Source organism: Streptomyces sp. NPDC006012, assembly GCF_042871185.1.
In the GTDB taxonomy this organism is placed as follows: Bacteria; Actinomycetota; Actinomycetes; order Streptomycetales; family Streptomycetaceae; genus Streptomyces.
On sequence record NZ_JBIAIE010000020.1, the window covers coordinates 55,014 to 154,575 of the forward strand.

Annotated in this window: 87 protein-coding genes, 1 pseudogene and 1 riboswitch; of the genes and pseudogenes, 49 read left to right on the forward strand and 39 right to left on the reverse strand. The window is 72.8% G+C overall.

Annotated features, from left to right (window positions below; all coding sequences use genetic code 11):
• Nucleotides 1-20: 20 nt before the first annotated feature.
• Both ACFYPJ_RS28230 and ACFYPJ_RS28235 read left to right on the forward strand, forming a co-directional pair.
• Nucleotides 21-911, forward strand: coding sequence for a neutral zinc metallopeptidase (locus ACFYPJ_RS28230; protein ID WP_389022891.1), 891 nt, complete (start codon nt 21-23; stop codon nt 909-911).
• A 139-nt stretch (nt 912-1,050) separates the two neighbouring features.
• A complete protein-coding gene (locus tag ACFYPJ_RS28235) occupies nt 1,051-1,464 on the forward strand; it encodes a VOC family protein (protein ID WP_389022896.1) in 414 nt (137 codons plus the stop codon).
• Between the two features lie 16 nt (nt 1,465-1,480).
• Here the strand turns inward: ACFYPJ_RS28235 and ACFYPJ_RS28240 are convergent, their stop codons facing one another.
• The 3 genes from ACFYPJ_RS28240 to ACFYPJ_RS28250 form a co-directional block, all read right to left on the reverse strand.
• On the reverse strand, nt 1,481-2,929 hold the full coding sequence (locus ACFYPJ_RS28240; protein WP_389022902.1) for a hypothetical protein: 1,449 nt from the start codon (nt 2,927-2,929) through the stop codon (nt 1,481-1,483).
• Between the two features lie 136 nt (nt 2,930-3,065).
• The gene (locus tag ACFYPJ_RS28245) at nt 3,066-4,193 is read right to left on the reverse strand and encodes an alpha/beta hydrolase (protein ID WP_389022904.1); all 1,128 of its coding nucleotides are present in this window, start codon (nt 4,191-4,193) and stop codon (nt 3,066-3,068) included.
• Nucleotides 4,194-4,398: 205 nt separating this feature from the next.
• Nucleotides 4,399-5,082 carry a class II aldolase/adducin family protein gene (locus tag ACFYPJ_RS28250; RefSeq protein ID WP_389022907.1) on the reverse strand — a complete coding sequence of 228 codons (684 nt, stop codon included), beginning with the start codon at nt 5,080-5,082 and terminating at the stop codon, nt 4,399-4,401.
• 152 nt (nt 5,083-5,234) lie between these two features.
• On the opposite strand from ACFYPJ_RS28250, the gene ACFYPJ_RS28255 reads away from it, so the two are divergent.
• From ACFYPJ_RS28255 to cobI, 9 genes are all read left to right on the forward strand, one after another.
• Nucleotides 5,235-6,584: an anion permease gene (locus ACFYPJ_RS28255; protein ID WP_389022910.1), complete on the forward strand. Its 1,350-nt coding sequence runs from the start codon at nt 5,235-5,237 to the stop codon at nt 6,582-6,584.
• 23 nt (nt 6,585-6,607) lie between these two features.
• Nucleotides 6,608-6,829 carry a hypothetical protein gene (locus tag ACFYPJ_RS28260; RefSeq protein WP_389022913.1) on the forward strand — a complete coding sequence of 74 codons (222 nt, stop codon included), beginning with the start codon at nt 6,608-6,610 and terminating at the stop codon, nt 6,827-6,829.
• A gap of 303 nt (nt 6,830-7,132) precedes the next feature.
• Nucleotides 7,133-7,296, forward strand: a riboswitch (cobalamin riboswitch).
• Nucleotides 7,297-7,393: 97 nt separating this feature from the next.
• The gene (locus ACFYPJ_RS28265) at nt 7,394-8,335 is read left to right on the forward strand and encodes a cobalamin biosynthesis protein (RefSeq protein WP_389022916.1); all 942 of its coding nucleotides are present in this window, start codon (nt 7,394-7,396) and stop codon (nt 8,333-8,335) included.
• A complete protein-coding gene (locus ACFYPJ_RS28270; protein WP_389022918.1) occupies nt 8,332-9,843 on the forward strand; it encodes a cobyric acid synthase in 1,512 nt (503 codons plus the stop codon). Before ACFYPJ_RS28265 ends, ACFYPJ_RS28270 begins: the two co-directional genes overlap by 4 nt.
• Complete coding sequence (gene cobN, locus ACFYPJ_RS28275) at nt 9,840-13,493, forward strand: cobaltochelatase subunit CobN (RefSeq protein WP_389022921.1); 3,654 nt, start codon at nt 9,840-9,842, stop codon at nt 13,491-13,493. Before ACFYPJ_RS28270 ends, cobN begins: the two co-directional genes overlap by 4 nt.
• Nucleotides 13,490-15,553 (forward strand): putative cobaltochelatase, encoded by a 2,064-nt coding sequence (locus ACFYPJ_RS28280; RefSeq protein ID WP_389022924.1) that lies wholly within the window; start codon nt 13,490-13,492, stop codon nt 15,551-15,553. The genes cobN and ACFYPJ_RS28280 overlap by 4 nt, the downstream gene beginning before the upstream one ends.
• On the forward strand, nt 15,553-16,161 hold the full coding sequence (gene cobO / locus ACFYPJ_RS28285; protein WP_389022927.1) for a cob(I)yrinic acid a,c-diamide adenosyltransferase: 609 nt from the start codon (nt 15,553-15,555) through the stop codon (nt 16,159-16,161). The genes ACFYPJ_RS28280 and cobO overlap by 1 nt, the downstream gene beginning before the upstream one ends.
• Nucleotides 16,155-17,591: a cobyrinate a,c-diamide synthase gene (locus tag ACFYPJ_RS28290; protein ID WP_389022930.1), complete on the forward strand. Its 1,437-nt coding sequence runs from the start codon at nt 16,155-16,157 to the stop codon at nt 17,589-17,591. Before cobO ends, ACFYPJ_RS28290 begins: the two co-directional genes overlap by 7 nt.
• Nucleotides 17,588-18,319 (forward strand): precorrin-2 C(20)-methyltransferase, encoded by a 732-nt coding sequence (gene cobI, locus ACFYPJ_RS28295; protein ID WP_389022933.1) that lies wholly within the window; start codon nt 17,588-17,590, stop codon nt 18,317-18,319. The genes ACFYPJ_RS28290 and cobI overlap by 4 nt, the downstream gene beginning before the upstream one ends.
• A gap of 143 nt (nt 18,320-18,462) precedes the next feature.
• On the opposite strand, the gene ACFYPJ_RS28300 is transcribed toward cobI, so the two are convergent.
• Nucleotides 18,463-19,386 carry a ZIP family metal transporter gene (locus ACFYPJ_RS28300; RefSeq protein ID WP_389022936.1) on the reverse strand — a complete coding sequence of 308 codons (924 nt, stop codon included), beginning with the start codon at nt 19,384-19,386 and terminating at the stop codon, nt 18,463-18,465.
• Nucleotides 19,387-19,480: 94 nt separating this feature from the next.
• Here ACFYPJ_RS28300 and cobM point away from each other — a divergent pair, with 94 nt between their 5' ends.
• Genes cobM through cobC form a run of 6 tightly spaced genes read left to right on the forward strand, consistent with a single transcriptional unit; the run spans nt 19,481 to nt 25,945 of the window.
• A complete protein-coding gene (cobM, locus tag ACFYPJ_RS28305) occupies nt 19,481-20,299 on the forward strand; it encodes a precorrin-4 C(11)-methyltransferase (protein WP_389022938.1) in 819 nt (272 codons plus the stop codon).
• 5 nt (nt 20,300-20,304) lie between these two features.
• The gene (cbiE, locus tag ACFYPJ_RS28310) at nt 20,305-21,537 is read left to right on the forward strand and encodes a precorrin-6y C5,15-methyltransferase (decarboxylating) subunit CbiE (RefSeq protein ID WP_389023110.1); all 1,233 of its coding nucleotides are present in this window, start codon (nt 20,305-20,307) and stop codon (nt 21,535-21,537) included.
• Nucleotides 21,534-23,270, forward strand: a complete 1,737-nt coding sequence (cobJ, locus tag ACFYPJ_RS28315; protein ID WP_389022941.1) for a precorrin-3B C(17)-methyltransferase — start codon at nt 21,534-21,536, stop codon at nt 23,268-23,270. Before cbiE ends, cobJ begins: the two co-directional genes overlap by 4 nt.
• 14 nt (nt 23,271-23,284) lie before the next feature.
• On the forward strand, nt 23,285-23,896 hold the full coding sequence (locus ACFYPJ_RS28320) for a precorrin-8X methylmutase (protein ID WP_389023113.1): 612 nt from the start codon (nt 23,285-23,287) through the stop codon (nt 23,894-23,896).
• Complete coding sequence (locus ACFYPJ_RS28325) at nt 23,893-24,834, forward strand: sirohydrochlorin chelatase (protein ID WP_389022944.1); 942 nt, start codon at nt 23,893-23,895, stop codon at nt 24,832-24,834. The genes ACFYPJ_RS28320 and ACFYPJ_RS28325 overlap by 4 nt, the downstream gene beginning before the upstream one ends.
• A complete protein-coding gene (cobC, locus tag ACFYPJ_RS28330) occupies nt 24,824-25,945 on the forward strand; it encodes an Rv2231c family pyridoxal phosphate-dependent protein CobC (RefSeq protein ID WP_389022947.1) in 1,122 nt (373 codons plus the stop codon). Before ACFYPJ_RS28325 ends, cobC begins: the two co-directional genes overlap by 11 nt.
• A 47-nt stretch (nt 25,946-25,992) precedes the next feature.
• Here the strand turns inward: cobC and ACFYPJ_RS28335 are convergent, their stop codons facing one another.
• From ACFYPJ_RS28335 to ACFYPJ_RS28355, 5 genes are all read right to left on the reverse strand, one after another.
• The gene (locus tag ACFYPJ_RS28335) at nt 25,993-26,931 is read right to left on the reverse strand and encodes an SCO1860 family LAETG-anchored protein (RefSeq protein WP_389022950.1); all 939 of its coding nucleotides are present in this window, start codon (nt 26,929-26,931) and stop codon (nt 25,993-25,995) included.
• Nucleotides 26,932-27,138: 207 nt separating this feature from the next.
• Nucleotides 27,139-28,230: an amidohydrolase family protein gene (locus ACFYPJ_RS28340; RefSeq protein WP_389022953.1), complete on the reverse strand. Its 1,092-nt coding sequence runs from the start codon at nt 28,228-28,230 to the stop codon at nt 27,139-27,141.
• 21 nt (nt 28,231-28,251) lie between these two features.
• Entirely contained in the window at nt 28,252-29,046 is a 795-nt protein-coding gene (locus ACFYPJ_RS28345; RefSeq protein WP_389022956.1) for an amino acid ABC transporter ATP-binding protein, read from the reverse strand.
• Nucleotides 29,043-29,879 carry an amino acid ABC transporter permease gene (locus tag ACFYPJ_RS28350; protein WP_389022959.1) on the reverse strand — a complete coding sequence of 279 codons (837 nt, stop codon included), beginning with the start codon at nt 29,877-29,879 and terminating at the stop codon, nt 29,043-29,045. The genes ACFYPJ_RS28345 and ACFYPJ_RS28350 overlap by 4 nt, the downstream gene beginning before the upstream one ends.
• On the reverse strand, nt 29,876-30,721 hold the full coding sequence (locus ACFYPJ_RS28355) for an ABC transporter substrate-binding protein (protein ID WP_389022962.1): 846 nt from the start codon (nt 30,719-30,721) through the stop codon (nt 29,876-29,878). Before ACFYPJ_RS28355 ends, ACFYPJ_RS28350 begins: the two co-directional genes overlap by 4 nt.
• A 210-nt stretch (nt 30,722-30,931) precedes the next feature.
• Between ACFYPJ_RS28355 and ACFYPJ_RS28360 the strand changes: the two genes are divergently transcribed.
• From ACFYPJ_RS28360 to thpD, 5 genes are all read left to right on the forward strand, one after another.
• Entirely contained in the window at nt 30,932-32,035 is a 1,104-nt protein-coding gene (locus ACFYPJ_RS28360) for a pyridoxal-phosphate-dependent aminotransferase family protein (protein WP_389023116.1), read from the forward strand.
• A gap of 665 nt (nt 32,036-32,700) precedes the next feature.
• A complete protein-coding gene (gene ectA, locus ACFYPJ_RS28365; RefSeq protein WP_389022965.1) occupies nt 32,701-33,219 on the forward strand; it encodes a diaminobutyrate acetyltransferase in 519 nt (172 codons plus the stop codon).
• Nucleotides 33,220-33,231: 12 nt separating this feature from the next.
• Nucleotides 33,232-34,503, forward strand: a complete 1,272-nt coding sequence (gene ectB, locus ACFYPJ_RS28370) for a diaminobutyrate--2-oxoglutarate transaminase (protein ID WP_389022968.1) — start codon at nt 33,232-33,234, stop codon at nt 34,501-34,503.
• 52 nt (nt 34,504-34,555) lie between these two features.
• Nucleotides 34,556-34,960 (forward strand): ectoine synthase, encoded by a 405-nt coding sequence (locus ACFYPJ_RS28375; protein ID WP_389022971.1) that lies wholly within the window; start codon nt 34,556-34,558, stop codon nt 34,958-34,960.
• 5 nt (nt 34,961-34,965) lie between these two features.
• Nucleotides 34,966-35,850 (forward strand): ectoine hydroxylase, encoded by an 885-nt coding sequence (gene thpD, locus ACFYPJ_RS28380; protein WP_389022973.1) that lies wholly within the window; start codon nt 34,966-34,968, stop codon nt 35,848-35,850.
• Nucleotides 35,851-35,893: 43 nt separating this feature from the next.
• Here the strand turns inward: thpD and ACFYPJ_RS28385 are convergent, their stop codons facing one another.
• From ACFYPJ_RS28385 to ACFYPJ_RS28400, 4 genes are all read right to left on the reverse strand, one after another.
• Complete coding sequence (locus tag ACFYPJ_RS28385) at nt 35,894-36,946, reverse strand: aminotransferase class V-fold PLP-dependent enzyme (protein WP_389022975.1); 1,053 nt, start codon at nt 36,944-36,946, stop codon at nt 35,894-35,896.
• Nucleotides 36,947-37,069: 123 nt separating this feature from the next.
• Nucleotides 37,070-37,786: a DsbA family oxidoreductase gene (locus tag ACFYPJ_RS28390; RefSeq protein WP_389022978.1), complete on the reverse strand. Its 717-nt coding sequence runs from the start codon at nt 37,784-37,786 to the stop codon at nt 37,070-37,072.
• A gap of 160 nt (nt 37,787-37,946) precedes the next feature.
• Nucleotides 37,947-38,555, reverse strand: coding sequence for a DUF1349 domain-containing protein (locus ACFYPJ_RS28395; RefSeq protein WP_389022981.1), 609 nt, complete (start codon nt 38,553-38,555; stop codon nt 37,947-37,949).
• A 165-nt stretch (nt 38,556-38,720) separates the two neighbouring features.
• Nucleotides 38,721-40,250, reverse strand: coding sequence for an aldehyde dehydrogenase (NADP(+)) (locus ACFYPJ_RS28400; protein WP_389022984.1), 1,530 nt, complete (start codon nt 40,248-40,250; stop codon nt 38,721-38,723).
• A gap of 184 nt (nt 40,251-40,434) precedes the next feature.
• On the opposite strand from ACFYPJ_RS28400, the gene ACFYPJ_RS28405 reads away from it, so the two are divergent.
• The 3 genes from ACFYPJ_RS28405 to ACFYPJ_RS28415 all read left to right on the forward strand — a co-directional run bounded on the left by ACFYPJ_RS28405 (nt 40,435) and on the right by ACFYPJ_RS28415 (nt 43,434).
• Nucleotides 40,435-41,208, forward strand: coding sequence for an IclR family transcriptional regulator (locus tag ACFYPJ_RS28405; RefSeq protein ID WP_389022987.1), 774 nt, complete (start codon nt 40,435-40,437; stop codon nt 41,206-41,208).
• A gap of 152 nt (nt 41,209-41,360) precedes the next feature.
• A complete protein-coding gene (locus ACFYPJ_RS28410) occupies nt 41,361-42,821 on the forward strand; it encodes a peptidoglycan D,D-transpeptidase FtsI family protein (RefSeq protein WP_389022990.1) in 1,461 nt (486 codons plus the stop codon).
• Between the two features lie 193 nt (nt 42,822-43,014).
• Entirely contained in the window at nt 43,015-43,434 is a 420-nt protein-coding gene (locus ACFYPJ_RS28415) for a hypothetical protein (protein ID WP_389022993.1), read from the forward strand.
• A gap of 94 nt (nt 43,435-43,528) precedes the next feature.
• Here ACFYPJ_RS28415 and araD read toward each other — a convergent pair whose 3' ends face one another.
• From araD to ACFYPJ_RS28450, 7 genes are all read right to left on the reverse strand, one after another.
• Nucleotides 43,529-45,298, reverse strand: coding sequence for an L-arabinonate dehydratase (gene araD, locus ACFYPJ_RS28420; protein ID WP_389022996.1), 1,770 nt, complete (start codon nt 45,296-45,298; stop codon nt 43,529-43,531).
• The gene (locus tag ACFYPJ_RS28425) at nt 45,295-46,197 is read right to left on the reverse strand and encodes a dihydrodipicolinate synthase family protein (protein ID WP_389022999.1); all 903 of its coding nucleotides are present in this window, start codon (nt 46,195-46,197) and stop codon (nt 45,295-45,297) included. The genes araD and ACFYPJ_RS28425 overlap by 4 nt, the downstream gene beginning before the upstream one ends.
• Before the next feature lie 5 nt (nt 46,198-46,202).
• Nucleotides 46,203-46,871, reverse strand: a complete 669-nt coding sequence (locus ACFYPJ_RS28430) for a GntR family transcriptional regulator (protein WP_389023002.1) — start codon at nt 46,869-46,871, stop codon at nt 46,203-46,205.
• A 407-nt stretch (nt 46,872-47,278) separates the two neighbouring features.
• Nucleotides 47,279-49,351: a protein kinase gene (locus ACFYPJ_RS28435; RefSeq protein WP_389023005.1), complete on the reverse strand. Its 2,073-nt coding sequence runs from the start codon at nt 49,349-49,351 to the stop codon at nt 47,279-47,281.
• Nucleotides 49,348-51,321 carry a caspase family protein gene (locus ACFYPJ_RS28440; protein ID WP_389023007.1) on the reverse strand — a complete coding sequence of 658 codons (1,974 nt, stop codon included), beginning with the start codon at nt 51,319-51,321 and terminating at the stop codon, nt 49,348-49,350. The genes ACFYPJ_RS28435 and ACFYPJ_RS28440 overlap by 4 nt, the downstream gene beginning before the upstream one ends.
• Nucleotides 51,311-51,652 (reverse strand): hypothetical protein, encoded by a 342-nt coding sequence (locus tag ACFYPJ_RS28445; RefSeq protein ID WP_389023010.1) that lies wholly within the window; start codon nt 51,650-51,652, stop codon nt 51,311-51,313. The genes ACFYPJ_RS28440 and ACFYPJ_RS28445 overlap by 11 nt, the downstream gene beginning before the upstream one ends.
• A 93-nt stretch (nt 51,653-51,745) precedes the next feature.
• Nucleotides 51,746-52,333, reverse strand: a complete 588-nt coding sequence (locus tag ACFYPJ_RS28450; RefSeq protein WP_389023012.1) for a TIGR03086 family metal-binding protein — start codon at nt 52,331-52,333, stop codon at nt 51,746-51,748.
• 221 nt (nt 52,334-52,554) lie between these two features.
• Between ACFYPJ_RS28450 and ACFYPJ_RS28455 the strand changes: the two genes are divergently transcribed.
• Nucleotides 52,555-53,895, forward strand: coding sequence for an MFS transporter (locus ACFYPJ_RS28455; protein WP_389023015.1), 1,341 nt, complete (start codon nt 52,555-52,557; stop codon nt 53,893-53,895).
• On the opposite strand, the gene ACFYPJ_RS28460 is transcribed toward ACFYPJ_RS28455, so the two are convergent.
• Both ACFYPJ_RS28460 and ACFYPJ_RS28465 read right to left on the reverse strand, forming a co-directional pair.
• On the reverse strand, nt 53,832-54,995 hold the full coding sequence (locus ACFYPJ_RS28460) for a hypothetical protein (RefSeq protein ID WP_389023018.1): 1,164 nt from the start codon (nt 54,993-54,995) through the stop codon (nt 53,832-53,834). The genes ACFYPJ_RS28455 and ACFYPJ_RS28460 overlap by 64 nt on opposite strands.
• Nucleotides 54,992-55,933, reverse strand: coding sequence for a 5-dehydro-4-deoxyglucarate dehydratase (locus ACFYPJ_RS28465; protein ID WP_389023020.1), 942 nt, complete (start codon nt 55,931-55,933; stop codon nt 54,992-54,994). The genes ACFYPJ_RS28460 and ACFYPJ_RS28465 overlap by 4 nt, the downstream gene beginning before the upstream one ends.
• Before the next feature lie 274 nt (nt 55,934-56,207).
• On the opposite strand from ACFYPJ_RS28465, the gene ACFYPJ_RS28470 reads away from it, so the two are divergent.
• The 13 genes from ACFYPJ_RS28470 to ACFYPJ_RS28530 all read left to right on the forward strand — a co-directional run bounded on the left by ACFYPJ_RS28470 (nt 56,208) and on the right by ACFYPJ_RS28530 (nt 70,393).
• Nucleotides 56,208-57,017, forward strand: a complete 810-nt coding sequence (locus ACFYPJ_RS28470) for an NAD-dependent epimerase/dehydratase family protein (protein ID WP_389023023.1) — start codon at nt 56,208-56,210, stop codon at nt 57,015-57,017.
• Between the two features lie 343 nt (nt 57,018-57,360).
• Nucleotides 57,361-58,131 (forward strand): DeoR/GlpR family DNA-binding transcription regulator, encoded by a 771-nt coding sequence (locus ACFYPJ_RS28475; protein ID WP_389023026.1) that lies wholly within the window; start codon nt 57,361-57,363, stop codon nt 58,129-58,131.
• A gap of 108 nt (nt 58,132-58,239) precedes the next feature.
• Nucleotides 58,240-59,613: an ABC transporter substrate-binding protein gene (locus tag ACFYPJ_RS28480; RefSeq protein ID WP_389023029.1), complete on the forward strand. Its 1,374-nt coding sequence runs from the start codon at nt 58,240-58,242 to the stop codon at nt 59,611-59,613.
• Nucleotides 59,610-60,548, forward strand: a complete 939-nt coding sequence (locus ACFYPJ_RS28485) for a carbohydrate ABC transporter permease (protein WP_389023031.1) — start codon at nt 59,610-59,612, stop codon at nt 60,546-60,548. The genes ACFYPJ_RS28480 and ACFYPJ_RS28485 overlap by 4 nt, the downstream gene beginning before the upstream one ends.
• Nucleotides 60,545-61,405: a carbohydrate ABC transporter permease gene (locus tag ACFYPJ_RS28490; RefSeq protein ID WP_389023034.1), complete on the forward strand. Its 861-nt coding sequence runs from the start codon at nt 60,545-60,547 to the stop codon at nt 61,403-61,405. The genes ACFYPJ_RS28485 and ACFYPJ_RS28490 overlap by 4 nt, the downstream gene beginning before the upstream one ends.
• The gene (locus tag ACFYPJ_RS28495; protein WP_389023037.1) at nt 61,402-62,391 is read left to right on the forward strand and encodes a zinc-dependent alcohol dehydrogenase family protein; all 990 of its coding nucleotides are present in this window, start codon (nt 61,402-61,404) and stop codon (nt 62,389-62,391) included. Before ACFYPJ_RS28490 ends, ACFYPJ_RS28495 begins: the two co-directional genes overlap by 4 nt.
• A gap of 163 nt (nt 62,392-62,554) precedes the next feature.
• Nucleotides 62,555-63,745, forward strand: coding sequence for a TerD family protein (locus ACFYPJ_RS28500; protein ID WP_389023118.1), 1,191 nt, complete (start codon nt 62,555-62,557; stop codon nt 63,743-63,745).
• Between the two features lie 813 nt (nt 63,746-64,558).
• Nucleotides 64,559-66,040, forward strand: coding sequence for a hypothetical protein (locus ACFYPJ_RS28505; protein WP_389023039.1), 1,482 nt, complete (start codon nt 64,559-64,561; stop codon nt 66,038-66,040).
• Nucleotides 66,041-66,047: 7 nt separating this feature from the next.
• Nucleotides 66,048-66,731: a nitroreductase gene (locus ACFYPJ_RS28510; RefSeq protein ID WP_389023042.1), complete on the forward strand. Its 684-nt coding sequence runs from the start codon at nt 66,048-66,050 to the stop codon at nt 66,729-66,731.
• Complete coding sequence (locus tag ACFYPJ_RS28515; RefSeq protein WP_389023045.1) at nt 66,719-68,311, forward strand: type I 3-dehydroquinate dehydratase; 1,593 nt, start codon at nt 66,719-66,721, stop codon at nt 68,309-68,311. Before ACFYPJ_RS28510 ends, ACFYPJ_RS28515 begins: the two co-directional genes overlap by 13 nt.
• Entirely contained in the window at nt 68,308-68,760 is a 453-nt protein-coding gene (locus ACFYPJ_RS28520; RefSeq protein ID WP_389023047.1) for a hypothetical protein, read from the forward strand. The genes ACFYPJ_RS28515 and ACFYPJ_RS28520 overlap by 4 nt, the downstream gene beginning before the upstream one ends.
• Nucleotides 68,757-69,170 carry a hypothetical protein gene (locus ACFYPJ_RS28525; protein ID WP_389023050.1) on the forward strand — a complete coding sequence of 138 codons (414 nt, stop codon included), beginning with the start codon at nt 68,757-68,759 and terminating at the stop codon, nt 69,168-69,170. The genes ACFYPJ_RS28520 and ACFYPJ_RS28525 overlap by 4 nt, the downstream gene beginning before the upstream one ends.
• Nucleotides 69,167-70,393 (forward strand): acyl-CoA dehydrogenase family protein, encoded by a 1,227-nt coding sequence (locus ACFYPJ_RS28530; RefSeq protein WP_389023053.1) that lies wholly within the window; start codon nt 69,167-69,169, stop codon nt 70,391-70,393. Before ACFYPJ_RS28525 ends, ACFYPJ_RS28530 begins: the two co-directional genes overlap by 4 nt.
• A 174-nt stretch (nt 70,394-70,567) precedes the next feature.
• Here the strand turns inward: ACFYPJ_RS28530 and ACFYPJ_RS28535 are convergent, their stop codons facing one another.
• The 4 genes and pseudogenes from ACFYPJ_RS28535 to ACFYPJ_RS28550 form a co-directional block, all read right to left on the reverse strand.
• Nucleotides 70,568-72,016, reverse strand: coding sequence for an alkaline phosphatase PhoX (locus ACFYPJ_RS28535; protein ID WP_389023055.1), 1,449 nt, complete (start codon nt 72,014-72,016; stop codon nt 70,568-70,570).
• A gap of 313 nt (nt 72,017-72,329) precedes the next feature.
• Entirely contained in the window at nt 72,330-73,757 is a 1,428-nt protein-coding gene (locus tag ACFYPJ_RS28540; protein WP_389023057.1) for a hypothetical protein, read from the reverse strand.
• A 214-nt stretch (nt 73,758-73,971) separates the two neighbouring features.
• Nucleotides 73,972-74,712: an SRPBCC domain-containing protein gene (locus ACFYPJ_RS28545; RefSeq protein WP_389023060.1), complete on the reverse strand. Its 741-nt coding sequence runs from the start codon at nt 74,710-74,712 to the stop codon at nt 73,972-73,974.
• Nucleotides 74,713-75,022: 310 nt separating this feature from the next.
• Nucleotides 75,023-75,605: pseudogene (locus tag ACFYPJ_RS28550) on the reverse strand (helix-turn-helix domain-containing protein); the annotation flags it as partial.
• Nucleotides 75,606-75,938: 333 nt separating this feature from the next.
• On the opposite strand from ACFYPJ_RS28550, the gene dapA reads away from it, so the two are divergent.
• Nucleotides 75,939-76,853, forward strand: coding sequence for a 4-hydroxy-tetrahydrodipicolinate synthase (dapA, locus tag ACFYPJ_RS28555; protein ID WP_389023062.1), 915 nt, complete (start codon nt 75,939-75,941; stop codon nt 76,851-76,853).
• 182 nt (nt 76,854-77,035) lie between these two features.
• Here dapA and dapD read toward each other — a convergent pair whose 3' ends face one another.
• The 9 genes from dapD to ACFYPJ_RS28600 all read right to left on the reverse strand — a co-directional run bounded on the left by dapD (nt 77,036) and on the right by ACFYPJ_RS28600 (nt 85,071).
• The gene (dapD, locus tag ACFYPJ_RS28560) at nt 77,036-78,025 is read right to left on the reverse strand and encodes a 2,3,4,5-tetrahydropyridine-2,6-dicarboxylate N-succinyltransferase (RefSeq protein ID WP_389023065.1); all 990 of its coding nucleotides are present in this window, start codon (nt 78,023-78,025) and stop codon (nt 77,036-77,038) included.
• 390 nt (nt 78,026-78,415) lie between these two features.
• Nucleotides 78,416-78,751: a metal-sulfur cluster assembly factor gene (locus tag ACFYPJ_RS28565; RefSeq protein ID WP_389023067.1), complete on the reverse strand. Its 336-nt coding sequence runs from the start codon at nt 78,749-78,751 to the stop codon at nt 78,416-78,418.
• On the reverse strand, nt 78,748-79,215 hold the full coding sequence (sufU, locus tag ACFYPJ_RS28570; protein WP_389023121.1) for a Fe-S cluster assembly sulfur transfer protein SufU: 468 nt from the start codon (nt 79,213-79,215) through the stop codon (nt 78,748-78,750). Before sufU ends, ACFYPJ_RS28565 begins: the two co-directional genes overlap by 4 nt.
• Nucleotides 79,216-79,226: 11 nt before the next feature.
• On the reverse strand, nt 79,227-80,483 hold the full coding sequence (locus ACFYPJ_RS28575; RefSeq protein ID WP_389023069.1) for a cysteine desulfurase: 1,257 nt from the start codon (nt 80,481-80,483) through the stop codon (nt 79,227-79,229).
• The gene (sufC, locus tag ACFYPJ_RS28580; protein WP_389023071.1) at nt 80,480-81,271 is read right to left on the reverse strand and encodes a Fe-S cluster assembly ATPase SufC; all 792 of its coding nucleotides are present in this window, start codon (nt 81,269-81,271) and stop codon (nt 80,480-80,482) included. The genes ACFYPJ_RS28575 and sufC overlap by 4 nt, the downstream gene beginning before the upstream one ends.
• A gap of 7 nt (nt 81,272-81,278) precedes the next feature.
• Nucleotides 81,279-81,614, reverse strand: a complete 336-nt coding sequence (locus tag ACFYPJ_RS28585) for a non-heme iron oxygenase ferredoxin subunit (RefSeq protein WP_389023074.1) — start codon at nt 81,612-81,614, stop codon at nt 81,279-81,281.
• Nucleotides 81,611-82,831: a Fe-S cluster assembly protein SufD gene (gene sufD / locus ACFYPJ_RS28590; protein WP_389023124.1), complete on the reverse strand. Its 1,221-nt coding sequence runs from the start codon at nt 82,829-82,831 to the stop codon at nt 81,611-81,613. Before sufD ends, ACFYPJ_RS28585 begins: the two co-directional genes overlap by 4 nt.
• 57 nt (nt 82,832-82,888) lie before the next feature.
• Nucleotides 82,889-84,310, reverse strand: coding sequence for a Fe-S cluster assembly protein SufB (gene sufB, locus ACFYPJ_RS28595; protein WP_389023077.1), 1,422 nt, complete (start codon nt 84,308-84,310; stop codon nt 82,889-82,891).
• The gene (locus tag ACFYPJ_RS28600) at nt 84,307-85,071 is read right to left on the reverse strand and encodes a helix-turn-helix transcriptional regulator (protein WP_389023080.1); all 765 of its coding nucleotides are present in this window, start codon (nt 85,069-85,071) and stop codon (nt 84,307-84,309) included. Before ACFYPJ_RS28600 ends, sufB begins: the two co-directional genes overlap by 4 nt.
• Nucleotides 85,072-85,243: 172 nt before the next feature.
• On the opposite strand from ACFYPJ_RS28600, the gene ACFYPJ_RS28605 reads away from it, so the two are divergent.
• The 4 genes from ACFYPJ_RS28605 (at nt 85,244) to ACFYPJ_RS28620 (ending at nt 88,969) form a co-directional block, all read left to right on the forward strand.
• Nucleotides 85,244-86,089, forward strand: coding sequence for an aminoglycoside N(3)-acetyltransferase (locus ACFYPJ_RS28605; protein WP_389023082.1), 846 nt, complete (start codon nt 85,244-85,246; stop codon nt 86,087-86,089).
• 31 nt (nt 86,090-86,120) lie between these two features.
• A complete protein-coding gene (locus tag ACFYPJ_RS28610; RefSeq protein ID WP_389023084.1) occupies nt 86,121-87,044 on the forward strand; it encodes an ABC transporter ATP-binding protein in 924 nt (307 codons plus the stop codon).
• Nucleotides 87,045-87,097: 53 nt separating this feature from the next.
• Nucleotides 87,098-87,823, forward strand: a complete 726-nt coding sequence (locus tag ACFYPJ_RS28615) for an ABC transporter permease (protein ID WP_389023126.1) — start codon at nt 87,098-87,100, stop codon at nt 87,821-87,823.
• 135 nt (nt 87,824-87,958) lie between these two features.
• Complete coding sequence (locus ACFYPJ_RS28620) at nt 87,959-88,969, forward strand: heme A synthase (RefSeq protein ID WP_389023087.1); 1,011 nt, start codon at nt 87,959-87,961, stop codon at nt 88,967-88,969.
• A gap of 133 nt (nt 88,970-89,102) precedes the next feature.
• Here the strand turns inward: ACFYPJ_RS28620 and ACFYPJ_RS28625 are convergent, their stop codons facing one another.
• The 3 genes from ACFYPJ_RS28625 to ACFYPJ_RS28635 form a co-directional block, all read right to left on the reverse strand.
• Complete coding sequence (locus tag ACFYPJ_RS28625) at nt 89,103-90,212, reverse strand: amidohydrolase family protein (protein WP_389023089.1); 1,110 nt, start codon at nt 90,210-90,212, stop codon at nt 89,103-89,105.
• 392 nt (nt 90,213-90,604) lie between these two features.
• Nucleotides 90,605-90,925: a hypothetical protein gene (locus tag ACFYPJ_RS28630; RefSeq protein WP_389023092.1), complete on the reverse strand. Its 321-nt coding sequence runs from the start codon at nt 90,923-90,925 to the stop codon at nt 90,605-90,607.
• 109 nt (nt 90,926-91,034) lie between these two features.
• Nucleotides 91,035-91,988 carry a heme o synthase gene (locus ACFYPJ_RS28635; RefSeq protein ID WP_389023129.1) on the reverse strand — a complete coding sequence of 318 codons (954 nt, stop codon included), beginning with the start codon at nt 91,986-91,988 and terminating at the stop codon, nt 91,035-91,037.
• A 347-nt stretch (nt 91,989-92,335) separates the two neighbouring features.
• Between ACFYPJ_RS28635 and tkt the strand changes: the two genes are divergently transcribed.
• The 5 genes from tkt to pgl are packed head-to-tail and all read left to right on the forward strand — an operon-like array spanning nt 92,336 to nt 99,077.
• Nucleotides 92,336-94,438, forward strand: coding sequence for a transketolase (gene tkt, locus ACFYPJ_RS28640; protein WP_389023095.1), 2,103 nt, complete (start codon nt 92,336-92,338; stop codon nt 94,436-94,438).
• 35 nt (nt 94,439-94,473) lie between these two features.
• The gene (gene tal / locus ACFYPJ_RS28645) at nt 94,474-95,628 is read left to right on the forward strand and encodes a transaldolase (RefSeq protein ID WP_389023098.1); all 1,155 of its coding nucleotides are present in this window, start codon (nt 94,474-94,476) and stop codon (nt 95,626-95,628) included.
• A 4-nt stretch (nt 95,629-95,632) separates the two neighbouring features.
• On the forward strand, nt 95,633-97,180 hold the full coding sequence (gene zwf, locus ACFYPJ_RS28650) for a glucose-6-phosphate dehydrogenase (protein ID WP_389023101.1): 1,548 nt from the start codon (nt 95,633-95,635) through the stop codon (nt 97,178-97,180).
• The gene (gene opcA / locus ACFYPJ_RS28655; protein ID WP_389023104.1) at nt 97,177-98,298 is read left to right on the forward strand and encodes a glucose-6-phosphate dehydrogenase assembly protein OpcA; all 1,122 of its coding nucleotides are present in this window, start codon (nt 97,177-97,179) and stop codon (nt 98,296-98,298) included. Before zwf ends, opcA begins: the two co-directional genes overlap by 4 nt.
• Nucleotides 98,295-99,077, forward strand: coding sequence for a 6-phosphogluconolactonase (pgl, locus tag ACFYPJ_RS28660; protein WP_389023107.1), 783 nt, complete (start codon nt 98,295-98,297; stop codon nt 99,075-99,077). Before opcA ends, pgl begins: the two co-directional genes overlap by 4 nt.
• Nucleotides 99,078-99,399: 322 nt before the next feature.
• On the opposite strand, the gene ACFYPJ_RS28665 is transcribed toward pgl, so the two are convergent.
• Nucleotides 99,400-99,562 (reverse strand): hypothetical protein (locus ACFYPJ_RS28665; RefSeq protein WP_389023132.1); only part of this gene is annotated, 163 nt, incomplete at its 5' end.

Consider the following 99,562-nt stretch of genomic DNA (forward strand, 5'->3'; position numbering starts at 1 on the left):
AACGGAGGGTTGGAGCCCCCATGCAGTTCGACGACGACGCGGACCTGGACACCTCCGAGGTGCAGGACGTGCGCGGCAGTCGGATTCCGGGCGGCCGGGCGACCGTCGGCGGCGGGCTGGCCGGGCTGCTGGCGCTGCTCCTCGGACTCTTCTTCGGGGTGGGTCCCGACGAGCTGGGGCTGTCCACGGGCGGCGACCAGCCCGCGCCCGCGTCCTCCTCGCTGGCGCAGGTCCAGCAGAGCTGCCGCACCGGGCGGGACGCGAACGCCCGGGAGGACTGCCGCGTCGTCGCGGTGGTGAACAGCGTGCAGGACTACTGGACGCAGGAGTTCCGGCGACGCGGCGCGACGTACACGCCGTCCTCGACGGTCTTCTACACCGGCCGGGTCGGCACGGCCTGCGGGACAGCCACCTCGGCGGTGGGGCCGTTCTACTGCCCCGGCGACCGGAAAGTCTATCTGGACCTGGGGTTCTTCGACGACCTGCGGACGCGGTTCGGGGCGAGCGGCGGGCCGTTCGCGCAGGCGTACGTCGTGGCGCACGAGTACGGGCACCACGTACAGGATCTGACCGGCACGCTGGAGGGGGCCCGCACCGGTCTGACCGGTGCGAACAGCGACGCGGTGAAGGTGGAGCTGCAGGCCGACTGCTACGCCGGGGTGTGGGCGCACCACGCCACCACCACGAAGGACCCGTCGACCGGACGGCCGCTGATCACGAGCCTGACGACCGCCGACATCCGCGACGGGCTCGACGCGGCGGCGGCCGTGGGCGACGACCGGATCCAGGAGCGGTACCAGGGGCGGGTGACGCCGGAGACCTGGACGCACGGGTCGGCGCAACAGCGGCAGCAGTGGTTCTACGAGGGGGACCGGACCGGGGACCTGGGGCGGTGCGACACGTTCCGGTGAAGCCGGGGCCGGTTGTCACCGGGCGATGTCAGTGGCGGGTGCAAGACTGGGCGGCAGGTCGCAACTCCGGGGAATGCCGGGCCCGTCGACCGGTGGCCGGCCTGTTTCGGTGCGGCATGTTCACAGGGGAGTGATCGGTATGGCAGGCACGGGCGGAGGGCGTCCGAGTATCTATCCGACGCTGCTGTACGCGGATGCGAAGGCGGCGATCAAACAGCTCACGGAAGCCTTCGGGTTCACCGAACTGTCGGTGTACGAGGGAGAGGACGGCTCGGTGACCCACGCCGAGCTGGTGCAGGGCAACGGCGCGGTGATGCTGGGCTCCAAGGGCCGCGGCGGTGTCTTCGACACCCTGATGCGGGACGCGGGTCCCGCGGGGGTGTACATCGTGGTGGACGACGTCGACGGGCACCACCAGCGCGCCGTGGACCACGGCGCGGAGATCCTGATGCCCCCGACGGACCAGGAGTACGGATCGCGGGACTACACGGCCCGGGACGCCGAGGGCAACCTCTGGAGCTTCGGGACCTACGCCCCGGAGATAGGGATCTGACCCGCTCCCGCGCGGCCTAGCCTCCGGTGTGCACCTGGAAGGCGGCCCGGCGCACCGCCTTGGCCAGGGCCGGGTCGGGGTGCGCGGCGGCGAGCGCGACCAGGACCTGCACGGTGCGCGGGTGCCCCACCGCGCGCACCTCGCCGAGCAGTTGCGGGACGGTCGGCTGCACCGCGGACTCCAGGTGGCGCACCAGCATCGGCGCCTCGCCGTGGTCGGCGACGGCGGCGGCGGTGTCGACCCACAGCCAGGTGGCCTCCTCCCGGGTAAGGACCTCGTGGGCGTCCTCCGGGTCGGTGCCGTCGTGCTCGGCGAGCCAGAGCAGGGCGTACGGCCGCAGCGTCGGCTCCTCGGCGACGCCGCGCACGTCCGGCTCGGCGGGGGCGCCGACCACCCGCAGCGCCTCGAAGGCGAGGCCGCGCAGCAGGGCGTCGTCGCCGCGGGCGGCCCCGATCAGCTCGGTGACGGCGCTGCCGACGGGGCGGGCGGCGAGCCAGGCCCGGTATTCGGCGCGGGCGGCGTTCGGGCGGAGCTGGGCACAGCCGCGGAGCATGTCCTCGGCCGCCTGCTCGATGTTCCCGGCCGGGCTCTGCGCGGCCACGCAGATCTGCTCCAGCTTGACCCACACCGCCCAGCTGCCGAGCGGGGTGAGCGTCGCCTGGCCGTCGCCGTAGGTGAGGGCGCCGACGGAGGCGAGGGCGTTCAGGGCCCAGTCGAGGAGCGGGGCGAGGAGGACGTTCTCGGCGGGCGCCGGCGCCACGGCGGCGACGGGCGCGTCAGCCGTCGGGAGCACGGCACCGGAGGTGGCGAGAGCGACCGGATCGGACGTGTACGGGACTTCGCAGCGTTCGGTGCGCAGCTCGGTGACCCGCTGCTGGAGCAGGTCGAGAAGCTGCTCGACCGGGACCGGGCCGGCGGACAGCTGGAGGAAGGAGAGCACCTGGGGCATGGCCGAGACCACGTCCGCGACGGCCGCGTGCTCGTGCTCGGCCGGTTCCGGACGGGTCAGCGACCATGCGTCGAAGAGGGCGACCCAGCCGCGCAGTACGGCGCTGTCGTCGCGGTCCCAGGCGCGCAGCCGCCAGCCGGGGCGGGCGCTGGCGCCGTGCACCTCGACGAGGCCGGCGAGGCGGGCGGTGTCCCAGTCGGCGCCGACCTGGGCCGCGGTCAGGTTCAGATCGTCGGCCGCCCGTGCGGCGGTCGCGTCGGGGAGGGTGGCCATGCCGTCCTCGGCCGCGCCGTCCCGGCCGGGGCCGAGGGCGGCGTCGGCCCAGTGGGCGACGCGGGCCGCGCCCGCCAGGCAGGAGCGTGCCATTCTGGCCAGCTCCGCGGGGGCGGGGGTGCCCTCCGGCGGCCGGGGTGCGGCGCGGCGCGGGCGCCGCTGGTTCACAGCTCTGGGGGCGGCGGCCAGGGGTCGCGGTCCGACGAGTCGAAGCCTGGAGTCGCGCGGGATACGGGACGTCACGGGTGCAGTCTTGCGGTTGACGGTCCGAAAACCCAAACGGAATGTCACGGCGGGCGATGGCGGTGGCCAACGCACGGGCACCGGAGGGGCTGATGGGCCAGGATCAAGCCAGTGGTACAGCCTGAAACGGAACGGATTACATGAGGGGGGTCAGGAACCGGCGCAGCTGCTCCTCGTACTCCTGCGGGTCGGCGTTCCACATGGCCGCGTGCGGGGCGTCCGGCACGGTGTGCAGGGCGATCCGGTCCGGGCGGCGGGCGGCCAGGCGCCGGGAGTACGCCCACGGCGCCACGGTGTCGCCCGGGCCGTGGATGATCAGCGTGGGCACGTCGAGCCGGGCGGGGTCGGCCGGGCCGGCGAGGCCGTCGGGGTGCAGCCCGGTGCGGCCCTGCGCGGCGCGCACGGCGAGCGGCAGCACGGCGCCCGGGGTGTGGCGGGCCGACGCCAGGGCGCGCACCGTGGCCCGCCAGTCGAGCACCGGCGAGTCCAGGACGAGCCCGGCGACCCGGTCCCGGAGGGCGGAATGGGCGGCGGCGCGCAGTGCCATGGTGGCGCCGGTGGACCAGCCGAGCAGGACGACGCGGCGGGCGCCGTACCGGACGGCGTAGCGGAGCGCCGCGTCCAGGTCGCGCCACTCGGTCTCGCCGAAGTGGTTCAGGCCGTCGGGCCGGCGGGGCGCCCCCTGGTCACCGCGGTAGGCCAGGGCCAGCACCGGCAGCCGTCTGCGGTGCAGGAATCCCATGACGTTCAGGGCCTGTTCGCGGGTGGTGCCCAGGCCGTGCACGGCGATCGTCCAGGTGTCCCGGTGGCCGGGTACGAACCAGGCGGGCAGCGGGCCGAGTTCGCCGGGCAGGTCGACGTCCGCGTGGTCGAGGCCGAGGGCGGAGGCCGGGTTGCCGACGAACACGTTCGGGGTGAGCCAGACCCGGTCGCCGGGCCGTACGGTGCCGTGCGTGACGCCGTCGAGGCGGCGTACGACGGTGTCGGCGGTGGGCCGGACGGATGTCAGGACGGGTCCGACGACGGCGTGCGAGCCGTCGCCGGCGAGGCCGTAGCTGCCGGGGCGCAAGGAGGCCAGGTCGCGGGTGAGGGTGATCCGGCCCTCGGCGATGTCGTGCACGGTGAGCCGGGGTTCGGTGGGCAGCGGCCGGCCGGAGGGCGTCTTGAGCGCGGCGTCGCTGGCCATCCGCCCGGCGGCAACACTGGCCGCACCCGCGGCCAGGGCGGCGGTGACGGCGGCGGCGGTCGCTGTGACAGTGCGCACGCATCCAGTGTCCCGGCGGACCGCGCGCTCGGCCAGCGGGAGCGGACGGGGTGGGGCCGGGGGCGGGGTGGGGTGGGCTCGGGGAGAGGGCAGGGGCAGACCCGGGCGGGGCCCGGGGACGGCCGGGACAGCGGGGGCGGACGGGTCAGCAATGCCGGTCGGAGGCGGGTCAGCGGTGCCGGCCGGGACAGCGGGGGCAGGCAGGTCAGGAATGCTGGCCGTAGTCGCCCAGGCGGTCCGCCGCCTCGGTCAGTTGGGCCGGGGTCAGCAGGGTGGGGGTGCGGCCGGGTACCGAGGACGCGGTCAGCCACAGGCGGCACATCCACTCCAGCTGGGCGGTGCGGTCGTACGCCTGGTCGAGGGTGGCGCCGTAGGTGATCGCGCCGTGGTTGCGCAGGAGGCAGCCCGAGCGGCCGTCGAGGGCGCGGAGCATGTTCCCGGCCAGTTCTTCGGTGCCGTAGGCGGCGTAGGGGGCGACCCGGACCGGGCCGCCGAGCGCGGCCGACATGTAGTGGATCGCGGGCAGTTCGCCGACGAGCGTCGAGACGGCCGTGGCACACAGGGCGTGGGTGTGGACGACGGCCCGCGCGTCGGTGGCCCGGTAGACGGCGAGGTGCATGGGAAGTTCGCTGGTGGGCACCAGGGTGCCGAGCACCTGCCGGCCGTCCAGGTCCACGCCGGTCAGGTCGTCCGGGGTGAGCCGGTCGTACGGCACACCCGACGGAGTGACGAGCACGAGGTCACCGACGCGTACCGAGACGTTGCCGGAGGTGCCGACGACCAGTCCGTCGGACACGGTGCGGCGGGCCGCGGCGACCAGGGCGACCCAGGCGCGGGCCGTCTCGGGGCCCGCGTCTCCAGGTCCGTGCTCCCGGCGCTGTCCAGCCATGTCGCGATCCTGCCGGGCGATCTGGATCCGTTCAACAGATCGCCGGAACCTCCCTCGCATGTGACACTCCGAGTACCACCTCAGTTCATCTTTCGTTCATCCAGGTTTCCTACCTTCAACCAGCCAACGACTTCGAACGAATGCCTGGGTAAATGGAAGGCTTCTCGCTGATCCTCGCGATCGTGGTGATCACCGCGCTCGCGTTCGATTTCACGAACGGTTTCCACGACACCGCCAACGCGATGGCCACGACCATCTCGACCGGCGCACTCAAACCCCGAGTGGCGGTGGCCCTGTCCGCCACCCTCAATCTGGTGGGCGCCTTCCTCTCCGTCGAGGTCGCCAACACGATCTCCAAGGGTCTCGTCGACGAGACGGGCATCCGCCCCGAGGTCATCTTCGCCGCCCTGGTGGGCGCGATCCTCTGGAACCTGCTGACCTGGCTGGTGGGCCTGCCCTCAAGCTCCTCGCACGCACTGACGGGCGGTCTGATCGGCGCCGCCGTCGCCTCCGCCGGCACGGGTGCCGTCCACGGCGACGTGCTCGTCACCAAGGTCCTCGTCCCGGCGCTCGCCGCGCCCCTCGTCGCCGGGGTGGCGGCACTGCTCGCCACCCGGCTGTCGTACTCGCTCGACGGCGCCGCCGAGGGCAGGGCGGCCGAGAAGGGGTACCGGGCCGGCCAGATTGCCTCCGCGGGCCTGGTCTCCCTGGCCCACGGCACCAACGACGCCCAGAAGACGATGGGCATCATCACCCTGGCGCTGATCGCCGGCGGCGCGATCGCCCCCGGCTCGAACCCGCCCACCTGGGTCATCCTCTCCGCGGGGCTCGCCATCGCGCTCGGCACCTACCTCGGCGGCTGGCGCATCATCCGCACGATGGGCAAGGGGCTGACCGACCTCCGGCCGCGGCAGGGCTTCGCCGCCCAGACCAGCGCGGCGACCGCCATCCTGGCCTCCTCGCACCTCGGCTTCTCGCTCTCCACCACGCATGTCGTCTCCGGTTCCGTGATGGGCGCGGGGCTGGGCCGCAAGGGCGGAGTGGTGCGCTGGTCGACGGCGGGCCGGATGTGCATCGCCTGGGCGCTGACGCTGCCGGCCGCCGCGCTCGTCGGTGCGCTCGCGGAGATCGTCACGGAGCTGGGTGACGGGGGCACCGCGGGGGTGGCGGTCTGCCTGGTCGCTTCCGCCGTGGGGATCTGGCGGGTCTCGCGACGCGAGGTCGTGGACCACAGCAACGTCAATGAGGTGAACAGCACCGGGGCGTCGGCCGTTCCGTTCGGGCCGGTCGGTGCGGTGTCCGCCACGATCGGCTCTGGTTCCGCCGGTTCGGTCGGAGCGGTCAGTTCGGTCGGAGCCGTGAGTTCCGTCGGTTCCATCGGTTCCGTCGCTTCCGTCGCTTCCGTCGGTTCGCCGCAGGCGACGGGCGGGCCGGCCACCACGCTCGCCTCGACCGCGCCCGTCGCCGCCGATCCGGCCGGGCCGCCGAGCGCCACCGTCTGAGACCCAAGGAAGAAGCCATCACCATGAACATCGACTGGGCGACTCTCGGGTCCGTCTTCGGCGTCAGTCTCGGGGTCACCGTCGCGCTCGTGGGACTGTTCACCCTCGGCGTGGCCGGCTTGTCGCGCCGTGAACGGGCTGTTGCGCGCGGCGGTTCCGCGGGGTTGGCGTTGAGTGGGGCGTATGCCTGCTTTGCGGCGTGCGCCGGGGCTGTGGGGTACGGGATCTACTTGATCGCGGGATGAGCGGTCCGCGGGAGCCTCGGAACGGGGTCGCTCCGCTGTGGGTGCGGGGAAGTTCCTCGCGCCGTTCCCCGCGCCCCCGCGTGAGTGAGCGTCCTCGCACGACCGCCGGAGCGTCGTGGTTCCCCGCGCAGTTCCCCGCGCCCCCACGTGAGCGAGCGCCGTCGTTCGGGTGCGGATGCCCGGTGGTTCGCCAGGCAACTTCTCGCGTCTCTTTGGGGCGGGTTCGGTGTGTGGGGATGTGGGTGGTGGGGTTGCGGGGCCTGGTGGGGGTGGGTATGAGGCTGGGCACACTCTTCCCTTGCAGGTCAACGGCTAGTTGACGGTTCTTCGGGGCACGTGGTGGACTTCCTGGGCCATGTACGGCGGCAAGGAGAGGAAGCCGGTGCGAATCCGGCGCGGTCCCGCCACTGTCACCGGGAAGGACTTCCCGGGAGCCAGGAACTCTCGCCGTCGGTCTCGTCGAACCAGGGCGTGGACACCCTGAGTGAGGACATACCGCCATGCTCGGCTGCGGATTGAGGTACAGCACCAGGTCGATTCCCGATCCGACGGCCGGCTGAACCGGTGCGTGCCGATCGCGTCTTCGCGTACGGCGCCGCTCTCGGCCTCCTCGGCGATCTGCTGGTGGGCGATCCGCGCCACGGGCATCCGGTCGCCGGGTTCGGGCGTGCCGCGGGCGCGGCGGAGCGGGTGCTGTGGCGGGACCACCGGGGATGGGGAGCCCTGCACACGGCCGTCTGCGTCGGCGGTGCCGCGGGCCTCGGAGCGCTGGCCCGGCGGGCCGTGCGCACCTCCCCCGCCGCTTCCGTGGCACTGACCGGCGCGGTCACCTGGGCGGTGGTGGGCGGGACTTCGCTCGCCCGGGAGGCCCGGGCCGTCCGGCGGGCCCTCGACTCGGGGGACGTCGCCGCGGCGAGGGCCCGGCTGCCCCATCTGTGCGGGCGGGATCCGCAGACCCTCGACGCCCAGGGGATCGCGCGGGCCGTCGTGGAGTCGGTGGCGGAGAACACGTCCGACGCGGTCGTCGGGGCACTGGTGTGGGGGGCGTTGGGCGGGGTGCCCGGGTTCGTCGCTTTCCGTGCGGTGAACACCCTCGACGCGATGGTCGGGCACCGGTCGCCGCGGCACCGGCGGTTCGGGTGGGCCGCGGCGCGGCTCGACGACGTCACCGGCTGGCCGGGGGCACGGCTCACCGCGGCGCTGGCCGCCGTCTCGGGCCCGGACGCGCTCGGTGCGCTGCGGGCCTGGCGGGCCGACGCCCACCGGCATCCGAGCCCCAACGCCGGTCCCGTGGAAGCCTCTTTCGCGGGGGCGCTGGGCCTGCGGCTGGGCGGGACGCTGTCGTACGGGGGGCGGGTCGAGCACCGGCCCGTGCTCAACTGCGGCGGCCGTGCCGTCGCCGCCGCGGACATCGAAGCCGCCGTACGGCTCTCCCGCCGGGTCGGCGTGCTCGCGCTCGCCGTCACGACGGCCGCGCGTCTCGCCGCGCGGGGGCGCAGGTCATGAGCGGTGGTGGGCTGCTCGTCGCCGGTACCACCTCCGACGCGGGCAAGAGCGTGGTGACGGCGGGGATCTGCCGGTGGCTGGTGCGGCAGGGCGTCGAGGTCGCGCCGTTCAAGGCGCAGAACATGTCCCTGAACTCGTTCGTCACCCGCGAGGGCGCCGAGATCGGGCGGGCCCAGGCGATGCAGGCCCAGGCGTGCCGGATCGAACCGACCGCGCTGATGAACCCGGTCCTGCTCAAACCCGGCGGGGAGCAGAGCAGTCAGGTCGTGCTGATGGGCCGGCCGGTGGGCGAGCTGAGCGCACGCGGGTACCACGGCGGCCGTCAGGAACGGCTGCTGGGGACCGTGCTCGACTGCCTCGCCACGCTGCGGGACAGGTACGACGTGGTGATCTGCGAGGGCGCGGGGAGTCCGGCGGAGATCAACCTGCGGCGGACCGACATCGTGAACATGGGCATCGCCCGCAACGCGCGGCTGCCGGTGCTGGTGGTCGGCGACATCGACCGCGGGGGTGTCTTCGCGTCGTTCTTCGGGACCGTGGCGCTGCTGTCCCGCGAGGACCAGGAGCTGGTCGCCGGGTTCCTGGTCAACAAGTTCCGTGGGGACGTCGGCCTGCTGGAGCCGGGGCTCGACATGCTGCGCGGCCTGACCGGGCGGCCCGCCTACGGCGTCCTGCCGTTTTGGCCCGGCCTCGGCATCGACGAGGAGGACGGCCTCGCCGTCTCCCTGCGGGGCGCGGTGCGGGAGTCGGCGGTGGCCGCACCGGTCGGCGACGACGTACTGCGCGTCGCGGTCTGCGCCGTGCCGCTCATGTCCAACTTCACCGACGTGGACGCGCTGGCCGCCGAACCGGGCGTGGTCGTACGGTTCGTGGACCGGCCGCAGGAACTGGCCGACGCGGATCTCGTCGTCGTACCCGGGACCCGGGGCACCGTCCGGGCGCTGGCGTGGCTGCGGGAGCGCGGGCTCGCGCAGGCGCTGTGCGACCGGGCCCGCGAGGGGCGGCCCGTCCTCGGCGTGTGCGGCGGCTTCCAGCTCCTCGGCGAGCACATCGAGGACACGGTCGAGTCGCGCGCCGGGCAGGTGAGCGGGCTGGGTGTGCTGCCGGTACGGGTGCGGTTCGCCCGGGAGAAGACCCTTGCCCGGCCCGTCGGCGAGGCGTTCGGCGAGCGGGTCGAGGGCTACGAGATCCATCACGGCGTCGCCGACGTCATCGGGGGCGAGCCCTTTCTCGACGGCTGCCGGGCCGGCGCGGTCTGGGGCACGCACTGGCACGGTTCGCTGGAGTCGGACGGTTTCCGGCGGGCGTTCCTGCGCGAGGTGGCCGCCGCCGCGGGGCGGCGCTTCGTACCGGCCCCCGACACCTCGTTCGCCGCGCTGCGCGAGGAGCAGCTCGACCGGCTCGGCGACCTGATCGAACAGCACGCGGACACGGACGCGCTGTGGCGGCTCATCGAGTCGGGCGCGCCACGAGGACTGCCCTTCATTCCACCGGGAGCGCCCGCATGAGCACAGTGTTGTTGTTGTCGACCGCCGACACCGATCTGCTGGCGGCACGTGCCTGCGGCGCGTCCTACCTGATCGGCAACCCGACCCGGATCGATGTCGCCGAGGACCTGCCGGCGCTGCTGCGGCGGGCCGACCTCGCCGTCGTCCGGCTGCTGGGCGGCAAACGGGCCTGGGAGGACGGGCTGGCCGCGCTGCGGGCGTCCGGGGTCCCGACCGTGCTGCTCGGCGGCGAGAGCGTGCCCGACGCCGAGTTGATGGCCGAGTCGTCCGTGCCGTCCGGGGTGGTCGCCGAGGCGCTGCGCTACCTGGTGGAGGGCGGGCCGGGCAACCTCGCCGAACTCGCCCGGTTCCTGTCCGACACCGTGCTGCTGACCGGTGAGGGCTTCGACGGGCCGCGGACGATGCCGGAGTTCGGCGTGCACGGCGAGCGGGCCGTCGTCGAGGGCCGTCCGACCGTCGGCGTGATCTTCTACCGGGCCCACGAACTGAGCGGCAACACCGCCTTCGTGGACACCCTGTGCGACGCGATCGAGGCGCGCGGCGCGAACGCGCTGCCCGTGTACTGCGGTTCGCTGCGCGACGCCGACGCGGAGCTGTACCGGATCCTCGGCCGGGCCGACGCGCTGGTGGCGACCGTCCTCGCCGCGGGCGGCACGCACGCCTCGCAGGCGTCGGCGGGCGGCGAGGAGGAAGCCTGGGACGTCGGGGCGCTCGCCGGGCTGGACGTGCCCGTCCTGCAAGGGCTGTGCCTCACCTCGTCGAAGGACGCCTGGGACGGGTCCGACGCGGCCCTGTCCCCCATGGACGCGGCGATGCAGGTCGCCATCCCGGAGTTCGACGGGCGGCTGATCACCGTGCCGTTCTCCTTCAAGGAGCAGGGCCCGGACGACGTGCCGGTGTACGTCGCCGACCCCGAGCGGGCCGGCCGCGTCGCGGGCATCGCCGTGCGGCACGCGCGGCTGCGGCACAAGCCGAACGCCGGCAAGAGGATCGCGCTCGTCTTCACCGCCTACCCGACCAAGCACTCCCGGGTCGGCAACGCGGTCGGCCTGGACACGCCCGCGTCGGCGGTGCGGGTGCTGGACGCCCTGCGCGCGGCCGGCTACTCGCTCACCGAGTACCCCGCGGGCGGCGACGAGCTGATCCACCGGCTGATCGAGGCCGGCGGCCACGACGTCGAATGGCTCACCGAGGAGCAACTGGCCGCCGCGCCCGCGCGGGTGCCGCTCGCCGACTACCGGGCGTGGTTCGACACCCTCGACCCGGAGCTGCGCAGCGCCATGCTGGAGGCGTGGGGCGAGCCGCCGGGCGGTCTCTACGTGGACGGCGACGACATCGTGCTGGCCGCGCTCCGGTTCGGGAACGTCGTCGTGCTGATCCAGCCGCCGCGCGGCTTCGGCGAGAACCCGATCGCGATCTATCACGACCCCGATCTGCCGCCGTCCCACCACTACCTGGCGGCCTACCGCTGGCTGGAGAACAGCTTCGGCGCCGACGCGATCGTGCACATGGGCAAGCACGGCACGCTGGAGTGGCTGCCGGGCAAGGGGCTCGGCCTGAGCGCCGGCTGCGCCCCGGACGCCGTCCTCGGCGACCTGCCGCTGGTCTACCCGTTCATCGTCAACGACCCCGGCGAGGGCACCCAGGCCAAGCGGCGCGGGCACGCCACCGTCGTCGACCATCTGGTGCCGCCGATGGCCCGCGCCGACACCTACGGCGACCTGGCCAAACTGGAGCAACTGCTCGACGAGTACGCGCTGGTGAGCGACTTGGACCCGGCGAAGGCACCCGCCGTCCGGGCCCAGATCTGGACCCTGGTCAAGGCGGCCGAACTGCACCACGACCTGCACGTGGCCGAGCAGCCCGAGGACGCCGACTTCGACGAGTTCGTCCTGCACGTCGACGGCTATCTGTGCGAGATCAAGGACGTGCAGATCCGCGACGGCCTGCACGTCCTGGGCGGCGGCCCGGTCGGCGGAGCGCGCGTCAACCTGGTCCTCGCCGTGCTGCGCGCCGCCCAGGTGTGGGGCGGCCGGGCGAACGCGCTGCCCGGCCTGCGGGCGTCGCTGGCCGCTCACTTCGGGCTCAGCGAGAAGGAATTGCTGGCCGAGCCGGGCGCGGCGGTGAAGGTGCCGGCCGAGCTGACCGGCCTGGTCGAGGGTCCGGCCCGGACGGCTTCCGACGCCGTCGATCTGCTGGAGGCGCTGTGCCGGCGGCTCGCCGAGGGCATGGAGGACCGCGGCTGGGCCACGGCCGCGTGCGCGCCGCTGGTCCGCGAGGTGCTGGGCAGCGGCCTCGCGGACGCGGTCGCCGTGCTGGAGTTCGCCTGCGCCGAGGTCGTACCGCGGCTGGCCCGGACGACCGACGAGATCGGGCACATCCTGCACGCGCTGGACGGCGGGTACGTCCCGGCGGGCCCGTCGGGCTCGCCGACCCGCGGTCTGGTCAACGTCCTGCCGACCGGCCGGAACTTCTACTCCGTCGACCCCAAGGCCATTCCGTCGCGGCTGAGCTGGGAGGTCGGGCAGGCGCTCGCCGACTCGCTGGTGCAGCGGTATCTGAGTGACACCGGTGCCTACCCGAGGTCGGTCGGTCTGACCGTCTGGGGCACGTCCGCGATGCGCACCCAGGGCGACGACATCGCGGAGATCCTGGCGCTGCTGGGCTGCCGCCCGGTGTGGGACGACGCCTCACGGCGGGTGACCGGCTTCGAGGTGGTCCCCCTGGCGGAGCTGGGCCGACCGCGCATCGACGTCACGGTCCGGATCTCCGGTTTCTTCCGGGACGCGTTCCCGCACGTCGTCGGGTTGATCGACGACGCGGTACGGGCGGTGGCCGAGCTGCCCGAGCCCGCCGAGTCCAACTACGTCCGGGCGCACGCCGACGAGGACACCGCCGAGCACGGGGACCGGCGGCGCGCGACGGCCCGCGTCTTCGGTTCCAAGCCGGGCGCGTACGGAGCCGGGCTGCTGCCGCTGATCGACGCCCGCAACTGGCGCAGCGACGCAGACCTGGCCGAGGTGTACGCGGTGTGGGGCGGTTACGCCTACGGGCGCGGTCTTGACGGCCGGGCGGCGCGCGGGGACATGGAGACGGCGTTCCGGCGGATCGCGGTGGCGGCGAAGAACGTGGACACCCGCGAACACGATCTCGTCGACGCCGACGACTACTTCCAGTACCACGGCGGCATGGTGGCGATGGTGCGGCACCTCACCGGCAGGGGCCCGGAGGCGTACGTGGGCGATTCGGCCCTGCCGGACCAGGTGCGGACACGGACCCTCGGCGAGGAGACCCACCGGGTCTTCCGGGCCCGGGTCGTCAACCCGCGCTGGATGGCGGCCATGCGGCGGCACGGCTACAAGGGCGCCTTCGAGATGGCGGCGACCGTGGACTACCTGTTCGGGTACGACGCCACAGCGGGCGTGGTCGACGACTGGATGTACGAGAAGCTCAGCGCGGAGTACGTCTTCGACGCCGAGAACCGGGACTTCATGAAGAAGTCCAACCCATGGGCGCTGCGGGGCATCACCGAACGCCTGCTGGAGGCGGCCGACCGCGGGCTGTGGGCCGAGCCGGACGCTCGGACGCTGGAGCGGCTGCGGGACACCTACCTGGAGCTGGAGGGCGACTTGGAGGGCGACGAGAAGTGAGTACTCCCTTTCCGTTCACGGCCGTCGTCGGCCAGGACGATCTGCGGCTGGCGCTGCTGCTGAACGCGGTGTCCCCGGCGGTCGGCGGTGTGCTGGTGCGCGGCGAGAAGGGCACCGCCAAGTCCACGGCCGTGCGGGCGCTGTCGGCGTTGCTGCCACGGGTCGACGTGGTCTCCGGGTGCCGCTTCTCCTGCGACCCGCACTCGCCCGACCCGGCGTGCCCGGACGGGCCGCACGCGCCGGGGGCGTCCGGGTCCCGCCCGGCCCGCATGGTGGAGCTGCCCGTCGGTGCCTCCGAGGACCGGCTGGTCGGCGCCCTCGACATCGAGCGGGCGCTCACGGAGGGCGTAAAGGCGTTCGAACCCGGTCTGCTGGCCGACGCGCACCGCGGCATCCTCTATGTCGACGAGGTCAACCTGCTCCACGACCATCTGGTCGACCTGCTGCTGGACGCGGCGGCGATGGGCGCCTCGTACGTCGAGCGCGAGGGCGTCTCCGTCCGGCATGCGGCGCGTTTCCTGCTCGTGGGGACCATGAATCCCGAGGAGGGCGAACTGCGGCCGCAGTTGCTGGACCGCTTCGGGCTGACCGTCGAGGTGACCGCCTCGCGGGAGCCCGGACAGCGGGTGGAGGTCGTACGGCGGCGGCTCGCGTACGACGACGATCCGGCGTCCTTCGCCGCGCGGTGGGCCGACGAGGAGGCCACGGTGCGCCGCCGCGTCGTCGCGGCCCGGGAGCTGCTGCCGCGGGTGCGGCTGGGCGACGGGGCGCTGCGCCAGATCGCGGCGACCTGCGCGGCGTTCGAGGTGGACGGGATGCGCGCCGACATCGTGATGGCGCGCACGGCGACCGCGCTGGCCGCGTGGGCGGGGCGCACCGACGTGCTCGCCGAGGACGTGCGGCAGGCCGCGCTGCTCGCACTGCCGCACCGGCGCCGCCGCAACCCGTTCGACGCGCCCGGGCTCGACGAGGACAGACTCGACGAGACGCTGGAGCAGTTCGCCGGCGCGGGCGACGGCGATCCCGACGGTCCCGATCCCGACGGTCCCGGCCCTGACGGACCGGACGGCGGGGGCGGCGGGGGCGGCGGGCAGCCGGACGCCGGGCCGCCGGACGGGGACACCGGGGCGCGGCCCGAGGAAGCGGGTTCGGCGCAGTCCGCGCCCTCCAGGGCCGGCGAGCGGCCGGACACGGCTGAGCCCGCGCCCTCCGGGGCCGGCGAGCAGTCCGCGGCAGGGGCCGGCGAGCCCTTCCGTACCAAGGTGCTGAGCGTGCCGGGGCTCGGCGAGGGCGCCGCCGGACGGCGGTCCCGGGCGCGCACCGAGCAGGGCCGCACGACGGGGGCCCGGCGGCCCCGCGGGGTGCTCACCAAGCTGCACCTGACGGCGACCGTACGGGCCGCCGCGCCGCACCAGCGGGCCCGCGGTCGGTCCGGGCCGGGCCTCGTGGTGCGCGGGGACGATCTGCGGCAGGCGACGCGGGAGGGGCGCGAGGGGAACCTCGTGCTGTTCGTCGTGGACGCCTCCGGTTCGATGGCGGCCCGGCAGCGGATGGGCGCCGTGAAGGGCGCGGTGCTGTCGCTGCTGCTCGACGCCTACCAACGGCGGGACAAGGTGGGCCTGGTGACCTTCCGGGGGGCCGCGGCCGAGGTGGCGCTGCCGCCGACCTCGTCGGTGGACGCGGCGGCGGCGCGGCTGGAGTCGCTGCCGACCGGCGGGCGGACGCCGCTCGCGGCCGGACTGCTCAAGGCGCACGAGGTGCTGCGGGTGGAGCGGCTGCGGGATCCGGCGCGGCGGGCGCTGGTCGTGGTGGTGACCGACGGACGGGCCACGGGCGGCCCGGAGCCGGTCGCGCTGGCGGAGCGCGCCGCCGGGCTGTTCGCGGCGGAGCAGGTCGCCTGCGTCATCGTGGACTGCGAGTCGGGGCCGGTGCGGCTGGGGCTGGCGGCGCGGCTCGCCGCCGGTCTCGGCGGTACGGCCGTCACGCTCGACGAGTTGCGGGCGGACTCGATCACCGCTCTGGTCAGGGATGTACGCGCAACGTCGAGGAGGGCCGCCTGATGCCGCAGGGGAAACCGGATGTCGTACCGGACGACGGGCTGACGACACGGCAGCGGCGCAACCGTCCGCTGGTCGTCGTGCACACGGGCGTCGGCAAGGGCAAGTCGACGGCCGCTTTCGGGCTCGCGCTGCGCGCCTGGAACCAGGGGTGGCCGATCGGGGTGTTCCAGTTCGTCAAGTCGGCCAAGTGGAAGGTGGGCGAGGAGCGGGCGCTGCGGGTGCTCGGGGACTCCGGCGAGGGCGGGTCCGTCGCCTGGCACAAGATGGGCGAGGGCTGGTCCTGGGTCCAGCAGGGCCTCCAGGGGGACAACACCAGCAACGAGGAGAAGGCCCGGGAGGGCTGGGAACAGGTCAAACGGGACCTGGCGGCCGAGACGTACCGGCTGTACGTGCTGGACGAGTTCGCGTACCCGCTGCACTGGGGCTGGGTCGACACCGACGAGGTCGTGGAGGTGCTGCGCGGCCGGCCGGGCACCCAGCACGTGGTGATCACCGGTCGGAACGCGCCCGACGGGCTGGTCGGGTACGCCGACCTCGTGACCGACATGTCCAAGGTCAAACACCCCATGGACGTGGGGCAGAAGGGCCAGCGGGGCATCGAGTGGTGACGTCCGTACCCAGGTTGGTGATCGCCGCGCCCGCGTCGGGCAGCGGCAAGACCACGGTGGCCACCGGGCTGATGGCGGCGCTGGCCGGCCGGGGGCTCGCCGTCTCCCCGCACAAGGTCGGGCCGGACTACATCGATCCCGGCTACCACACGCTGGCCGCCGGGCGCACGGGCCGCAATCTCGACGCGTACCTGTGCGGCCCGGAGCTGATCGGCCCGCTGTTCGCGCACGGGGCGCGCGGCTGTGACGTCGCGGTCGTCGAGGGGGTCATGGGGCTGTTCGACGGGGCCGCCGGGGAGGGCGAGCTGGCGTCCACCGCGCAGGTGGCGAAGGTGCTCGGGGCGCCGGTCGTGCTGGTCGTGGACGCGTCCGCGCAGTCGCGGTCGGTGGCCGCGCTGGTGCACGGGTTCGCCACCTGGGACCCGGCGGTGCGGATCGGCGGGGTGATCCTGAACAAGGCAGCGTCCGACCGGCACGAGGCGTTGCTGCGGGAGGCGTTGGAGTCGGTCGGGGTGCCGGTGCTGGGGGCGTTGCGGCGGGCCGCGGCCGTGTCGACGCCGTCCCGGCATCTGGGGCTGGTGCCGGCGGCCGAGCGGGACGCGGCGGCGGTGGCGGCGGTGGCCGCGATGGGGGCGATGGTCGCCGACGGGTGCGATCTGGAGGGCTTGCTGCGGCTGGCCCGGGGTGCGGGTCCGTTGCCCGCGGCGGCCTGGGACGCCGCCGCGGCGCTGGCGGCCTGCGGTGCCGAGCCGCCACCGGTCGCGGCCTCCGTGCCCCCGCCCGGAGCGCCGGTTCCCGGAGCGCCGCACGCCGGACCGCGGATCGCCGGACCGCGGATCGCCGTGGCCGGTGGCGCCGCCTTCACCTTCTCCTACGCCGAGCACACCGAACTGCTCATCGCCGCCGGCGCCGAGGTCGTACCGTTCGACCCGCTGCGGGACGAGCGGCTGCCGGAGGGCACCCGCGGGCTGGTCGTCGGCGGCGGGTTCCCCGAGGTGTACGCCGAGGAGCTGTCCGCCAACGAGCCGTTGCGCGGGGCCGTCGCCCACCTCGCCGAATCCGGTGCTCCGGTCGCCGCCGAGTGTGCGGGGCTGCTGTATCTGTGCCGGGACCTGGACGGGCTGCCGATGTGCGGGGTACTCGACGCCGGCGCGCGGATGAGCGAGCGGCTCACCCTCGGCTACCGGGACGCCGTCGCCGTCGGCGACAGTGTGCTGGCCGCGGCGGGGACACGGATGCGGGGGCACGAGTTCCACCGGACCGTCGTCGAGCCGGGGGCGGGGACGGCCCCGGCGTGGGGCGTGCGGGGCCCCGAGCGGCGCGTCGAGGGTTTTGTGCAGCACGGGGTGCACGCGAGTTATCTGCACACGCACTGGGCGGCACGGCCCGGCGTGGCCCGTCGGTTCGTGGAGAGGTGCCGGACGTCATGAGCAGCAGGCTGATCGGTGTCGGGGTGGGGCCGGGCGACCCCGAGTTGGTGACCGTGAAGGGGGTGAACGCGCTGCGCGCCGCCGCGGTCGTCGTCGTACCCGTCATGGACAGCGGGGAGCGGGGGCGTGCCGAGGCGACGGTGCTGCACTACGTGCCCGGGGAGAAGGTCGTCCGGGTGGTGTTCGCGCTCAACGAGCGCACGGACCGGGCGCGTCGGGAGGCCGCCTGGGACGCGGCCGGGGCGCGGGTCGCGGCACTGCTGCGGGAGCGCGGCACGGTCGCCTTCGCGACCATCGGCGACCCGAACGTGTACTCCACCTTCACCTATCTCGCGCAGACGATCGCGGAACTGGTGCCGGGGGTGGTCGTGGAGACGGTGCCCGGCATCACCGCCATGCAGGATCTCGCGGCCCGGTCGGGTGCCGTGCTGACCGAGGGGACCGAGCCGCTCACGCTGGTACCGGTGACCGCCGGGGCGGCGGTGCTCAAGGAGGCGCTGGCCGGGCCCGGCACGGTCGTCGCGTACAAGTTCGGGCGGCAGGCCGCCGAGGTGGCCGCGGCGCTGCGGGCGAGCGGGCGGCTCGGGGACGCGGTTTGGGGGTCGGCGCTCGGTCTGCCGGAGGAGTCCGTGCGGCCCGCCGCCGCTCTCGACGGGACGCCGCTGCCGTACCTGTCCACGCTCATCGCACCGGCCCGGCGCGACGGCTCACGGGGCGGCAAGCTGTGACGGCCGTCGCGACGCGCTCGGCCGAAGGCGCCCGCGGCGGGCGGATTCCGAACGGGGGCCGCGGCCGGGTCACCCGGCGGCGGGCGTCTGCCGGTCGCACCCGGCGGCGGGCGTCAGTCGTTCACGCCCGCCGCCCGCAGACCTCACCCGGCCACACCCACCACCAGCCAGATGAACGCGGCCCCGGCCACGGTGCACAGCACGGTCGAGCGGGCGGGGTGCTGGTGGTGCGCCTCGGGGAGGATCTCGGCGGCGGCGAGATACAGCAGCACGCCGCCGAAGAGGCCGAGATAGCCGCCGAGCAGCCCTTCCGGGATGGTGAAGAACACCGTGGACAGCGCGCCCACCAGCGGTGCGCAGGCGTCCGCGAACAGCATCGCGAGCGCCCTGCGGCGCGCGTTGCCGTACAGCCGGGTGAGGGTGAAGGTGTTGAAGCCGTCGGCGAAGTCGTGGGCGATCACCGCGAGCGCGACGGCCAGGCCCATGCCGCCGCCGACCTGGAAGGCGGCGCCGATCGCCACGCCGTCCATGGCGCTGTGGCCGACCATCGCGCCGGCCGCGGTGAGCCCCACCTCCGGCGACCGCAGGTCCTGGGTGTGCGGGTGCGCGCCGGTGGGGGACGGCGCGGTGAGCGGGACCGCGGCAGCGGCGCCGGGCGCGGCCGGGCGTGGCGGCCCGGAGGACCGACCCGGGCCGTGAGCCCCGTCAGCCCCGTGAGCCAAATGCGCTCCCTCCACCTCGTCCGCCCCGTCCGCCGCCGGCGACGCGGACAGTGCCGTGGCGACCCCTTCCGCCCCGCCGTGGGCCGCACGGCGGGCCGCGAGCAGCCGCTCCACCAGGTGGGCCAGCAGGAAACCGGCCACGAACAGCAGCAGGGCGCAGGGCACGCCGAACACTTCCTTGCCGGCCGCCGCCAGCGCCTCGGGCAGCAGGTCCAGACCCACCACACCGAGCATCAGGCCGCCGGCCAGGCCCAGGACCAGGTGGCGGCGATCGGTCACCCGCTGTGCCGTCCAGCCGCCGGCCAGCGTCATCAGGAACGCGCCGAGCGCGACGAAGACAGCCATGCGCCTTTGCTATCCGATCAGCCGCCACCCGCGCACATCCGGCCCGCCCACCCCCTGCACCAACCATGACTTTTCGTACGAGAGGACCCTTCTCATGGCCGCTGCCCCCACCGGCAAGGTGACCTTCGTCGGTGCCGGGCCCGGCGCCGCGGATCTGCTGACGTTCCGTGCCGCGCGGGCCATCGCCGAGGCCGACGTGGTGATCTGGGCGGCCAGCCTGGTCCAGGCGGAGGTGTTGGAGCACGCCCGCGAGGACGCGCGGATCCTGGACTCGGCGGCCCTGGCGCTGGAGGACGTCGTCGCCGTCTACCGGCAGGCCCACACCGAGGGGCTGCGGGTGGCGCGGGTGCACTCCGGCGACCCGGCCCTGTGGGGCGGCACGCAGGAGCAGCTCGACCGGTGCGCGCAGATCGGGATCGAGACGGAGATCGTGCCCGGTGTCTCCGCGTTCTCCGCCGTCGCCGCGCTCGCGGGGCGGGAGTTGACCGTCCCGGAGGTCGCGCAGTCCGTCGTCCTCACCCGGCTCGGCGGCGGCAAGACGCCGATGCCGCCCGGCGAGGAGGTGCGCGAGTTCGCCCGGCACGGCACCACCATGGCCGTCTTCCTGTCCGCCGCGCGCAGCGGCCAGCTGGTGCGGGAGCTGCTGGAGGGCGGCTATCCGACCGATACGCCCGCCGTGGTCGCGTACCGGGCGACCTGGCCCGACGAGTTGGTCGCGCGCTGCACGATCGGCACCCTGGAGGAGACGGTCAAGGAGCACCGGCTGTGGAAGCACACGCTGTTCCTGGTCGGTCCGGCGCTGGCCGCGCACGGCACCCGCTCGCACCTCTACCACCCCGGTCACTTCCACGGTTTCCGCAGGGCCGACCCCGAGGCCCGCAGGGCCCTGCGCGGGCGGGGCGCGCGCCCGTGACGGCGCTGATCACGGTGGTGGGCGCGGGCACCGGGACCCCGGTCGCGGCGGACGCCCTGGCCGGTGCCGAGCTGGTCGTGGGCGGGCGGCGGCACCTGGACGCGGTACGGCTGCCGGACGGGGCCGAGCGGCTGGTGCTCGGGCCGCTCGCGCCCGCCCTCGACACCATCGGGGCGTACGTCCGCGCGGCCCGGCCGGTGGCGGTGCTCGCCTCCGGGGACCCGGGGTTCTTCGGGATCGTGCGGGCGCTCGCGGAACGGTTCGGTTCCGGGCAGCTCGCCGTGCGGCCCGGGGTGTCGTCGGTCGCGGCGGCGTTCGCGCGCATCGGGCTGCCCTGGGAGGACGCGGTGGTCGTCAGCGCGCACGGCCGCGGGCTGCGCACGGCCGTCAACGCCTGCCGGGCGCACCCCAAGGTGGCGGTGCTGACCGGGCCGGGCGCGGGCCCCGCCGAGCTGGGCGCGGCGCTCGGGGCGGGGCGGGTGCTGGTGGTGGCGAGCGCGCTCGGCGATCCGGACCGGGAGCGGGTGGAGCGCGTGACGCCCGCCGAGGCCGCCGCCCGCGACTGGGGTACGGCGGTGAGTGTCGTCGTCTGCCTGGCCGAGTCCCGGGCGCCGGGCGGGATGCGGACGGTGGCCGGGCCGGGCGCCCGGCCGGCCGGCTGGGCCCTGGACGAGGCCGAGTTCACGCACCGCGACTCGATGATCACCAAGTTCGAGGTGCGGGCCCTTGCCCTGGCCCGGCTCGGGCCGCGCCTGGGCGACCTGGTGTGGGACGTGGGCGCGGGATCGGGGTCGGTGGCGGTGGAGTGCGCGCGGCTGGGTGCCGCCGTCGTGGCCGTGGAGAAGGCCGCGGACGGCGTCGAGCGGATCCGGGCGAACGCTGCGGCCCACCAGGTCGACGTACGGGTGGTGCACGGCGAGGCACCGGCCGCGCTGACGGAACTGGACGATCCGGACGCGGTGTTCGTCGGCGGCGGGGGCGGCGAACTGCCCGCCGTGGTCGCCGCGTGCGCCCGGCGGGCGCGGCGGACGGTGGTGGTCGCGCTGGCCGCCGTGGACCGGGTGCCCGCCGCGCGGGCCGCGCTCACCGGCGCCGGGTTCTCCTGCGCCGGGGTGCTGTTGCAGTCGTCGCGGCTCGCCCCGCTGCCCGGTGAGGTGACCCGGCTCGCGGCCGCCAATCCCGTGTTCCTGCTGTGGGGCGAACGGCCCCGCGCGAGTGTCGAAGGAGTTGCCCAGTGATCGGCCTGATTTCCGCCACCGCGGCGGGGGCGGCGGCGCGCGACCGGCTGGCCGCGGCGTGGCCGGAGCGGACGCGGGTGTACGGGGGTCCCGTCGCGGACGCCGTACGGACCGCGTTCGCCGAGTGCGCGCAAGTGGTGTGCTTCCTGGCGACCGGTGCCGTGGTGCGGCTCGTCGCCCCGCTGCTCGGCGGCAAGGCGTCCGACCCGGGTGTGGTGTGCGTGGACGAGGCCGGGCGGTTCGCCGTGTCGCTTCTCGGCGGGCACGGCGGCGGCGCCAACGAACTCGCCCGCGAGGTCGGCGGGTTGCTGGGCGCGCTGCCGGTGGTGACGACGGCGACGGACGCGGTGGACGTACCCGGTCTCGACACCCTCGGCCTGCCGGTCGAGGGGGCCGTCGCGGCCGTCTCGCGGGCACTGCTCGACGGCACGCCGGTCGCCCTGGACCGCGAGGTGACCTGGCCGCTGCCTGCCCTGCCGGTCGCCGACACCGCCACCACCGGTGAAGAGGCCACCGCCACCGGGGCGTACACGATCCGGGTGACCGACCGGGACGTCGTACCCGGCGCGCACGAGGTGCTGTTGCGGCCGCCGACGCTGGTGGTCGGGGTGGGCGCCTCCCGCGGCGTCCCGGCCGGCGAGGTGCTGGAGCTGGTCGGGGACGCGCTGCGGGACGCCGGGCTGTCGGCGGCGTCCGTGGCGGCCCTGGCCACCGTCGACGCCAAGGCCGGCGAACCGGGCGTCGTGGCCGCCGCCGAACGGCTCGGGGTGCCCCTGATGACGTACTCCGCCGCCCGACTGGCGCGGGTCGAGGTGCCGAACCCGTCCGCGGCGCCGCTCGCCGCCGTCGGCACCCCGTCGGTCGCCGAGGCCGCCGCGCTGCTCGGTGGCGGCGAACTCCTCGTCCCGAAGCGGAAGTCCGCGGCCCGGCCCGCGGCCGCGACCTGCGCGGTGGTCCGGCGGCCGGGGCGCGGGCGGCTCGCCCTGGTCGGCCTCGGACCGGGCGCCCGGGACCTGCTCACGCCGCGTGCGAAGGCCGAACTGCGGCGTGCCTCGGTGCTCGTCGGGCTCGACCAGTACGTCGGCCAGATCCGCGATCTGCTGCGGCCCGGCACCCGGATCCTCCAGTCCGGGCTCGGCGCCGAGGAGGAACGGGCCCGCACGGCGGTCGCCGAGGCCCGCGCGGGGCACGCGGTCGCGCTGATCGGCAGCGGGGACGCGGGCGTGTACGCCATGGCCTCCCCCGCGCTCGCCGAGGCGTCCGACGACATCGACGTCGTCGGTGTGCCGGGGGTGACCGCGGCACTGGCCGCCGGGGCGGTCCTGGGGGCGCCGCTCGGCCACGACCACGTCTCGATCAGCCTGTCCGACCTGCACACGCCGTGGGAGGTGATCGAGCGGCGGGTGCGGGCGGCGGCCGAGGCGGACCTCGTGGTGACGTTCTACAATCCGCGTTCCCGGGGCCGCGACTGGCAGTTGCCCAGGGCGCTGGCGATCCTCGCCGGACACCGCGCGCCGGCCACGCCGGTCGGGGTGGTCCGCAACGCCTCGCGGCCGGACGAAACCAGCCAGTTGACCACCCTGGCGGACGTCGACCCGGCGGCGGTCGACATGATGACCGTCGTGACCGTGGGGAACACGGCGACCCGGCGGATCGCGGGACGCATGGTGACCCCGCGCGGCTACCGCTGGCAGGACAACCGGCAGGACACCCGACAGGAGGAGACCCGGTGAACCGTGTGAACCACATGACCCATGTGAACCATGGGGACCGTGTGATCCATCCGATCGAGCAGGAGTCCTTCCGGCGGCTGCGGGCCCGTCTGGACACCTCACGCCTTGCACCGCTGACCCGGGCGGTGGTGGAGCGGGTGATCCACTCGGCCGCCGACCTGGAGTACGCGAACGACCTCGTCATGGCCGAATCCGACCTGGTGCGGGCGCACGCCGCGCTGCACGCCGGGGCGCCGGTCGTGGTGGACGTGGAGATGGTCGCGGCCGGCATCACGCGCCGCGAGACCGTCTGCCGGCTCGGGGACGCCGTCGCCGGGCCGGGCCTGACCCGTTCGGCGCACGCGGTCCGGCTCGCCCACGACGCCGTCGGCCCCGGGGCGCTGTGGGTGATCGGGTGCGCGCCGACCGCCCTGGAGGAGTTGCTGACGCTGGACGCCTCCCCCGCGCTCGTCATCGGCCTGCCCGTCGGCTTCGTCGGCGCGGCCGAGGCCAAGGCCGCGCTGCGCGCGAGCGGGCTGCCCGCCGTCAGCAACGTGTCCGAGAAGGGCGGTTCGGCGGTGGCCGCCGCGGCCCTCAACGCCCTTCTGTACCAACCCCCCGCTGCACCGACCGAGGAGATTCAGTGACCACCCCGCCGCCCGCTCTGCTCATCGCCGGCCACGGCACCCGGGACGAAACCGGAGCCGAGGCGTTCCGTGCGTTCGTCCGTGAGCTGGGCCGCCGTCATCCCGAACTGCCCGTCGCGGGCGGCTTCATCGAACTCTCCGCGCCGCCGCTCGCCGATGCCGTGACCGACCTGGTGGAACAGGGCGTGCGCCGGTTCGCCGCCGTGCCGCTGATGCTGGTGTCCGCGGGACACGCCAAGGGCGACATACCGGCGGCGCTGGCCCGCGAGAAGGAGCGGCACCCCGGGATCTCGTACGCCTACGGCCGCCCGCTGGGCCCCCATCCGGCCCTGCTGGACGTGCTGGAACGGCGGCTCGACCAGGCGCTGGGCACCGCCGCGCGCACGCCCGCCGACCGGGCCGACGTGACCGTGCTGCTGGTCGGCCGGGGCTCCACCGACCCGGACGCCAACGCCGAGGTGGTCAAGGCGGCGCGGCTGCTGTGGGAGGGGCGCGGGTACGCGGGCGTGGAGACCGCGTTCGTGTCGCTGGCCGCGCCGGACGTGCCGAGCGGGCTCGACCGGTGCGCCCGGCTGGGGGCGCGCAGGATCGTGGTCCTGCCGTACTTCCTGTTCACCGGTGTGCTGCCGGAGCGGGTGGCGCAGCAGGCCGAGGGCTGGGCGGCGGCGCATCCGGAACTGGACGTGCGCTGCGCGGACGTCATCGGCCCGGAGCCGGAGCTGCTGGACCTGGTGATGGAGCGGTACGCGGAGGCCGTCGCGGGCGAGGTGCGGATGAACTGCGACGCGTGCGTGTACCGGATCGCGCTGCCGGGCTTCGAGCACAAGGTGGGTCTGCCGCAGCAGCCGCACTTCCACCCGGACGACGACGGCACCCACCCGCACGGCGGCCATTCCCACCACGGTCATTCCCACGACGGCCACGCTCATGCCCGCTGACGGGGACCCACCCGTGCCGGCCGCGGACGACACCGGACCGGACGACCTGCGCCATCACGGGGACGCCGAGGTCCGCGGCGCGGGCCCGGCACTGGTCGACCTCGCGGTGAACGTCCGCGCCGGCACCCCGCCCGGCTGGCTGCGGGAGCACATCGCCGGGTCGCTGGCCGCTCTCGCGGCCTACCCGGACGCACGCGCCGCGCGGGCGGCGGTGGCGGCGCGACACGGGGTCGCGGCGGACCGGGTGCTGCTGACGGCGGGTGCGGCGGAGGCGTTCGTCCTGCTCGCCCGCGCCCTGAAGGTGCGCCGGCCGGTGGTGGTGCACCCGCAGTTCACCGAGCCGGAGGCGGCGCTGCGGGACGCGGGGCACACCGTGGACCGGGTGCTGCTGCGTGCGGCGAACGGTTTCCGGCTGGATCCGGCGGCCGTGCCCGAGGAGGCCGACCTGGTGGTGGTCGGCAACCCGACCAACCCCACCTCGGTCCTGCACCCGGCCGCGACGCTCGCCCGGCTCGCCCGTCCCGGGCGGACGTTGGTGGTGGACGAGGCGTTCATGGACGCCGTGCCGGGCGAGCGCGAGGCGCTGGCCGGCCGGACGGACGTGCCCGGCCTCGTCGTGCTGCGCAGCCTGACCAAGACGTGGGGCCTGGCCGGGCTGCGGATCGGCTACCTGCTGGCCGCCCCGGAGAAGGTCATGGAGCTGGCGCGGGCCCAGCCGCTGTGGCCGGTGTCCACGCCGGCGCTGGCGGCGGCGCAGGCGTGCGTGACGCCCCGGGCGCTGGCGGAGGCGGCGCAGGCGGCCCTCCGCGTCGCGGCCGACCGGGCCCACCTGGTGGCGGGCCTGTCCGCGTTCGCCGCGCGCGGGGTGAGGGTGGCGGAATCGGCGGAAGGACCGTTCGTCCTGGTCCACATGGCGGACGCGGCCGGGGTACGGCGGCGGCTGCGGGATCTCGGTTACGCCGTGCGCCGCGGGGACACCTTCCCGGGGCTCGGCCCGGACTGGGTCCGGGTCGCGGTACGTGACCGGGCCACGACGGACGGCCTGCTGTGCGCCCTGGACTCCGCGCTGTCCGGCCCGGCCGGCCCCCCGGCCGGACCGGGCCCGCACTGACCCCTCCCGCGGGCGGGAGGGGCCGGTGGGCGGGTGCCCGCGGAAGGTCAGCTCCGGCGGCGTGCCAGGACCAGCGCTCCGCCGCCGACCACGACGAGCGCGAGGGCGCCGGCCGCGAGGTACGGCGTCGTCGAGCTGCCGCCGGTCTCGGCGAGGCCGGTCTGCGCGGCGCCGCCCTGGGGCTTCGGGTCGGACCCGGATCCGCCCGGCTCCGCGGAATCCGTGGGCTTCACCGGGTCGGCCGCCCCGCCGGGCGTGTCGGCCGCGGCGGGCGTCTCGCAGGTCGCCTTGGCGAGGGTGACGGTTCCCTCGACCTCGGCCACGTTCAGCTTCAACGGGTTGACGGAGACCTTCAGTTCGAGGGCGGTGGCCGCCGCCGTACGGGTCGTGGTCGCCCGCTTCGCCAGGTCGAGACGGACCTCGCCGACGCCGGGCACCTTGACGTCCGTCGGACCGTCCGCGCCGAGCGTGACCCGCTTGCCGAGCACCGTCACCGTGCCTAGCACGTTCGCGGAGGCGGCGGGCGGCTTCCCGGCCTCACAGGTCGCCTTGGAGGTGACGGTCTCGATCTCGACGAGGGAGAGCAGCGGCAGGCCGGGCAAGTGCAGCTTGGCGTGGGCGAGGTGCACGGAGCCCTCGGCACGGCCGTCGGTCACGGTGGCCCGGGCGGAGGCGACGTCCGCGCCGAGCACCGTGAACGGCTTGCCGCCGTCCACGCCGTCGAGCCGGGCGGACAGCGCGGTCCGGTCGGCGCTCTGCGGCGCCTGGACCTCGTTGAGGGTGACCGCGAGCGGGACGTTCACGGTTTTGTTGAGCAGGGACACGTCGAGTCCGGTGCGCAGGACGACGGCGTCGGCGCGGCCCTGGCCGGTGGTCGCGTGCGCGGCGCTCGCGCCGGCCAGCGCCGCCGGGCCCGCGGCGAGAGCCGTGGCCGCCGCGACGGCGGCCAGACGGCGTGCGGGCATACGGAATTTGTTGCTGTTCAAGGTCGTGGGACCCCCAGTGGAATGTGCTTGGGACCCGGACAGGATTACGCACTGTGGGTGAACAGTCAGCAATCCTCGGTCACTTCACTCATTCGTGGGCTTTCCGTGAAGGGTTTCGAATCCTCGGGCACAGGAGTTCCCCTTCGTTCGCTCCCCGCACCGCCACCGCGCTCGGCCACCTGGTCACTCGGCAGCTCGGCTGCTCGGCTACTGAACGACGTGCCCCCGCAGCACCACCCGGTGCGGTGCCGCCAGCACCCGTACGTCCGCCCGCGGATCCGCCTCGTAGACGACCAGGTCGGCGGGCGCTCCCTCGGCCAGCCCGGGCCGGCCGAGCCAGGCACGGGCGGCCCAGCTGGTCGCCGACAGCGCGTCCACCGGCGGGATCCCGGCGGTGACCAGCTCGGCGACCTCGGCCGCGACCAGACCGTGCGCCAGCGAGCCGCCGGCGTCCGTGCCGACGTACACCGGGATGCCGGCGTCGTAGGCGTCGCGCACCGTGTCGTAGCGCCGCTCGTGCACCCGCCGCATGTGCGCGGACCAGCGCGGGTACTTGGTGTCGCCGCCGTCGGCGAGCTGCGGGAACGTGGCGATGTTGACGAGGGTCGGGACGATCGCCACGCCGCGCTCGGCGAACAGCGGGATCAGTTCCTGGGTCAGCCCGGTCGCGTGCTCGATGCAGTCGATGCCCGATTCGACCAGGTCGCGCAGCGAGTTCTCGGCGAAGCAGTGCGCGGTGACCCGGGCGCCGAGGCGGTGGGCCTCGGCGATGGCCGCCGCCACGGACTCGCGCGGCCAGCAGGGCGCCAGGTCGCCGACGCCGCGGTCGATCCAGTCGCCGACCAGCTTGACCCAGCCATCGCCGCGCCGCGCCTCCTGGGCGACGTGGGCGACGAGCTGGTCCGGCTCGATCTCGTGGGCGAAGTCACGGATGTAGCGGCGGGTGCGCGCGATGTGCCGGCCGGCCCGGATGATCCGCGGGAGGTCCACGCGGTCGTCGATCCAGCGGGTGTCCGAGGGCGAGCCCGCGTCGCGGAGCAGCAGGGCGCCCGCCTCCCGTTCGGTCAGCGCCTGCTTCTCGGCGGTGTCCGCGTCGACCGGGCCGCCCGTGCCGAGGCCCACGTGGCAGTGGGCGTCGACCAGGCCGGGCAGCGCCCAGCCGGTCACGGTGACCGGATCGCGGACGCCGGCCGGACGGTCGTAGGTGATCTGCCCGCCGACGACCCACAGCTCGTCGCGGATCTCGTCGGGCCCGGCGAGGATCCGCCCCTTCACGTGCAGCACCGCGTGGTCGCTCATGTAGCGAACCTTAGTGAGCCGCTAGTCCGCACCGCCCACCCGGTCGGGCGCCCCCTGCTCGGCGGCGGCCGCCGCGGGGTCGAGGAGGCGGGCGAGGAAGTGCCGGGTCCGCTCGGTGCGGGGAGCGCCGATGACCTGGTCGGGGGTGCCGTCCTCGACGACGGCACCGCCGTCCATGAAGACGACCCGGTCGGCGACCTCCCGGGCGAAGCTCATCTCGTGGGTGACGACCATCATCGTCATGCCGTCGTCGGCGAGCATCCGCATCACGGCGAGGACGTCCGAGACGAGTTCCGGGTCGAGTGCCGAGGTCGGCTCGTCGAACAGCATGACCTCGGGGCCCATGGCGAGGGCGCGGGCGATGGCGACGCGCTGCTGCTGGCCGCCGGAGAGGGCGGCGGGGTAGGCGTCCGCCTTCTCGGACAGGCCGACCCGCGCCAGGTTGCGGGCGGCGATGTCGGCGGCCCGCGCCCTGTCCCGGCGCAGCACCCGGCGCTGCGGCAGGGTGAGGTTCTCGGTCACCGTCAGGTGCGGGAACAGGTTGAACTGCTGGAAGACCATGCCGATACGGCGGCGTGCGGCGTCGATGTCGACATCGGGGTCGGTGAGTTCGACGCCGCCCACCCACACCTGGCCCCGGGTCGGTTCCTCCAGCAGGTTGACGCAGCGCAGCAGGGTCGACTTGCCGGAGCCGGAGGGGCCGATGACGCAGACGACCTCGCCCCGGCCGACCTCCAGGTCGATGCCGCACAGCACCTCGGTGGAGCCGAAGGACTTGTGCAGGCCGCGGATGCTGATCTCGGGGTGGCTGCTCACCTGACGGCCTCCTGGGTCCTGGACTCCATGCGGCGGACGACGAGGCTGAGCGGGACGGTGACCAGCAGGTAGCACAGGCCGGCGACCAGGATCGGCGTCGAGTTGGCGGTCTGGCCGGCCAGGTCCCGGCCGAACTTGGCCAGCTCGCGTTCCTGGAGGGTGACGCCGAGGAACAGCACCAGCGAGGAGTCCTTGAACAGGAGCACCAGTTCGTTGGTGAGCGGCGGCAGGACGATGCGGAACGCCTGCGGGGCGATGATCGAGACCATGGCCCGGGCGGGCGAGAACCCCAGCGAACGGGCCGCCTCCGTCTGCCCCTTGGGCACGGCCTGGAGGCCGGCGCGGATCGTCTCCGCCATGTAGGCGGCCGAGACCAGGCCGAGCGCGAGGGCCACCTTGCCGTACGTCCCGCCGGGGATCTCCGTACCGGGGAAGGCGAGCGGCACGGCGACGCCGACGAAGATGAAGATCAGCAGGGCGGGCAGGCCGCGGAAGATCTCGATGTAGACGCTCGCGAGCCAGCGGTAGGGGCCGACCGACGACAGCCGCATGAGGGCGATCACCATGCCGAGCACCAGTCCGACGGCGAAGCCGGACAGGGTGTAGAGCACGGTGTTCCGCAGCGCCAGCGTGATGACGTCGGGGAACATCTGCCGGGCGAGGTCCGCCTGCGCGAACTGGTTGCGCAGCCGGTCCCAGTCCGCGGTGACGGCTAGCGCGATCAGCGCGGCGACGAAGACCGCGTACTGCAGGGCCCGGGACAGCCCGCGCCGCCGGCGGCGGGTCAGTCTCCTGGCGCGGGGCGGGGCCGTGGTGTGCGCCGGGCCGGTCATGAGGCGGCGGGCGACGCGGCGGCGGCGTCGTACGGGCCGATCCACTGTTCGTACAGCTTCCGGTACGTGCCGTCCGCCTTGGCGTCCGCGATGGCCTTGTCGACGGCGGCGAGCAGCTTGGTGTTGCCCTTCTTCAGGGCGAAGCCGTACTGCTCGCCCGTGTCGAGGTTGTCCACGGTGCGGAACGCGTCGGCGTTGGCCTTGTCCTTGAGCCAGCCCTGGACGACCGGGTAGTCGATGACGACGGCCTGGACCTGGCCGGTGCGCAGGCCGCTGAGGACGGCGTCGGAGGAGTCGAACGAGACCGGGTCGAAGCCCTTGCCCTTCGCGTAGTCCTCGCCGCTGGTCTGCGCCTGCGTGCCCAGCTTGGCGCCCTTGGCCTTGACGTCGGCCAGGGAGGTGAGACCGCTCTTGCGGTCGACGAGGACGGCCTGCGTGGCGTCGAAGTACGGGGTGGAGAAGTCGACGTTCTTCCTGCGTTCCGCGGTGATGGTCATGCCGGCGGCGGCCAGGTCGCACTGGCCGGAGTTCAGGAACGCCCCGGTCTTGAAGTTCTCGAAGGGCGTGTCGAAGATCTGCTGTGTGACGCCCAGCTTCTTGGCGACCAGGTCGATCAGGGAGACGTCGAAGCCCTGCACCTTGCCGTCGATCTCGGACTGGAAGGGCGGGTAGGGCAGGTGGGTGCAGGTGGTGAGCTGTCCGGCCTTGACCAGTTGGACCCCGCCGGCGGTGGTGGTGGACGCGCCGCCGTCGCCCGAGGAACAGCCGGCCACGAGGGCCAGTCCGGCCGCGGCGGCGGTGGTGGCCAGGGCGCGAACCCGGCGCCGAAGGTGCGTGGTCACGGGACCTCCATGTCGTGTGTGCGGGAGGGGAGCGGTGGATTCGTGCGTGCGGTTGCGCGGTGGCGCCGCTCAGTCGGCGGGGTGCGGGGCCGTCGGGTCGCTGCGGTGGCGGTGGGGCTTTCGGCCTGCGAAGTCACCGGTCAACGAGGGCGTGTGAGGGCCGGTTACCCTCGTCTGGATCGCCCCCTCGTGAGTGAAGAGAGCAGCGCCATGACCCATCCCTTCCTGGATCTGCCCCCGCTGACCGCCGCGCGCTTCGCCGCCGTCGAGGACCGGGTGGCCAGGCTGCTGGACACCCGGCAGGACGTCGTGATCATGCAGGGCGAGGCGCTGCTGCCGCTGGAGGGCGCGATCCGGGGGACGGCGGGAGCGGGCACGACCGCGCTGAACGTGATCACCGGGCCGTACGGGCAGACCTTCGGGAACTGGCTGCGGGAGTGCGGTGCGACGGTGATCGATCTGCCGGTGCCCTTCCACACGGCGGCCACCGCGGACGGGGTCCGGGCGGTCCTGGCCGCGCATCCGGAGATCGACTTCGTGTCGCTGGTGCACGCGGAGGCGGCGACCGGGAACACCAATCCGGTCGCGGAGATCGGCGAGGTGGTGCGGGCCCACGGCGCGCTGTTCTACCTGGACGCGGTAGCCGCCGTCGGCGCCGAGCCGGTGCTGCCGGACGCCTGGGGCGTGGACCTGTGCGTGATCGGCGCGCAGAAGGCGATGGGCGGCCCGGCAGGGGTGTCCGCGGTGTCGGTGAGCGAGCGGGCCTGGACCCGGATGGCGGCGAACCCGCACGCACCGCGCCGTTCCTACCTCTCCCTGCTCGACTGGAAGGAGCGCTGGATCGACGCGGGCCGCAAGGTGCTGCCGCACGCGCCGGCACAGTTGGAGATGCTGGCGCTCGACGCGTGTGCCGAGCGGATCGAGAGCGTGGGGCTGGACGCGGTGATGGCCCGGCACCGCGGCGCCGCGCTGGCCACGCGGGCGGGCGCGGTGGCGCTGGGCGGAGGTCTGGAGCCGTATGTGTACGAGGTCGCGGACGCGGCGCCGGTGGCCACGACCCTGCGGGTGCCGCCGGGCGTGAGCGCGACGGAGCTGGTGGCCAGGGCGCTGGCGGACGATCCGGCGCTGCCGCTGGCCGCGGGGGGCGGCACGCTGGCCAAGGAGATGATCCGGGTCAACCACTACGGGCCGGACGCGACGCCGAAGGCCGTGCTGGGCTGCCTGACGGCACTGGGCGCGGCGCTGGCCGAGCGCGGGCTGACGGTGGACGTGGCGGGCGCCCGGAGCGCCGCCGAGTCCGCCTACCGCGGATAACCCCTGCCCATGGCGGCCCCGCCGCCCGGTCCTGGCAGCGGCGGGGGCCGCCGACGGGTCTGCGGGCACCCGGTCCGCCCGGGTGCCCGGAACTGCCCGGACACCCGGAAACGCCCGGGGCGCCACCGGCGCGGCGTGCCATTCTCGCGACATGACCACCGACCTACCCCGAGACCAGCCCGCCGACGCACCCCCGGCGTCACACCAGCCTCCGCCGCGCGACGCGCACCGGGCGTGACACCGGACTCCGCCGGGCGACGCGCACCCGGCGTCACTCCAGCACCCGCCGGCCGACGCACCACCTGCGCCACACCGGAACCTGCCGGACGGCGGGCCCGCGGCGCCGCACCGGCACCGGTCGACCGACGCGGCCCCGACGCTCCCCGACGGCCGTCCCGAACGCATCGACGGAGTGACCGGCGCCTGAAATTCAAGTCAATTCGGATTCCTTTTTTCAGATAGCTTTCCCGAGTTCTTCTGCCCGCTTTTCGGGATGCTAAACAAGAAGATTTTCGAGCAGATTTCGACCGTGTGACGCACTCCACACGAGGGGTTGATTCTTGCCTCTTTGTGCAGGTCAAACGGGTGAAGCAGGTACCCCCCACCCGGTCATCACGCACCCCCAGCCGTGCGTTTCTGAATTCTGCTCGCTAAATTCAATTCGCATGACTGCCGCACAAGCAGACCTGCTCATCGACCGTCCATCGGTGGCGGACGGAGCCGCTCTCTGGCGCATTGCCAAAGAGTCCGGGACCCTCGATCTGAACTCCTCGTACAGCTATCTGCTGTGGTGCCGCGACTTCGCGGGCACGACGGCGGTGGCCCGTGCGGCGGACGGGGCACCCGTCGGTTTCGTCACCGGGTACGTACGGCCGGAGCGTCCACGGACGCTGCTCGTGTGGCAGGTCGCGGTGGACACGGCCTGCCGCGGCCGCGGCGTGGCGGCCGCGCTGCTCGACGGGCTGACCGCCCGGCTCACCCCCGGCCAGGGCATCACCGGCGTCGAGACGACCATCGCCCCCGGCAACACCGCCTCCGAGCGCCTGTTCACCTCGTACGCCGCCCGGCACGGTGCCCGTGTCACCCGCGAGGTGCTGTTCGACTCGGGTCTGTTCCCGGACGGCCCCCACCAGCCCGAGGTCCTGTACCGGATCGGGCCGCTCACCCTCCGCCCGTCGCACTGAGGAGCGATCACCGTGACCATCACCCAGCCCGACCTCAGCGTCTTCGAGACCCTGGAGTCCGAGGTGCGCAGCTACTGCCGCGGCTGGCCCACCGTCTTCGACCGTGCCCAGGGCAGCCTGATGTACGACGAGGACGGACACCGGTACCTCGACTTCTTCGCCGGCGCGGGCTCGCTCAACTACGGCCACAACAACCCGGTACTCAAACGGGCGTTGATCGACTATCTGCAACGGGACGGGGTCACCCACGGTCTCGACATGTCGACCACGGCCAAACGCTCGTTCCTGGAGACCTTCCAGGACCTGGTGCTGCGCCCGCGCGACCTGCCGTACAAGGTCATGTTCCCGGGACCGACCGGCACCAACGCGGTCGAGTCCGCGCTGAAGCTGGCGCGGAAGGTGAAGGGGCGCGAGGCGATCGTGTCGTTCACCAACGCCTTCCACGGCATGTCCCTCGGCTCGCTGGCCGTCACCGGCAACGCCTTCAAGCGGGCCGGGGCCGGAGTCCCGCTGGTGCACGGCACGCCGATGCCCTTCGACCACTACCTGGACGGGCGGGTCCCGGACTTCCTCTGGTTCGAACGGCTGCTGGAGGACCAGGGGTCCGGGCTCAACCAGCCCGCCGCGGTGATCGTCGAGACCGTGCAGGGCGAGGGCGGCATCAACGTCGCGCGCCCCGAATGGCTGCGCGGACTGGCCGAGCTGTGCGCGCGCCGCGACATGCTGCTGATCGTCGACGACATCCAGATGGGCTGCGGCCGCACCGGTGCCTTCTTCTCCTTCGAGGAGGCCGGCATCGTGCCCGACATCGTCACCGTGTCGAAGTCCATCAGCGGCTACGGGCTGCCCATGTCGCTGTGCCTGTTCAAGCCCGAGCTGGACATCTGGGAGCCGGGCGAGCACAACGGCACCTTCCGCGGCAACAACCCCGCGTTCGTCACCGCCACCGCGGCCCTGGAGACCTACTGGACCGACGGCTCCGTCATGGAGAAGCAGACCCGGGCCCGGGGCGAGCAGATCGACGAGGCCCTGGTCGCCGTCGCCGAGGAGAACCGCGCCGCGGTCAAGGAGTACCGGGGGCGGGGACTCGTGTGGGGCCTGGAGTTCCACGACAAGGAGCGCGCCGGGCGGGTGGCGCAGCGCGCCTTCGAACTCGGGCTGCTCATCGAGACGTCCGGCCCGCAGAGCGAGGTCGTCAAGCTGCTGCCCGCGCTCACCATCACCCCGGACGAACTCGACGAGGGGCTGCGCGTCGTCGCCCGCGCCGTACGCGAGACCGCCTGAACCGTCCGCAGCCGAACACCGAACACCAAACGACGAGGAGGACTGCACCACCGTGATCGTCCGTTCGTTCAAGGAGATCGAAGGCACCGACCGCCATGTGAGGGCGGCATCCGGCACCTGGGAGAGCAAGCGGATCGTGCTCGCCAAGGAGCGGGTCGGCTTCTCCCTCCACGAGACCGTCCTGTACGCGGGTACGGAGACGTCGATGTGGTACGCCAACCACGTCGAGGCCGTCGTCTGCGTCGAGGGCGCCGCCGAGCTCACCGACCACGAGACCGGGAAGACCTACTCGATCACGCCCGGCACCATGTACCTCCTCGACGGACACGAGCGGCACACGCTCCGTGTCCAGGAGGACTTCCGCTGCATCTGCGTGTTCAACCCGCCCGTGACGGGACGGGAGGACCACGACGAGAACGGCGTATACCCCCTGCTCACCGAACCCGAGGAGGTGTGACCAGCATGCCCGTCACCGATCTCTACCCCAGCCGCGGCACCGCCGAGGTGTCCGTACCGCGCCAGGACCCGGTCGTCTGGGGCTCGCCGGACGCGCCGGGCCCGATTCCGGCCGACGGTCTGCGGGCCTTCGACCGCGACGGCTTCCTCCCCGTCGAGCAGTTGATCACCGATGACGAGGTCGCCCACTACCGGGGCGAGCTGGACCGGCTGATCGCGGACCCGGCGATCCGCGCCGACGAACGCTCGATCGTGGAGCCGAAGTCGAAGGAGATCCGCTCCGTCTTCGAGGTCCACCGGATCAGCGAGGTGTTCGCGCAGCTCGTCCGGGACGAGCGGGTGGTCGGCCGGGCCCGGCAGATCCTCGGCTCGGACGTGTACGTCCACCAGTCCCGGATCAACGTCAAGCCGGGTTTCGGGGCCAGCGGCTTCTACTGGCACTCGGACTTCGAGACCTGGCACGCGGAGGACGGGCTGCCGCGGATGCGGGCGGTGTCCGTGTCGATCGCGCTGACCGAGAACCTCGACACCAACGGCGGGCTCATGATCATGCCGGGCTCGCACCGCACCTTCCTCGGATGCGCGGGAGCGACGCCCGAGGACAACTACAAGAAGTCGCTGCAGATGCAGGACGCGGGCACGCCCTCCGACGCGGCGCTGACCGCGCTGGCGGGCGAACACGGCATCCGGCTGTTCACCGGCCGGGCGGGCTCCGCGACCTGGTTCGACTGCAACTGCATGCACGGCTCGGGCGACAACATCACGCCGTTCCCGCGCAGCAACGTCTTCATCGTGTTCAACAGCGTGGAGAACACGGCGGTGGAGCCGTTCGCGGCGCCGGTGCGGCGGCCCGAGTTCATCGGCGCGCGGGACTTCACACCCGTCCGCTGAGCGGTGTGAAGTCCCGGCCGGGCCCCGGGCCGCCGGTCCGGGGTCAGCCGGCCAGCACGTCCAGCAGCCGGTCGACGTCCGCGGGCGTGTTGTACAGGTGGAACGAGGCACGCAGATGGCCCGCCCGGTCGGAGACCTCGATGCCGGCGCGGGCCAGTTCCTCCCGACGGTGGCCGAGTCCGGGCACGGAGACGATCGCCGAGCCGGGCGCGGGCACGGGTGCGTGGCCGAGCCCGGCGAGCCCGGCGCGGAAGCGGTCGGCGAGGGCCAGGTCGTGGGCGCGCACCGCGGCCACGCCGAGTTCCTCGATCAGCGCGAGGGAGTGCCGCAGCCCGGTGTAGCTGAACAGGGCCGGGGCCGCGTCGAACCGGCGGGCGGAGCGGGCGAGTTCCGTGACCGGCCCGTAGCAGCTGTCCCAGGGGTTCTCCCCCGCGACCCAGCCGGCCAGCACCGGTGTCAGCGCGCCGAAGTCCTCCGGAACGACGAGAAGCGCCGTGCCGTGCGGGCCGAGCAGCCACTTGTAGCCGGCCGAGACCGTGAAGTCGAACGCGCCGGCGTCCATCGGCAGCCAGCCGGCGGCCTGCGAGAAGTCGACGTAGGTCCGGGCGCCGTGGGCCGTCGCCGCCGCGCGCAGCGCGGGCAGGTCGGCGATCCGGCCGTCCGCGGACTGGGCCGCGCTGACCGCGACCAGTGCGGTCTGAGGCCGGACGGACTCGGTGAGCCGCTCCAGCGGCACGGCCCGCACCTTGAGGTCGCCGCGGACGTGGAAGGGGTTCACCACGGAGCTGAAGTCGCCCTCGGCGGTGAGGACTTCGGCGCCCGCGGGCAGCGACGCGGCGATCACGCCGCTGTGCACGGCGACGGAGAAGCCCGCCGCCACCCGGGTGACCGGGACCGCGGCCAGCCGGGCGAAGGACGCGCGGGCCAGCTCGACGTCCGCGTGCAGCGGGTCCAGCGGGCGGCCCGCGGCCCGGAGCGCCACCGCCTCGTGCAGGGCGGTGACGCTCCGGGCCGGGAGCAGTCCGCTGCTCGCGGTGTTCAGGAAAGTGGTCTGCGGGGCGAACTCGGCACGGATCAGGCTCTCGAAGCTCTCCATGCGTCCACTGTGCGGGCCGCCGGTGCCACCGTCCATCGCGCGGGTGGTACGGGGTTCCCACAGCACCGCTTACACGTCCGCCGTGGCCTGCGGTCCTGTGCGGCGTCCCGCCCCGGCGGCGGCTCAGTTCCCCGGCACCGCGCACCCGTCCGGGCCGCACGCGTCCGCCTGGCCGGCGTCGATCGGCTTGAGCGGTGAGCGCTCGCCCCAGGCCGTGGTCAGCGCCTGGGTGAAGACCTCGGCGGGCTGGGCGCCGGAGATGCCGTAGGTGCGGTCGAGGACGAAGAAGGGGACGCCGTTCGCCCCGAGCTGGGCGGCCTCGCGCTCGTCGGCGCGGACCTCGTCGGCGTACGCGGCCGGGTCCGCGAGGACCGCGCGGGCGGCTTCGGCGTCGAGCCCGGCCTCGGCGGCCAGCGCCACCAGCCGCTCGTCGCCCTCGCTGAACACGGAGCGCTCCTCGGCGAAGTTCGCGCGGTACAGGATCTGGATCAGCGCGTCCTGACGGCCGTGTGCCTTGGCGAAGTGCAGCAGCCGGTGCATGTCGAAGGTGTTGCCGTGGTCGCGGCCCCGGCTGCGGTACGCCAGGCCCTCGGCGGCGGCCTGCGCGGCCAGGTTGTCCTCGCCGGCCTCGGCCTGGGCCTCGCTCATGCCGTACTTCTTGGCGAGCATCGCCAGCACCGGCTGGACGTCGTCCTTGGGGCGGCCGGGGTCCAGTTCGAAGGAGCGGTGCACCACCTCGACGCCGTCGCGGTGCGGGAAGGCCGCGAGCGCCTTCTCGAAGCGGGCCTTGCCCACGTAGCACCAGGGGCAGGCGATGTCGCTCCAGATCTCGACGCGCATGTTCTCGGCTCTCTCCGCATCCAACGGCGCGGGGACGGTCCCCACCCGCTGCGCGAACGTTCGAACACCGGGTTTCATTCCCCGGACGCGGGCCCGTACGGCGTCGCAAGTGCGGCAGGGCGGGGTCGCCGTGCCGCACCGCGGGCCCGTGCCGCCGGGGTCAGCTGCCGTCCCGCAGGTCGCTCGGCCAGGCGGGTCTGAACTCGATGTGGTCGTAGGTCACCACGCAGCCCTCTCCCAGTGGCGACTGGGTCATGAAGCCGACCAGGGCCGCGCCCGTCTCCTTCTCGCCGCCCAGGGTGAACAGCCGTACGAAGGTCCAGCGCTCGCCGTCACGGGAGGCGTGGCAGGCGAAGGCGCGGCCGGTGCGGCTGATCCGCAGCCAGACGGAGTCGCCGTCCACGGTGAAGGAGTTGGCGTCGTCGGAGTGGTCCCGGGTGACCACCGTGCAGACAGTGGGCACGTCCGGGGAGTACTCAAGACAGAGCTTGGCCCAGGCCCGGTCGCCGACGTGGACGTAGAGCACGCCGGCGTCGAAGGCGGCCTGGAAGCCCACGGTGACCCGGGCGACCAGCTGGAAGTCCCCGTCGGGCGCCCCGAGCAGCCGGGGTGCGTCGGCGGCCGGCTCCACCGCCTCCCCGGTCGGCGGCACGAACCGGTCCTGCGCGGGACCGGCCCATCCGGTGAGCACACCGTCCTCGTAGGCCCAGTGGCCGTCCGGTCCGTAGGTACGGAGGGGGAAGGGCAGTTCGGGAAGTTCCACGTCCATCAGGCGATTCTCGCAGCCCGGCCGGGGCGGTCCCGAAGGCGCGGGGACCCACGCGCCGGACCACCGCCCGCACGCAGCAGCCGCCCCTCCCCGTCTGCTTCCACTGCGCCACCGCCGGCCGCCCCGCAAGGCACCCCCGTCAACTGGCCGACCGGCCTCCCGGCGCTACCGCTCCAGCACCCCGTCGAACCGCCGGGGAAGCCCCAACGGGTTGTCGTCGTGCAGTTCCTTCGGCAGCAGGGCCTGCGGCGTGTTCTGGTACACGACCGGCCGCATCCACCGTTCGATGGCCGTACCGCCCACGGAGGTCGACGTGGAGGTGGTCGCGGGGTACGGGCCGCCGTGGTGCTGGGCCGGCGCCACCGCCACCCCGGTCGGCCACCCGTTCACCAGCACGCGCCCGGCCAGCGGGGTCAGCTCCGCGAGGATCTCCGCGCCCCGCCCCTGACCGGCCGCCTCCGCCGCGGACAGCTGAACGGTGGCGGTGAGGTTGCCCGGCAGCCGGGACAGCACGGCGGTGGCCTCCGCGTCGTCCGTGTACCGGGCCACCACGCTGACCGGGCCGAAGCACTCCTCAAGGAGCAGGTCGTGGGCGCCCGCCGTGGCCAGCACGTCCGCCGGCACCGCCAGGACCCCGGCGCCGACCGTGTGCTCGCCACCCGCACCCGGGGTGACCGGGGACTCCACGCCCTCCAGGAGGCCGCGCTCGCGCACCCCGGCGACGAAGGCGTCCCGCATGCGGTGGTCGAGCAGCACCCCGGGTTCGGTCTCGCTGACGGCGTCGGCCAGGGACTTCACCAGCCGGTCGCCCGCCGCGCCGGACGGGACGAGGACCAGGCCGGGCTTCACGCAGAACTGGCCCACCCCGAGGGTCATCGAGGCGGCGAGTCCGGCGCCGATCTCCTCCGCGCGCTCGGCCGCGGCGGCCTCGGTCACCAGGACCGGGTTCAGCGATCCCAGCTCACCGTGGAAGGGAATGGGCACCGGACGGGCGGCGGCCACGTCGAAGAGGGCACGCCCGCCGCGCACCGACCCGGTGAAACCCGCGGCGGCGACCAGCGGATGCCTGATCAGCTCGATGCCCGCCGCGAAGCCGTGCACCACGCCGACGGCGCCCGCGGGGATGCCGTGCCCGGCGGCGGCACGCCGCAGCACGTCGGCGACCAGCTCGGACAGGGCCGGATGGTCGGGGTGGGCCTTGACCACCACCGGGTTGCCCGCGGCCAGCGCGCTCGCGGTGTCGCCGCCGGCGACGGAGAAGGCGAAGGGGAAGTTGGAGGCCGCGTAGACGGCGACGACGCCGAGCGGGACCTTGTAGCGGCGCAGGTCCGGGACGGGCGGGGTGGCGGTGGCGTCGGGGTGGTCGATGATGACGTCGAGGAAGGCGCCCTCGTCGACGAGGCCGGCGAAGGCGCGCAACTGGTAGGCGGTGCGGGCGAGTTCGCCGGTCAGCCGGACCGGGCCGAGCGCGGTCTCCGCGTCGGCGGCCTCGACCAGCCGGTCCCGGGCCGCCTCCAGGCCGTCCGCGGCCGAGCGCAGGAAGGCGGAGCGGACGGCGCGGTCGGCCAGCGAGGCACACGCCGCATGGGCGGCGCGGACGGTGTCGTCGACCTCCTCGGCCGTGGCCTCCACCGCAACCTGCTCCCGCTGCTTCCCGGTACGCGGGTCGACACTCCAGACTGGTGCTGCTGCCACCGCGGGTCCCCTCCACATGTCAGGCCGAGAGCGGCTCATCCACCAGCAGCGTTCGATATACTGAACGCCGTCTCCGGTGATGAATCTGTTGCCGGAAACTATATCTCCAGGTTCTCGTCGAACGAGTCGCGCGATTCACACGATTCACACGATTGAACAAGGCCGGATGAAGGGGTCGAGGGCGATGGCGGCAGCCGAGGCAGGCGGCGGGGCGCAGGTCAAATCCGCGGTGCGGACCGTTGAGCTGCTCGAATACTTCGCGGGCCGCCCCGGCATGCACTCCCTCGCGGCGGTGCAGGAGGCCGTCGGATACCCCAAGTCCAGCCTGTACATGCTGCTGCGCACGCTGGTGGAGCTGGGCTGGGTGGAGACGGACGGGACCGGCACGCGGTACGGCATCGGCGTGCGGGCGCTGCTCGTCGGCACGTCGTACATCGACGGCGACGAGGTGGTCGCGGCGGCCCGCCCGACCCTGGACCGCCTCTCCGACGACACCACGGAGACCATCCACCTGGCCCGCCTGGACGGCACGAACGTCGTCTACCTGGCCACCCGCCAGTCGCAGCACTACCTGCGCCCCTTCACCCGCGTCGGCCGCCGGCTGCCCGCGCACTCCACGTCCCTCGGCAAGGCGCTGCTGGCCACCCACACCGACGAGCAGGTGCGCAAGCTGCTGCCGCAGACCCTGCCCGCGCTGACCGAGCACACCATCACCGACCGGGAGAAGCTCATCGAGGAGCTGCACCAGGTCCGGGAGCAGGGCTTCGCCGTGGACCGCGAGGAGAACACGCTGGGGCTGCGCTGCTTCGGCGTCGCCATCCCCTACCGCACCCCCGCCCGCGACGCGATCAGCTGCTCGGTGCCGGTGGCCCGGCTGACGCCCGCCCACGAACAGACGGTCAAGGACGCCCTGTTCGACGCCCGCGACCGCCTGACCCTGGCCACGCGCAGGCTGTGACGGGCAGGCGCCGCGTCGGCGCGACGGAGACGGCCGGCGACGGAGCGACGGAGAAGACGGGCGGCCGGCGACAGCCTGCGGGCTTCCTGAACGGTTGATGAGAAAACGGACCTCCGGGAACGATTCCTCCCGGCCGCTCGTCTTCAACCGGGATGAACAAGACACTCAGGCGGGTGTCCGTCTTCGCGCTGCTGCTGGTGTTCGCCCTGCTGGTGCGGGCGACATGGGTGCAGTTCTACGACGGCCAGGCCCTCGCGGACGACAAGAACAACCGGCGGAACGCGATCCAGACGTACGCGGGACCGCTCGGCAACATCATCGTGGCCGGGAACCCGATCACCGGATCGGCGCGCGCCTCGGAACACAGTGACCTCACGTACAGGCGGACCTACAAGGACGGTGCGCTGTACGCCGCGGTGACGGGCTATGCCTCGCAGAGCTATGCGCCCACCCAGTTGGAGGGGATCTACCAGGACCTGCTCAACGGCACGGACAACCGGCTCAAGACCGCGCTGGACACGGTCACCCGCAAGCGGGCCGACCCCGGCGACGTGGTCACGACGATCGACCCGGACGTGCAGAAGGCCGGGTTCGAGGCCCTCGGGAACAAGAAGGGCGGTGCCGTCGCGCTCGACCCGAGGACCGGCAGGATCCTCGCGGTGGTCTCGACCCCGTCGTACGACCCGTCGGCGCTCACCGACGCGAGCACCGCCGGTTCGGCCTGGAAGAAGCTCAACGACGACCCCGACAAGCCGCTGACCAACCGCGGCCTGCGCCAGCCGCTGCCGCCCGGCTCGACGTTCAAGCTGGTCGTCGCGGCGGCGGCGCTGGAGGACGGCTTGTACTCCTCGGTGGACGAGAAGACCGCCAGCCCCAACCCGTACACGCTGCCGGACACCTCCACACCGCTGCGGAACGAGAGCGCTTCCGCGCCCTGCGAGAACGCCACGATCCGTACCGCGCTGGAGTACTCCTGCAACAACGTCTTCGGCAAGATGGCCGTCGACCTCGGTCAGGACAAGGTGCGGGCGATGGCCGAGAAGTTCGGCTTCAACGACGACCAGCAGGACGTGCCGGTGCGCGCCTACGCCAGCGTGTATCCGACCGGCATGGACCGTGCGCAGACCGCCCTGTCCGGCATCGGCCAGTTCGACGTCACCGCGACCCCGCTGCAGATGGCCATGGTGTCGGCCGTCATGGCCAACGGCGGGCAACTGGCCTCGCCCCACATGGTGTCACGGGTCACCGACAGCGGCGGCGACGCGCTGCAGAACTACGACGGCGGCTCCGGCACCGAGCGGATCATCAGCTCCTCGACCGCCGAGCAGCTCCGGTCGGCGATGCAGACGGTCATCGAGCAGGGCACGGGGACGAACGCGCAGATCTCCGGCGTCACCGTCGGCGGCAAGACCGGCACGGCGCAGCACGGCGAGAACAACAGCCAGACGCCGTACGCCTGGTTCACCGCGTACGGCACGTCGGACTCGACGGGCAAGGAGGTCGCCGTCGCGGTGATGGTCGAGCAGTCCGACGCGGCCCGGTCGGAGGTCAGCGGCAACGGGCTGGCCGCGCCGGTCGCCAAGGCGATGATGCAGGCGGCGTTGCAGAACTGACGGCGACGGCCGCCCGCCCCGGTCCTCTCGTCTCGCCCTCGTCCGTCCAGGGCGGGGGCGTGGCCGGATGGCGACGCCGGGACGGTTGGCCGTGCCGGGCTGCGGACACAATGCACAGACGAGGACCGTCGGCGGCGGTGCACGATGCGCCGGGAGCGGACGGAGCCGGCGGCAGACGGAGGGGGACACCGCGATGGATCTCGTGCCGTTCGTGGTTCCGGGGGCCCAGGCGCTGGTCACCGCCGTCCTGGCCGACGGCTGGGAGCAGGTGCGCACCCGGCTCGCGGCCCTGTGGAGCCGGCGGACCGGGGAGCCGGCGGACGAGGTCGAACGGCGCCTCGACGACGCGCACCGGCAGACGGCCGCCCCGGGCGCGGCCCGGGACCCGGGCGCCGACGGGGACCCGGACGCCGACGAAGCACGGGCCCGGCTGACCGCGCACTGGACCGCCTTCCTGCTGGCCGCCGTCGCCGAGCGGCCCGAACTCCTCGGCCTCGTCCGCGAACTCGGCACGCCTCCCGCGTCCGTGCACAACAGCAACAGCGGAACGGTCACCACGCTCGTCCAGAGCCGTGACGTGCACGGCGGGATCCGGTTCGGCCCCGGATCCTGAACCCGCCGTCTGCGGACCGGGCCACGGCCGACCGGCAACGGTCCGGCACCGGGCCTGACCTGGCCCGCGCGGGGGTCCGGCACCCGGCCCGCCACTAACCCGCGTAGGGATCCGGCACGTGACCCGGCCGGGCCAGGAACTCGAAGTCGCAGCCGGTGTCGGCCTGGGTGATCTGCTCGCTGTAGAGGGCACCGTAGCCGCGCTCGTAGCGGGCGGGTGGCGGGGTCCAGTGCGCCCGGCGCCGGGCCAGTTCCTCGTCGCTCACTTCGAGCCGGAGGGTCCGTGCCGCGACGTCCAGGGTGATGAGGTCCCCGGTGCGCACCAGCGCCAGCGGGCCGCCGACGTACGACTCGGGGGCCACGTGCAGCACACACGTACCGTAACTCGTACCGCTCATCCGGGCGTCGGAGATCCGCACCATGTCCCGCACCCCCTGGCTGAGCAGGTGGCGGGGCAGCGGCAGCATGCCGTACTCGGGCATGCCCGGGCCGCCCTTGGGTCCGGCGCCGCGCAGCACCAGCACGCTGTCCGCGGTGATGCCGAGCGCGGGGTCGTCGATGGTGCGCTGCATGGTGCGGTAGTCGTCGAAGACGACGGCGGGGCCGGTGTGCCGGAGCAGGCGCGGCTCGGCGGCGATGTGCTTGATGACGGCCCCGTCCGGGCAGAGGTTGCCGCGCAGCACCGCGACCCCGCCCTCCGCGGCGACCGGGTTGTCCCGCGGCCGGATCACGTCGTCGTCGTGCACCCGGGCACCGGCCAGTTGCTCGCGCAGGCTGTCGCAGGAGACCGTCGGCCGGTCCAGGTGCAGCAGGTCCGCGATCCGGGAGAGGAAGCCCGGCAGGCCGCCCGCGAAGTGGAAGTCCTCCATGAGGTACGTCCGTCCGCCGGGCCGCACGTTCGCCAGCACCGGCACGGTGCGCGCGATGCGGTCGAAGTCGTCGAGGGTGAGCCGGACGCCCGCCCGGCCCGCCATGGCGATCAGATGGATGACGGCGTTGGTGGAGCCGCCGAGTCCGAGGACGGTCGTGACCGCGTCCTCGAATGCCTCGCGGGTGAGGACGGCGGACAGTCTGCGGTCCCGGTGGACCAGTTCGACGACGCGCAGCCCGGACGCCGCGGCCATCCGGTCGTGCCCGGAGTCCACCGCCGGAATGCTGGACGCGCCCGGCACGGTCACTCCGAGCGCCTCGGCGGCGGCGGTCAGCGTGGACGCCGTGCCCATGGTCATGCAGTGGCCGGGCGAGCGGGCGAGACCGCTCTCCAGCTCGGACATCTCGCAGTCGCCGATCAGACCCGCCCGCTTGTCGTCCCAGTACTTCCACATGTCGGTGCCCGAACCCAGCACCTCGCCCCGCCAGTGGCCGGGCAGCATGGGCCCGGCGGGCACGAACACCGTCGGCAGGTCGACGCTCGCGGCGCCCATGAGCAGCGCGGGCGTGGACTTGTCGCAGCCGCCCAGCAGGACGGCGCCGTCGACCGGGTAGGAGCGCAGCAGTTCCTCGGTCTCCATGGCGAGCAGGTTGCGGTAAAGCATCGGGGTCGGCTTCTGGAAGGTCTCGCTCAGCGTGGCGACCGGGAACTCCAGCGGGAAGCCGCCCGCCTGCCACACGCCCCGCTTGACGGCCTGGGCCCGCTCGCGCAGATGCACATGGCAGGGGTTGATGTCGGACCAGGTGTTGAGGATCGCGACGACCGGCTTGCCGAGGTGCTCCTCGGGCAGGTACCCGAGCTGGCGGGTCCGGGCGCGGTGGCTGAAGGAACGCAGGCCGTCGGTGCCGTACCACTGGTGGCTGCGCAGTTCCTGCGGGGCCCGGCGCCGGACGCCGGACTCGGACTCGGACTTGCCCGGGACGGTGCCGGTCATGTCGGCCAGCCTGCGACGATCGCGGCGACCTCCGCGCGCGTGTCCGCGGGCAGTTCGCCGCTGGGCGGCCGGACGCCGCGGCGGCACAGGCCGAGCACGGCAAGGGCCTCCTTGACGACGCTGACGTTGTCGGCGGAGCCGTTCGCGGCGCGCAGTTCCTCGAACCGGCGGATCCGTTCCCACACCCGCATCGCCGCCGGATGGTCGCCCGCGCGCAGCGCCTCGATCATCTGCCGCGACAGGACCGGGGCGACGTTCACCAGGCCGGAGGTGAATCCGGTGGCGCCCGCGGAGAAGTACGCGGGGGCGTAGGGCTCGGCGAGGCCGGCCACCCAGACGAAGCGGTCGAGGCCGGCGTCCCGGGCGAAGGCGGCGAACCGGGCGGCGTCCGGGAGGGCGTACTTGACACCGATCACGTTCGGGCAGGCGTCGGCGAGTTCGGCGAGCCGGGCGCCGGTCAGCCGCGGGTCGCGGATGTAGGGGACGACCCCCAGTTCGGGTACGGCGGCGGCAACGGCGCGGTGGTAGTCGACCCAGCCGTGCTGCGAGACGTAGGGGTGGACGGGCTGGTGGACCATCACCATCGAGGCGCCCAGTGCACGGGCGTGCCGCGCGGAAGCGACCGCGGTGGGCACGTCGTGACCGACGCCGACCATGATCTCCGCCCGGCCGCCGGCCTCGTCGGCGGTCAGCTCCGCCACCAGGCGGCGTTCTTCGGGGGTGAGGGCGTAGAACTCGCCGGTGTTGCCGCCCGGGGTCAGAGTGACGACCCCGGCGTCGAGCAGACGGCGCAGCAGGGCCCGGCTGGTGTCCGTGTCGACGCTGCCGTCCGCGGCGAACGGGGTCACCGGGATGGCCACCACATCGGCGAGGGCACGCCGCTGCTGCTCGAACGTCATGCCCGTCACCGGCCTTTCCCGTGCGGCGTCCGCTCCGGCTCCGCCTGCGGGAAGGCGCGACGCAGGAACGTCTCGATGTGGGTGTGCAGGGCGCCGGCCGCGCCGTCCGCGTCACCGGCCAGGGCGAGCCGCAGGATCTCCCGGTGCTCGTCCGCCTCCCGTTGCCAGGAGGGGTCAGCGGCCCAGGCGACGGCGGAGACCAGGGCGGCCTGGTCACGCACCTCGTCGAGCATCCGGCCGAGCAGCGGGTTGCCGCACGGCAGGTACAGCGCGCGGTGGAAGTCGCGGTTGGCCAGGGAGCGTTCAGCGGGGTCGGTGGCGCGGCCGGCCCGGTCCAGCGCTTCGCGGGCCTCGTCCAGCCCGGCGCCGCTGCGTACGGTCCGGCGCAGCGCCTCCGGTTCGAGGAGCAGCCGCACGTCGTAGACCTCGCGTGCCAGGTCCGCGTCCACTGTGCGCACCGTGACGCCCTTGAACTGGCTCAGCACGACCAGCCCGGTCCCGGCCAGCGTCTTGAGCGCCTCGCGCACCGGGGTCTTCGACACCCCGAACTGCGCGGCCAGCTCGGTCTCCACCAGGGCCTGTCCCGGCGTCAACCGGCCGGTCAGGATGCGGTGTCTGATCGCGTCCAGCACGAACTGCGTACGGGACGGGATCGGTGTGGGCACGACGGTCATGCGCACCTCTCGGATCCGGCGACGGTGATCTGGGGAAGGCGATCTGGGGAAGGCGATCTGACGGAAGGTGTCCGGTGACGGCGATCTGGCGCACGTGCCTGGTGGAGGCGATCTGGCGCGGGCGGTCGCGCGCAGCGTCTCGTATATGAGATACGACGTGCGACGCGCCGAAGGTAGGAGGGAGCGCGGGACCCGTCAATGCCCCGGGCCGACGGACCCGCCTCATCAAGCCATGTCCCCGGGCGAACCGGGCCGCGTGAGCCGGACCGCGTGAGCCGGACCGCGTGAGCCGGACCACGGGGACCGGGACATGAGGACTGAGGCATGAGGACCGGGGCATGAGGACCGGGCTACGGGGGGCGGACGACCGGGGGGCCGAACCACTCAGGCCAGACCACGGTGTCGGACTAAGGGCGGAAACGCACGTCCCACACCTGCACGGTGCCGTCGTTGTCCCCGTTCCCCATGGCGATGTACCGGCCGTCGGGGCTGAAGGCCACGCTGCTGGGACCGCTGACCGCGCCACTGACGATCTCGCCGAGCGAACGGCGGCCGGCGACGTCCCACAACCGCAGGCGGTCCGTGTCCACGGTCGCCAGGACCCGGCCGTCCGGGCTGAACGCGATGTTCGTCACCGGGCTCGTGCCGTCGAGCTTGGCGAGCTGCCGGTAGCTGGCGACGTCCCACAGCCGCGTGCCGTGGTCCCAGTCGCCGGTGGCCAGGATCGTGCCGTCCGCATTGAACGCCACGCTGTCGACGTTGAGGGAGGGCCCCAGGGGACGGCCGATCCGGCGGCGGCCCGCGACGTCCCACAGCCGGGTGAGGCCGTCGCTGCTTCCGGCGGCGAGGGTGGCGCCGTCCGGGCTGTAGGCCACGCTGTTCACATCGGTGTAGGGGAAGCGCTGGAGCGGTTTGCCCCGCTGGCGCTGGTCGGCCACGTTCCACAGGCGCACGGTGCCGTCGCCGCCGCCGGTGGCCAGGGTCCGCCCGTCCGGGCTGAAGGCCACGCTGTCGACGGCGTCGGAGCCGATGCGCATCGGGCGGCCGATCTGCCGCTGATCGGCCACGTTCCACAGGCGGGCGGTGCCGTCGCTGCCCGCGGTGGCGAGGGTGCGGCCGTCGCGGCTGAACGTCACACCATCGATGTCGAGCGAACCGGCGGTCATCGGGCGGCCCACCCGGCGGCGGCTCGTCATGCTCCACAGGCGCGCGCTGCCGTCGCCGCTGCCGGAGGCGAGGGTGCGGCCGTCGGGGCTGAAGGCCAGGCCGAGGACGTAGCCGGTGTGGCCGAGGAAGGTGGCCACCGGTTTCGCCGCGTAAGCCGAAGCGGGCGACGACGGCGACGGCGAGCGTGACGTTCGCGCGCCCGACGCCGCCGGTGGGGAAGGGCCGTTGCCGGACGCGGGCAGCAGGGCCCCGAGCAGTACGCCGGCCAGCAGCGCGGGCAGACCGACCAGCGCGCCGGCCCGTACCGCGCGGCCCACCGCGCCGTGACCCACCGGGGCGGCCGTGGCGGGTTCGCCGGGGGCGGACCCCGGCCCGGCGCCGCCGGCCGCGGCGTCCGGGGTCGTGTCCCGGCCGTGGGCCGCCGCCTCGACGAGCCGGTCCACCTCGGCCTGGCGGCCGGCCAGCAGGGTGCGCACGGCAGGCGGCCAGGTCCGGCCGGCGGGGGCGATCCGGTCCAGGGACTCCAGTAACTGGGACGGCGTGGGCCGCTGGAGCGGATTCTTCGCCAGACAGGGTCCGGCGATCTCGCGCAGCCGCTCGGGGAGCGCGTCGAGGTCCGGCTCGGTGTTCACGACGTTGTACAGCGTCTGCGGTGCCGACGGGCCGGCGAACGGTCCCCTGCCGGTGGCCGCGGCGACGAGCACCGCGCCGAGCGAGAACACGTCGCCGCGCGGGGTGGGGCGCCGGCCCTCGGCCTGCTCCGGTGACAAGAACCCGCTGGCGCCGACCAGCCAGCCGGTGTGGGTGAGGTCGCCGCCGCCCGCGCCGTCGGTCGCCCGCGCCACGCCGTAGTCGGTGACCTTGAGGCTGTCGGCGGTGAGGATCACGTTGGACGGCTTGAGGTTGCTGTGCACCACACCGGCCCGGTGGATCCGGGTCAGGGCCGACGCCAGAGCCGCCGCCAGGCGCAGCACCGCGTCCTCCGGCAGCGCGCCGACGATGTCCACCGCCTCGCGCAGCGACACCCCGGGCACGAACTCCGAGGCGGACCACGGCTCCGCCGCTTCCGCGTCGGCATCGAGCAGTGCCGCGGTGTGCGGGCCGGTCACCGCGCGGCACGCGTCCGTCTCACGGCGGAACCGTGCGCGAAAGCCGTCCTCCTCGACGAAGTCCGCGCGCATCCGCTTGAGCGCGACCAGCCGGCCGTCCGGAGCGCCGGCCAGCAGCAGCCGGCCCAGGGCTCCGCTGCCCAGTTCGGCACAGGGCCGGTAGCGCCCGATCGTCTCCGGGTCCGACGGCCGCAGCGGCCTCATGCCCCTCCCCCGGAGAGCTTCCACAGGCCCACCTTCCCGACCAGCGAGGCGGCCAGCGCCCTGCCGTCCGGGCTGAACACGACGCGTACGGTGTCGGAGTTGCCGAAGGAGGTGAACCTGCCGAGTCTCCCGGCGGCCTTGCGGGTGGCGACGTCCCAGAACAGGAGCAGCCCCGCCTGGGTCCCGCCGGCCAGGAATCTGCCGTCCGGACTGAACGCCAGGGAGCCCACGATGCCCGCGGCGAGCCCTTCGTCGGGGGAGTCGCTGTAGGTGAGGACGGCGACCTCCCTGTGGGTGGCGACGTCCCACAGATGGACCTTGTTGCCGGCGGTGGCACCGGCGAGGAGTGTTCCGTCCGGGCTGAACGCCAGCGTGCCCACGCCCGTCTCGGAGCCCGCGATGGTGGCGATCTTCGCGTAGGTGGCGCCGTCCCACAGCTCGACCAGCCCGGCGACGGTGGACGCGGCGAGGATCGAGCCGTCCTTGCTGAACGCGAGGGAGTTCACCTGCTTGGTGCTGGTGTGCACCCCGGCCACGGCGCTGGTGAGGGTGGCGATCTTCGCCTGGGCGGCCACGCTCCAGATGGAGATCGTCCCGATGCCGTTGGCGCTGGCCAGGATCGCGCCCGCGGGGCTGAAGGCAACCTGGTTGACCAGGACGACGCCCTTGTCGGTGAGGGTGGCCAGGCGCTTGCGGGTGGGCACCTCCCACAGCGAGATCGTGCCGTTGCGGGCGGAGTCGCCGCTGACCTCCTTGCTGTCGGCGCCCGCGAGGAAGGCGCCGTTCGGGCTGAACGCCACGGACACCACACCGTTGAACGCGGGGCCGGTGAAGTCGGTGAGGACGGCCGTGCGCCTGCGGGCGGCGACGTCCCACAGCGAGATGGTGCCGTCGCCGTTGCCGGTGGCCAGCGTCTTGCTGTCCGGGCTGAACACGGCGTCCATCACGCCCGGTTGCCGGAGCGTGGCGTACGGGGTCGGCTCGGGTCCGGCGCCCTTGCCGTCCTTGCCGCCGGACTCCTTGCCCGCGGCTTCGCCGCCGGCCGACGGGAACAGGGACAGGCCCAGCGGAACGGCGGTCGCGGCGACGGTGACCCCGGCCGCGCCGAGCAGCAGGGCGCGGCGTGAGGGGCGCCGCAGGCCGGACGGTCGGGTGGCGGACGGGCCGGTGACGTCCGGGCCCGCAAGAGGCGGCGCCGGTTGCGAAGCGGTACCGGGCAGCGCGGTGAACGCGGCGTTCCGGGCGAAGGGGAACTGGTAGGCGTCACGCACGCCGCCGTCGACGGGCTGCGGAAGGCCCGCCCGCAGCAGCCGGGACCGCGTCTCCACGAAGATCTGCCGGAGGTTCAGTTCGGCCGGCTTCTGCGGGATGCCCTTCTCCACCACGTCGATGAAGGTGTGGGTGAAGTGCGTCAGCCTGCCGCCGATGGGGGACTTCGCCTTCTGGTAGCGGGAGCTGGCGCCGATGAAGTACAGCCCGTCCACCGGATAGGCGTCGGCCAGCTCGGCGGCGGAGCCGGACTGGAAGTGGAAGTCGGCGTCCATGCCCAGTTCGGCGTGGCAGCAGTCCAGAATCACCAGTTTGGTCGCGGCGGGCGATCCGCTCAGGACCTCCACCAGCCGCGGATACGGCAGCGCCGAGTCCGGCAGTACCTCGGGATCGGGCACGGTACCCGTCATGGCGAGCGCCAACTGCCCGTCCCGGGTGCGCATTCCGTGGCCGACGTAGTAGACGAGGAGGACATCGGTGACGTCCCGTACCAGCGGCACCAGTTCCAGCACCGCGTCCCGCGGGCTGTCCATGTCCTCGACCGGTGTGACGCGCTCGGCCGGCCACCCGCACAGGTCGCCGCTCAGCAGCGCCGCCATGGCGCTGACGCAGGTGTCGGCGGGCAGCGGGCGCATGGCCGGGTCGCGGTGGTGCGAGGTGCCCATCAGGATCGCCCGCGAGCGGGAGCGATCAGGGCTCATCGTCGAACAGGTTCTCAAGCAGCGGCAGGATCTCGTCGACGCTCGCGGCGGTGACCTCAAGCCGGTCCTCGCCGCGGCGGAACTTGAGCGTGACCTGCGAACCACGCGACTCGACGAGCGTCTTGACGATCTGTAACAGGATGGTGATCGCCCCGCCGGAGCAGGCGGCGGTGACGAACTCCAGCGCCGATCCCTGGTCGCCGGGCGCCGCCGGCGCGGACCCGGCCCGCAGGTGGATGCCGGGCACGCCCCGCAGTTCCTCGTAGACGGCGTCGAGGTCCGCCGGATTCCCGGCCCGGATCTCGACCGCCGCACCCGTCTCGCCGGTCACCCTGCCCCGCCTTCCCCCGCAGCGCATCGTCATGCCCGGCGAGTATCCCACGGCGTGGTGGCGGGGCGAAGGGCGGTCCGCGCCGCCCGCGGACTACGGCGTCCAGCCCGGGTCCCGGCCGCTCAGACCGACCGCCCGGTCCAGCAGCGACGCGTCCCGCGGGACCGGGACGGCCCGGCCGAACAGTCCGCCGTCCCGGGGCGGGTGTTCGGCCGCGGAGAGCAGGAAGCCGTACGCCGCCTCCAGGGCGGCGGGGTCGGGTGCGTAGGACCGGCCGATGGCGCGGGCCAGGTCCCAGCCGTGGATGACCAGTTCGTCGGCGGCCACGGCGCCCGCGACGGAGCCGGGCAGGTTCACCCCGCCGGCCCGGGTCACGCCGGTCCAGGCGGCCGGGTCGCGCCAGGAGTCGGCGAGTTCGGCGAGCGCCTTCGGCAACTGCGTGCGCCAGTCGGGGCCGATGTCCGGTGTGCCGGTGTCCGGGCTGGTGTCGGTGGTCGCGCCCAGCCGCTTACGGCCCGCGTCCCGGAAGGCGATGGACAGCCCCACCAGATGGCCCAGCAGGTTGCGCACCGCGAGGTCCGGGCAGGGTGTCGCCGCCGAGAGCTGTTCGTCCGTCACCTCCTCGGCGAGCCGTGCCACGACTACGGTCTGCGGGCCGAGGTCGAACATCGTGCCGGTCATACGGGTCTCCTGTGGGTCGCGGCTGGGGATCACTCGGGGGGTGGACCGGCGGCGGCCGGGAAACTCATCGGCGGCGACCGGAAGCGGCGATCGGAACCGGTACGGGATCGCCGACGGCCCGCCCCGGCACCGCCCCCTACGGCCCGGACCGCCGCGGCTCCCGGCGGCTAAGGCATCTGCCCGATGCCTGCACGCATGCCTTAGAACCACTATGACCAGGCATGACGAGCAACACGAGCAACACGAGCAGGACGAGCAGGACAGGCAGGACGGACAGGACAAGCGAGACGGGCAAGGCGCCGTCCTGGGCTTTCTGGGCTTCCTGGACTCCCTGGACGTCCTGGACCGTGACGCGCGTGCTGCGCGACCGCGACGCGGGGCTGTATCTGGCGGGGGTGGTGGTGTCGGGCTTCGGCTCGTCCTCGCTGTGGCTGGCGTCGGGCATGTGGGTCAAGGACCTCACCGGCTCGGACGGACTGGCCGCGCTGTGCCTGCTGGCGATGTGGGCACCGACCGCGGCCGGACCCGTGCTCGGCGCACTCGCCGACCGGGTGCGGCGAAAACCCCTGCTCATCGCCCTGAACCTGCTGCCGGCCGCTCTCCTGCCCGCCCTGTTCGCCGTCGACGCGCCGGACGACCTGTGGCTGCTGTTCGCCGTCCTGTTCCTGTACGGCGCCGCGGGCGTCGTACAGGACGCCGCCGAGTCGGCGGTCCTGCCCGCGGTCGTCGGCCCGGAGCTGCTCGGCGACTTCAACGGACTGCGGATGACCGCCAACGAGGGCATGAAGCTGGTGGCGCCGCTGGCCGGTGCCGGTCTGTACACGGCGTACGGCGGGGCGGCCGTGGCCCTGCTGGACGCGGTCACCTTCGTGCTGGCCGCCGGGGTGTGCGCCCTGCTGCGCGTCGCCGAGGAGCCGCCCGGCCGCCCCGCCGGGAGCCGGTGGCAGCGGACGGCCGAGGGCGTCCGGCACCTGTGGGCGCACCCGACGCTGCGGGCGCTGGTCCTGGCGGGCGGCGCGACGATGTTCTTCACCGCCGTCAACGGCGCACTGACCTACGCCGTCGTGGACCGCCTCGGACGCTCCCCCGCCTTCGCGGGGGTGCTGTACGCCGCGCAGGGCGCGGGCTCGGTGGCGGTAGGACTGCTCAGCGGGCCCGCGCTGCGCCGGTTCGGCGACCGCGGGTTCGCGGCGGCCGGGATCGCCCTGACGGCCCTCGCGGTGGCCGGGCGGGCGCTGCCCACCGAGCCGGCTGCGCTGCTGTGCGGCGTGGCGGGCGGGCTGGGGCTGCCGTGCGTGCTGATCGCCGCGCTCACCGCCGTACAGCGCGAGACGCCCGGCCCGCTGCTGGGCCGGACGGCCGCCACCGCGGGCACCCTGCTGTTCACGCCGAACGTGATCGGGCTGGCCGCCGGGGCCGCGCTGGTCGAAGTGGCGGACGTCCGGCTGCTGCTGCCGCTGCTCGGGGTGGCGCTGCTGGCGACGGCGCTGTCCCTGGTTCAGCGCCCGGCGAGCGCCTCCCGCACCGCCGCCAGGTCGCCGTCCGACGCCAGCCCCAGGTGATACAGGCGCAGTTCGGTGGCGCCCGCCGCGCGGGCCCGGGCCGCGTCCGCCGCCAGGGTGCCGGGGCTGCCGCCCATGCCGGAGACCACGGTGAGGTTGGCCGCCAGCACGGTGTCCGCGCGTCGCTGCCCGGCGAAGGGCGTGAGCAGGTCCGGGCCGCCGGTGCAGGGCACGACGACTCCGTCCGCGACGGACAGGATGTGCCGGGGCTCCACGCCCGCGTTGGCGCCGCAGTGGTACGACGCCGGGTCCGCGTGCAGCAGCACCTGGAAGCCCTCGGGTGCGGCGGCGCGGACGGCGGCGACGGCAGCCTCCTGGAGGGTGCGGGCGGTGTCGTCGCGCCACGCGCGCGTGGCGGCGGCCAGCGGTGCGCCGAGGAGCTTCTCCACGCCCGTCCAGCCACCGTCCGCCGCGGCGCCCCGCCACAGCGGCTCCAGCGCCGTCCGTACGGCGGCGGCGAGTTCGCCGGGGTCGGCGCCCCGCTCCCCGTACCCCGCGCGGCAGTCGGGGCAGAAGCACAGCGACATCAGGTACTGGCCGGCCTCGCCGAGGCCGACGCCGCCGATCTTGTCGTGGGCGTGCAGGTGGGCCAGCCCGTACCAGCCGAGGGACTCCAGCTCCGTACCGCGGGCGCCGGGGCGTACGGCGGCCTCGGCGGCGAGGTCGATCAGGTACGCGCGCGTGGCGGGCTGCGCGATGCAGGGGGCCCACGGGTAGCGGTCGCCGTAGGCGTTGACGACCGAGGTGTGCGGATGCTCGGCGCCCAGCCGCGAGTTGTGCGCGAGGACGACCCAGGTGTGCACCTCCAGCCCGGCCGCGGCGAGCGCGTCGGCGGCCTCGCCGTAGGCGTCGCCGGGTGACCAGTCGCCGGCCGGGTGGGGCCGCGGGACGCGGCCCGCCCAGTGGTCGCCGAGGGGGTAGAGCACGGCGGCGTGTTCGGCGGTGACGACCCGGTGGCGGGGGTGGCGGGGGGTGAGTGCGCGGGTGGAGTGGTAGGCGGCGGCGAGGGTGACCTGGGCGGTGCCGAGCCCGGCGAACCGCGCGGGGGCCGCCGGGTCCCCGATCACGTCCCAGGGGTAGACGAACCCGGAGACCTTCACGTGGTCGCCGCCAGCAGTGCGTAGCCGCGTTCGATCACCTGGGCGAGCTGTTTGACGTGCTCCTCGCTGGGTTCGTGCAGCGGGGGCCGCACCCCGCCGACGTCGCAGCCGCGCAGCCGCACGCCCGCCTTGACGAGGGCGACGGCGTAGCCGCGGCCCTGCGCGCGCAGTTCGACGAACGGGCGGTAGAAGCCGTCCAGGAGCCGGTGCGCGGTGCTCTCGTCGCCGTCCTGGAGCGCCCGGTGGAAGGCGAGGGCGATCTCGGGGGCGAAGCAGAAGACGGCCGAGGAGTAGAGGGTGATGCCGAGCGCGTGGTAGGCGAGCTGGGTCTGCTCGGCGGTGGGCAGGCCGTTGAAGTAGAGGAAGTCGCCGGGTGCGTCGGTGCGGACGGCGCTGACGATGCGCTGCATCAGGTCGAGGTCGCCGAGGCCGTCCTTGAAGCCGATGATCCCTTCCGTGCGGGCGAGTTCGACCACCGTGGGCGGGGTGAACACCGCGTTGTCGCGCTGGTAGACGATCACGGGCAGGTCGGTCGCGGCGGCGATCTCCCGGTAGTGCCGCAGCAGGCCCTCCTGGCCGGGGACGACGAGGTAGGGCGGCATGGCGAGCAGCCCGTCGGCCCCGGCGTCCCGGGCGAGGGCCGCGTAGCGCGCGGCGAGCGCGGTGCCGTATCCGGCGCCCGCGACGACCGGCACCTCGCCCCCTGCGGCCTCGACGGCGACGCGTACACAGGCGGTGAACTCCTCGGGCAGCAGCGCGTGGAACTCCCCGGTGCCGCAGCAGGCGAACACGGCGGCGGCCCCGGCCTCGACGCCCCGGCGTACGTGCGCACGGTAGACGTCGAGGTCCACGGAGCCGTCCGGCGCGTAGGGGGTGACGGGGAAGAACAGCGGCCCGCTGGGGTTGCGGAGTCGCGCGGCGAGAGGGGCTGACGTCACGGGCGCTCCCTGTCGGTGCATGTCTATGATCGGTGTCTATATTTCTGAACGGATCCACGCTACGGGCCGCACTCGGGGCCGGTCAAGCGGGCAAACCCGCAACACGAGAGCGGATTCACCCACTCCATGCCACCCTTGACGAGCCGGAGCACCGCTCCCTAGCGTGTCCACGAATGTGAATGCTGGCCATGAATGCGACTGTTGGCCCACCCAGGCAGCGGCCGGCCCGAACCGTCGGCCACCGGCCCTGGCCACCGACCCGAGGAGACCGAGCATGCCCGCTCCCCGCACCGTCCTGCTCACCGGCGCCGCCGGCGGTCTCGGCACCCTGATGCGGGAACTGCTCCCCGACTACGGCTACGACCTGCGGCTGTTCGACATGCGCCCGATCGAGGGCGAGCCGGACGCGATCACCGCGGACCTCGCGGACACCGAGGCGCTGCGCGAGGCCGTGACGGGCGTCGACGCGGTCATCCACCTCGCGGGCATCTCCCTGGAGTCCACCTTCGAGAAGATCCTGAAGGCGAACGTCGAGGGCACCTACCACCTGTACGAGGCGGCCCGCCGGGCGGGCGTGCCGCGGATCGTCTTCGCCTCCTCCAACCACGCGGTCGGCTTCACCCGGGCCCCGCGCGGCGACGACCCGCTGATCCCGGCCGGCACCCCGCGCCGCCCGGACACCTTCTACGGCCTGTCCAAGTCCTTCGGCGAGGACCTGGCCCAGCTCTACTGGGACAAGCACGGCCTGGAGACCGTCTCCGTCCGCATCGGCTCCTGCTTCCGGGAGCCGACCAGCGTCCGCATGCTCTCGGTGTGGATGAGCCCCGCCGACGGCGCCCGCCTCTTCCACGCGGCGCTGACCGCCGAGCGCGTCGGCCACACCGTCGTCTACGGCTCGTCCGCCAACACCCGCCTGTGGTGGGACCTGACCGGGGCGCGGGCACTCGGCTACGAACCGCAGGACGACTCGGAGCCGTACGCCGCGAAGCTCATCGCCGAACAAGGGGAGTTGACCCCGGACGACCCGGCCCACACCCACCTGGGCGGCCACTTCGTGAACGACCCGCCGATCTGGCCGTACTGAGTCTGGCCGTACTGAGAACGAGACGGGCACGGTCCGGAGAGAGAACCGGAAACGGCACACGGCACGGACCGGGAAGCGGCGGAAAATCGCCGCCCCGTACGGGCGGGCGGGCACCGAACGGGCCCACCCGCCCTGGCATTCGGGCACAGACATTGCCCGTTCCCACCTCGCCCGGCGCAGCCACGCAGGTCCGAGACGGGCACTCTGCTCGGCGATCGGGCACATACGGGCAGCATCAAATCCGCAACAGACCTGGTCAGCCTCACACCCCCGCTGTAAAACATCCCCCAAGGGCCCAACCGGGCCCGAACGGGCACACCTCAGTGTGGAGGCAGGTGACGCGATGAGTTCCAGCACGTCCGAGGAGCGGCAGCGAGAGATCGTGCGGGCAGCACGGACGGCCGGCTCTGTCGACGTCACCGCACTCGCCTCCGAACTGGGCGTGGCCAAGGAGACCATCCGACGCGATCTGCGTGCCCTGGAGGACCACGGTCTGGTGCGCCGCACCCATGGGGGCGCCTATCCCGTGGAGAGTGCCGGGTTCGAGACGACGCTCGCCTTCCGGGCCACCAGCCAGGTGCCCGAGAAGCGCCGGATCGCCGCTGCCGCCGCCGAACTGCTCGGCGACGCGGAAACGGTCTTCGTCGACGAGGGCTTCACCCCGCAGCTCATCGCCGAGGCCCTGCCCGTCGACCGGCCACTGACCGTGGTCACCGCCTCCCTGCCGGTCGCCGGCGCCCTGGCCGAGGCCGAGAAGGTCTCGGTGCTGCTCCTCGGCGGCCGGGTCCGCCCCGGCACACTGGCGACCGTCGACCACTGGGCCACGAAGATGCTGGCCGGCTTCGTGGTCGATCTCGCCTTCATCGGCGCCAACGGCATCTCCCGCGAACACGGGCTGACCACCCCCGATCCGGCGGTCAGCGAGGTCAAGGCACAGGCCGTCCGGGCCGCCCGGCGCACCGTCTTCGTGGGGACGCACACCAAGTTCGGCGCGGTCAGCTTCTGCCGGTTCGCCGATGTCGGCGCGCTGGAGGCCATCGTGACGAGCACCCTTCTCCCCACGACCGAGGCCCACCGCTACTCGCTGCTGGGGCCGCAGGTCATCCGCGTCTGATTGATCCGCACTCATATGCCAAGGCAATCCCCGGGGGTGCCGCGCACCGCCCCGCGCCCCTTGTATCCGCACATCTCCGTACACCCTCACACCTATCAGGAGCTAGCCATGCACACCCAGAGCCGATGGAGGCCGCGCGCCACGTTCGCCCTGGCCGCCGCAGGGACGCTGATCACTCCGCTGCTCGTCGGCTGCTCGGGCGCCGGCGGAGCCGGCGGCGGGTCCTCGGCCCACTCCATCAACGTCCTGATGGTGAACAACCCGCAGATGGTGGAGCTGCAGAAGCTCACCGCCGGTCACTTCACCAAGGACACCGGGATCAAGGTGAACTTCACCGTCCTGCCGGAGAACGACGTCAGGGACAAGATCAGCCAGGACTTCGCCAACCAGGCCGGCCAGTACGACGTGGCCACGCTCAGCAACTACGAGATCCCGATCTACGCCAAGAACGGCTGGCTCCACGCGATCGACTCGTACGTCAAGAAGGACACCGCCTTCGACCAGCAGGACATCCTCAAGCCGATGCAGCAGGCCCTCACCGCGGCCGACGGCAAGCTCTACGGCGAGCCCTTCTACGGTGAGTCGTCCTTCCTGATGTACCGCAAGGACGTCCTCCAGAAGAAGGGCCTGACCATGCCGGCCAAGCCCACCTGGAAGCAGGTCGCGGACCTCGCCGCGAAGGTAGACGGCGCCGAGCCCGGCATGAAGGGCATCTGTCTGCGCGGGCTGCCCGGCTGGGGGGAGATGATGGCTCCGCTGACCACGGTCGTCAACACCTTCGGCGGCACCTGGTTCGACAAGGACTGGAAGGCCCAGCTGGACTCCCCCGAGTTCAAGAAGGCCGCGCAGTTCTACGTCGACCTGGTCCGCAAGCACGGCGAGTCCGGCGCACCGCAGGCCGGCTTCGCCGAGTGTCTGAACAACACGACGCAGGGCAAGACGGCGATGTGGTACGACGCCACGTCCGGTGCAGGTTCGCTGGAGGCCTCCGGTTCCCCGGTCAAGGGCAAGATGGGCTATGTCCCGGCCCCGGTCGACAAGACGGACAGCTCCGGCTGGCTCTACACCTGGGCCTGGGGCATCCAGAAGGCGTCCGACAACGCCGACGACGCCTGGAAGTTCATCTCGTGGGCGTCCAGCAAGGACTACGAGAAGCTCGTGGGTGAGAAGGCGGGCTGGGCCAACGTGCCGGCCGGCAAGCGCAGCTCGACCTACGACATCCCGGAGTACCGCAAGGAGGCGGCCGCCTTCGCGGACGTCACCCGGGACGCCATCTCCAGTGCCAAGCCGAACGACCCGGGTGTGCAGCCCCGCCCCGCGCCCGGCATCCAGTTCGTCGACATCCCCGAGTTCACCGACCTGGGCACCAAGGTCTCGCAGGAGCTGAGCTCCGCCGTCGCGGGACGGCAGTCCGTGGACAGCGCGCTTGAGAAGGCACAGAAGCTCGCCGAGGCCGTCGGCAAGAAGTACGAGGGATCATGACCGTCACCGCCCCCGCCCCGGTCGCCGCCGCCCCCACGCGGCCGGCGATCCGGCCGCCGAACCGCCTCCGCGCGTGGGTCACCCGAGCACCGCTGCTGCCCGCGCTGGTCTTCATGATCGTAGTGACCCAGCTGCCCTTCGTGGCGACCCTGGTGTTCTCGTTCTTCGACTGGAACGCGCTGTATCCAAAGGACCGTCACTTCACCGGTATCGACAACTACCGGCAGGTCCTGACCGACGCGGACCTGCGCCAGTCGGTGTGGACAACCATCGTGCTGACCGTCACGGTGGTCCTGGCCAGCCTGGTCCTGGGCCTTGCCGTCGCACTGCTGCTCAACCGGAAGTTCCGGGGCCGCAGCGTGGTCCGTACGCTGATGATCGCACCGTTCCTGGTCGTGCCCGTGGCCGCCTCCCTGCTGTGGAAGCATGTGCTCTACAACCCCGAATACGGCCTGTTCAACGGGTTACTGCACTATGTGGGCGGCCCTCAGCCGGACTGGATCTCGGACAATCCGCTGATCGCGGTCGAGGCTTCCCTGGTGTGGCAGTGGACGCCGTTCATGATGCTGATCCTGCTGGCGGGACTGCAGAGCCGCGACAACGAGCAGCTCGAAGCCGCGCGGGTGGACGGCGCGAGCGACTGGCAGGTCTTCCGCTACCTCACCCTCCCGCATCTGCGCCGCTACCTCGAACTCGGCGGCCTGCTGGGCTCGATCTACATCGTGCAGAACTTCGACGCGGTCTTCACGATCACGTCGGGCGGCCTGGGCACCGCCAACCTTCCGTACACCGTCTACCAGAGCTTCTACCAGGCCCACGAGAACGGCCTCGCCTCGGCCGCGGGCGTCGTGGTGGTCATCGGCTCGATGATCATCGCGACCTTCGCACTGCGCGTGGTGTCGTCGCTGTTCCGCGAGGAGGCGTCGCGCGCATGAGCACCGTCGCAGCAAAGACCGTGAACGTACGGTCCCGCCGTCGCAGCGGAGCGGGGCTGGGCCTGGTGGCCTGGCTGGTGGGGCTGCTGTTCTTCCTGCCCATCGCGTGGATGGCCCTGACCTCCTTCCACTCCGAGACGGACGCCGCCACCAATCCGCCGTCCTTCGGGGCCTCCCTGACCCTGGACAGCTACCGCGAGTTCTTCGGCGCGGGCGGCGGGGCCGACCCCTGGCCTGCGCTGATCAACTCGGCCACCGCGTCGATCGCCTCGACCCTGTTCGTGCTGGTGCTGGCCCTGCCGGCGGCGTACGCACTCTCCATCCGCCGGGTACGGAAGTGGACGGACGTCCTGTTCTTCTTCCTGTCGACGAAGATGCTGCCGGTGGTGGCGGGCCTGCTGCCGATCTACCTGTTCGCCAAGAACACCGGCATGCTCGACAACATCTGGCTGCTGGTCATCCTGTACACCTCGATGAACCTGCCGATCGCGGTGTGGATGATGCAGTCCTTCCTCGCCGAGGTCCCGGTGGCGGTGATCGAGGCCGCCCGGGTGGACGGCGCCCGGCTGCCGACGATCCTGGCCCGTGTGGTGGCACCGATCGCCCTGCCCGGCATTGCCGCGACGGCGTTGATCTGCTTCATCTTCAGCTGGAACGAGCTGCTGTTCGCCCGGGTCCTCACCGGTGTGGTCGCCGAGACCGCCCCCGTCTTCCTGACCGGCTTCATCACCAGCCAGGGCCTGTTCCTGGCGAAGGTGTGCGCCGCCTCGCTCGTCGTCTCCCTGCCGGTGCTCGCCGCGGGGTTCACCGCCCAGGACAAGCTGGTCCAGGGCCTCTCGCTGGGAGCCGTCAAATGAAGGCCGCCGTCATCGAGTCCATGGGCCGCGCCGTCGTCACGGAGGTCCCGGACCCGACGCCCGGCCCGCGCGAGGTCGTCGTCGAAGTGGCCGCCTGCGGCCTGTGCGGCACGGATCTGCACATCCTCCAGGGCGAGTTCGCACCCAAGCTGCCGATCGTGCCCGGGCACGAGTTCGCGGGACGGGTCGTCGGGGTGGGCGCCCAGGTCACCGAGGTCGCGGTCGACGACCGGGTGGCGGTCGACCCGTCGCTGTACTGCTACGAGTGCCGCTTCTGCCGCGCCGGCCACAACAACCTCTGCGAGCGCTGGGCGGCGATCGGCGTGACCAACCCGGGCGGCGCGGCGCAGTACGCGGTGGCGCCGGTGGCGAACTGCGTGAAGCTGCCGGAGCACGTACGCACCCAGGACGCGGCCCTGATCGAGCCCCTGTCCTGCGCGGTGCGCGGCTACGACATCCTCCAGTCCCGGCTGGCCACCCATGTGCTGATCTACGGCTCAGGAACCATGGGACTGATGATGCTGGAACTCGCCAAGCGGACCGGCGCGGCGAGCGTGGACGTGGTGGACCTGAACCCGGACCGGCTGGAGACGGCCCGCCGGCTCGGCGTCTCGGCGTCCGCCGCGAACGCCGACGAACTCGACCGGCCGCAGGGCTGGGACGTCGTGATCGACGCGACGGGGAACGCGGCGGCCATCCAGGACGGCCTGGAGCGGGTGGCCAAGGCGGGCACGTTCCTCCAGTTCGGGGTCGCCGACTACGCGACCCGGGTGAACATCGACCCGTACCGCATCTACAACCAGGAGATCACCATCACCGGCTCCATGGCGGTGCTGCACAGCTACGAGCGGGCGGCGGAGCTGTTCGCGAACGGTGTGCTCGACCCCGAGGTGTTCATCAGCGACCGCATCCCGCTGGAGAGCTACCCGGCGGCGCTGGAGCAGTTCGCGGCGGGGGTGGGACGCAAGATCGTGGTGGTGCCGTAGGCGGACCGCGGGCCGCGGGGGCGCTCAGGGGTGAAGGCCCCTGAGCGCCCCCGCGGCCGTCCTCGGCCGCCCCCGCGGGAGGCCGGCGGGAGCGCTGGGCCGAACGGCCCCAAGGTAAGGGAACGGCAAAGCGCTCTCGATCGTTATCTCTGGCATGACCGCTATGACCCCCGGCTCGAACATCCCGCTCTCCACGTCCCGGGTGACGGTGGACGTCGCCGCCCCGGTGCGGCTCGACGTATCGGGCCTGCTGCTCACCGCCGACGGCAAGGTGCGCTCCGACGAAGACTTCATCTTCTACAACCAGCCCGCGGGACCGGGTGTGACCCACCGCTCGGGCGGCGGCGCGACGCCCGACGCGATCGTCGTCGACACCGCCGCCGTCCCGCCCGGCATCGAGAAGATCGTCGTGACCGCGAGCCCCGACGCCGCGGGCCAGACCTTCCAGGGCATCGAACCGACGGCGACGATCCGCGCCGCCGACGACAACGCCGTCCTGGCGACGTTCACGCCCCCGCAGCTCGGCACCGAGACGGCACTGGTGGTCGTCGAGATCTACCTCCGCGCCGGCCAGTGGAAGGCGCGCGCCGTCGGCCAGGGTTACGCGGACGGACTCGCGGGCATCGCCACCGACTTCGGCGTCACCGTGGAGGAACCCGCCCCGGCCGCCCGGCCGGTGACCTCGCCGCCGCCCGCCGCACAGCCCGCCGCGCCGTCCGCGACGCCCCCGATGCCCGCCGCTCCCCCGGCGCCGCCGGCCGCCGCGCCCGGCACCGGGAAGATCAACCTGGACAAGGGCCGGGTCAGCCTCCAGAAGAACCAGACCGTCTCCCTCGTCAAGGGCGGCCGTCCGCTGCTGTCCCGGGTGCAGATGGGCCTCGGCTGGGAGCCCGCCTTCCGCGGCAAGGACATCGACCTGGACGCCTCGGTCATCGCCTACGGCCCTCAGCGCAACCACATCGACAGCTGCTACTTCGGCAAGCTGACGATCCTGAACGGCGCGATCAAGCACTCCGGCGACAACCTCACCGGTGAGGGCGGCGGTGACGACGAGGTGATCGTCGTCGACCTCGGCCGGATCCCGCCGGAGGTCACCGGCCTGGTCTTCACGGTCAACTCCTTCTCGGGCCAGAAGTTCACCGAGGTCGCCAAGGCGTACTGCCGCCTGGTGGACAGCGCGTCCGGCGAGGAACTGGTCCGCTTCGACCTGACCGGTACCGAGGCGCAGACGGGCGTGCTGATGGCCAAGCTCATCCGCCAGTTCTCCGGCGAGTGGGAGATGACCGCGATGGGCGACTTCGTCAAGGCCCGCACGGTCCGCAACATGGTGAAGCCGGGCGCGCAGGCGCTCTGAGGGGTGCTTCGACAAGCGGCGTCGGATCAGGCCGGCGCCGGCACCTCCGGATCCCGGGACGGGACCGGCGGGGCCACCTCGCTTTCTTTGCCTGTTAAGTGACTCGCTTTTATGGAAAACACGTCGACACGGACCGGCATCCGCCACTCGGTGGATGCCGGTCCGCTGTCGTTGAAAAATTCAGGGCGGACACTCCGTTTCTTCGGCACGGGGACGGTGCGCAACTTGCAGTTCTTGATCGAATGACGCGAGTTCGCAGCTGACCGAGATGCTCCGCATGCCGTGCTCGGACGTCGGCAGCGGTGCGGCGATCGTCACCAGGGAGACGAGCCCCGGACCCGCCGGCCCGGCGACGGGCACCTGCCAGCCGGTCCGCCGCCCCAGCCAGGGGCGGCGAGCACCACCGGCCCGCGCCCCGCGGCCGGGCGTGCCGTGGCGGGGTGTCGGGCGAGTCCCGCGAGACGCCGATTCCCGGCCCCTGACGGCTGCCGCCGGACGGCGCGCGCACGCCGCTTCCGCGCTGGCCGGGCACATGCGTCGGCGGTACGATTTCGAGAAGGCGTACGCGCCTGAACAATGAACAGCGAAAAGGCAGCGGCCGCACACAGCAGGTGGGCCGCTCGATTGCACGCCCTGGGGCGACCTGCGGGATTGCAGAGGCCCATGCGACGGGCGACGGAAATTGTACGGCCGTTGCGTACAAGCGCCCTGAAAAACATCCAGATTGTTCCTCGGGTCAGATTCCGACCAGACGTGCCGTTCCCGGACTTGCGACGTCAATGACCTTGGCGTCCGAGCAGTTATGGGACTCACATGGGCTGGCTCACCTTCGGTTACTTCATCTCGTACATCCCCTACGCCATGCTGGTGAAGGCACTCGCCAGCGGAGTCACTCCGCTCTCGTCCCAGCAGGTCAGCGGCGCTGAGATGCTGCCCGCCACGGTGCTCGGACAACTCGTCGCCATGGTGTTCTTCCTGGCCCTGACGGGCCGGTGGCGGCACCTGCGGCGGGCTCGGATCGGCGGGCACCGGATTCCGGTGGCGGGGCGCGAGACGCTGGCGGCCGGCTTCTTCACTTCGCTCATCGTCGGCGCCACCACGATGAACTACACCTTTTCCGGTGTCTCGATCCTCTTCATGCTGCTGTTGATGCGGGGCGGAGTTCTGATTCTCTCCCCGCTGATCGACGCGGCCCGCAAGCGGCGGGTCATGAAGAATTCCTGGGTGGGTCTGTTCCTCAGTCTCATAGCGGTCTCGGTGGCGCTCTCCGATGTGCACAGCTACCAGCTGACACTGGCCGCCGTACTGAGCGTCCTCATCTACCTCGTCGGCTATCTCGGCCGGTTCGACATCATGAGCCGCGTCGCCAAGAACGGGGTCGTGGCCACGGACCGCCGGTTCTTCGCGGAGGAGCATGCGGCGGCGCCGATCTGGCTGGCGGTGCTGCTCGGGGCGGGCGCGCTGGCCGGGCAGCCGCAGCTGCGCGCGGGCTTCACCACGTTCCTCGGCACGCCTCCCGCGCTCGCGGCAGCGGCGATCGGCGTGACCTACGAGGTGCTGTTCGTCTTCGCCACGCTGATCTACCTCGACCGCCGCGAGTACACCTGGGGCGTACCGGCCTGGGCGTTCGCCAGCCTGATGTCCGGTCTGGTCGCGTCCTACGCGCTCACCTGGCTGGCCGGACTGCTGGCGCCGGGTACCGGCCAGCTGATCGCCCTCGGGTTCGGCGTCGCCGCGGTCGCGGCCCTGGCCTATCCGTCGGCCGCCCTCTGGTGGCGAACACGCGGCACCGGCGCGGCATGCCGGGTGCTGTTCGTCTGCGGTGGGAACACCTCCCGTTCCCCCATGGCGGAGGTCATCGCGTGGGCCCAGGCGGCGGAGGCGGGCGTCGCCCACGCCTTCCGGTTCTCCAGCGCGGGTATCGCGACACCGCTGTCCGCGCGCCCGATGGCGCCCGGCGCGCGCTCCGCACTCGCCGAACTCGGCCTGCAACGGGTGCCGGGCCGGGGAAATCCGCGCCGCCACCGGGCCCGCCCGATCACCTCGGAACTGTGCCGGGTCAGCTCCGTCATCTACTGCATGACCAGGGCCCACCGCGACCGGGTCGTCGCCCTGGCGCCGGAGGCCGCGAGCCGTACCGTGCGGCTGGACCCGCACGGTGACATCCCCGATCCGGACGGGCAGTCACCGGAGGCGTACCGGCAGTGCGCCCAGCACATCCAGCGGTCCGTCCATCTCCGGCTGTGCCAGCTCACCGAGGTCTACGGGCCGCTCCCCAGCACCGGACGGGGGTGAGCCGCCGATGACCCGCGGACCCATGCCCGACGGCCTCTCCCTGATCGCCTCCCGCCACTGCAAGCGGGCCTTCCTGGACCGGGCGGTGCCCAGGGACGCCCTGGCGGAGGTCCTCCGCACCGCCGCCCACGCCCCGTCGAGCCGCAACACCGAGCTGTGGCAGGTGACGGTGGTGACCGGCGACAGCCTCACGGCGCTGGTGGGTGCCCTGTGCGAGGCGTACGACCGCGGTGACCCGCCCCGCCCGGACTGCACCAGCCGGCCGCCGTCGCTCGACGACGCCGCCGAGCGCCGTGCCGAACGGGCCGTGACGGGCGTGCTGCTGGCCAAGGGCCACGCCGCCGGGGACCGAGCGGCCGGCCGGGCGCACCTCCGGGACAATCTGCGTTTCTACGGGGCGCCGGCCGCCCTGGTCTGCCACCTGCCCAAGAACGCGGTGTCCGGGACCTTCCTTGAGCTGGGCCTCTTCCTGCAGAACGTGATGCTCGGACTGGTGGCCGGGGGTCTCGGCAGCTGCCCGCAGTTCAGCGTCGCCGGCTACGGGGACGTACTGCGCGCCCAGCTTGGCATCGGACCCGACCGGCTCGTCGTCTGCACCATGGCGGTCGGCTACCCGGACGAGAGCGCCCAGGTCAATCGGTTCGTCCCGGGGCGGGCCGGGCTTGAGGAGTACGTCCAGTGGCGCGGCTGACCAGCGGACACGGTGCCGCCGCCGGGCGTCGGGCCCGGCTCGTCGCGGTGGCCGCCGAACCCGAGGACCTCACCCCGCACCGGCTGCGCGGCCTCGCCGAGCTGGCGGACGAGCTGGAGATCCGCGCCGACCTGGTCGGCGATCCCGATCCCGCCCGGCTGCGCCGGCACTTCCCGGGGCCGCTGACCTACGCCCTGCGGTCCACCCGGCAGGGCGGTCGCTCGGCGGCCGGCCCGGTCGCCCGGACCACCCGGCTCCTGCGCGCGGCGGACCGCTACGACCTGGTCGACCTGGAGGCGACGGACGACGTGCGGCCGGAGCTGCTGGCGGCCATCCCCGCCCGGCAGCGGCGGATCTCCTGGCACGCGCCCGACCAGGCGGGCGGCGCCGGAGCCGGGCTGCCGGCGGCGGTGGGATCGCTCCGCAACCGGTTCGCCGCGATGGCCGCCGTACCGGCCGCGCTGTACCTCCTCGTGCCGCAGCCGGGCGCCCAGTACGGATCGGCCGCGCCGCTGCTGCTCACCGGGCTCGCACGGACCGACGTCACGGCGTTCGCGTCCGGCCCGGCGGGTACCTGGACGCGGGTGCTGGCGCCGTGGCTGGGGGCGCCCGTCGTCTTCGGCCGGGCCGGTGCGCCGGGGGCGGACGGCATGCCGGAGCTGGGCCGGCTGGCGGCCGACTACGGGCTGCCCTCGCTGCCCCAGCTCAGCGCCCTGTACGGCATCGCCGGGCGTGCCCCGGGCGGCTCGCTGTCACCCCGGCTGCACAACGCGGCGCTGCGGGAGCTTCGGCTGCCCGCGCTCTATCTGCCCTTCCAGGTCGACCGGTTCTCCCGGTTCTGGCACTGGGGCGCGGGCTTCGGGTCGCTGGGCGGGCTGCCCCTGCGCGGCCTGACGGTGACCGCCCCGCACAAGGAGAGCGCCCTGCAAGTGGCCGACGTCGCCGATCCGGACGCGCTGGGGTGCGGCGCGGCCAATCTGCTGTGGCTCGACGCCGGACGCTGGCGGGCGGCCACCACCGACACCGTCGCCGCCCTGCGCACCCTCGCGCTGAGCGGAGCCGACCCGGGCGGTCGCAGCGCCGCCGTCGTCGGCTGCGGCGGGGCCGGCCGGGCCGTCGCCTGGGCACTCAGCCGGGCCGGGGCCCGGGTGACCCTGGTCAACCGGGGGATCGCGCACGGCCAGGAGGCCGCCTCACGACTCGGGCTGCGCCACGTGCCGCTGTCCCGGTTCTCCCCGGCGGGATACGCCCTGCTCGCGCACGCCACGCCCCTGGTGGAACGGGAGCCGTTCCCGGTGGCCGCAGCCGACGGGGACGCGGTGGTGCTGGAGATGGCCTACCGCGACCCGCCGACCGCGCTCACCCGCGCCCTCCGCGCCCGCGGGCTGAGGTGCATCGACGGCTGGGAGATCCTGTCCGCCGAAGTCCGGGAGCAGTTCCGGCTGATGACCGGCCACACGATGCCGCAGACGGAACCCCTGCGCGCCCTCGGCTCCGGCCCGGCCGCACGGTCCGGCACCCACGGCCTCCCCGCGTCGGGGGGACCGGCACCGGCACATCGCAGGCGGGAGGCACCATGACGACCCGTTCGACGACCCGTTCCGATGCGACGTCCCGCTCCCGGCCGACGTCCGGGTCAGGACCGTCCGCGCCCCGTCCGCCCGGCGCACCGGACGCCTCGGCGCTGCTGGGCGAGTGGGTCAACACCGACCGGCACACCGCCAAGGGCGCCCGCCTGCTGGACGTGACGCAGCGCGCGGACGGCGTGTTCGTGCGGGCGTCCGGCGCCGGCGGGCCGGGGCCACGGGACTGGGGCGAGGCACCCGCGGTGCTGTACACCCCACCGGGCGCGCCGTCGGCCGCCTGGTCGTTCTCGGTCGTCTACGACCTGGGTGCCGTGCGCATCGTCGTCTGCGCCTACCACAAGACGGGCATTCTGGTGACCACCACGGCCACCGTCCTCAGCGGCGGCGGGGACGCCGGCCACTGGGCCCGTTCGTTCTTCCACCGGGCCGGGAGGCGGACATGACGGTGCACGCGGTCGATCCGGCACCGCTGGCGGGCGACTGGGTCAATTTCGACACCGCCGCCATCGGGCTCGACCTGGTCGAGGCCGTGGCCGACGGCGACCGGCTCCTGCTGCGGATCACCGAGCGGGGCGAGCCGCGGCCCGCGCCGGACGCGCCCGGCCCGCCCGCGGCCCCCGTCCGCGGCGCCACCCTGCCCGCGGTCCCGCTGGCCGACGGCGTCGACACCGCGGAGGCGGTGGCGTTCCTCGCCGAGGGCCGGCTCGGCGACCGGCAGGTCGTCCTCGTCGGCTACGTCAACCGAGGGCTGCTGACCATCGACGTCCACACCGTCCACCCCACCGGGACGCGGACACCGAACGTGATGTACCGCGCCCACTTCTACCGCCTGGAAGGAGCCACCCCCGCATGACCGACGACCCGCGCCGCGCCACCGGACCGGCCCCCGGTCCGGCGGCCGACGACGACCAGGGGGCGCTCGGCACCGTGGCGAAGCTCGCCGCGGAGAAGTTCGCCCCGCGCGCCGCGGAGTACGACCGTGCGGCCGTCTTCCCCACCGAGGACTTCGACGACCTGTTCGCCTGCGGGTTCCTGGGTGTCACCGTGCCCCGGGAGTACGGTGGTCTGGGCTACGGCCCCTGCCGGCGCGACACCCTGCCCCTGTGGGAGATGACCACCACGCTGGCCAAGGCCGATCTGTCGCTGGCCCGCTGCTGGGAGGGGCACGCCAACTCGCTCGTCCTCATCGACGCGCTGGCCTCCCCCGAGCAGAAGCGGCGCTGGTTCACCGGGGTGGTGGAACACGGGGAGAAGTGGGTCGCGTGGAGCGGTGAACCCCAGGCCCCGAAGCCGGGCGAGAGCCGGCGCTTCGGCACCGCGCTGACCCCCGTCGAGGGCGGCTGGATCCTCAGCGGCAGCAAGGCGTTCGCGACCGGCGCGACCGGCGCGCAGTGGGCGATCCTGCTCGTCGATCCGGACGGTCCGGGCGGAGCCCGCGCAGCCCCGGAGGTCCGCGGGCGGCTCCTGCTGCTCGCCTGCGACCTGTCCGATCCGAGTGTGACCGTGGACGCCTCGTGGTGGGACCCCGTCGGCATGCGCGCCACGGTCAGCCATGTGGTGCGCTTCCACGACACGTTCATCCCGCGCGACCGTCAGATCGGCGCCCCCGGCGGCTACTTCGACGGCCAGTGGCAGACCGCCTTCGTCCCCCACTACGCGGCCAGTTTCCTCGGCGGCGCGCTCGCCGCGTACGAGTACGGGCTGACGTATCTGAAGCGGCAGGGCAAGGGCGGCGATCCCTATGTGCAGCAGCGGGTGGGCAGCATGGCGGTCAACGTCGACACCGCCCGGCTCTGGCTGCGCCATGTCGCCGGCCTGTGGGACGAGGGCAGGCTCGACGAGGCCCGGGTCGCCGGGGACAGGGCCTGGCAGGTGGTCGCGCGGCTGGCCGAGGAGACGGTGCACCATGTGATCGACGCGTGCGGCGCCCGCTGCCTGATCCGCCCGAGCCCGGTGGAGCGGGTGCTGCGCGATCTGACGCTGTACAAGCTCCATGACAACAGCGATCACGTGCTGGCCACCGTGGGCCGGGCCGTCCTCGGCGAGGAGTACGACCCGTTCTTCCACCGGCTCTGAACCGCGGCCCGTACCCGCCGTCCTGCACGACGGGACCGGCGGCTTCGCGGGCGACGGAACGGGCGACCGGACACCGGCAGAAACAGGCAGCGGGACGGGCGGCAGGACGTGTGCCGGGCCAGGTGACAGGGCAACGACCCCGGCCGTCGGCCGGGGTCTGCCCTCAGCTTCCGGTCAGCGCTTGTTGTGCCGCTTCCAGGGGCCGGTGATGGCGAGCATGATGCCGGGCGTCTGGATGTTGGCGTACAGGGTCTTGCCGTCGGGCGAGAAGGTCACCCCGGTGAACTCGCTGAACTCGGGTTCCTCGGCGGTCCCGGCGTTCAGTTCGTTGCGGGCGATCGGGTAGGTGCGGCCGCTGTCGGTCGCGCCGAACAGGTGCTGGAGGCCCTCGCCGTCCTCGGCGATCACGAGGCCGCCGTACGGGGAGACGGTGATGTTGTCCGGTCCGTCGAAGCTGCCTTCCACGGACGGGTCGGGGTTCACGCCGATGCGGACCTTCAGCGTCAGGGTGCGGCGTCCCGGTTCGTAGAACCAGACGGCGCCGTCGTGCTGGGCGGGGCTCTCCGCGCGGGCGTAGGACGAGACGATGTAGGCGCCGCCGTCGCCCCACCACATGCCCTCCAGCTTGCGGGCGCGGGTGACCTGGCCGGTGCCGAACTGCTTGCGGACGGAGGTGCTGCGCGCGTCGCGGTCGGGGACGTCGACCCAGTCGACGCCGTAGACCGTGCCGATCTTCGTGGCGCGGGAGAGGTCGTCGACGAACTGGCCGCCGGAGTCGAAGCACTTGAACGCCTGGAGCCTGCCCGCGTCGGCGGCGAGGTTGCGCAGCTTGCCGCGGCCGTGGTGGAAGCCCGCGGGCGGGGTCCAGCGGTAGAGCAGCCCGTTCGGGTTGGACGCGTCCTCCGTCAGGTACAGGTGGCCGCGCTTGGGGTCGACGACGACGGCCTCGTGGGCGTAGCGGCCCAGCGCCTTGACCGGCTTCGGGTCACGGTTGGCCCGGCGGTCGGCGGGGTCGACCTCGAAGACGTAGCCGTGGTCCTTGGTCATGCCGTTCTGGCCGGCCTTGTCCTCGGTCTCCTCGCAGGTGAGCCAGGTGTCCCAGGGGGTGTGGCCGCCCGCGCAGTTGGTGGAGGTGCCGGCGATGCCGACCCACTCCGCCACGTCGTCGCGGCGGACCTCGACGACCGTGCAGCCACCGGAGGCGGCCGGGTCGTAGACGAGGCCGTCGGTGAGCGGGACGGGGTGCTCCCAGCCCGCGCGCGGGCCGCCCAGTTCGTGGTTGTTGACGAGGAGGGTGGCGCCGCGCGGGCCGTCGAAGGTGGCGGTGCCGTCGTGGTTGGAGGGCGTGAACTCGCCGGACTCCAGCTTGGTCCGGCCGCTGTAGGTGACGATCCGGTACGAGAAGCCGGCCGGCAGGGCGAGGATGCCGTTCGGGTCCGGGACCAGCGGTCCGTAGCCGACCGAGCCGTGCGCGGCGCCCTGCTTCTCCTCCCCCACTCTCTCGGTGTCCGTGGCGGCCAGGGCGTTCGGGGCGGTGGCGAGGGCGCCTACGCTGCCCGCCAGTGCGACACCGGCACCGGTGATCGCGGTAGTCCTGGCGAAGTCCCTGCGGGTGAGCGACATGCTGTCTCCTGTGACGGTGGGATTGCCGTGGAGGGTGACGGATCGCCGTGCGCCGAAACGCTCCCGCTCTCGGCTGAACAGCAGTTGAACACCAGGCGACTTCATCGCCCCCGCTTCCATGAATCCGTACACGCCGGCCCACGGGAATCCCAAGACGCCCGGCCGTACGCCTTTCCCCGCGCCTGGCCTTCCCGCCCGCGCGCTGTCCCTCGGGCCCCTGCCGGCAGGAGCGCGACGGAGCCTGCGTCCGGACCGGGTCCCGGTCGGGCGATCCGGTCCGGACGGAAGGCGGCAGGGTGATGTGATCGCGCGCTCAGCCGCCCTGCTGCGAGCGGGCCTTGAACGCGGCCTTGCGGGCCTCCTTGGCGATCCTCTTGTCCGGGTGCAGCCGGCCCATCGCCTCCAGCACGTCGGCGGTCGCCGGGTGGTCCACCCGCCAGGCCGCCGCGAAGAACCCGCTGTGCTGCGCGGCGAGCCCTTCCACCAGGGCGCGCAGTTCGTCGGAGTTGCCCTCGGCGGCGAGCTGCGCGGCCACCGTGTCGACGGTGAGCCAGAACACCAGCTCCTGCGAGGGCGGCGGCACGTCGGGGACGCCCCGTTCGCTCAGCCACACCCGGGCCAGCCCGCCCAGCTCGGCGTCGTCGAGGACGTCCCGCAGCGCGGGCTCGGCCTCCGCGCCGACCAGGGACAGCGCCTGCTGGCAGCGCAGCCTGCGCAGCGGCGCCCCGGCGTCGCCGCCCCGCGCCGCGGCCAGCAGCTCCCGGGCGGCGGGCAGGGGTTCGCGGCGGGCCAGCCACTGCTCGGTCTCGGCGTGGGCCGCCGCCTGCGGGAAGCCGGAGGTGCCGTCGAGCAAAACGTCCGCGCCCTTGTCCACGAGTTCGCCGACCGCGGGCGCCGCGTACCCGGCGTCCAGCAGCCGCGCCCGCAGTCCGTACAGACCGAGCGGGGTGAGCCGTACCAGGCCGTAGCGGGCCAGGTCGCTGTCGTCCACCGGGGTGGCCGGCTCGTCGTCGGCCTCGGCCATGAGTGCCTCGTCGACCGGCTGGTACTCGACGAGGCCGATCGGCTCCAGCACCCGGAACTGGTCGTCCAGGCGCATCATCGCGTCGGACACCTGCTCCAGCATGTCGTTGCTGGGTTCGCCCACGTCGTCGGGGACGATCATCGAGGCGGCGAGCGCGGGCAGCGGCACCGGGCCGTCACCGGGGCCGTCCTCGCTGACGGTCAGCAGATACAGGTTGCCGAGAACGCCGTCGAGGAAGTCGGCCTCGGCCTCCGGATCCCAGTCGAGCGACGAGAAATCGACCTCGCCGCCGGTGTCGAGGGTCTCCATCAGACCGTCCAGATCGGGCACGCTCGCATCGGCGAGGACGGTCTCCAGGGCGGTGAGCCACACCGTGAGCACGTCGTTGGGCGAGCCGGAGGTGAGCAGCGCCAGCTCCTCGCCCGCCGCCGCCGTCCCGGCCTCCTCGTCGACGATCTCGACCAGCCCGGTGTCCACGGCGATCCGCCAGGACTCGCTCGCCCAGGCAGCGGCGTCGTCCCCGGTGAGCCCCAGGTGCTCGGCGGCGGCCGGGAGCTGCTCGTCGACGAGACCGCCCCCGGCGTCCACCCGGGTCCCGGGACCGGCCCAGCGGGCGAGCCGGGCGGCCCGGGAGAGCGACGGTGTGGACAGCGCGGCACGCGCCAGCTCCGCTTCGGAGTGCAGCCGCACCGGCGGCAGGGGGGAGCTGTCTGACATCGGCTGGTTCTCCTCGCGGCCGTAACAGGACTCAGCCGCTCAGCCTAGACGGGTTTCCACCCATGCCGCCCGGTTCACTCCCCGTAGGAGCGGCCACTGGCCGAAACCTTGACCGCTCCTGAACGGATCGGAGGCCGTCGCGCACGGAGTCCGGGGTGCCCGGCCGTCCGCTCGGCCTCCGCGCCGGGCCGTCCCGCCCCAGCACACGACTCGCTCAGGACCGGCTGAAAATTCCGTCCAGCCAGCCCTGCCAGGCGGCGCCGTTCGCCTTGGCGTCGGCGTCCGGCGCGAAGTCGTGCACGGAGATGCCGACCGGGGCGCCCCAGTGGTTGCGCCCGAAGAAACGCAGCAGGGCGGTGTCGGTGCGCAGGCCGATGAAGTACGGGTTGCGGAAGTCGACGACGGCGTCGACGGGCCGTCCCTGCGGGCCCCGCGCCCGGACCCGCGCGCCCGGCTCGATGTCGTCGGCGAGCCCCAGTGCCGGGCCGACGGCGGTGAACGCGTCGGCGGCGCTGGACGCCTCGGGCCCGTCGAGGCTGATGAAGGCGACCGGGCGGGGCGCGAAGTGGACCAGGTACTCGCGCAGGGTGTGCATGTAGAACTCGGTGTGCCGGTGCGCGCCGTCGTACTGGTTGTCCCAGTCGTCGACGAAGATGCCGCTGTGCACGTACCGCACCCAGGCGTGCCGGCCCGCGTCGCGCGGCTCGATGGTGTAGTCGAGCTGGTTGGCGGTCTGCTGCGAGATGCCTTCGACGTCCTCGACGCGGTTGGTGTAGCGGTGCGGCGGGTCCCACACGGTGATGGTGGACCCGAAGGGGCCCTGGCCGCCCACCCGGGGCTCCGGCGGCTCCATCGGCCACAGGTAGCCCCCGGTGCCGCTGGTGACGGCCTGCCACACCTCCTCCGGCGTGGCGTCGACGTCGAACTCGCTGACGATCTCGAATTCCTTGGCCATGATGGAAAAGCTCCTGATCACTGCGGGTCCGGTGCCGGGGCGGACCGCTCCCGGACCGAGGCGGGGTCCGGGACCACGGGGTGGCCCGGGACCGCGGACTGGTCGCCGACACCGGACCGCTCGCCGGCGGTGGATCGGTCGTCGGCGGTGACGGGGTTGTCAGTGGTGACGGGGTTGTCAGTGGTGGCACGGTCCGCGGCGGCGGTCCGCCCGTCGGCCGTGGGGCGGCTCTCGGCCGGGGAACTGTCGCCGAGTGCGGGCCGGCCCTCGGCCACGGGCTGCTCGGGGGCCGCGGTCGGGGCCTGCACCGCATCCTTGACCGTGGGATGGACGGCGACGACGATCCGGTGGTCGCGGCCGGCCGCCGCGCCGGGGGCGTCGTACTTGCGGATGAGGGCGCTCACACCCGCCGTCAGCTCCTGGACGAAGGCCGCGCGGTCGGCGGCCGAGGCGAAGCGCACCTCGCCGTCCAGGGCATAGGTCGCCAGCCGCTTGCGGGCCCTGGTCGCGCCGGTGATCAGCGTGCCGACGTCCCGGACGAGCCGGGCGCCGAGCGCCAGCAGCCAGCGGGCGGACAGCTGGTCCCGGAAACGGTCCGGATCCGGCTGTACGGCGGCCAGCGCCAGCGGGCTGATCACGTACGACGCCGCGGTCGCACGCATCAGCCGCTCGTTCACATTGCCCTTGCGACGCTCGCCGGCCAGTTCGACGAGGCCGTGCCGCTCCAGCGCCTTGAGGTGGTAGTTCACCTTCTGTCTGGGCAGCCCGACCCGGCCGGCCAGCATGGCGGCCGACGCGGGCGCGGCGGCCAGTTCGGCGAGCAGCCGGGCCCTCGTCGGGTCCAGCGACACGGCGGCGGCAGCCGGGTCCTCGATCACGGTCACATCCAGCATGCGCCCCACCCTCCCACCGAAAACTTTTTTTGTCCAGGCGAGGGAAGTTTTCGGCTCGGTGGCGGGCCGCGACCGCGGCAGCCGTGGCCGTATCGAACTCGGCGACCATTGCGACCGATGGCCGTACCGGCCCCGGCGACCGTTGCGGCCGTTGCGGCCGTTGCGGCCGGGCGAACTGCCGGAGGCGACCGTTCACACCATGGTGGCCCGCAAGGGTCCGAATCGGACACCGGAGAGTGCGGCACGGACCTCCACAACTCAACAGCATTGCTTAGCCGTACCTCGTAGAAGAATTAAGTGGAGCTTCACTGTCCGGCTGCCGAGACTGGATCCATGACGAACCCCGACAAGCCTCCGGCCCCCTTCGGCCGCACCCTCTGCGCCATGGTCACGCCGTTCTCCGGGACGGGCGCGCTCGATCTCGACGGCGCCGGACTGCTGGCCGAGCGGCTGGTGGCGCTGGGCTGCGACGGACTGGTGCTGGGCGGCACGACCGGCGAGTCGCCGACCCTCACCGACGCCGAGCAGGCGGATCTGGTCCGGGCCGTCCGGGAGGCCGTGGGGCGGCGGGCCTCCCTGGTCGCGGGTGTCGGCACCGCCGACACCCGGCACAGCGTCGAGCTGATCCGGGCCGCCGAGAAGGCGGGCGCGGACGGCGCGCTGGTCGTGACGCCCTACTACAGCAGGCCCCCGCAGGACGCGCTGGAGGCACACTTCCGGGAGGTCGCGGACGCGAGCGGCCTGCCCGTGATGCTGTACGACATCCCGGCCCGCACCGGCACCCGCATCGAGCCCGAGACGCTGATCCGGCTCGCCGGCCATCCGAGGATCGTGTCGGTCAAGGACTGCTCCGACGACCTCCTCGGCACCCAGAAGGTGCTGGCGCGCACGGATCTGGCGTACTACGCGGGCAGCGACGAGCAGATCCTCGCCCTGTACGCGGTGGGCGCGGCCGGCTGTGTCAGCACGGTGGCGAACGTCGTACCGGGCCATGTCACAGGCATCCTGGCGGCATTCGAGGCGGGCGACACGACTCGCGCGGCCCGGCTCCAACTGCGTGCCACACCCCTGATCGAGGCGATGACGGCGGCGGGCCTGCCCGGCACGGTCACCGCAAAGGCCCTGCTGAACGCCCTCGGCCTCCCCGCCGGTCCGGTACGCCCGCCGCTGCGCCCGGCCGGCCGTGCGGCCACGGCACAACTGCTGACGCTCCACGAGGAGTTGGCGGCGGCCGGGCAGACCGTCTGAACGGCGCCCGCCGGGTGCAGGGGCCACCCGGCGGACCGGCCCGCGACGCCCCCGTGTGCGACGTACACGACACCCGATCGCAGGAGGCCGGGACTTCACCGACCCCGCTGAACGCCGTCCGACACGTGCGCCCTGCCACGGCCGGGGCCTTGGCAGGGCGCGGGGTCGACCGGCGTCGGCGGTCAGTTGTGGCTGTGCAGGATGTCGTTGAGGCCGCCCCAGACCGCGTTGTTCGGGCGGGCCTCGACGACGCCGGTGATCGAGTTGCGGCGGAAGAGGATGTGGGAGGCGCCGGAGAGTTCGCGGGCCTTGACGATCTGGCCGTCGGGCATGGTCACGCGGGTGCCCGCGGTGACGTAGAGGCCGGCCTCGACGACGCACTCGTCGCCGAGGGCGATGCCGACGCCCGCCTCGGCGCCGATCAGGCAGCGCTCCCCGATGGAAATGATCACGTTGCCGCCGCCGGACAGCGTGCCCATGGTGGAGGCGCCGCCGCCGATGTCCGAGCCGTCGCCGACCACGACACCCGCGGAGATGCGGCCCTCGACCATGGAGGTGCCCAGGGTGCCCGCGTTGAAGTTGACGAAGCCCTCGTGCATGACCGTGGTGCCGTCGGCGAGATGAGCGCCGAGGCGCACCCGGTCGGCGTCGGCGATACGGACGCCCTTCGGCGCGACGTAGTCCGTCATGCGCGGGAACTTGTCGACCGACGTCACCTGGAGGTGCAGCCCCTCGGCGCGGGCGTTGAGCCGCACCTGCTCGACATCATCGACGGCGACCGGGCCGAGCGAGGTCCAGGCGACGTTGGCGAGGAAGCCGAAGATGCCGTCCAGGCTCTGCCCGTGCGGCCTGACCAGGCGGTGCGAGAGCAGGTGCAGCCGCAGGTAGACGTCGTGCGCGTCGATCGGCTTCGCGTCGAGGGAGGAGATGACCGTGCGGACCGCCACCACCTCGACGTTGCGGCGGGCGTCGGGGCCGACGGCCTTCGCGGCGCCCTCGCCGAGCAGGTGCACGGCCTGCTCGGCCGACAGCTTCTCGGTACCGGACGGGCCGGGTTCGGCGGCCAGTTCGGGCGCCGGGAACCAGGTGTCGAGGACAGTGCCGTCGGCGGCGACGGTGGCGAGGCCGGCGGCCACGGCGCCGGTGGTGCGAGAACCAGTCGTGTCGGTCATGAGGGCAACCTAACGTGGGCGGGGCCGCGCGGGCGAACCGGTGACGCACCGTCTCGCGTGCCGGTCCGCGCACACCACCCGCCCGGCACCGCAAAAAGGGCCGTTCCACTCCGAACGACGCATTCCGCGTGCTGTCGTACGTCCTGGAATCACCCGCTCCGGCACCTCCCGCGCCTGCGCCTGCGCCTCGTCGTACTCCCCGCCCCTCAGCAGCACTTGGAGGCAGAGGGCGGCCGGCCGGGCGAGCAGGGCCCGGGCATCCACCGGGCCGCCCGTCCGCCTGGCCGGCCGGCCGGCCGCTGCGCCGTCTCGTCCATCGAACTCCGCGTACGCAAGCGAACGGCGGCACCCCGAAGGGTGCCGCCGTCAGGACCAGCGCATCCGTGCGACTCACACGTTGAACCCGAGCGCCCTCAACTGCTCCCGGCCCTCGTCCGTGATCTTGTCGGGACCCCACGGCGGCATCCAGACCCAGTTGATCCGGAGCTCCTCGACGAGGCCGTCCGTGGCGGACTTGGCCTGGTCCTCGATGACGTCCGTGAGCGGACAGGCCGCCGACGTCAGAGTCATGTCGACGGTGGCGATCTTGGCCGACTCGTCGATGTGGATGCCGTAGATCAGGCCGAGGTTGACGACGTCGATACCCAGTTCGGGGTCGACGACGTCCATCAGCGCCTCGCGGAGTTCCTCCTCCGAGACCGGCTGCATCTCCACCGTGTCGCTCATGCCGTCTTCCTTTCGACGTCGGCTCCGCCCAGTGCCTGGGCCGTCGCGTCCTTCCACGCCATCCAGCTCAGGAGGGCGCACTTGACCCGGGCCGGGTACTTGGAGACACCGGCGAACGCGACCGCGTCCTCCAGGATGTCCTCCATCGCCTCGTCGGGCTCGACCCGCCCCTTGGACTGCATCAGCTCCAGGAAGGTCTCCTGGATCTTCTGCGCCTCGGCCAGTTCCTTGCCGACGAGGAGGTCGCTCAGCACGGAGGCCGAAGCCTGGCTGATGGAGCAGCCCTGGCCCTCGTACGAGACGTCCTCGATCGTCGTGCCGTCGTACTTCACGCGAAGGGTGATCTCGTCACCGCACGTCGGGTTCACATGGTGCACCTCGGCGTCGCCATCCCTCAGACCACGCCCGTGCGGGTTCTTGTAGTGGTCCAGGATGACTTCCTGGTACATGGAGTCCAGTTTCACCTGCACGCCCTTCAGCCGAAGAAGTTCCGTACGTGCTCCAGACCGTCGACCAGAGCGTCGATCTCGGCCGGCGTGGAGTACAGATAGAACGACGCTCGCGTGGTCGCGGGAATTCCGTAGCGGAGGCAGACAGGCCGGGCGCAGTGGTGTCCGACGCGCACCGCGATGCCGCGCTCGTCGAGGACCTGCCCGACGTCGTGCGGGTGGATGTCACCCAGCGTGAAGGAGATGGCCGCGCCACGGTCCTCGGCCGTGGTCGGACCGATGATCCGCAGGTCCGGGACCTCGCCGAGCCGCTTCACCGCGTACGCGGTGAGCGCGTGCTCATGAGCCAGGATCCGGTCCATGCCGATCGCGTCGAGATAGTCGATCGCCGCGCCGAGTCCGACCGCCTGCGCGATCGGCGGGGTGCCCGCCTCGAACTTGTGCGGGGCGGGGGCGTAGGTCGACGAGTGCATCGACACCGTCTCGATCATCTCGCCGCCGCCGAGGAACGGAGGCAGGTCCTCCAGCAGTTCCTGGCGGCCCCACAGCACGCCGATGCCGGTCGGGCCGCACATCTTGTGCCCGGTGAAGGCGACGAAGTCGGCCTGCAGCGCCTGCACGTCCAGCGGCATGTGCGGGGCGGCCTGGGAGGCGTCGATGCAGACGAGGGCGCCGACCTCCTGGGCGCGGCGCACTATCGCCTCGACCGGGTTGACCGTGCCCAGGATGTTGGAGACCAGCACGAAGGAGACGATCTTAGTCTTCTCCGTGATGATCTCGTCGATGTCCGACAGGTCCAGACGGCCGTCGTCGGTGAGGCCGAACCACTTCAGCTTCGCGCCCGTGCGCTGCGACAGCAGCTGCCAGGGGACGATGTTGGAGTGGTGCTCCATCTCGGTGATGACGATCTCGGTGTCGTGGTCCACCCGGTAGGGCTCGTCGGCCCAGCCGAGCATGTTCGCCACGAGGTTCAGCGACTCGGAGGCGTTCTTGGTGAAGATCACCTCGTCCCGGCTGGGCGCGTTGATGAACGCGGCGACCTTGTCCCGAGCGCCCTCGTACAGCGCCGTGGCCTCCTCGGCGAGCACGTGCACACCGCGGTGGACGTTGGCGTTGTAGCGCTCGTAGTACTCGCTCAGGGCGTCCAGCACCTGGCGCGGCTTCTGCGAGGTCGCCGCGTTGTCCAGGTACACGAGCTTCTGGCCGTCGTGCACCAGACGGTCCAGGACGGGGAAGTCCTTGCGGATCGCCTCGGTGTCGAGGAGGCCCGGCAACTGTGTCACGCTACGTCCCCCCCTGCGTTCGCTCCGCTCACGGCGCCGCCCTTCACATAGGCCTCGTAGCCCTCGTTCTCCAGCTTGTCCGCCAGCTCCGGGCCGCCGGACTCGGCGATCCGGCCGTCGGCGAACACGTGGACGTGGTCGGGCTTGATGTAGCGCAGGATGCGCGTGTAGTGCGTGATCAGCAGGGTGCCGACCTCGCCGGTCTCCCGGACCCGGTTCACGCCCTCCGAGACGATCCGCAGGGCGTCGACGTCCAGGCCCGAGTCCGTCTCGTCGAGGATCGCGACCTTCGGCTTGAGCAGTTCGAGCTGGAGGATCTCGTGGCGCTTCTTCTCACCGCCGGAGAAGCCCTCGTTCACGTTGCGCTCGGCGAAGGACGGGTCCATGTGCAGCCGCTCCATGGTCTCCTTGACCTCCTTCACCCAGGTGCGCAGCTTGGGTGCCTCGCCACGGATCGCGGTGGCGGAGGTGCGCAGGAAGTTGGAGACCGAGACGCCGGGGACCTCGACCGGGTACTGCATCGCCAGGAACAGGCCCGCGCGGGCGCGTTCGTCGACGGTCATCTCCAGCACGTCCTCGCCGTCGAGCAGCACGCTGCCGCCGGTGATCGTGTACTTCGGGTGACCCGCGAGCGAGTAGGCGAGGGTCGACTTGCCCGAGCCGTTGGGGCCCATGATGGCGTGCGTCTCGCCCTGCTTCACGGTGAGGTCGACGCCCTTGAGGATCTCCTTCGTGGCGTTGTCGGCCTCGACGGTGACGTGCAGGTCTCGGATTTCAAGCGTTGCCATGGGTGCCTCAGGACTCCTGGGTGAGGGAGACGAGCACGTCGTCCCCTTCGATCTTTACGGGGTATACGGGGACGGGTCGCGTCGCGGGGAGGCCGGACGGCTTGCCGGTGCGCAGGTCGAAGGTGGAGCCGTGCAGCCAGCACTCGATCTGGCAGTCCTCCACCTCGCCCTCGGAGAGGGAGACGTTCGCGTGCGAGCAGATGTCGTAGATCGCGAACACCTCGCCCTCGGTCTTCACGACCGAGACCGGCGTGCCGTCGAGTTCGACCCGCTTCGGGGTGCCGTCCGACAGTTCGCTCAGCGCGCAGGCCCGGACGAAACCGCCATGCTCGGTGATGGTCATGCGACCGACGCCTCCAGCTCCTCTTCGATCTTCGCGAGCAGGCGCTCCTCGACGTCCGCGACGCCGATCTGCTGGACCAGCTCGGCGAAGAAGCCGCGGACCACCAGCCGGCGGGCCTCGTGCTCCGGGATGCCGCGGGCCATCAGGTAGAAAAGCTGCTCGTCGTCGAAGCGGCCGGTGGCGGAGGCGTGGCCGGCGCCGACGATCTCACCGGTCTCGATCTCCAGGTTCGGCACCGAGTCGACGCGCGCGCCGTCGGTGAGTACCAGGTTCCGGTTCATCTCGTAGGTGTCGGTGCCCTCGGCCTTGGCCTCGATCAGGACGTCGCCGATCCACACCGCGTGCGCCTCGTCGCCCTGGAGCGCGCCCTTGTAGGCGACGTTCGACTTGCAGTGCGGGGCGTTGTGGTCGACGAAGAGGCGGTGCTCCTGGTGCTGACCGGCGTCGGTCAGGTACAGGCCGAACAGCTCGGCCTCGCCGCCGGGGCCGGCGTAGGTCACACGCGGGTGCAGCCGGACGACGTCGCCGCCGAAGGTCACCACGACCGACTTGAAGGAGGCGTCCCGGCCGAGCAGGGCGTTGTGCTGGGCGACGTGCACGGCCTCCTCGCCCCAGTCCTGGACGGACACGACGGTCAGCTTGGCGCCGTCGCCCAGGACGTATTCGACGTTGGCGGCGAGCACGGTGTCACCGGTGTGGTCGAAGACGACGACGGCCTCGGCGAAGGCGCCCAGCTCGACGACCGTGTGGCCGTAGACGACCCCGCCCTCGCCGTGCACGGCGACGCGGATCGGGTCGCCGACCACCGTCTCCTTGGGGACGGTGATCACGACGGCGCTCTCGAACGACGAGTACGCCTGGGCGGCGACCCGGTCCACCGGGGTACCGGCCCTGCCGAGCCGCGGGTCGTCGCGGCCGACGCTCTCGACGACGACGCCCTCGGGGATCTGGGTGTCGGCCTTCAGGCCGCCGGAGGCGACCGCGCTGCCGTCGTGCAGGCCGCGCAGCCGGGCCAGCGGGGTGAAGCGCCACTCCTCCTCCCGGCCGTGCGGCACGGGGAAGTCCGCCACGTCGAAGGAGGGCGGCGCGCTCATGCGCGTGGCGACGGTCGACTCGGCGGCCACCGCGATCGCACCCGCGGTGGTCGAACCGACCGGTGAGGGTCCCCCCGGTCCGGACGGGATCGAGGAGTTCGGGGCGTTGTGGACCTCAGCCATGGCTGTCGTCATGCTCGCTTTCTCATGTATGGGTCTGCTCGACGGGGTACGGCGGCGTCAGCCGACCGCGCCCTCCATCTGCAGCTCGATCAGCCGGTTGAGCTCCAGCGCGTACTCCATGGGCAGTTCCTTGGCGATCGGCTCGACGAAGCCGCGCACGATCATCGCCATCGCCTCGAACTCGGTCATGCCGCGGCTCATCAGGTAGAACAGCTGGTCCTCGGAGACCTTGGAGACGGTCGCCTCGTGGCCCATGGAGACGTCGTCCTCACGGACGTCGACGTACGGGTACGTGTCGGAGCGGGAGATCGTGTCGACGAGCAGCGCGTCGCAGAGCACGTTCGACTTGGCGCCCGGTGCTCCCTCGCCGATCTCGATGAGGCCGCGGTAGGAGGTACGGCCGCCACCGCGCGCCACCGACTTGGAGACGATGTTGGACGACGTGTTCGGCGCCATGTGGACCATCTTGGCGCCCGCGTCCTGGTGCTGGCCCTCGCCCGCGAAGGCGATGGAGAGGGTCTCGCCCTTGGCGTGCTCGCCCATCAGGTAGACGGCCGGGTACTTCATCGTCACCTTGGAGCCGATGTTGCCGTCGATCCACTCCATGGTCGCGCCCTCGTAGGCCACGGCGCGCTTGGTGACCAGGTTGTAGACGTTGTTCGACCAGTTCTGGATGGTCGTGTAGCGGCAGCGGGCGTTCTTCTTGACGATGATCTCGACGACCGCGGAGTGCAGCGAGTCCGACTTGTAGATCGGTGCCGTGCAGCCCTCGACGTAGTGCACGTAGGCGCCCTCGTCGACGATGATCAGGGTCCGCTCGAACTGGCCCATGTTCTCCGTGTTGATACGGAAGTAGGCCTGGAGCGGGATCTCGACCTGCACGCCCGGCGGCACGTAGATGAAGGAGCCGCCCGACCACACGGCCGTGTTCAGGGAGGCGAACTTGTTGTCACCGGCCGGGATGACGGTCCCGAAGTACTCCTTGAAGAGGTCCGGGTGCTCCTTCAGCGCGGTGTCGGTGTCCAGGAAGATGACGCCCTGCTCCTCCAGGTCCTCGCGGATCTGGTGGTAGACGACCTCCGACTCGTACTGGGCGGCGACACCGGCCACCAGGCGCTGCTTCTCCGCCTCCGGGATGCCCAGCTTGTCGTACGTGTTCTTGATGTCCTCGGGCAGGTCCTCCCAGGACTCCGCCTGCTTCTCCGTGGAGCGCACGAAGTACTTGATGTTGTCGAAGTCGATGCCCGACAGATCCGAGCCCCAGTTCGGCATGGGCTTCTTCTCGAAGAGCTTCAGGCCCTTGAGGCGCAGCTTGGTCACCCACTCCGGCTCGGACTTCTTCGCCGAAATGTCCCGGACCACGTCCTCGTTCAGGCCGCGCTTCGCTGCGGCACCGGCTTCGTCGGAGTCGGCCCAGCCGTATTCGTACGTGCCCAGTCCCTCAAGTTCGGGGTGGGCAGTCTCCGTGGGGAGAGTCATGCGGGGTTCCTCCCGGCCGTGCTTGCAGATGCGTCAGTGGAAAAATCGGGGACGGACTTGGGGATGAAGGTCGTGCAGACGCCGTCACCGTGGGCGATGGTCGCCAGTCGCTGGACGTGCGTTCCGAGCAGTTCGGCGAAGATCTCCGTCTCCGCCTCGCACAACTGCGGGAACTGCTCGGCGACGTGGGCGACCGGGCAGTGGTGCTGGCAGAGCTGTTCGCCCGTCTGCGGGAGGGGCGCGCTGCGCGCCGTGGCAGCGTACCCGTCCACGCTCAGTGCCTTGGCGAGGGCTTCGGCGCGCTTGTCGGGGGTGACCGCCTCGATCGCCTTGCGGTAGACGCCCGCCTGGGCGGCGATCCGGGCGCGGGCGAAGGCGGCGACCGCCTCCTGGCCGCCCTCCCGCTCGGCGATCCAGCGCAGCGCGTCCGCGGCGAGCTTGTCGTAGGACTGGTCGAAGGCGTCGCGGCCGCAGTCGGTGAGCGCGAAGACCTTGGCCGGGCGGCCCCGGCCGCGCGCTCCGTACACCCGCTGCTCGCGCGCCTCGACCACGTCGTCGGCGACCAGTGCGTCCAGATGCCGGCGCACGGCGGCCTGGGTGAGTTCCAGCCGTCCGGCCAGCTCGGCGACGGTCGACGGGCCGTGGTCCAGGATGGACCGCGCGACCCGGTTGCGCGTGGAACGGTCCGAGCGCAGTCCGGCCGCGAGCTCCTCCTGAGGGATCCCCTGGGGGGTCTCCCGAGCCTCGCCGACGTTTTTCACAACGCCATTGTTGCGTAATTCCTCGGAGACTGACAAGCCACGTCCCGCCAACCGGACGGTGCCCTGTATCACTTAGGGTTACCTAATCCGACCTGCGGAAAGATCGTCCGATCGATCATCGAGCAGACCCTGCGATGGTGCCGTCCCCCCGCATCCGGCAGACTCCCGAGCCATGTCCACCGCCCCGACCGGCCCACTCGTCACCCGCGGCACCGTCTCGGACCGGCTGCGCGCCCTCGGCGTCGAACCCGGCGAGATCCTCCTGACGCACTCCTCGCTCAGCTCGCTCGGCTGGGTGTGCGGCGGCCCCGTCGCGGTGGTCCAGGGCCTGCTCGACGCCCTCGGACCGGACGGCACCCTCGTGGTCCCCACCCAGTCCGGCGACCTCAGCGACCCCGCCGTGTGGCGGGACCCGCCGGTGCCCGAGGAATGGTGGGAGACGATCCGGGCCACGATGCCCCCCTACGACCCGCGCACCACCCCCACCCGCATGGTCGGCGTGGTTCCGGAGACGGTACGGACCTGGCCGGGCGCACTGCGCAGCGCGCACCCGCAGACCTCCTTCGCCGCCCTCGGCCCGCACGCGGCCGAGATCACCGCCGGGCACGCGGCCGACTGCCGGCTGGGCGGAGCCAGCCCGCTGGCCCGGCTGGAGCGGCTGGGCGCACGGGTGCTGCTGCTGGGCGTCGGCTACGCCAGCTGCACCGCCTTCCACCTGGCCGAATACCGGATCCCGGCCCCGCTGGTCGAGGTGGGCCGGCCCGGACCGGACGGCTGGGAACGGATCGTCGAGGTGTCGATCAGCTCGGACCGCTTCGAGGAGCTGGGCCACGACTTCGAGCGGGACCGTCCCGTCGTACGGGGTCCGGTGGGTGCCGCCGACGCACGGCTGTTCCCGCTGGCGGACGCCGTGGCGTACGCCGAGCGGTGGCTGCCGGTGCACCGGCCCCGCGAGGATGGGGGTCCGTCTGCCGGAGATCCATCGGGAAGGCCCCGGTTTCCGCACCCGCCGGTCTGAACACGGGGCGGCGTACCTAGACTCTGGAGCCATGCGAAGTGAGCCCGTGGTCCAGGTGCAGACCTTGGTGAAGCGGTACGGCACGAAGACCGCGGTGAACGGCCTGGACCTGGTGGCCGGGGCGGGAGTGACCGCCGTACTGGGTCCCAACGGAGCGGGCAAGACGACCACGATCGAGACCTGCGAGGGGTACCGGAGACCGGACGCCGGCATGGTGCGCGTCCTGGGCCTCGACCCGGTGCGGGACTCCGCCGAGCTGCGCCCCCGCATCGGGGTGATGCTCCAGTCCGGCGGCGTCTACTCCGGTGCCCGCGCCGAGGAGATGCTGCGCCATGTGGCCGCCCTGCACGCCCGTCCGCTGGACGTGCCCGCGCTCATCGAGCGGCTGGGGCTGGGCGGCTGCGGACGGACCACGTACCGGCGCCTGTCCGGCGGGCAGCAGCAGCGGCTCGCGCTCGCCATGGCCGTCGTGGGACGCCCGGAACTGGTCTTCCTGGACGAGCCGACGGCCGGCCTGGACCCGCAGGCCCGCCACGCCACCTGGGACCTGATCGGGGACCTGCGCGCCGACGGCGTCTCCGTGATCCTCACGACGCACCACATGGAGGAGGCCGAGCACCTCGCCGACGACGTCGCCGTCATCGACGCCGGGCGGGTCATCGCGCAGGGCTCCCCCGACGAGCTGTGCCGCGGCGGCGCCGAGAACACGCTGCGCTTCACCGGCCGGCCGGGCCTGGACGTGAGTTCCCTGCTGAAGGCGCTCCCGGCGGACTGCTCCGCCGCCGAACTGACCTCGGGCTCCTACCGGGTGACCGGCAAGGTGGACCCGCAATTGCTGGCGACGGTGACCTCCTGGTGCGCCCAGCACGGGGTGATGCCGGACCGGATCTCCGTCGAACGGCACACCCTCGAAGACGTCTTCCTGGAACTGACGGGCAAGGAGCTGCGCTCGTGACCACCACCGTGGGCACCTACACCCCCGCGCCCGGCGCGGCCCCCCTCCTGCGCATGATCGCGGCCCAGGCCGCGTTCGAGACCCGGATGCTGCTGCGCAACGGCGAGCAGTTGCTGCTGACGATCGTGATCCCGGCACTGCTCCTGCTGCTGTTCGGCTCCGTGGACATCGTGGACACCGGCGCAGGCAGGGCGGTGGACTTCCTCACACCCGGCATCCTGGCGCTCGCCGTCCTGTCGACGGCGTTCACCGGGCAGGCCATCGCGACGGGCTTCGAGCGGCGCTACGGCGTGCTGAAGCGGCTGGCGTCCTCGCCGCTGCCGCGCTGGGGGCTGATGACCGCGAAGACCGTGTCCGTGCTGGTCACCGAGATCCTCCAGGGGGTGCTGCTGACGGTGATCGCCTTCGCCCTCGGCTGGTCGCCGCACGGCGGGGCGGGCGCCGTGGCCGCCGGGCTGCTCCTGCTGGTCCTCGGCACGGCCGCCTTCTCGGGGCTGGGACTGCTGATGGCGGGCACGCTGAAGGCGGAGGCGACACTGGCCGCCGCGAACCTGGTGTTCCTGCTGCTGCTCGTCGGCGGTGGCGTGATCGTCCCGCTGGACAAGTTCCCCTCCGGTGCCCAGGACGTGCTCGCCCTGCTGCCGGTGACGGCCCTGTCGGACGGGCTGCGGGACGTGCTCCAGCACGGGGCCGCGATGCCCTGGGGCGATCTGGGGATCCTCGCCGGGTGGTCGGTCGTGGGGCTGGTCCTGGCCGGGCGGTTCTTCCGCTGGGAGTGAGCCCGTGGCCGGGAGGCACCAACGGCGCGCGGTCCGCGCGTACGCCTTACGAGCGACCTCTGCGGGCGGGCGGACGCGGTGCCGGACGGCCGCAGGACGGACCCTCGTGAACGCGTGCACAAGCGGCCCCCTACCATGGTGCGCGTGCCAAAGCTGACCCGCGCCGATGCCGCCGAGGCCGTGCGCAACCCGCTCGCCTTCATCGCGGCCCGCTGGACCCCGACCCCTCGAACGGTCCGGCGGGCGGCGCTCGCCGCGCTCGTCATGTCGGTGGTCATCGTGGTCACCGGTGGTGCCGTCCGGCTGACCGGCTCGGGCCTGGGCTGCCCGACCTGGCCCCAGTGCACCGACGGCTCGCTGACCCCGACGAACGCGCTGAGCTATCACAGCGCCATCGAGTTCGGGAACCGCATGCTGACGTACGTGCTGTGCGCGGCGGTCGGCTGGGCGATCATCGCCGCCCGGTCCGAGAAGCCGTACCGGCGCGGCCTGACCCGGCTGGGCTGGGCGCAGTTCTGGCTCGTGATGGGCAACGCGGTGCTCGGCGGCATCGTGGTGCTCGTCGGCCTCAACCCGTACACCGTCGCGGCCCACTTCCTGCTGGCGACAGCCCTCATCACGGTCGCCGTGCTGATGTGGCAGCGCACCCGCGAGGGCGACGGTCAGCCCCGTCCACTGGTCGGCAAGGCCGTGCAGCAGCTGGTGTGGTTCCTGGTGGCCGCGTCCGGCCTGCTCGTCACGGTCGGCACGGTGGTGACCGGGGCCGGGCCGCACCCGGGTGACTCCGGTGAGGTCGACCGCATCCAGATCAACTGGGAGGCCGTCGCCAAGCTGCACTCCGTGTTCGCCTGGATCGTGGTGACGCTGACCTTCGCCCTGTGGTTCATCCTCAAGGCGGTCGACGCGCCCGTGGGTCCGCTGCACCGCACCCGCGAACTGTTCGTCGTGCTGCTGTGCCAGGGCGCGATCGGCTACGTGCAGTACGCGACGCACCTTCCCGAGGGCCTGGTGGCCGCGCACATGCTCGGCTCCTGTGTGATGTGGATCTGGGTGCTCCGGGTGCTGCTGTCGCTGCGGGAGCGTCCGGAGGCGACGGCCGAGGTGCCCGGCCTCGCGGTGCAGACACCGGTCGCCACGCGCGCGTGAAGCGGATGTCGTCCGCACGCGCACGAACGCACGGACGCAATCCACCGCCGCCCGGCGGAGGTGCGTCGTCGCCTGCACGCGCGCGTGCAGGCCGGATGACGTCGGCGCGGCACCCGCGCCGTGCCGTCCCGCCTCACGCTCCCAGAGCGTAGATCCGGCGCGCGTTCTCCGCCGCGATCAGCCGCGCGACCCGTTGCGCGTCCTCCAGCGACCACGCGCCCTCGGCCACCCAGGCGCCCAGCACCCGGCCCAGCGCCTCGCGGAACAGCCGGGCGCCCACGACGTGCAGTTCGGGCAGCCCGTGCGCGCCGCTGGAGAAGAGGATCTTGCCGAACGGGGCCAGCTCCAGGATCTCCGCGAGCACGTCGGCCGCGCGGGCGCCGGTGCGGACCAGCGCGGCGCCGGAGTCGGCGTACACATGCGGGAAGACGCCCGCGAGGTGGGCGGCGTGCCGGTGGTACGGATAGCCGTGCAGCAGCACCAGGTCCGTGCCGAGGCCGGCCGTGGCCCGTACGAAGTCGGTGAGCAGCACCGGGTCCGTACGGTCGAGGGGCGAGCGCGGCTCGCCGAGGCCGGCGTGCAGTTGCAGCGGCAGGCCCGAGGCGACCGCGATCCACAGCAGGTGGCGCAGCAGCACCGGGTCGCTCAGCTCCCCGCCGACCCGGCGCCCGGAGAGCCAGCGCCCGGCGGCCCCGCGCACTTCACCGGGTCCGGGGGGCTCGGGCGCGAGCGCGAGGCCGTGCCGCACGCCCGCCACGGAGGTGAAGGCGACGGCGTTCGCGGCGGCCCCGTGGACCGACTCGGCGAGGTTGGCGAGGAAGGACTCGACGGTGCCGGAGGTGTCGGCGACCTGCTCGGCGAGGAGTTCCAGGCGCACGATCTCGCGGGCCTCGGCACTGCCCGCGGACGCCATCTCGGTGGGGCCGGTGAGGTCGCCGGCCAGTCCCGTGTCGACGAGGTACGTGGTGATGCCGCTGCCCCGCAGCAGCCTGCGGCCCGCCTCCAGGACGCCGAGTTCCCGGCGCCGGGCGAGATAGCGCGCGGGCCGGCAGTGCGGTTCGAGGCCGAGCAGCGGGGGGCACCAGCGGCGGACGGCGAAGCCGGTCTGCGTGTCGAAGAGTGTGGTGCCGGGAGCAGGCGGCCCCTCGGTACGGGCGAGCTGGGCCTCGAAGGTGCCCAGGCCCAGTTCGGTACGGAGCACACCGTGGCAGTACTGGTCCACCAGGGACGACGTGTCGATCATCCGGGCTCCCCGTGTGGACGCTGCGCTGTCTCACCCCTCCTAACGGGTGAGCGGGGCGTCAGGTCGCGGTCCACGGCGGGACGGGAGCGAGGGATGCCGGTGGACGAGCGGAGCGGGCGTGCGGACGACGGCGGGTACGGACCCGTGACGGCCGTCCGGCCTGCTGCTTCAGCGTGGCCGTGGACGCGGTGGGGAGAGCGGATCGCGCGGTGCGCCGTTCGGACGGGGCCGTACGAACGGCGCCGGACGGCGGCTCGGTGCGCGGCCGGTGCGGCCGTCCGGTCGACGGCCCGCTCGACGCTGGAGAAGGTGCGGCGCACGGTTCCGCGCCGGCACGGCCCCGGGTTCGCCTCGTGCTCCGCCGCGCCCCGGGGCCTTTCGGTGCGAGCGGTTCAGCCGCCCAGCTGGATGCCGGCCATCCGCTTCCACTCGTACGGACCGGTCCGTACCTTGCCCGCGAGCTCGCCGTCGAAGGACTCGTGGACGGTGATCTTCGACCTCTCGACGGCCTGCTCGGCGACGGCGTACGAGGGGGCGACCAGATCGCCCCAGACGCCGTCCGCGCCGACGAGCACGATGCGGGCGCCGCGCTCGCCGATGTAGGCCACCTGGCCCTCGGCACCGCCGTGCGCCCGGGAGAAGGCGCCGATGTGCTTGGCGAGCCGCGCCGCCGTACGTTCGGCCCGCGGGTCAACCTGTTGCGTGTCTGCCATGGTCAGGATGCTACCGACGGGTACGCCGAACGGCGACGGGCGGGATGCGTGGCCTTGCCCACGCATCCCGCCCGTCGCCGCGAGCCCGCAGCGCACCAGCGCCGGAGGATCAGCGCAGGAAGGGGTCCACCGCGACCGCCACGAACAGCAGCGACACATAGGTGATCGACCAGTGGAACAGGCGCATCTCCTTGAGCTTCGCGCCCGTCTCCTCGGCCTTGGCGCGGTTCTGCAGGGCGTGCGCCTCCCACAGCCACCAGCCGCCCGCGAGAACGGCGACCGCGGTGTAGAACCAGCCCGTGTAGCCGAGCGGCGTCAGCAGCAGCGAGACGCCGACCATCACCCAGCTGTAGAGGACGATCTGCTTGGCGACGACCTTGTTGGTGGCGACCACCGGCAGCATCGGCACGCCCACGCGCGCGTAGTCGTCCTTCACCTTCATGGACAGCGGCCAGTAGTGCGGCGGGGTCCAGAAGAACATCACGAGGAAGAGGATGACCGGCGCCCACGCCATCGAGTCGGTGACGGACGTCCAGCCGATGAGCACCGGCATGCAGCCGGCGATGCCGCCCCACACGATGTTCTGCGACGTACGCCGTTTGAGGATCATCGTGTAGACGACGACGTAGAAGAGGAGCGCTCCGAGTGACAGCCAGGCCGACAGCCAGTTGACGGTCAGGCCGAACAGCAGCGTCGAGGCGACCGCCAGCGTGATGCCGAACGCGAGGCATTCACGGGGGCTCACCATGCCGGTGACCACGGGACGCTGGGAGGTGCGGTCCATCAGGGCGTCGATGTCGCGGTCGATGTACATGTTCAGCGCGTTGGCGCCACCCGCGGAGAGGTAACCGCCCAGACAGGTGAGCAGGACCAGACCGAGGTCCGGCACCCCCTGCTTGGCCAGGAACATCACCGGAACGGTGGTGATCAGCAGCAGTTCGATGATCCGCGGCTTGGTCAGCGCCACGAACGCCTTGACCCGGGCCCCGAACGGCCGGTGGACCGGGCTCTGGTTCGCACCGATTACCCCAGCTGGACGGGATTCGACGGCCGTCACGCACACCCCTGACAGAGACATCCCAGCAAGCCTCCCCGTGTGAAGTCCCGGTAAAGGCTCGCGCGTACCACGCCACTGTAGACGTTGCCCATACCCCGGCTTTCGCGGGGGTCGGGTCGTGTTGGAAAGGGTTGGCCGAGGTGCGCGCGCAGCCTCGGCCGAGCCGTCGCGGGAGCGGGCCGTCATGCGGTTGCCAAAGGTCGTACAACCTGGTCCGGAGGCGGATCCCACAGACTCCCGGCAGTCTGGAATGTGGGGAGAAAACGCACGTACATGCGGGGGTAGGCTCAACAGCGGCCGGTGGGCGCCCAGTGCACCGGTATTCGACATGTGGAGAGGAGCCCTGACTCAGGGTGAGCACCAAGCCGACCACCACAGACCTCGACTGGACCGAATTGGACCAGCGGGCGGTTGACACCGCGCGCGTCCTGGCCGCCGATGCCGTACAGAAGGTCGGCAACGGCCATCCGGGTACGGCGATGAGCCTGGCACCGGTCGCCTACACCCTCTTCCAGAAGGTGATGCGGCACGACCCCGCCGACCCCGAGTGGTCCGGCCGCGACCGCTTCGTGCTGTCCGCCGGTCACTCCTCCCTGACCCTCTACACCCAGCTCTACCTGGCCGGCTTCGGCCTGGAGCTGGCCGACCTGGAAGCCTTCCGGACCTTCGGCTCGAAGACCCCCGGTCACCCCGAGTACGGCCACACCAAGGGTGTCGAGACCACCACGGGACCGCTCGGCCAGGGTGTCGCGAACGCCGTCGGCATGGCCATGGCGGCCCGGTACGAGCGCGGCCTGTTCGACCCGGACGCCCCGCTCGGCGCCTCGCCCTTCGACCACTTCGTCTACTGCATCGCCGGTGACGGCTGCCTCCAGGAAGGCGTCTCCGCCGAGGCGTCCTCGCTCGCGGGCCACCAGCAGCTCGGCAACCTCGTCCTGCTCTGGGACGACAACCACATCTCGATCGAGGGCGACACCGAGACCGCCGTCTCCGAGGACACCGTCAAGCGCTACGAGGCCTACGGCTGGCACGTCCAGCGGGTCGCCCCAAAGCCGGACGGCGACCTCGACCCGCACGCCCTCTACAACGCCATCGAGGCCGCCAAGAAGGTCACGGACAGGCCGTCCTTCATCGCGATGCGCTCCATCATCGCCTGGCCCGCCCCGCACGCCCAGAACACCGAGGCCGCGCACGGCTCGGCGCTCGGCGATGACGAGGTCGCGGCCACCAAGCGCGTCCTCGGCTTCGACCCGGAGCAGCACTTCGCCGTCGCCGACGAGGTGCTCGCCCACACCCGCGAGGCCCTCGAACGCGGCCACCAGGCCCGGGCCGAGTGGGAGAAGTCCTTCCAGGAGTGGCGCAACAACCAGCCGGAGCGGGCCGCCGAGTTCGACCGCATCAGCAGCGGCACCCTGCCGGCCGGCTGGCAGGACGCCCTGCCCGTCTTCGAACCGGGCAAGTCCGTCGCCACCCGAGCCGCCTCCGGCAAGACGCTCCAGACCCTCGGCCCCGTCATCCCCGAGCTGTGGGGCGGCTCCGCCGACCTGGCCGGCTCCAACAACACCACCATCGACAAGGACAGCTCGTTCCTGCCGAAGGACAACCCGCTGCCCGGCGCCGACCCGTACGGCCGCACCATCCACTTCGGCATCCGCGAGTTCGCCATGGCCGCGGAGATGAACGGCATCACCCTGCACGGCAACACCCGCGTCTACGGCGGCACGTTCCTCGTGTTCTCCGACTACATGCGCAACGCGGTGCGGCTGTCGGCGCTGATGCACCTGCCGGTCACCTACGTGTGGACGCACGACTCGATCGGCCTCGGCGAGGACGGCCCCACCCACCAGCCCGTCGAGCACCTCGCCGCGCTGCGGGCGATCCCGGGCCTGAACGTGGTGCGTCCGGCGGACGCCAACGAGACCGTGATCGCCTGGCGCGAGGTCCTCGGCCGCTACACCAAGGAATTCGGCAAGGGCGCCCCGCACGGGCTCGCGCTGACCCGCCAGGGCGTACCGGTCTACGAACCCAACGACGACGCCGCGCGCGGCGGTTACGTCCTGTTCGACGCCGAAGGGCCCGACGGGCAGCGCACCGACCCGCAGGCGATCCTGATCGCCACCGGCTCCGAGGTGCACGTGGCCGTCGAGGCCCGCGAGCAGCTGCAGGCCGAGGGCGTGCCCACCCGGGTGGTGTCCATGCCGTGCGTGGAGTGGTTCGAGGAGCAGGATCAGGGTTACCGGGACAGTGTGCTGCCCCCGGCCGTCAGGGCCCGCGTGGCGGTGGAGGCCGGCATCGGTCTGACCTGGTACCGGTATGTCGGGGACGCCGGACGCATCGTTTCCCTCGAACACTTCGGTGCTTCCGCCGACGGCAAGGTCCTCTTCCGCGAGTTCGGCTTCACTGCGGAGAACGTGGCCGCCAAGGCCCGGGAATCCCTGGCCGACGCCCAGCGCTGACGCTCATATAACGACACGTAGGAGATGCATTTTCCATGACGGACGCACTGAAGCGCCTCTCCGAAGAAGGCGTCGCGATCTGGCTGGACGACCTGTCGCGCAAGCGGATCACGTCCGGCAACCTCGCCGAGCTGATCGACGAGCAGCACGTCGTGGGTGTCACCACCAACCCGACGATCTTCCAGAAGGCGATCAGCAGCGGATGGGGGTCCCCCCGTCCGAGCGGAGCCGAGGACGGGGGAGGGTACGAGCAGCAGCTCGCGGACCTCGCCGCCCGCAAGGTCACCGTCGAGGAAGCGGTGCGCATGATCACCACGGCGGACGTCCGGGACGCCGCCGACATCCTGCGCCCGGTGTTCGACGCGAGTGACGGCCAGGACGGCCGGGTCTCCATCGAGGTGGACCCGCGGCTCGCCCACAACACCCGCGCGACGGTCGCCGAGGCCAAGCAGCTCGCCTGGCTCGTCGACCGCCCCAACACCCTCATCAAGATCCCCGCCACCAAGGCGGGCCTGCCGGCGATCACCGAGGTCATCGGCCTGGGCATCAGCGTCAACGTCACGCTCATCTTCTCCCTTGAGCGCTACCGCGAGGTCATGAACGCCTACCTCGCCGGCCTGGAGAAGGCGAAGGAGCGGGGCCTGGAGCTGTCGCTGATCCGTTCCGTCGCGTCCTTCTTCGTCTCCCGTGTGGACACCGAGATCGACAAGCGGATCGACGCACTGGGCACCCCGGAGGCCAAGGCCGTACGCGGCAAGGCCGCCGTCGCCAACGCCCGCCTCGCCTACCAGGCGTACGAGGAGGTCTTCTCCTCCGCGCGGTGGAACGCGCTGGAGAGCGCGGGCGCGCGCAAGCAGCGTCCGCTGTGGGCGTCGACCGGGGTGAAGGACCCGGCGTACAAGCCCACCCTGTACGTCGACGACCTGGTGGCGCCGAACACGGTGAACACCATGCCGGAGGCGACCCTGCGGGCCACCGAGGAGCACGGCGAGATCACCGGAAACACCATCGCCGGCACCTACGAGCAGGCCCGCGCCGACCTCGACGCCGTCGAGAAGCTCGGGATCTCGTACGACGACGTGGTCCAGGTCCTGGAGGACGAGGGCGTCGAGAAGTTCGCGACCTCCTGGAACGATCTACTGAAGTCGACCGGGGCGGTCCTCGATCGCCTCGCCCCCTCGGAAGGCTGACGTCTTGTCTCCCTCTTCAGGGTTTTCCGGGTCCGGAGCGAATCCGCTCCGCGACCCCTCGGACCGGCGGCTCCCGCGCATCGCGGGGCCGTCGGGCCTGGTCATCTTCGGCGTTACGGGCGATTTGTCACGTAAAAAGCTGATGCCCGCCGTGTACGACCTCGCCAACCGGGGCCTGCTGCCGCCGGGCTTCTCCCTCGTCGGCTTCGCCCGCCGCGAGTGGCAGAACGAGGACTTCACGCAGGAGGTCCACGACTCCGTCAAGCAGCACGCGCGGACACCGTTCCGCGAGGAGGTCTGGCAGCAGCTCATCCAGGGGATGCGCTTCGTCCAGGGCACCTTCGACGACGACGACGCGTTCGAGCGGCTGCGGTCCACCATCGAGGAGCTGGACAAGGCACAGGGCACGGGCGGCAACTTCGCCTTCTACCTGTCCGTGCCGCCGCGTTCCTTCCCGGTGGTCATCCAGCAGCTGAAGAAGCACGGTCTGGCCGACCAGACGGGCGGCTCCTGGCGGCGCGCGGTCATCGAGAAGCCCTTCGGCCACGACCTGAAGTCGGCCGAGGAGCTGAACAAGGTCGTGCACGAGGTGTTCGAACCGGACCAGGTGTTCCGGATCGACCACTACCTCGGCAAGGAGACCGTCCAGAACATCCTGGCGCTGCGCTTCGCCAACACGATGTTCGAGCCGGTCTGGAACCGGTCCTTCGTGGACCATGTCCAGATCACCATGGCCGAGGACATCGGCATCGGCGGCCGGGCGGGCTACTACGACGGCATCGGCGCCGCCCGGGACGTCATCCAGAACCACCTGCTCCAGCTGCTGGCGCTGACCGCCATGGAGGAGCCCGCCTCCTTCGGCGCGGACGCGCTGGCCGCCGAGAAGACCAAGGTGCTGGGCGCGGTACGGCTGCCCAAGGACCTGGGCCGCAGCACGGTCCGCGGGCAGTACGCGGCGGGCTGGCAGGGCGGTGAGAAGGTCATCGGCTACCTCCAGGAAGACGGCATCGACGCCAAGTCGAAGACCGACACCTTCGCCGCCATCAAGGTGGGGATCGACAACCGCCGCTGGGCGGGCGTCCCCTTCTACCTGCGCACCGGCAAGCGGCTCGGCCGCCGGGTCACCGAGATCGCGGTGGTCTTCCAGCGGGCCCCGCACTCCCCCTTCGACCACTCCTCGACGGAGGAACTGGGCCAGAACGCGGTCGTCATCCGCGTCCAGCCCGACGAGGGCATCACGGTCCGCTTCGGCTCCAAGGTGCCCGGCACCTCGATGGAGATCCGGGACGTCTCCATGGACTTCGCCTACGGCGAGTCGTTCACGGAGTCCAGCCCCGAGGCGTACGAGCGGCTCATCCTGGACGTACTGCTCGGCGACGCCAACCTCTTCCCGCGCACGGAGGAGGTCGAGCTGTCCTGGAAGATCCTCGACCCGATCGAGGAGTACTGGGACAAACACGGCAAGCCCGCGCAGTACCCGTCGGGCACGTGGGGTCCCGTGGAGGCCGACGAAATGCTCGCACGAGACGGACGGAGCTGGCGCCGGCCATGAAGATAGACCTCACGGACACCACGGCCAGCAAGATCAACAAGGCGCTGGTGCAGGGCCGCCGAGCGATCGGCACGCCCGCCGTGGGCATGGTGCTGACCCTGGTCGTCGTCACCGACGAGGAGAACGCCTACGACGCCCTGAAGGCCGCGGGCGACGCCTCGCGCGAGCACCCCTCGCGCACCCTGGTGGTCGTCAAGCGGGTCTCGCGCTCCCCGCGTGACCGCACCACCTCGCGGCTGGACGCCGAGGTGCGGGTGGGCGCGGACGCCGGCACCGGCGAGACGGTGGTGCTGCGGCTGTACGGCGAGGTCGCCGACCACGCCGACTCCGTGGTGCTGCCGCTGCTGCTGCCGGACGCGCCGGTCGTCGTCTGGTGGCCGGTGAACGCGCCGCTCGATCCGGCCAAGGACCCGCTGGGCGCCCTCGCCCAGCGCCGGGTCACCGACATCTACGCGTCCGAGCAGCCGGTGCGGGAGCTGTCCGCCCGCGCCGCGACCTACACGCCCGGCGACACGGATCTGTCCTGGACCCGCATCACGCCCTGGCGCTCGATGCTGGCCGCGGCCCTGGACCAGGTCACCTGCGAGGTCAGGGGCGTCGAGGTGACGGGCGAGGAGTTCAACCCGAGCTGTGAGCTGCTGGCGATGTGGCTCGCGGACCGGCTGAACGTCCCCGTCACACGGTCGCTGTCGTCCGGACCGGGCCTCACAGCGGTCCGGCTGGACACCGACTGCGGTCCGATCGGCCTGGACCGCTCGGACGGCTCGCTGGCCACGCTGTCCATCCAGGGCCAGCCGGACCGGGCGGTCGCGCTCAAGCGGCGCGAGACGGCCGAGCTGATCGCGGAGGAGCTGCGGCGGCTCGACCCGGACGACACCTACGCGTCGGCGCTGCGCTACGGCGTGGAGCGGCTGGTCGGCGCGCAGCCTGCGGACCAACGGCACGCCGCGGACCCGGAGCCCGCGGCGAATCCGAAGCCCGCCGGCGCGGGTGCCGGGGCGACGACGAAGACCGGTACGGGGTCGGAAACCGCTACGGCGTCGGCGCCCGCGAAGAAGGGCGCCGCTGCCAAGAAGCCCGCGAAGAAGGCATCGGCGAAGAAGGCGGCGTCCAAGTGAGCACCCCGCAGCTGGTCGTGCACCGCGACAAGGAGCTGATGGCCCAGGCCGCGGCGGCCCGCCTGATCACCAAGGTCGTGGACGCCCAGGCGTCCCGGGGATCCGCGTCGGTGGTGCTCACCGGCGGCCGCAACGGCAACGGGCTGCTGTCCGCCCTGGCGGCGGCGCCCGCCCGGGACGCCGTCGACTGGGCCCGGCTCGACCTGTGGTGGGGCGACGAGCGCTTCCTGCCCGAGGGCGACCCGGAACGCAATGTCACCCAGGCCCGCGAGGCCCTGCTGGACGCCGTGCCCCTGGACCCGAAACGCGTGCACCCCATGCCCGCGTCGGACGGTCCGCACGGCGCCGACGTGGACGCGGCGGCGGACGCGTACGCGGCGGAACTGGCCCGTGCCGCGGGCCCGGAGAACCACGGGTCCGTGCCCACCTTCGACGTGCTGATGCTCGGCGTCGGCCCGGACACGCACGTGGCGTCCCTCTTCCCCGAGCTGCCGGGCGTGCGGGAGACCGAGCGCACGGTGGTCGGCGTGCACGGCGCACCCAAGCCGCCGCCGACCCGGGTCTCGCTCACCCTCCCGGCGATCCGGGCGGCCCGCGAGGTCTGGCTGCTCGCGGCCGGTGCCGACAAGGCGGAGGCCGCGCAGATCGCGCTGTCCGGCGCGGGCGAGATCCAGGCCCCGGCGGCGGGCGCATACGGCCGGCAGCGGACGCTGTGGCTGCTGGACGCGGCGGCGGCCTCCGGACTGCCGCGCTCGCTGTATCCGCCTGCTTCACCGTGACGCGTGGCGCGGCGGGGCTCCGGCCCCGCCGCGCCCGGTTTTGTCTTTCCCACTCCCATCAGATCCCATCGGAAGACGGCCGGACACCGGCCCGCTGACGGTGGTGCCTGGCCGCCACTGGTGCTCCTGCCGGAGGGTCCCCGAGCGTCCGCGAACCACGCTCCCTGGCGAAGTCACGCACGGCCCGGAGCGCCGAAGCCACGTACCCGGCCGCCGAAGCCGCGCAAGGGTCACTCACCGTCAGGAGCCTCGCGCGAGGCAGTCGCTCAGTTCCGGATACCTGACCCGCCGGCCGTCGGCCCGCCAGGCGCCGGTCCGGCGCTCAGCTCCGGCCGCGCAGCTCCCGGTAGTGGGCGACCAGGGCACGCGTGGATTCGTCCAGACCCTCGGCCTCGGTGCCTTCGGTGAGTGCGGGTTCGACGCGTTTGGCGAGGACCTTGCCGAGTTCGACACCCCACTGGTCGAAGGAGTCGATGTTCCAGACG

Excerpts from the sequence above, each read along its gene's own strand:
- ACFYPJ_RS28230 (WP_389022891.1), top strand. The coding sequence starts at position 21 with ATGCAGTTCGACGACGACGCGGACCTGGACACCTCCGAGGTGCAGGAC.
- ACFYPJ_RS28235 (WP_389022896.1), top strand. The coding sequence starts at position 1,051 with ATGGCAGGCACGGGCGGAGGGCGTCCGAGTATCTATCCGACGCTGCTG.
- ACFYPJ_RS28250 (WP_389022907.1), bottom strand. The coding sequence starts at position 5,082 with ATGGCTGGACAGCGCCGGGAGCACGGACCTGGAGACGCGGGCCCCGAG.
- ACFYPJ_RS28255 (WP_389022910.1), top strand. The coding sequence starts at position 5,235 with ATGGAAGGCTTCTCGCTGATCCTCGCGATCGTGGTGATCACCGCGCTC.
- ACFYPJ_RS28260 (WP_389022913.1), top strand. The coding sequence starts at position 6,608 with ATGAACATCGACTGGGCGACTCTCGGGTCCGTCTTCGGCGTCAGTCTC.
- ACFYPJ_RS28270 (WP_389022918.1), top strand. The coding sequence starts at position 8,332 with ATGAGCGGTGGTGGGCTGCTCGTCGCCGGTACCACCTCCGACGCGGGC.
- cobN (WP_389022921.1), top strand. The coding sequence starts at position 9,840 with ATGAGCACAGTGTTGTTGTTGTCGACCGCCGACACCGATCTGCTGGCG.
- cobO (WP_389022927.1), top strand. The coding sequence starts at position 15,553 with ATGCCGCAGGGGAAACCGGATGTCGTACCGGACGACGGGCTGACGACA.
- cobI (WP_389022933.1), top strand. The coding sequence starts at position 17,588 with ATGAGCAGCAGGCTGATCGGTGTCGGGGTGGGGCCGGGCGACCCCGAG.
- ACFYPJ_RS28300 (WP_389022936.1), bottom strand. The coding sequence starts at position 19,386 with ATGGCTGTCTTCGTCGCGCTCGGCGCGTTCCTGATGACGCTGGCCGGC.
- cobM (WP_389022938.1), top strand. The coding sequence starts at position 19,481 with ATGGCCGCTGCCCCCACCGGCAAGGTGACCTTCGTCGGTGCCGGGCCC.
- ACFYPJ_RS28320 (WP_389023113.1), top strand. The coding sequence starts at position 23,285 with ATGACCCATGTGAACCATGGGGACCGTGTGATCCATCCGATCGAGCAG.
- cobC (WP_389022947.1), top strand. The coding sequence starts at position 24,824 with ATGCCCGCTGACGGGGACCCACCCGTGCCGGCCGCGGACGACACCGGA.
- ACFYPJ_RS28340 (WP_389022953.1), bottom strand. The coding sequence starts at position 28,230 with ATGAGCGACCACGCGGTGCTGCACGTGAAGGGGCGGATCCTCGCCGGG.
- ACFYPJ_RS28350 (WP_389022959.1), bottom strand. The coding sequence starts at position 29,879 with ATGACCGGCCCGGCGCACACCACGGCCCCGCCCCGCGCCAGGAGACTG.
- ACFYPJ_RS28360 (WP_389023116.1), top strand. The coding sequence starts at position 30,932 with ATGACCCATCCCTTCCTGGATCTGCCCCCGCTGACCGCCGCGCGCTTC.
- ectA (WP_389022965.1), top strand. The coding sequence starts at position 32,701 with ATGACTGCCGCACAAGCAGACCTGCTCATCGACCGTCCATCGGTGGCG.
- thpD (WP_389022973.1), top strand. The coding sequence starts at position 34,966 with ATGCCCGTCACCGATCTCTACCCCAGCCGCGGCACCGCCGAGGTGTCC.
- ACFYPJ_RS28385 (WP_389022975.1), bottom strand. The coding sequence starts at position 36,946 with ATGGAGAGCTTCGAGAGCCTGATCCGTGCCGAGTTCGCCCCGCAGACC.
- ACFYPJ_RS28390 (WP_389022978.1), bottom strand. The coding sequence starts at position 37,786 with ATGCGCGTCGAGATCTGGAGCGACATCGCCTGCCCCTGGTGCTACGTG.
- ACFYPJ_RS28395 (WP_389022981.1), bottom strand. The coding sequence starts at position 38,555 with ATGGACGTGGAACTTCCCGAACTGCCCTTCCCCCTCCGTACCTACGGA.
- ACFYPJ_RS28405 (WP_389022987.1), top strand. The coding sequence starts at position 40,435 with ATGGCGGCAGCCGAGGCAGGCGGCGGGGCGCAGGTCAAATCCGCGGTG.
- ACFYPJ_RS28410 (WP_389022990.1), top strand. The coding sequence starts at position 41,361 with ATGAACAAGACACTCAGGCGGGTGTCCGTCTTCGCGCTGCTGCTGGTG.
- ACFYPJ_RS28415 (WP_389022993.1), top strand. The coding sequence starts at position 43,015 with ATGGATCTCGTGCCGTTCGTGGTTCCGGGGGCCCAGGCGCTGGTCACC.
- araD (WP_389022996.1), bottom strand. The coding sequence starts at position 45,298 with ATGACCGGCACCGTCCCGGGCAAGTCCGAGTCCGAGTCCGGCGTCCGG.
- ACFYPJ_RS28425 (WP_389022999.1), bottom strand. The coding sequence starts at position 46,197 with ATGACGTTCGAGCAGCAGCGGCGTGCCCTCGCCGATGTGGTGGCCATC.
- ACFYPJ_RS28430 (WP_389023002.1), bottom strand. The coding sequence starts at position 46,871 with ATGACCGTCGTGCCCACACCGATCCCGTCCCGTACGCAGTTCGTGCTG.
- ACFYPJ_RS28435 (WP_389023005.1), bottom strand. The coding sequence starts at position 49,351 with ATGAGGCCGCTGCGGCCGTCGGACCCGGAGACGATCGGGCGCTACCGG.
- ACFYPJ_RS28440 (WP_389023007.1), bottom strand. The coding sequence starts at position 51,321 with ATGAGCCCTGATCGCTCCCGCTCGCGGGCGATCCTGATGGGCACCTCG.
- ACFYPJ_RS28450 (WP_389023012.1), bottom strand. The coding sequence starts at position 52,333 with ATGACCGGCACGATGTTCGACCTCGGCCCGCAGACCGTAGTCGTGGCA.
- ACFYPJ_RS28455 (WP_389023015.1), top strand. The coding sequence starts at position 52,555 with ATGACGAGCAACACGAGCAACACGAGCAGGACGAGCAGGACAGGCAGG.
- ACFYPJ_RS28470 (WP_389023023.1), top strand. The coding sequence starts at position 56,208 with ATGCCCGCTCCCCGCACCGTCCTGCTCACCGGCGCCGCCGGCGGTCTC.
- ACFYPJ_RS28475 (WP_389023026.1), top strand. The coding sequence starts at position 57,361 with ATGAGTTCCAGCACGTCCGAGGAGCGGCAGCGAGAGATCGTGCGGGCA.
- ACFYPJ_RS28480 (WP_389023029.1), top strand. The coding sequence starts at position 58,240 with ATGCACACCCAGAGCCGATGGAGGCCGCGCGCCACGTTCGCCCTGGCC.
- ACFYPJ_RS28485 (WP_389023031.1), top strand. The coding sequence starts at position 59,610 with ATGACCGTCACCGCCCCCGCCCCGGTCGCCGCCGCCCCCACGCGGCCG.
- ACFYPJ_RS28490 (WP_389023034.1), top strand. The coding sequence starts at position 60,545 with ATGAGCACCGTCGCAGCAAAGACCGTGAACGTACGGTCCCGCCGTCGC.
- ACFYPJ_RS28495 (WP_389023037.1), top strand. The coding sequence starts at position 61,402 with ATGAAGGCCGCCGTCATCGAGTCCATGGGCCGCGCCGTCGTCACGGAG.
- ACFYPJ_RS28500 (WP_389023118.1), top strand. The coding sequence starts at position 62,555 with ATGACCCCCGGCTCGAACATCCCGCTCTCCACGTCCCGGGTGACGGTG.
- ACFYPJ_RS28505 (WP_389023039.1), top strand. The coding sequence starts at position 64,559 with ATGGGCTGGCTCACCTTCGGTTACTTCATCTCGTACATCCCCTACGCC.
- ACFYPJ_RS28510 (WP_389023042.1), top strand. The coding sequence starts at position 66,048 with ATGACCCGCGGACCCATGCCCGACGGCCTCTCCCTGATCGCCTCCCGC.
- ACFYPJ_RS28520 (WP_389023047.1), top strand. The coding sequence starts at position 68,308 with ATGACGACCCGTTCGACGACCCGTTCCGATGCGACGTCCCGCTCCCGG.
- ACFYPJ_RS28525 (WP_389023050.1), top strand. The coding sequence starts at position 68,757 with ATGACGGTGCACGCGGTCGATCCGGCACCGCTGGCGGGCGACTGGGTC.
- ACFYPJ_RS28530 (WP_389023053.1), top strand. The coding sequence starts at position 69,167 with ATGACCGACGACCCGCGCCGCGCCACCGGACCGGCCCCCGGTCCGGCG.
- ACFYPJ_RS28535 (WP_389023055.1), bottom strand. The coding sequence starts at position 72,016 with ATGTCGCTCACCCGCAGGGACTTCGCCAGGACTACCGCGATCACCGGT.
- ACFYPJ_RS28540 (WP_389023057.1), bottom strand. The coding sequence starts at position 73,757 with ATGTCAGACAGCTCCCCCCTGCCGCCGGTGCGGCTGCACTCCGAAGCG.
- ACFYPJ_RS28545 (WP_389023060.1), bottom strand. The coding sequence starts at position 74,712 with ATGGCCAAGGAATTCGAGATCGTCAGCGAGTTCGACGTCGACGCCACG.
- dapA (WP_389023062.1), top strand. The coding sequence starts at position 75,939 with ATGACGAACCCCGACAAGCCTCCGGCCCCCTTCGGCCGCACCCTCTGC.
- dapD (WP_389023065.1), bottom strand. The coding sequence starts at position 78,025 with ATGACCGACACGACTGGTTCTCGCACCACCGGCGCCGTGGCCGCCGGC.
- ACFYPJ_RS28565 (WP_389023067.1), bottom strand. The coding sequence starts at position 78,751 with ATGAGCGACACGGTGGAGATGCAGCCGGTCTCGGAGGAGGAACTCCGC.
- sufC (WP_389023071.1), bottom strand. The coding sequence starts at position 81,271 with ATGGCAACGCTTGAAATCCGAGACCTGCACGTCACCGTCGAGGCCGAC.
- ACFYPJ_RS28585 (WP_389023074.1), bottom strand. The coding sequence starts at position 81,614 with ATGACCATCACCGAGCATGGCGGTTTCGTCCGGGCCTGCGCGCTGAGC.
- sufD (WP_389023124.1), bottom strand. The coding sequence starts at position 82,831 with ATGGCTGAGGTCCACAACGCCCCGAACTCCTCGATCCCGTCCGGACCG.
- sufB (WP_389023077.1), bottom strand. The coding sequence starts at position 84,310 with ATGACTCTCCCCACGGAGACTGCCCACCCCGAACTTGAGGGACTGGGC.
- ACFYPJ_RS28605 (WP_389023082.1), top strand. The coding sequence starts at position 85,244 with ATGTCCACCGCCCCGACCGGCCCACTCGTCACCCGCGGCACCGTCTCG.
- ACFYPJ_RS28610 (WP_389023084.1), top strand. The coding sequence starts at position 86,121 with ATGCGAAGTGAGCCCGTGGTCCAGGTGCAGACCTTGGTGAAGCGGTAC.
- ACFYPJ_RS28615 (WP_389023126.1), top strand. The coding sequence starts at position 87,098 with ATGATCGCGGCCCAGGCCGCGTTCGAGACCCGGATGCTGCTGCGCAAC.
- ACFYPJ_RS28620 (WP_389023087.1), top strand. The coding sequence starts at position 87,959 with ATGGTGCGCGTGCCAAAGCTGACCCGCGCCGATGCCGCCGAGGCCGTG.
- ACFYPJ_RS28625 (WP_389023089.1), bottom strand. The coding sequence starts at position 90,212 with ATGATCGACACGTCGTCCCTGGTGGACCAGTACTGCCACGGTGTGCTC.
- ACFYPJ_RS28630 (WP_389023092.1), bottom strand. The coding sequence starts at position 90,925 with ATGGCAGACACGCAACAGGTTGACCCGCGGGCCGAACGTACGGCGGCG.
- tal (WP_389023098.1), top strand. The coding sequence starts at position 94,474 with ATGACGGACGCACTGAAGCGCCTCTCCGAAGAAGGCGTCGCGATCTGG.
- opcA (WP_389023104.1), top strand. The coding sequence starts at position 97,177 with ATGAAGATAGACCTCACGGACACCACGGCCAGCAAGATCAACAAGGCG.